This window comes from Nocardioides sp. Z24_21, from assembly GCF_058134345.1.
In genome coordinates this window covers 1-111,601 of sequence record NZ_JBYTTH010000004.1, presented here as the reverse complement: position 1 = coordinate 111,601, position 111,601 = coordinate 1, and the positions used below count along the sequence as shown (strand labels likewise).

The window sequence follows — 111,601 nt, the reverse complement described above, 5'->3', positions numbered from 1 at the left end:
CGGGAAGAGGGTGGTCGGCGGTGGCGTCAGCGCGCTCAACGCGGCGGGACGGGACGTCGGGACGAGCACCTTCCTGGTCCGCGCCGAGTACCCGTCGGCGGACGGATCCAAGTGGGGCGCCGTCGTCGAGAACGGCAGCGGCACCGTCGTCAGCCGGTTCGTGATCCGCGCCATCTGCGTCACCGCCCTGGACTGAGCGTCAGCCTCTGGCGTCGCGTCGCTCCTGCAGACGCGCGCGGGCCTCGGGCAGGTAGGCCAGGCACGGCGCCTCGGCGTCGGGGTGCTTGGACGTGAGGTGCAGGATCCATCGGTCCATCGCGGCCATGTAGCCGTTGTCCTCGCCCGGCCGGCGCGTGCCCCAGGCGCGGGTGCCGGTGCCGGGCCGCGGCACCTCGCACTGCGTGCACGAGATCGTGTAGGCGTACGAGCCGTCGGGGCTCTCGTCGATGCGGACCACGGCCAGCGGTCCCGCCTCGGCGCTGGCCTTGCGCTGTCGGGCAGATCGGGTGGCGGGCACAGGGGACCTCGGTTCGTGCTCGGGGATGGCCGTCCCAGCCTAGGCACCGGCGGAGGTGCCGAGCTGCGGGGGCAGCGGTACGCCTCTCGGGCGGATGCCGTCCTCCGCTCTCGCCTACGCTGACGCCATGCTCGTGAGCGGCCTCGCCATCCACCCCGTCAAGAGCACGGCGATCCGGCCGGTGGACAGCGCGCGGGTCCTGCTCGGCGGCCTCGAGAGCGACCGGACGTGGATGGTGGTCGACGGCGAGGGGACGATGGTCACCGCCCGCGAGGCGCACTCCCTGTTCAGGATCGTCGCCGACACGCCGGCCACCGATCCCGCGCTGCAGCGAGGGCTGCGGCTGCGCGCCGACGAGATGCCGGACCTGCTCCTGGACCCGCCGAGCGGGGAGCGGGTGCGCACCCGGCTGTTCGGCCAGCAGCTCGAGGGCGTTCCCGCCGGCCGAGAGGCTGACGCGTGGCTCCGGGCGGTGCTGGGCCGCGAGGACGTCCGCCTGCTCTGGTGCGACGAGCCGACCCGGCGCAGCCTGGACCCCGAGCACTCCCGGCCTGAGGACTTCACGGCGTTCGCCGACGGCTATCCGGTCACCATCGCGTCGCTCGCCTCCCTGCGCCAGCTCAACGCCTGGATCGCCGAGGGTGCGGTCCAGCGTGGCGAGGACCCGCCCCCGCCGCTTCCGATGGAGCGCTTCCGGCCCAACATCGTGGTGGACGGCGACCAGCCCTTCGCCGAGGACCACTGGAGCTCGGTGGTCATCGGGGACGTGCGGTTCCGGGCCGCCAAGCTCAATGCCCGGTGCGTGATGACGACGCTCGATCCCGACTCGCTGCAGACGGGCAAGGAGCCGATCCGCACCCTGGCCAAGCACCGGCGGGTCGGTCGCAAGACCCTGTTCGCGGTCAACCTGATCCCGGACACCACCGGTCAGATCAGCGTCGGCGATCCCGTCGAGGTCCGCTGAGGCCGTACGCGGGGCAGGGCGGACCGATGCCTCGCCTGCGCCGTTGACCCTTCCTATGGGGCGGGAGGCGGTGCGACGGCAGGCGGGGGTCGTTCTCGGGAGCGTTGGGTGACGACGTCGTCGAGGTAGCGCACGACAACAGCCAGCACTGCTGTCACCGGGACTGCGAAGAACGCACCGGTGACGCCGAACAGGGTGCCGCCGAGGGTGACCGCGAGCAGCACCACGGCCGCGTGCAGGTCCATCGACTTCGACTGGAGGAACGGCGAGAGCACGTTGCCCTCGAGCTGTTGCACGGCGACGACCAGCGCCAGGACGAGGAGAGCGCCGGTCGTGCCGTTGGAGACGAGCGCGATGAGCACGGCGAGGAGGCCGGACGCGAACGCGCCCACGATCGGGATGAATCCGGCGAAGAACGTGATGATGGCGAGTGGCACCGCCAGCGGCACGCCGATGAGGAGCAGCCCGCCGCCGATCAGCACGGCGTCGATCAACGAGACCAGCGCCTGGGTGCGGATGAACCCGCCCAGGGTGTCCCAGGCCCGTTGCCCGACGGACTGCAGGTGGTGTCCCGCGGTGTGCCCCGCCAGGCGACCGACCCAGGGCAGGAAGCGCCTCCCGTCCTTGAGGAACAAGAAGCTGAGGATGAGAACGAGCACGAGGTTGATGACGCCGTTCGTGACTGCTGAGACGCCGGTGAGGACTCCGGAGGCGATGCTGCTGGCGGAGCCCGCGAGCCGTTCCTGCAGTGCCTGCAGGGCGGCGTCGATCTGCTCCTTCGACACGAAATCCGATTCCTGGACCCACTCCTGCACGCGTTCGAGTCCGTCACTGGCGCTGTCGACGATGTCACCACTCTGTGCCGCCACGGACGGCGCGATGGTGAAGCCCACCGCGACGACGATCGCGACTGCGCCGAGCAACGTCGCGGCGGCTGCCAGGGCGTTCGGCAGGTGCGCCTTGGTCCGCAGGAACCTGGCGACGGGCGACAGGACGGTGCACAGGACCAGTGCCATCAGCACCGGGAAGAGGATGACCCAGGCATATCTGATGACGTATCCCAGGAGAACCGCGCCGAGAACGATGGCAGCCAGCCGCAGGCTCCAGCGTGCGGTCCAGGCCACACCCGCACCGATGGTCTCCTCCCGCGACGGCGGGTACGCCGGCACCGCGACGGGTGGGGTCGGCGGAGCAGTCTGTGGGTCGGGGGGAGGCGGAGCCTGCGAGCCGCGCCCGGACGAGAGCTTCCTGGTGAAGAGCTTCACGCCATGAGTATCCATCTGGACGGCGCATGAGCGGCACGCCTGTGCGGGTGCCGATCTGCTGGTGTCCGGGTGATCGTCCGCCGTCGGGGCGGGTCAGCGCACCGGGCCGTCCTCCGCGGCGGTGATCCGCGCGATCGGGGTGGGCGGGGACGCCGTCGGAAGGTCGACCCGAAGCAGCGCGCCTCCGCGTGCGGAGCCGGCGGCGGTCACCCGGCCGCCGTGGGCGGCGACGACCCGCTGCACGATCGACAGGCCGAGGCCGGATCCGGGCAACGCCCGGGCGCTGTCGGCCCGGTAGAACCGGTCGAACACCCGCGGCAGGTCGGCGGCGTCGATGCCCGGCCCGGCGTCGTCGACCTCGAGCACCGCGGACGCGCCTTCGGCACGGAGCCTGACCTGGACCTGCTCGTCCGCAGGGGACCACTTGCCGGCGTTGTCGATGAGGTTGAGGACCGCCCGCTGGAGCGCGGCGGGACGCCCGCCCACCCACACGGAGGTCACGTCGAGCGCGATCTCGACGTCGGGCGCGCGGGAACGCGCCAGGGCCGCGGCGGCCACCACCACGTCGGCGAGGTCGAGCAGCTCGGCGCTCTCGTCGGTGATGTCACCACGCGCCAGGTCGGTGAGCTCGGCGGCAAGGGTGCTCAGCTCGGCCACCTGGGCGCCGAGGTCGTTGAGCAGCCGGGTCCGGCTCTCCGCCGGCAGTGCGCTGTCCAGGGTCCCGCGCCGATCGAGCCGGATCAGCAGCTCGACGTTGAGGCGCAGGCTGGTGAGCGGGGTCTTGAGCTCGTGGGCGGCGTCCTCGGCGAGCAGCCGCTGGGCCCGACGGGAGTCCCGGAGCGCGGCGAGCATGTCGTTGATCGACCGGATCAGCCGCCGGATCTCCCCACCGCCCTCGTCCGGGATGTCGGCGTCGAGATCCCCCGTGTCCGCGACACGCACCGCGGCGGCGGTCAGCCGGTCGATCGGTGCCAGCCCGGCCCGCGCCACGGTCCGCCCGACGAAGGCGCCGCCGACCACGCAGAGCAGCCCGACCATGAGCATGCCGAACCCGAACCGGTTGATCGGGCTGTCGTCGGCGGCGCGGGCCACCTGGACCGCACCGGCACCCGCCCGCCGGGTGTGGATCACGTAGCCCTCCTCGGGGTCGTCCGACTCCATCAGGCCGGCCGGCGCGACCCGCCGGGCCTGCTCGGTGACCGGGGGCAGGGCGGGCTGGCCGGCCGGCGTCCGGGTCGAGCCGTCGGGCAGGAGGACCCGCACCAGGCGACCGGATCCGGGATACGGCGGCAGCTCCACCTGAGCCAGACCGGCGCGCTCGGCGGCCGTCGCCAGGACGCGGGAGTCGGCGCGCAGCTGGTCCTCGAGGCTGTCCCGCAGCTCCCGGTCCAGCAGCTCGCTGGCCAGCTGGAAGGCCACGAACACGCTGACCGCGATGGCCGTCGCCGCGATCACCGTCAGCCTGGTTCGCAGGGACCGCCCGCGCCACCACCGGGTCAGCCGGCGCGGCTCCCGGCCCGTGGGTCTGCTCATGGAGGAGTCTCGCGCAACGCGTAGCCCAGGCCGCGCAGCGTGAAGATCAGTCGCGACTGACCCCCGGCCTCCATCTTGCGGCGCAGGTAGCTCACGTAGACCTGGAGGTTGTTGGCGGTGGCGCTCATGTCGAAGCCCCAGATCGCCTCGAACAGCATCTCGCGGGTCACCACCCGGGTCGCGTTGGCCATGAGCACCTGCAGGAGGGAGAACTCCGTCCGGGTCAGGCGCAGCGGCCGCCCGCCGCGCCACGCCTCGAACCTGTCGGGATCGAGGCGGACGTCGGCGAACGACAGGACCTGCGACTCCTCGTCGGTCGCCGTGCGTCGGCGAAGCAGGGCCCGCACCCGGGCCAGCAGCTCCTCGGTGGCGAACGGCTTGGGCAGGTAGTCGTCGGCGCCCGCGTCCAGCCCCTCGACGCGGTCGGAGACCTGGTCACGAGCGGTCAGCATCAACACCGGCAGGTCCTGGCCCGCGGCTCGCAACCGCCTGCAGGTCTCGATCCCGCCGAGGCGGGGCATCATCACGTCGAGGATCAGCAGGTCCAGCGGGTCACTGCCGGCCCCCCCGACCCCGTCGAGGACGGCGAGACCGTTGGCGACGGTGCTGGTGTCATAGCCCTCGACCCGGAGCACGCGCTCCAGCGATTCACGGATGGCGGCCTCGTCGTCCGCGATCATGATCCGCACGCCGGCCCGCCCTCTCCCGTCGATGCTCCTGCCGCTCATTGTCCCCGATCCAACCTGCCCCGCGTTCGCCTCATCAGGGCTCGCGGGGGGAGACCGTCATGATGCCGATGCACATCTCGTCGCCGGTGCCGTCGCCCCACACCACGTATCGCGGCGGCAGCTTGCTCAGCTGGGGCACCTGCTGGCGCAACCCGGCGTCGTGCGTGCACGTCACCCGCAGGGTGTCCCCCGCATCGACCTCCACGGGCGACGGCAGCTTCACCATGTGCTGGTCGTCGAAGTCGAACTGCGGCACGTCCAGCAGGACCTTGGCCTGCGGCGTGCCCGGGTTGAGCTCGACCTTCAAGGACCGCCCGAGCATGTGCATGTGACCGAAACCGGCGAACACGGTCACCGGCTCCTCCACCACGTGGTCGCAGACCTGGGTGTCACCGGGCGTCGGCACGCCGCCCTCGTTGCACTCCTCCACCTGCTCGTCCGCGAACTCGCCGACCTCCGGCCCGAACCGCTTCGTCACGTCCGCGATCGAGGCCGCCCGGTCACACAGCGGACCCGACTCGCCCGCGGCACAGGGCAGGTCGGTCGGCGCGTCGAGCGACCACGTCTCGAGCTCCCGTGTCTGCGGCGTCCCGTCCGTCAGGCGCAGGCGCACCGCCGAGCGGTCCGACCCGGCCGGCTCGCCGTCGGTCGCGAGCAGGTTGTAGTGCATCTGGAAGACGATCAGGCTGCCCGGCTCGAGCTTGAAGCCGGCGTCCAGGTCGAGCAGCGTCTCGGCGGCGCCCGGCGCCCAGGTGTCCACCCACGCCGCGCCCGGGTCGGCGCCCTCGTCGTCGTCCTCCACGTCGGCTCCCTCGACGCCGGTCCCGCCGAAGCACCGCCAGCCGAGGCCGGGAGTCCTCGCGTCCTGCTCGCGCACCGCGTCGGCGTCGCGCGGCGGCACGGCGTACACGATGCCGTGGTGCGCGATGGCGACGTTCTCCGGCATGACCTGGGTCCCGGTCAGGAACGCCTCCTCGGTCAGGCCCGGATCGAGCACCTGGCACCGGTACTCGTCCAGGGCGCCCTCCGGCGGCTCGGGCGTGTAGGCCTCCGCCATCCTCAGCTCGACGAACCGCTCGCCGGCGCGCAGCGGCTGCGGGGGAGCCGACGACCCGCCCGCGTGCATGCTGTGCGAGGCGTCTCCGGGGGGCGCCGTGTCGTCGTCGGCGTCCGAGCTGCAGGCGGCGACGGCCAACGCCGTCGCGAGCACCGTGGTGGCCGCCGTGAACCTCCGCCATGCACCGGACGGCGCCGCGTTGACTGCCATGACTGGCCTCCTGCTTCGTAGTGCCTCGTCTGTCTGAGGCCTACGTCCTACCGAGCGAAACTTAGACACCTGTTAGAGCGATGAGACGGCCCGGAGTCGGTCTCGGGCCCCTCGGGTCAGAGGATGGAGCGGCCTCCGCCGCGACCCGGACCCAGTGTCAGTGGGCCCTGGAAGAGTGTCTCCATGGCGGCGATGGCACACGTCGACGACCACAGTGGTCCGACCACATCGGCAGGGGTTCCCGGCGCGAGTGGCTCAGTCGCCGCGCAGGCGCGAGTAGCCGTGCTGGAGGGCGTCGGACGCGCCGACCACGGTGAGCACGGCCGCGGCGGCACGGGTCGGCCGGGGCGCGAACGCCATCCCGGCGACGTAGGCCGTGCCCACCCAGACGCCCAGGCAGAACGGGCAGGTCAGCAGCTCGCCCACGGTGTGGCGTACGCCGTGCTCGCCGCGCGACGACTCCACGTGCTCGCCCGATCCCGCGGCCGCGTCGAACTCGGTGAACGGCGCGCGCAGCGGGCTGGCGACCGACGAGCGGCTGAGCAGCCGCGTCAGCTTGTGCGTGGCGATCCCGCCGAGGGTGAGGTCCGTGAGGGAGTAGCGCTCGGGGAGCGAGCGTCCCGTGCCGCGGCCGAGGAGCAGCAGCCCGCCCACTGCGGCGACGTAGACCGCCATGCTGCCGGTGTAGCCGCGGAGGTCGACTGCGCCGTCCGGGTCGTAGCGGGAGGCGTCGAGGAGCTGGGTCATGCGCGTCCGTACCCCGTACCCGCCCCGACGATGACACGTGTGCCGGCCGATCAGGTCACAGCGGCCGGAGCCGGGCTCAGGAGTCGTGCAGCCGCGTCGCGACCTCGCGGCGCAGCACCTTGCCCATCGGGTTGGTCGGCAGCTCGTCCATGAAGACGACCCGGCGCGGCACCTTGTAGGGCGTCAGGCCCTCGCGGGTGTGGGCGCGCAGCTCGTCGGGCTGCACCGGCACCCCCTCCACGAGCACCACCGCGGCGACGACCTCCTCGCCGCCGTCCTCGTGCGGCATGCCGACGACCGCCACGTCGACGACGCCGGCATGGGTGCGGAGCACCGCCTCGACCTCGGAGGGATAGACGTTGAACCCCCCGGTGATGATGATCTCCTTGATGCGGTCGACGATCGTCAGGAAGCCGTCGGGCGACATGGTGACCACGTCACCGGTGCGGAACCAGCCGTCGTGGAACGCCACGGCGGTCTCCTCGGGCATCCCGCGGTATCCGGAGAAGACCTGCGGGCCCCGCACCAGCAGCTCGCCGCGCTCGCCCTGCGGGACGTCGCGGTCGAGGTCCTCGGGGTCGGCGACGCGGATCTCGACGTCGGGGAAAGGCACGCCGATCGAGCCGGGCCGGCGCGCCTTCGTCATCGGGTTGCCGACGATCACCGGCGAGGTCTCGGTCAGGCCGTAGCCCTCGACGAGCAGCCCTCCGGTGGCCGCCTCCCACCGCTCCACGAGCGCGGCCGGCAGCGGCATCGCCCCCGAGAGCGCGTAGCGGATGCCGCGGATCGAGACGTTGCGGCGCTCGGCCTCGTCGACGATGCGCTGGTAGAGCGGCGGCACGGCGGGCACGAAGCTCGGCACGTCGCGCTCGATGGCCTCCATGATCAGCCCGATCTCGGGCTTGGGCAGCAGCACCAGCTTGGCGGCCAGGCTCACCCCGAGCAGCACGCTGACGGTCACGCCGTAGGCGTGGAACATCGGCAGCGCGACAAGGAACGTCTCGGTGCCCTCCTGCAGGCCCGAGACCCAGACGCGGCCCTGGAGCACGTTGGCGACGAGGTTGCGGTGCCGCAGCGGCACGCCCTTCGGCACGCCGGTCGTGCCGGAGGTGTAGAGCAGCAGAGCGACGTCGTCCTTGCCGGGGCGGGGGTGCGACGCGTCGATCGGCTCCGCGGACGCCAGCTCGGACCACTGCGTGGCCTGCGGGGCGGGCGAGGTCAGCTGGTCGCGGGCCGCCCGCGCCTTCGCGATCGGCAGGCGCAGCGCGAGCCGCTTGGTCCACGGCAGGCGGGTGGTCATGTCGACGGCGACGATCCGCTCGAGCGGGGTCTCGCCGACGAGCCCCTCGACGACGGGCACGACCTTGTCCCACACGATCGCGACGCGGGCGCCGTGGTCGGCGAACGGGTAGCGCAGCTCGGCCGCGGTGTAGAGCGGGTTGTGCTCCACCACGGTCGCGCCGAGGCGCAGCACCGCGACGAACGCGATGACGTTCTGCGGGCAGTTGGGCATGACCAGCGCGACGTTGTCGCCGGGGCGTACGCCGAGCGCGTGCAGGCCGCCGGCGACGCGCTGCACCTCCTCGTCGACCTCGGCGTAGGTCGACTCCCGGCCCAGGAAGTCGAGTGCCGGCCGGTCCGGGTGGTCGCGCACCGCGCTCTCCCACAGGTCGAGGACCGTGGTGTCGCCGTAGTCGAGGTGCAGGGGCACTCCGGGTGCGTAGGAGTCTGCCCAGAGGGGTTGTCGAGCAGGCACGGCTTTCCTCGCGTTCGGGTGTCGCGGGACGGGGATCGCGACTGCTTCCAAGATATCGCTCGGACAGCAGGGTCCGGCAGGGCGTACCCGCTCCTGCCCCGCACCGCGACCTCGAGAGCAGTTCGGTCCCTCCGGTGGGGACCAAGGACCCTGACCCGCGTGCCGGTGAGCACGCAGGCTGGAGTCAGCACCAGACACAGACCAGGAGGTCACCATGTACGCCAGCACCAGCACCGCCCACCCCGCCGACGCCGTCGCCCGAGTCATGGTGTGGCCCGTGGCCACGGTGGGCACGGCGACGTCCCTGCTGGAGGTCGCCGAGGCGCTCGCCGCGGAGGGGGTCGGTGTCGTCGCCGTGGTGCACAACGACCGTCTCGCCGGACTGGTGTCCGAGCGCGACGTCGTGCAGCACCTCGCCCAGGGCGCCAACCCCGAGCACGTGACGGCCGCCGACGTGATGAGCGTCGATCTCGTCACCGTGGGCCCCGACGACCAGGTGCTCGACACCGCCCGCCGGATGGTGGAGGCCGACGTGCGGCACCTGCCGGTGATGGACGGCGACGAGATCGCCGGCATCGTCTCGATGCGCGACCTCTTCGGTGTGATCGTCGCCGCCGCCGCCCCGTGGGAGTGAGCCGGGGCCTCGAGCCGGTGGAGTGAGCCGCTCACCCCTCCCGGATCACAGCGCGGCCACCACCTCGGTGCCCTGCTTGATCGCCCGCTTGGCGTCGAGCTCGGCGGCGACGTCGGCGCCGCCGATCAGGTGCACCGCGGGTGCGTGCGTCGCCTCGTGGTCGAGGTCGTCGTAGAGGTCGCGCACGGAGTCCTGGCCGGCGCACACCACGATCGTGTCGGCCTCGAGCACGCGGGAGGCGCCGTCGACGGTGACGTGGAGGCCCTCGTCGTCGATGCGGTCGTAGGTCGCCCCGCGGACCTGGGTCACGTGTGACTGCTTGAGCACCGCGCGGTGCGCCCAGCCCGACGTCTTGCCGAGGCCGATGCCGATCGGCGTGGTCTTGCGCTGCACCAGCGTCACCTCGCGGGCGGGGGTGCGCGGCTTGGCCTCGGTGAGTCCGCCCTCGTGCAGCGCCGGGTCGCCGACGCCCCAGTGGGCCATCCAGTCCTCGAGGTCCTCCTCCTCGTGGGTGAGGAAGACGCTCACGTCGACGCCGATGCCGCCGGCGCCGATCACGACCACGCGGCGGCCAGGGACGACCGCGCCGCTCAGCACGTCGGCGTACGACGCCACGCTGGGGTGGTCGATGCCGGGGATCTCCGGCATCCGCGGCTCGACGCCCGTCGCGACGACGACCTGGTCGAAGCCGGCGAGGTCGGCGGCGGTCGCGGCGGTCGAGAGGCGGACGTCGACGCCGAGGACCTCGAGGCGACGGGTGAAGTAGCGCAGCGTGTCGGCGAAGTCCTCCTTGCCCGGCACGGCCATCGCCAGGCGGAACTGGCCGCCGAGCTCGGGCGACTTCTCGAAGAGCGTCACCGCGAAGCCGCGCTCGGCGGCGCTGGTCGCCGCGGCGAGGCCGGCGGGACCGGCGCCGACGACGGCCACCGTCTGCGTGCGGAGCGTGGGCATCAGCACCAGCTCGGTCTCGTGGCAGGCGCGCGGGTTGACCAGGCACGAGGCGCGCTCGTTGCTGAAGACGTGGTCGAGGCAGGCCTGGTTGCAGGCGATGCAGGTGTTGATCTCGTCGGCCCGCTCGTCCATCGCCTTGGCGACGAAGGCGGGGTCGGCCAGCAGCGGGCGCGCCATCGAGACGAGGTCGGCCTCCCCGGCGGCGAGGATCTCCTCGGCCAGCTCGGGGGTGTTGATCCGGTTGGAGGCGCAGACGGGGACGTCGACGAGCTCCTTCAGGCGGGCGGTGTGCGCGCGCCACGCGCCGCGCGGCACCTGGGTGATGATCGTCGGCACCCGCGCCTCGTGCCAGCCGATGCCGGTGTTGAAGACGGTGACGCCGGCGGCCTGCAGGTGCAGGGCGAGCTCGGCGGTCTCCTCCCAGGTCTGGCCGCCCTCGACGAGGTCGAGCAGCGAGATCCGGTAGACGAGGGGGAAGTCGGCGCCGACCAGCTCGCGGGTGCGGCGTACGACCTCGACCGCGAAGTGCATCCGGCGCGCGGGGGAGCCGCCCCACTCGTCGTCGCGGTCGTTGGTGCGCGCGGCGAGGAACTGGTTGATCAGGTAGCCCTCGGAGCCCATGATCTCGACCGCGTCGTAGCCGGCCTTGCGGGCCAGCGCGACGCTCTTGGCGAAGGCGGTCGCGGTGCGGTCGACCTCCTTGCTCGACATGGCGCTGGGCTTGAAGGGCGTGATCGGCGACTTCTTGTCCGACGCGCTCTGCGAGAGCGGGTGGTAGCCGTAGCGCCCGGCGTGGAGCACCTGGAGCGCGATCGCGCCGCCGGCCCCGTGGACCGTCTCGGTGATCCGCTGGTGCCGCATCGCGTGGAGGCGGTTGGACATCTCGCTGGCGAACGGCTTGAGCCAGCCGCGCTTGGTGGGGGCGTACCCGCCGGTGATGATCAGGCCGACGCCGCCGCGCGCCCGCTCCTCGAAGAACGCCGCGAGCTTGTCGATGTCCCACGGGTGGTCCTCGAGCCCGGTGTGCATCGAGCCCATGACGACGCGGTTGCGCAGCGTCAGCGCGTCGGGCCCGGCGCCGAGGGTGATCGGCTCGAGGAGGTGGGGGTAGCGGGGGTGGGTCATGTCAGTCCCTCTCGTGGGCGTGCAGGTAGTCGGTGATCCAGTCGATCCAGAACCGCTCCAGCCGGATGCCGCCGCGCAGCACCAGCCACTGGTCGAGGCCCGCCTCGTCGAGGGCGTCCGGGTCGGGGAACTGCTCGCGCTCGAGCGCCTCGTAGTGCGCGAGCCTGGTGGCGTGGTCGGCGCGGGCGTCGGCGAGGTGGGCGCTCAGCACCGCGCGGTCGCCGTACGACGCCCCGCGCAGCTTGACCGCCAGCTCGCTGCGGAAGGTCTCCATCGGCATGGGCGTCGCCAGCCATTCCGCGAGCACCCGCCGGCCCTCGGCCGACGGGGTGTGGACCCGCTTGTCGGGGCGGCCGTCCTGCTCGACCACCTCCACGGCGACCCAGCCGTCGGCCTCCATCCGCGCCAGCACCCGGTAGATCTGCTGGTGGGTGGCGTGCCAGAAGAAGCCGAGCGACTTCTCGAACCGCCGGGTCAGCTCGAGCCCGCTCGCCGGGCGCTCGCTCAGCGCGACGAGGAGGGCGTGCTCGAGGGCCATGCGGGCATCGTGCCCCACCTATGCAACGAGTTGCAAGCCTCGTACGCTCGGGCGAAGGGCGGGCGCGGGCGGAGATCGTGGAGCTTCCGAGTCACCGGGTGGCTCGGATCCACCACGATCTCCCCGTCGAGGCGAGGGGGGTTGGTCCGCGTCGTCGGGCTCGTCCTGCTCCGCGAGCTCGCGGCTCGGCGTCGCCCTTCGGCTCACTCGAAGCCCGGGGGCACGTGGGTCAGGCGCTCCTCGGTGGTGAGGCCGTCGTGCGGGGTGCCCGCGTCGTGCCACGGCGCGCCGTGAGCCAGCCACTCGGCGCGGTAGGCCCGGGCGCCCGCGGGCGTGACGTCCTCGTAGCCGGCCTCGACCTCGCAGCACGGACAGATGTCGAAGTCCGGGCTCCGCCCGTCGTCCCCCCACGGCGGAGACGGCCACCGGTAGCCGCAGGCTCGGCAGTTGTGCTCGTCCCCGGCCGCGCGCAGGTGCGCCCGCAACGGCTTCAGGGCCGTCATTGCCGCCGGATGCACCTCGTCGCCGAACACGGTGAACCTGATGAGCTCGAGGTCGCCCTCGACGTTGCGCACGACCCTCGCCACCTCGGACGAGCCGGGCGAGTCGGTGCGCTCGAGCAGCGTCACGACGGACTGGAGCCCGGCCTGGAGCGTCTCCAGGTCGATCTCGTGGGCGGCGAAGGCGCGCACGGTCTCGGCAGTCGCGGCCAGCAGGGTCTGGTTGCTCATCAGGTGGCCCTCGTGATCACGGTGATGGCGATGTCGTCCTCGGTGACGATACGCACGCCGTCGGCTCGTAGATCTCGCCGATCGCCCCGGCGGGCGTCCGCACCGTGCCGGGCGTGACCGTGCCGAGCGGGTGGTCGAGGACGCGCGACCGGGCCGACCCTGACAGCGGTGGTGTCATGATCGGGCCATGACGTACGAGCTGGGGCAGGGCACCGGGCCGTTGCGGGGCGTGCGGGTGGTCGAGGTCGCCGGCATCGGGCCCGGCCCGCACGCGTGCATGATCCTGGCCGACCTCGGCGCCGACGTGATCCGCATCGACCGGCCGGATGGCGGGATGTTCGCGATGGGAGCCAAGGACGTGATGGCCCGCGGCCGGGCGAGCGTGGCCCTCGACCTCAAGCACCCCGACGCGGTCGCCACCGTGCTCGACCTGGTCGAGCAGGCCGACGTGCTCGTCGAGGGGATGCGCCCGGGCGCGATCGAGCGCCTCGGGCTCGGCCCCGACACCTGCCACGCCCGCAACCCGCGCCTGGTCTTCGCGCGGATGACCGGCTGGGGCCAGGACGGCCCGTGGAGCGGGGCCGCCGGGCACGACATGAACTACGTCGCGGTCAGCGGCGCGCTCCACGGCCTGGGCCAGGACCGCGACCGGCCGCACTTCCCGAGCAACCTCCTCGGCGACTTCGGCGGAGGCTCGACCTACCTCGTCATCGGCGTCCTCGCCGCGCTCCTCGAGGCGCGCGCCAGCGGGCGCGGCCAGGTGGTGGACGCCGCGATCGTCGACGGCACCGCCCACCTCAACGCGATGGCCTCCACGTTCGCCGCGATCGGCCTCGCCACCGGCACCCGCCGCTCGGGCCTGCTCGACGGCGGCACGCCGTGGTACGACCTCTACGAGACCGCCGACGGCCGGCACGTGAGCGTCGGCGCGCTCGAGCCGCAGTTCTGGGCCGCGCTCGTCGAGCGCGTCGGCGTCGACCTGCCCGACCGCGACGACCCGGCCAACCACGCCGGGATCCGGGACGCGCTGACCCGGCGGTTCAAGGAGCGCACGCAGGCCGAGTGGTGCGAGGTCTTCGACGGCACGGACGCCTGCGTCGCGCCCGTCGTACCCCTGTCCGAGGCCCCCGCCCACCCCCACCTCGCCGCCCGCGGCACCTTCGTCGAGCGCGACGGGGTCACCCAGCCGGCGCCCGCGCCGCGCTTCTCGCGCACCACCCCCACCCTGGGCCTCGCGCCGGCGCTGCCGGGGCAGCACACCCGCGAGGCGCTCGAGGCGTGGGGCGTACGCGATGTCGACCGGCTGCTCGCCGACGGCGCGGCGGCGCAGGCGTGAGGCCCTTCCTCTTCCTCGGCACCCGCGCGGAGGACGACGTCGCCCAGCAGGAGTACGACGCGGTGCTGGCCGGCTGCGGCCTGCGCCCCGAGGAGCTGGTGCGCGTCCGGCTCGAGGCCGAGCCGCTCGGCGAGGTCGACCTCGCCGCGTGGTCCGGGGTCATCCTCGGCGGCGGCCCCTTCAACGTCTCCGACCCCGAGGACGTGAAGTCGCCGGCGCAGCGCCGGGCCGAGGCCGAGCTGCACCGGCTCGCCGAGCGGGCGGTCGCGGCCGACTTCCCGTTCCTCGGCGCCTGCTACGGCATCGGGGTGCTCGGCACTCTGGGCGGCGGCGTCGTCGACCGGACGTGGGGCGAGCCCATCGGCGCCCTGCCCGTGGGGCTCACCGAGGCCGGCCGCGCCGACCCCCTGTTCGGTGTGATGCCGGGGGAGTTCCTGGCCTACCTCGGTCACAAGGAGGCGGTCTCGCGGCTGCCCGACGGCGCGGTGCTGCTCGCCTCGACGCCCACCTGCCCCGTCCACGCCTTCCGGATCGGACGCCACGTCTACGCCACGCAGTTCCACCCCGAGCTCGACGCCGTCGCGATCTGCGACCGCATCGACGCCTACAGCGCCCACGGCTACTACGAGCCGCACGAGCAGGAGCACCTCAAGTCGGCCGCCCGCGAGGCGATGGTCGCCGAGCCGGTGCGGCTGCTGGCCAGGTTCGTCGAGCTCCACGCCCGCGCCTGAGCCCGTCTCTGGGAGGGTGAGGCGGTGGACGTCGACACGCACCCGGTCGCGGCGCGCCGCGCGCGCCTCGCCGTGCCGGTGGTCGTCGTCGCCCAGCTGCTCGGCACGTCGCTGTGGTTCAGCGCCAACGCCGCGGCCGCCGATCTCCGCGAGGTCTGGGACCTGACCGACGCGGGCCTGGGCAGCCTCACCGTCGCCGTGCAGTCGGGCTTCGTCCTCGGCACGCTCCTCGCGGCGGTGACCAGCCTGCCCGACCGCTTCCCGGCGAGCCGGATCTTCGCGGTCGCCTGCGTGCTCGGCGCGGGCAGCAACGCCGGCTTCGCGCTGCTCGCCGACGGCACGGCCGAAGGGGTGGCGTGGCGGTTCGTCACCGGACTCAGCCTGGCCGGCATCTACCCGCTGGGGATGAAGCTCGTCGTCTCCTGGTCCCCCGACCGCGCCGGCGAGGCGCTCGGCTGGCTCGTCGGCATGCTCACCCTCGGCACCGCCCTCCCGCACCTGATCACCTCGCTCGGCCTCGGCTGGCAGTGGCAGGCCGTCGTCCTCACCTCCTCGGTGCTGGCCCTCGCGGCCGGCGTCGTGGTGCTGCTGCTCGGCGACGGGCCCCACCTGCCGCGCGGAGGTGCCGCCGGGCTGCGCCCCGGCGCCGTGCTCCAGGCGTTCCGGGTGCGGGGCTACCGGGGTGCGGCGCTGGGCTACTTCGGGCACATGTGGGAGCTCTACGCCTTCTGGACCCTCGTGCCGCTGCTGCTGCTCGACCTCCTCGGCGACCGCGGCACGACCCTCAACGGCTGGGCGTTCGCGGTGATCGGGGCGGGGGCGCTCGGGTCGGTCGCCGGGGGCTGGTGGAGCCGGCGCGTCGGCGGCGTACGCGTGGCCGCGACCGCGCTGTCCGTCTCCGGCGCCGCCTGCCTGCTCTACCCGCTGGTCGCGCGCGCCCCGGTCGCGCTCGCGCTGGCGCTGCTGCTCGTGTGGGGCGTCGCGGTCGTCGCCGACTCGGCCCAGTTCTCCGCACTGTCGGCCCGGGCGTGCCCGCCCCACCTCGTGGGCAGCGCGCTCGCCATCCAGAACGGCCTGGGCTTCGGCCTCACCATCGGTGCCATCGCGCTGACCGTCGCGCTGGTCGGCGACCTCGGGCCGCTGGTGTCGCTGCTCCTGCTGCCCGGCCCGGTGCTCGGGCTCGCGGCGATGGCGCGCAACCTGCGCTGACCTGTCACTCGTCGTCACGCCCTGGGCTCGCGTCACCTACCCTCGGGACGTGAGCAGTGGCGAGCACGTCGACGTGCTGATCATCGGGGCCGGGCTGTCGGGCATCGGCGCGGCCGCGCACCTGGCCACCGACCTGCCGCAGACGACGTACGCCGTGTGGGAGCGGCGCGACGCCAGCGGCGGCACGTGGGACCTCTTCCGCTACCCGGGCGTGCGCTCCGACTCCGACATGCACACGCTGGGCTACCGCTTCCGGCCGTGGCGCGGCGACACGGCGCTGGCCGACGGCGCCTCGATCCTGGCCTACCTGCGCGACACCGCGCGCGAGCACGGCGTCGACCGCCACATCCGCTACGGGCACCGCGTCGTCGCGGCGGACTGGGACTCGAGCGCCGCACGGTGGACGGTGACCGCCGAGGTCGACGGCGAGCGGCGCACCATCACCGCCGGCTTCCTCTGGGCGTGCAGCGGCTACTACGACTACGACGCCGGCCACGCCCCGCACTTCGAGGGACAGGAGCGCTTCGGCGGCCGGCTCGTGCACCCGCAGCGCTGGCCCGACGACCTCGACCACACCGGCAAGCGCGTGGTCGTGATCGGCTCGGGCGCCACCGCCGTCACCCTCGTACCCGCCCTCGCCGACACGGGCGCCGCGCACGTCACCATGCTGCAGCGCTCGCCGACCTACGTCCTCCCGGTGCCGGCCACGGACGGGGTGAAGGGGCGGCTGACCAGGCTGGTGGGGGAGGACCGCTCCTACGTCGTGACCCGCTGGAAGAACATCGCGCTGCAGGCCGCGCTCTACCGCGCGAGCCGCCGCCGCCCCGACCTCGTGCGCCGCTTCGTGCGCCGGGTCAACGTGGCGCAGCTGCCGGCCGGCTACGCCGTCGACACCCACTTCAACCCGGCCTACGACCCGTGGGACCAGCGGATGTGCCTGGTGCCCGACGGCGACCTGTTCCGGGCCATCGGCGACGGACGCGCGGAGGTCGTCACCGACCGCATCGCCACCTTCACCGAGACCGGCGTGGAGCTGGAGTCGGGGCGGCGGCTCGAGGCCGACGTGGTCGTGACGGCCACCGGCCTGTCGCTGCAGGTCTTCGGCGGCGCCGAGCTCAGCGTGGACGGCGAGACCGTCGAGCCCCGCGACACGATGGCCTACCGGGCGATGATGCTGTCCGGGGTGCCCAACTTCGCCTTCACGATCGGCTACACCAACGCCTCCTGGACGCTCAAGGCCGATCTCGTCAGCGAGTACGTCGTCCGGCTGCTGACGCGGATGCGCGCCACCGGGGAGCGCTCGGTGGTGCCGGTGCGCGACCCGTCGGTCGAGGAGGTCCCGCTGATGGACTTCGACGCGGGCTACATCCAGCGGGTGGTCCACACGCTGCCGCGCCAAGGCACCGTCGCCCCGTGGACGCTGCGGCAGAGCTACCTCCACGACGCCCGCACGATCCGCCGCGCGCCCCTCGACGACGGGGTCCTGGACTGGTCGTGAGAGCCGCTTCCATGGAAGCGCTCTCACATTCCGGATCGGTTTCGTCCGCAAGCCGTTGACAGGTCATGTGACCGTCGTCATAGTTGCTGGCGGACGGAAGTGGAAGCGCTCTCACACCGCTCACGTCCACCTCCGGCCGGGCGACCAGCCCGGCACCCCGCAGGACGGCAGGAGTGCAGTGGTGCAGACAGCAAGCAGGACCCAGCGGACCCGGCGGGTGCGACTCGCCTCGAGCGCACTGATGGCGCTCACCCTCGCGACGACCGCGGCCGCGTGCAGCAACGACGACGACTCCGACGGATCGAGCGCCGATGGCGCGACCACGATCACCGTCGCGACGTTCAACGAGTTCGGCTACGAGGACCTCATCGAGGAGTGGAACGCCGACAACGACGACATCAAGATCAAGCAGGTCAAGGTCGGCACCTGGGACGACGCCAAGGCCAACCTCTACACCAAGCTCGCGGCGGGCTCCGGCCTCTCCGACATCGAGGCGATCGAGGGCGACGCGATGCCCGCGATCATGGCCGAGAGCGGCGCATTCGTCGACCTCACCGACCCCGAGCTCGAGGGCCGCTGGCTCGACTGGAAGGCCGAGGCCGGCACCAACGCCGACGGCCAGATGATCGGCTACGGCACCGACGTCGGGCCGGAGAGCATCTGCTACCGCGCCGACCTGTTCAAGAAGGCCGGCCTGCCCACCGACCGCGAGGAGGTGGCCAAGCTGATGGGGACGTGGGACGACTACTTCGCGACCGGCGAGAAGTTCGTCAAGGCGATGCCCGGCACCGCGTGGTACGACTCCTCCGGCGCGCTCGCGCAGGCGATGCTCAACCAGGTCGAGTACCCGTTCGAGACCGACGAGGCCACCATCGACGTGGACAACCCCGAGCTCCAGGCGGTGTGGACCGCCGTCACCGACAACATCGAGAGCGGGCTGTCGTCCAAGATCCCGCAGTGGAGCGACGACTGGACCGCGCAGTTCCAGGACGACGGCTTCGCCACGATCGCCTGCCCCGGCTGGATGATGGGCATCATCGAGGGCAACTCCGAGGGCGTCGAGGGATGGGACATCGCCAACGTCTTCCCCGGCGGTGGCGGCAACTGGGGCGGCTCGTTCCTCACCGTCCCGGCGCAGGGCGACAACATCGAGGAGGCCAAGGAGGTCGCCGCCTGGCTGACCGCCCCCGAGCAGCAGGCCAAGGCGTTCGAGGCCGTGGGTGCGTTCCCCAGCCAGGTCGAGGCGCAGGACGCCCCGGAGGTCAAGGAGGCGGTCAACGAGTTCTTCAACGACGCGCCCATCGGCACCATCACGGCCGAGCGCGCGGCGGCGATCACGGTGCAGCCGTTCAAGGGCCCGAAGTACTCCGACATCCTCTCCGCGTTCCAGGCCGCCATCCTGCGCGTCGACGACGGCTCGCAGGACCCCGACACGTCGTGGGAGCAGTTCCTGACCGACGTCGAGGCCCTGGGCTGACCCGGCCCCGGGCACCCCACCACCCGATCGGCGAGACGTGACCACTCATCTCCCCACCCGGGGCGACGGCACCGAGCAGGTGCCGTCGTCCCGGGCCCGGCTCCCGGCCGGCCGCGACCCCGGGCGGCGCCCGCGGCCGTGGAGCCACCGGCTGAGCCGGCTCGACGTGGCGCTCTCGCCCTACCTCTACATCGCCCCGTTCTTCATCGTCTTCCTCGTGGTCGGCATGTTCCCGCTGGCCTACACCGCGTGGGTGTCGGTGCACGACTGGAGCCTGCTCGGCGGCCAGGGCGACTTCGTCGGCCTCGGCAACTACCGCGAGGTCATCGACAACCCCTACTTCACCAAGCAGCTGGTCAACACGATCAGCATCTTCCTGATCTCCTCGGTGCCGCAGATCCTGCTCGCGCTCGTGGTGGCCGCCCTGCTCGACAACCAGCTGCGGGCGCGCACGACGTGGCGGATGAGCATCCTGCTGCCGTTCGTCGTCTCGCCCGTGGCCGTGGCGATCATCTTCGGCAGCCTCTACGGCGACCGCTACGGCCTGGTCAACGAGCTCCTCGGCATGGTCGGCATCGACCCGATCGCGTGGCACACCGACCGGCTCGCCAGCCACGTCGCGATCGCGACGATGGTCAACTGGCGCTGGACCGGCTACAACGCGCTGATCTTCCTGGCCGCGATGCAGGCCGTGCCCCGCGACCTCTACGAGTCGGCCGCGATCGACGGAGCCGGCCGGGTGCGCCAGTTCCTGTCCATCACCGTGCCGATGATCCGGCCCACGATGGTCTTCGTCATCATCACCTCCACCATCGGAGGTCTCCAGATCTTCGCCGAGCCCCGCCTCTTCGACGACACCGCGGCCCGCAACGGAGGCAGCGACCGGCAGTTCGGCACCATCACGATGCTGATCTACGACTTCGGCTGGCAGCTGCGCGACCTCGGCCGCGCCTCGGCCACGGCCTGGCTGCTGTTCCTCGTGATCTGCGTCTTCGCCATCGGCAACTTCCTGGCCATCCGCCGCTTCGGCACCCGGGGAGGATCCCGATGAGCCGGCGCCCGGGGTTCCTCGTCTACGGGCTGCTGGCCGCGTTCGCGCTCGGCTCGGCCGCACCGCTCTACTGGTCGTTCCTGCTGGGCTCGCAGACCAAGGAGGTGGCCGCGCAGGGCATCCCGCCGCTGCTCCCGGGCGGCCACTTCATCGACAACGCGCAGCGCGCGCTCGACTCCGTCCCCTTCTGGAAGGCGCTGGGCAACAGCCTGCTCGTCTCGACCGTCACCGCGTGCTCGGTGGTCTTCTTCTGCACCCTCGCCGGCTACGCCTTCGCCAAGCTCCGCTTCCGGGGCAACGGGCCGCTGATGGTCATGGTCGTCGCGACGATGGCCGTGCCCACCCAGCTCGGCGTCGTCCCGCTGTTCATCCTGATGTCCAAGCTGGGGTGGGCGGGCAGCATCTGGTCGGTCGTCATCCCCTGGCTGGTGACCGCCTTCGGGGTGTTCTTCATGCGCCAGTACCTCGTCGACGCGGTGCCCGACGAGCTGATCGAGGCCGCGCGGATGGACGGGTGCTCGCAGATCCGCACCTTCCTCACGGTCGCCGTCCCGGCGGCGCGACCCGCCGCGGCGATCCTGTGGCTGTTCACCTTCATGCAGGTGTGGACCGACTTCTTCTGGCCGCTGATCGCCCTGCCGTCGGACAACCCCACCATCCAGGTGGCGCTCAACCAGCTGCAGAGCGGGTACTTCAAGGACTTCAGCATGGTCCTCGCCGGGACCACCCTGGCCACCGTCCCGCTCCTCGTCCTGTTCGTCGTCGCCGGTCGCCAGCTCGTGACCGGGATCATGCAAGGAGCCGTCAAGGGATGACCATCCACACCACGCCCGCCGCCACACCCGCCGCCACCGCCATCGACACCGAGGCCGCACGCTTCCCGACCGACTTCGTCTGGGGCATGGCGACCGCGTCCTACCAGATCGAGGGCGCCGTCGCCGAGGACGGACGTACGCCGTCGATCTGGGACACGTTCTCCCACATCCCCGGTGCGGTGCTCAACGACGACACCGGCGACGTGGCCTGCGAGCACTACCACCGGATGCCCGACGACGTGGCCCTGCTGGCCGACCTCGGTGCGACGTCCTACCGCTTCTCCGTCGCGTGGCCGCGGGTGCGACCCGACGCCGGTCCGGTCAACGCAGCGGGGCTCGCCTTCTACGACCGGCTCGTCGACGAGCTGCTGTCGCACGGGATCGCGCCGTGGCTGACGCTCTACCACTGGGACCTGCCGCAGGTGCTCGAGGACGCCGGCGGGTGGACCAACCGCGACACCGCCCACCGGTTCGTCGATCACGCCATCGCCGTGCACGACGCCCTGGGCGACCGGGTGCCGACCTGGACCACCCTCAACGAGCCGTGGTGCTCCTCCTTCCTCGGCTACACCGCGGGCCACCACGCCCCCGGACGCCAGGAGGGGGCCGCGGGCCTGATCGCGGCCCACCACCTGCTGCTCGCGCACGGGCTCGCGACGCAGGAGCTGCGCAGCCGGGGCGTCGACCGGCTCGGGCTCAGCCTCAACTTCACCGTCCCCGACCCGAGCGACCCGAGCGACCCGGCCGACGTCGACGCCGCGCGGCGCATCGACGGCCTGCACAACCGGTTCTTCCTCGACCCGGTCTTCCGCGGCGCCTACCCCGCCGACGTGCTCGACGACACGGCCGCGCTGACCTGGCAGGGCCGGCCGTGGCTCGACGTGGTGCGCGACGGCGACCTCGACGTGATCTCGTCCCCGATCGACGTGCTGGGCGTCAACTACTACCACGGCAACGAGGTGTCGGGTCACCCGCGCACGGACGTCGTCGGCCTCGGTGCCGACCACCCCGAGCGGGTGGCGCTCTCGCCGTTCCCCGGCTCCGAGCACGTCACGTTCCCCAGCCGCGGGCTGCCGCTCACCGACATGGGGTGGGAGATCCAGCCCGACGGCCTGCACCGCCTGCTGCGGCGCCTGCACGACGACTACCCCCGCCTGCCGATCTACCTCACCGAGACCGGCGCGGCGTTCGCCGACGCCCCCGACTCCCAGGGCCGGGTCCACGACCCCGACCGGATCGCGTTCCTCGACTCCTACCTGCGCGCGGTGCACCGCGCCATCGAGGAGGGCGTCGACGTGCGCGGGTTCTTCCACTGGTCGTTCTGCGACAACTTCGAGTGGGCCTTCGGCTACGCGAAGCGCTTCGGCCTGGTCCACGTCGACTACGCCACCCAGCGGAGGACGCCGAAGTCCAGCGCCCACTGGTACGGCGAGCTGGCCCGCTCCGGGAGCCTGCCGCCACCGGTGGGCGGGGCGCACTAGCGTGGCGCGCGTGTCGTCGTCGCGGAGTGCCGCCAGCGCCGGCCAGCCCACCCTCGACGAGGTGGCCCGGGTCGCCGGCGTCTCGCGCGCCACGGCCTCCCGCGCGATCAACGGCGGCCAGCGCGTCAGCGCGCGTGCCCAGTCGGCGGTCGAGACGGCGGTCCGCACACTCGGCTACGTCCCCAACCCTGCGGCGCGCAGCCTGGTCACCCGGCGCACCGACTCGATCGCGGTGGTCGTGCCCGAGCCCGACGACCGGGTCTTCTCCGACCCGTTCTTCGCCGGCACCCTGCGCGGGGTGACCCGCGTGCTCGGCGAGCGCGACATCCAGCTCGTGCTGCTGCTCGCCCGGCCGGGCGCCTCGAGCACGCGCACCCTGCGCTACCTCACCAACCGGCACGTCGACGGCGCGCTCGTCGTCTCCCACCACCGCGACGACCGGCTCGCCGAGCACCTCGCCGACATCGGCCTGCCCTGCGTCTTCGGCGGCCGGCCCTGGACCGGCGGCGACCGCGTCGCCTACGTCGACGTCGACAACGTGGCGGGGGAGTGCGAGGCCACCGAGCTGCTCGTGGCCCGCGGCTGCACGCGCATCGGCACCATCGCCGGGCCGTCCGACATGACGGCCGCGGAGGACCGTGTCGTCGGGTGGCGCCAGGCCATGGCGGCGGCCGGGCTGGCCGCCGACGCGATCGAGCACGGCGACTTCACCGAGGCGAGCGGCGAGGCGGCCACCCGTCTGCTGATGCAGCGCCACCCCGACCTCGACGGTCTCGTCGTCGCCTCGGACCTGATGGCCGCGGGTGCGTTGAAGGTGCTCGCCGAGCTCGGGCGCCGGGTGCCCGACGACATCGCCGTCGTCGGCTTCGACGACCTCGGCGTCGCCGAACGCACCACGCCGGCGCTGACCACCGTGCGGCAGCCGGTCGACGAGATGGCCGAGCGCGCGACGCGCCTGCTGCTCGAGTGCGTCGACGACCCCGCCTCCGGCCGTCCGATGCGGCTGATCATCCCCCCGACACTGGTCCGCCGCGCCAGCGCCTGAGCCGCGCGGCGTACCGCGGTCCCTTGCGGTCAGGCCAACGAGGCCAGCAGCTGGTCGACCCGGCGGCGGATCTCGTCGCGGATCGGCCGCACAGCCTCGATCCCCTGCCCGGCGGGGTCGTCGAGGCGCCAGTCCTCGTAGCGAGTGCCGGGGAAGAACGGACAGGCGTCGCCGCACCCCATCGTGACGACGACGTCGGAGGCGCGCACGTCGGCCTCGTCGAGGACCCGCGGCTGGTGGCGCGCGATGTCGATGCCGACCTCGGCCATCGCCGCCACGGCGACCGGGTTGATCGACGACGCCGGCGCCGACCCGGCCGAGAGCACCTCGACCCGGTCGCCGGCGAGGTGACGCAGCCAGCCGGCGGCCATCTGCGAGCGGCCGGCGTTGTGCACGCAGACGAACAGCACGGTGGGAGTGGTCATCGTCGGCTCCTTGGCACGATCGGGTCGGGTGCGGGATCGGGTGCCGGGCCCGGCGCCCAGTCGGCGAAGCGGCCACGCAGGGCCAGGCTGACGTGGACGAGGCCGACGAGCACGGGCACCTCGATGAGCGGGCCCACGACACCGGCCAGCGCCTGGCCGGACGTGACGCCGAACGTCGCCACGGCCACCGCGATGGCCAGCTCGAAGTTGTTGCCCGCCGCGGTGAACGCCAGCGTCGTGGTGCGCTCGTACGACATCTCGAGCACGCGGCCGAGCAGGAAGCCGCCGCCCCACATCAGGGCGAAGTAGGCGAGGAGCGGCAGCGCGATGCGCGCCACGTCGAGGGGCCGGCTGGTGACCTGCTCACCTTGGAGGGCGAAGAGGAGGACGATCGTGAAGAGCAGCCCGACCAGTGCCCAGGGACCGACCCGCGGGAGGAACGCCGCCTCGTACCACTCCCGGCCGCGGAGGCGCTCGCCGTAGGTGCGCGAGAGCCAGCCGAGCAGCAGCGGCACGCCGAGGAAGACCAGCACCGACTTCGCGACCTGCCACGTGGACACGTCGAGGGCGGCCCCCTCCAGTCCCAGCCAGACGGGCAGCGCCTCGAGGTAGAACCAGCCGAGGCCGGCGAAGGCGACCACCTGGAAGACCGAGTTGAGGGCCACCAGCACCGCGGCGGCCTCGCGGTCACCGCACGCGAGGTCGTTCCAGATGACGACCATCGCGATGCAGCGGGCCAGGCCGACGATGATCAGTCCGGTGCGGTAGTCCGGGAGGTCGGGGAGCAGCAGCCACGCCAGCGCGAACATCAGCGCCGGCCCGAGCACCCAGTTGAGGACAAGGGAGGCGACGAGCAGGCGCCGGTCGGAGGTGACCGTGTCGAGGCGGTCGTAGCGCACCTTCGCCAGGACGGGATACATCATCACCAGCAGGCCGATCGCGATCGGCAGCGAGATCCCGTCGACCTCGACGGCCGACAGCGCGTCGTCCAGGCCGGGCACCGAGCGGCCGAGGAGGAGCCCGGCGGCCATGGCGAGGCCGATCCACAGGGGCAGGAGGCGGTCGAGGGTCGAGAGCCCGCCGCCCGCGCGGTCGGGCGTGCTCACGCGTCCCCGCCGATGAGGGCCGCGAGGTCGGCGAGCACCTCGCGACGCACGGCGTAGTAGACCCACACGCCGCGCTTGCTGCGCTCGAGCAGGCCGGCGTCGTGCAGCACCTTGAGGTGGTGGCTGATGGTCGGCTGGGAGAGGTCGAAGGCGTCGTTGAGGTCGCACACGCAGGCCTCGCCGCCCTCGCTGGCGGCGACGATCGAGACCAGGCGCAGGCGCACCGGGTCGGCGAGCGCCTTGAGCAGCGGCGCGACCCCCTCGGCCCGGTGGGCCGACAGCGGCTCGCGCACCAGCGGCGAGCAGCAGGCGACGGTCTCGACGGGGCTCAGGGTCAGCTCGGACTTCGACACGAGTCAATATTGACAGATGTCGATGTCTACGGCAATCTCGACCCATCGACATCCATCAATATATCAAGGAGCACCCCATGTCCCGCCTACAGCTCGCGCTCAACGTCGACGACCTCGAGGCGTCGATCGCCTTCTACTCCACGCTCTTCGGCACCGAGCCGCACAAGGTCCGCCCGAGCTACGCCAACTTCGCGGTGGCCCACCCGCCGCTCAAGCTCGTCCTGGTGGAGAACGCCGGGCAGGGCGGGAGCATCAACCACCTCGGCGTCGAGGTCGAGGACGTCGACGCCGTGGACTCCGAGCTGACCCGCCTCGCGGCGGCCGGCTTCGCGACGACCGAGGAGCGCGACACCACCTGCTGCTACGCCAAGCAGGACAAGTTCTGGGTGCAGAACACGCCCGACGGGGAGCGCTGGGAGGTCTACACGATCACCGACGACGCACCGGTCCCCGCTGTGGAGGAGCGGGTCGAGGAGGCCGTCGACGGGGGCGCCGTCTGCTGCGCCTGACGCGTCGCGCGACAGCCGGCCGGGACGAACGAGGCGAGCGTCACCGCGCGGGAAATTCACACGAACACCATCCGCACCGGTAGCGTGGGTCTCTCAGACGCCCGGCCGGTCTTGCCCCGGGCGCAGGTCCTTGCGGACCTTTCCTCACTTCTGAGGCACGTACGCCGCGTACGTCCGTTCCACGCACATCGCGGCTCACGGTGGCGAGACGCCAACCGAAAGCAGTCACATGAACTTCGCCGCCCTCGGCGTTCCGTCCTCGCTCGCGCAGATCCTCGAGCAGCAGGGCATCACCACTCCCACCCCGATCCAGGCCGCGACGCTGCCTGACAGCCTCGCCGGTCGCGACGTCCTCGGCCGCGGCCGCACCGGCTCCGGCAAGACGTACGCGTTCCTGCTCCCGCTCGTGGCCCGCCTCGACGCGTCGAAGATGCCGGCCATGCCGCGCAAGCCGCGCGCGCTGATCCTGGCGCCGACGCGCGAGCTCGTCGGCCAGATCCACGCCGCCCTCGTCCCGCTCGCCAAGGCCGCCGGCCTGTCGACCGTCGTGGTCTACGGCGGCGTCGGCCAGAACCCCCAGGTCACCGCGCTGAAGAAGGGCGTCGACGTCGTCATCGCCTGCCCCGGGCGCCTCGAGGACCTGATGGGCCAGGGCTACGCCGACCTCTCCGCCGTCGAGATGACGATCCTCGACGAGGCCGACCACATGGCCGACCTCGGCTTCCTGCCGGGCGTGCGCCGCATCATGGACAAGACCCCGCAGTCGGGTCAGCGCCTGCTCTTCTCGGCCACGCTCGACAAGGCGATCGACGTGCTGGTCAAGCGCTTCCTGACCAACCCGGTCACCCACGAGGCCGACTCGGCGCAGTCGCCGGTCGCCACGATGCACCACCACGTGCTGCACCTCTCGCGCGAGCAGCGGGTGCCGGTGCTGGTCGACCTCACCTCGGCCCCGGGCCGCACGGTGGTCTTCACCCGCACCAAGTACGGCGCCAAGGCGCTGGCCCGCCAGCTCAACAAGTCGGGCGTGCCCAGCGTCGAGCTGCACGGCAACCTGTCGCAGAACGCCCGCACCCGCAACATGGAGGCCTTCCACGCCGGCCACGCCACCACGCTGGTCGCGACCGACATCGCCGCGCGCGGCATCCACGTCGACGACGTCGCCCTCGTGGTCCACGCCGACCCGCCGGTCGAGCACAAGGCCTACCTCCACCGCTCGGGCCGTACGGCGCGCGCGGGCAACGAGGGCACCGTCATCACCCTGATGACCGACGAGCAGGTGCGCGACGTGCGCGACCTGACCCGTCTGGCCGGCATCAAGCCGACCACCACCAAGGTCAACGGCCCCAGCCACCCGGTGCTGGTCCAGCTCGCCCCCGGTGAGCGGACCCTCGTCCCCGGCGGTCTCGTGGTCGAGACCCCGACCGGTGCCGGCGCCCAGGGCGCTCGCGCCGGCGGCGGTGCCGGTGGCCGCAACAGGTCGCGTGGTCGCGGCAGGAGCAGCGGCCAGGGCGGCAGCGGTCAGGGTGGCCAGGGCGGACAGCCCCGCGGCCAGGGCGGCCAGCGCCGCTCCTCCGCCGCGTCCGGGGGGCAGTCGGCCAAGGGCGGCCAGTCCTCCGGCGGTCAGCGCCGGGGCCGCAGCGGCGGCTCGGGCGGCGGCGCCTCGGCCGGCACCTCGCAGGGCGGTCGCGCGCACAGCGCGTCGTCGTTCAGCCGCGGTCGCTGACCTGGCGCTCGGCCCCCCGACGTTTCATCACGGTATGTCGCTGAACCTGCGCTTCCCTCGCTGAATTCGCCGTGGGAGGTGCAGGTAGGCCTGCATACCTTGATGAACCAACGCCGCCCTGGGCCCTGAGTCTCCCTGAGCCTCACCGTCCACCGACGGCCTCGATCCACCGCCACTGGCCCGTGAGTCCCTCAGGGACTCACGGGCCAGTGTGCTGTCCGGAATGCCCGGCCGGCCCCGATGGTTCACGCTTCAACCAACCAAGGAGGGCGGACCCATGGCCGACTTCGACTTCTCCGTGCTCGGTACGCGCGAGCACCCCACGCTGGGCCTCGACACGTTCGGCGACGCCCCGACCGAGGGCGCCCCGGGCAACCACCCGGAGACGCTCCGCCAGGTCGTCGCCGAGGCGGTGCTCGCCGACCGGGTCGGCGTCGACTACCTCGGCCTCGGCGAGCACCACCGCCCCGACTTCGCGATCTCCGCCCCCGACGTCGTGCTCGCCGCGATCGCCGGGCAGACCGAGCGGATCCGCCTCGGCACCGGCGTGACCGTGCTGTCCTCCGACGACCCGATCCGCGTCTACCAGCGCTTCGCCACCCTGGACGCCGTGTCGGGCGGGCGGGCCGAGGTGCAGCTCGGGCGCGGCTCGTTCGTCGAGTCCTTCGGCCTCTTCGGTCTCGAGCTCTCCGACTACGACCGGCTCTTCGCCGAGAAGCTCGACCTCTTCGCCGCGCTGCAGGACGAGGGCCCGGTGACCTGGGAGGGCACCGTCCGGCCGCCGCTCTCCGCCCAGCGCGTCTACCCGACCACGGCGGCCGGCCGCGTGCCGGCGTGGATCGGCGTCGGCGGCACACCGCAGTCGGTGGTGCGCGCCGCGCAGTACGGCATGCCGCTGATGCTGGCGGTGATCGGCGGCTCGCCCGCGTCGTTCGTCCAGCTCGCCGAGCTCTACCGCGAGGCGCTCGGGCGCATGGACCTGCCCGAGCTGCCGATCGGCATGCACTCCCCGGGCCACGTCGCCGCCACCGACGACGAGGCGCGCGAGCAGCTCTACCCCCACCAGGCCGAGCTCTACACCCGGCTGGGCCGCGAGCGCGGCTGGCCGCCCTACTCCCGCATCCAGTTCGAGCAGGCCGCCGCGCCGCAGGGCGCGCTGTTCGTCGGCTCGCCGGAGACGGTCGCGCAGAAGATCGCCTGGGCGGCGCGGACGCTGGGGCTCTCCCGCTTCCAGCTGAAGTACTCCGTCGGCGGGCTCGCGCACGAGCACCGCATGGAGTCGGTGCGCCTCTACGGCGAGGAGGTCGTGCCGCGGGTGCGCGAGCTCCTCGCGTCGTCCTAGCCCGAGTGCGCCCAGCCGCGCTGGCAGCGCCCTCCTAGGCTGGCCGACATGCGCTCCTGGATCCAGCGGTCGCTGTGGGACGTCGTCCCGCGCGACCAACGTGACACCGCCGCCGCCTTCCGCCGGCGGCAGGTCGTCGCGGGGGTCGTCGTCCTCGTCGGGGCGATCGTCCTGGGGTGGTCGCTGCGCCTCGAGCCGGGCGGCAGCACCTTCTACGTCGCCGCGGTCGTGCTGGCCGGCGTCTGGGCGGCCGGCGCGTTCCTGTCCGGCCGGCTCCACCTCGGCCGGATCGCCGGCGACGGCGAGGTGTTCATCCGGCCGATCCTGGCGCCGATCATGCTCGGGCTGCTGATGGTCGGGGTCTTCGTCCTCGGCGCGCTGGTGGTGCGCGAGATCGACCCGCTGGCGACCTACGTCAGCTCGGTCCTGGAGTACGCCGACCAGGGCTCGCTGACGCTGCTGGCCGCCATCACGTTCGTCAACGGCATCGCCGAGGAGCTGTTCTTCCGGGGCGCGATGTACGCCGCGATCCCGCGTCACCCGGTCCTGTGGACCACGCTCGCCTACGTCGTGGCGACGCTGGCCACCGGCAACGTGATGCTGGCCTTCGCCGCCATCCTGCTCGGCACGGTCTGCGGCCTGGAACGACGGGCCAGCGGCGGCGTGCTGGCGCCGATCCTGACCCACATCACCTGGTCGCTCTCGATGCTGTTCCTGCTACCGCTGCTCTTCTGAGGCCGCCCGCTCGGCCAGCGCCCGGCGCACCGACTCGCGGTAGGACAGCGGCTCCCCGGGCACGACGTCGCGGATCGAGGTGTCGCGCACGACCACCTCGGTCGACATCGAGTCGATGAGGTTGCGCCCGGTCGTGGCGTCGACGTCGGTGACCAGCGCCAGCCAGTACGACGACAGCCGCGGCGTCAGCACGGGCACCACCACGATGGGGATGCGGCGTCCGCCGGCCGCCTCGGCGGCCACCCTCATCATGTCGAGGTAGGTGAGCTGCTCGGTGCCGCCGATCTCGAAGACCCGGCCGAGGGCGTCGGGATGGTCGACGACCCCGGCGAGGTAGCGCACGACGTCGTCGATGGCGATCGGCTGGGTGCGCGTCGCGACCCACCTGGGCACCACCATGGCGGGCAGGTTCTTGACGAGCTGGCGGGTCATCTCCCACGAGATGCCGCCGTGGCCCACGACGATCGCCGCGCGCAGCACGGTCACGGGCACGCCGTCGCGAGCCAGCAGCTCCTCGACCTCGCGGCGCGAGCGCAGGTGGGCGGACAGCTGGTCGCCGTCGTCGCCGAGACCGCCCATGTAGACGATCTGCCGCACCCCGGCCGCCGCCGCGGCGGCGCTGAAGCTGCGCGCCGCGTCGGCGTCCTTGCGCTCGAAGTCGGGGTCGTCGAGGGAGTGGACGAGGTAGATCGCCACGTCCACGCCGCGCAGCGCCTCGTCGAGCGACGCGCGGTCGCCGACGTCGGCCCCGACCGGCTCGCCCGGGCCGTCGTACGACTCCGGGCGCCGGGTCATCGCCCGGACGTCGTGGCCGGCGTCGATCAGGGCGGGGACCAGGCGGCGGCCGATGAAGCCGGTGGCGCCGGTGACGAGGACGGTGGCCATGCGGCCATGCTGTCAGGCGGGTCCTGACCCGCCGGTCGATCGAGCCGAGGCGCGGGCCGCGCGGCGGGCGTCGAGCCGCGCCATCGCCGGGGTCGCGGTGACGCCGTGCAGCAGCACCGACGCGATCACCGTGAAGGCGACCGTCGACCACAGCCACGCCTCACCCGGCACGTGCTCGTGGCTGACGGCGTAGCCGAGGTAGAACAGCGACCCCACGCCCCGGACCCCGAAGAACGACACGGCCGCCATCTCCCCGCGGTTGAGGCCCCCGTCGAGATGCTCGCTGCGGGGCAGCACGCCCACGGCGATCCAGCCGGCGAGGGGGCGTACGACGAGGACGAGTCCCAGGCCCACGGCCACGCCGCGCCAGTCGAGGTGCTCGAGGAGCCCACGGGTCATCGCCATGCCCAGCACCAGCAGCACGAGCAGGGTCATCAGCCGCTCCAGGCGCTCGACGACTCCGTGCATCGCGCGCTGGTAGGAGTGGCCGCGGTGGGTGGCGCGCAGGCTCATCGCGCACACGAAGACGCCGAGGAAGCCGTAGCCGCCGACCACCTCCGTGGCGCCGTACGCCGCGAGCAGCGCGGCGAGCGCCAGCATCGGCTCCCCGTGGTCGGCGAGCCGGAGCGAGTCGCTGCGGGAGCGGAAGGCCTGCCGGCCCAGCAGCCATCCGATCGCGAGGCCCACCACGACGCCGATGGCGATCTTGCCGAGGACGTACCAGCCGAGCCAGGCGCCCGCGTCCGCGAGGCCGAACCCGCCGGCGAGCAGCAGCAGGGCGAGGTGCACGAAGGGGAAGGCGAGGCCGTCGTTGAGCCCGGCCTCCGCGGTCAGCGAGAACCGGATGTCGTCGTCCTCGTCGTCGCGGCGCGTCGGGCCGGGACCCTCGCCGTCGTCGACGTCCTCGGTCAGCGGCTCGCCGACCTGCACGTCGGAGGCGAGCACCGGGTCGGTGGGCGCGAGCGCGGCGCCGAGGAGCAGGGCGACGGCCGGCACCAGCCCGGCGACCCACCAGCCGATCAGCGCGACGCCGAGGATGGTCAGCGGCATGGCGACCAGCAGTAGCCGCCACACCGGCGACCAGGACAGCCACGAGCGCCACGACCGGGGATCGAAGCGGCGGTCGATCGCCAGGCCGACGCCCATCAGCGAGACCAGCACCGTGAACTCGGTGACGTGGGTGATCAGGGTGTGGTGGTCCTGCGGGTCGAGGCTCACCGAGTCGTCGATCGGCAGCAGGCCGATGGCCATGCCGAGGGCGACGAGCACCATGGGCGGCGACACCGGGACCCGGTGGACCAGCTGGGGCAGGACGATCGCGAGGAGCAGGGACAGGCCGAGCAGGAGGTAGACCGCCCCGCCCGTCATCGCGGCCGCCTGCCGTCGTACGCCGCCTGGCTCTCGTCGATCGCCTGCTCGTAGGCCGTCACCAGTCCCGCGATGGTGAGCGGCTTGAGCCGGTGGATGAACTCGCGCAGCTGCTCGGCGGTGTAGCCGGCCTCGCGGAACTGGGGCCAGACCTTGGTGCGCACGATCTCGGAGAGCTCCTCGGCGACCTGGCGCCCGTGGGCGGCGTAGACCTCCGCGACGGCCGCGGCGGCCTCGGGGGAGATGCCCATCCCCGACAGGCCGCCGGGGACGTCGACGTCGCGGTCGCCGGTGACCGGCGCGAGGAGCGAGAGGTGGCGCGCGATGTCGGACGGCGTGGCGGTGGCCGGGATCTGTTCGACGTAGCGCTCGATCGCCGACAGCGTGAAGCCGTGGCCCTGCAGCTCGCGCACGAGCTCGAGCCGGGCGACGTGGTCGGGGCCGTAGTAGCCCGAGCGGCCGCGGCGCACGGGCGGCGGCACGAGGCCGCGGGAGGCGTAGAAGCGCACGTTGCGCGCGCTGACGCCGGTGCGCTCGGTGAGCTGGTCGAGGGTGAGCAGCTCGTCGTCGCGCCGCGTCGGCTGGTCGGCGTGCAGCTCGGTCTCCACCGGACCATCCTCTCGTCTGCGGCGGTGTCGCCGGAGACCCCGTGGGGTGGGTGACCCGCGCCACACCTGTTGGACTGTGACAGTAATGGTGTCACAATCGGCCGCATGGCAGAAGCATTCGTCTACGACCACATCCGCACACCTCGCGGCCGCGGCAAGGCCGTCGGCACGCTCCACGAGGTGAAGCCGGTCGACCTGGTCGTCGGACTCCTCGACGAGCTCAAGACCCGCAACCCCACGCTCGACCCGAGCCGCGTCGACGACGTCGTGCTCGGTGTCGTGACCCCCATCGGCGACCAGGGCGGCGACATCGCCAAGACCGCCGCGCTCAAGGCCGGCTACCCCGAGACCGTCGCCGGCGTGCAGCTCAACCGCTTCTGCGCCTCCGGGCTGGAGGCCGTCAACCAGGCCGCGCAGCGGGTGCGCTCCGGCTTCGAGGACCTCGTCCTGGCCGGTGGCGTCGAGTCGATGAGCCGCGTGCCGATGGGCAGCGACGGCGGCGCCTGGGCGATGGACCCGGCGACCGCGCTGCAGACCGGCTTCGTGCCGCAGGGCATCGGCGCCGACCTGATCGCGACCATCGAGGGCTGGGGTCGTGAGGACGTCGACGCCTACGCCGCCGAGTCGCACCACCGGGCCGCCAAGGCCTGGGCCAACGGCTACTTCGACCGCTCCGTGGTCCCGGTCAGGGACCTCGCCGGCGTGACCGTGCTCGACCGCGACGAGACCGTGCGCCCCGACACGTCGGTCGAGGGGCTCGCCGGGCTCCGCCCGTCGTTCGCGCAGATCGGCCGCGACGCCGGCTTCGACGACGTCGCGCTCGAGAAGTACCACTGGGTCCCCGCGATCGACCACGTGCACCACGCCGGCAACTCCTCCGGCATCGTCGACGGCGCCGCCATCGTCGCGATCGGCACCGAGGAGGTCGGGACGTCGCTCGGCCTGACCCCGCGGGCGCGGATCATCTCGACCGCCGTCTCGGGCGCCGACCCCACGATCATGCTCACCGGTCCCGCGCCCGCTGCGCGCAAGGCGTTGGCCCGGGCCGGCCTCGAGGTCGACGACATCGACCTCTGGGAGATCAACGAGGCGTTCGCCGCCGTCGCGATGCGCTTCATGCGCGACATGGGCATCAGCCACGACGTCACCAACGTCAACGGCGGCGCGATCGCGATGGGCCACCCCCTCGGCGCCACCGGCGCGATGATCCTCGGCACCCTCGTCGACGAGCTCGCCCGCCGCGACCAGAAGCGCGGCCTCGCCACGCTGTGCGTCGGTGGCGGGATGGGCATCGCCACCATCGTCGAGCTCGTCTGAGCCGCGCCTCCTCCTGCCCCTCCTCGCTCCGCCAGACAGGACCTCCGCATGAGCACCGCCAGCACCGAGACCCAGACCGCCGTCCGCTACGACCGCGACGCCGACGGCATCGTCACCCTGACGCTCGACGACCCCACCGCCAGCGCCAACACGATGAACGAGCTCTACCTGTCGTCGATGGAGGCCGCGGTCCAGCGGCTCTACGACGAGCAGGACGACGTCGTCGGCGTCGTGCTGACCAGCGCGAAGAAGACCTTCTTCGCCGGCGGCAACCTCAAGAGCATGATGAAGGCGACGCCCGACGACGCGGCGGAGATCTTCTCGATGGCCGAGGCGATCAAGGCGAGCCTGCGCCGTCTGGAGACGTTCCCGCGCCCCGTCGTCGCGGCCATCAACGGCGCCGCGCTCGGCGGCGGCCTCGAGATCGCGCTCGCGGCCAACCGCCGCATCGCCGTCGACGACCGGTCGGTCAAGATCGGCCTGCCCGAGGCGTCGCTCGGCCTGCTGCCCGGCGGCGGCGGGGTCACCCGCGTCGTACGCATGCTCGGCCTGCAGACCGCGCTGATGGACGTCCTCATGCCGGGCACCCAGTTCAATCCGCAGGGGGCGCTCGCCAAGGGGCTCGTCGACGAGCTCGTCGCGACCCGCGAGGAGCTCGTCCCGGCCGCCCGGGCCTGGATCCTGGAGCACCGCGACGACGAGGACGCAGCGAAGAACCCGTGGCACCGGGCGGGCTACAAGATGCCCGGCGGCACCCCGCGCACCCCGGCGCTCGCGCAGTTCCTGCCGGCGTTCCCGGCGCTGCTGCGCAAGCAGACCAAGGGCGCGGTCTACCCCGCCCAGCGCGCGATCATGAGCGCCGCGGTCGAGGGGGCGCAGGTCGACGTCGACACCGCCTCGCGCATCGAGAGCCGCTACTTCACCAGCCTGGTGGTCAGCCAGCAGGCCAAGAACATGATGCAGGCGTTCTTCTTCGACCTGCAGGCGATCAACTCCGGCTCGCTGCGCCCGCAGGGCGTCGAGAAGTGGCAGGGGACCAAGGTCGCCGTGCTCGGCGCCGGGATGATGGGCGCCGGCATCGCCTACTCGTGCGCCCGTGCCGGCATGCAGGTGGTGCTCAAGGACGTCTCCCTCGAGGCGGCCGAGAAGGGCAAGGCCTACACCGCCGGCCTCAACGCCAAGGGCGTGGAGCGCGGCAAGATCACCCAGGAGAAGGCCGACGAGCTGCTGGGCCGCATCATGCCGACCGCCGACGCCGCCGACCTCGCCGGCTGCGACCTGGTGATCGAGGCGGTCTTCGAGGACCCGTCGCTCAAGGCCACGGTGTTCGCCGAGGTGGCGTCCTTCGTCGAGCCCGACGCGCTGCTGTGCTCCAACACCTCGACGCTGCCGATCACCGAGCTGGCCAAGGGCGTCGACCGCCCGGCCGACTTCATCGGCCTGCACTTCTTCAGCCCGGTCGACAAGATGCCGCTCGTCGAGATCATCCGCGGCGCGGAGACCTCCGACGTCGCGCTCGCCAAGGCGTACGACGTCGTGCAGCAGATCCGCAAGACGCCGATCGTGGTCAACGACTCGCGCGGCTTCTACACCTCGCGCGTGATCGGCACCCAGATCAACGAGGGCCTCACCATGCTGGCCGAGGGCGTCAACCCGGTCTCGCTGGAGCGGGCGGCGACGTCGGCCGGCTTCCCGGTCGGTCCGCTGCAGATCAGCGACGAGCTCAACCTCGAGCTGATGAAGAAGATCCGCGTCGCCAACGAGGCGGCGTGGCGGGCCGAGGGCAAGGACGTCTCCGCCGACCCCTCGTCCGCGGTCGTCGACACGATGCTCGCGCTCGGCCGCCCGTCGCGGCTCAAGGGCGCCGGGTTCTACGACTACGACGAGGCCGGCAAGCGCACCGGCCTGTGGCCCGGACTCGCCGAGACGTTCCCGGTCGCCGAGGAGCAGCCCCCGATCCGCGACGTGCGCGACCGGATGCTGTTCATCGAGGCGCTCGAGACCGCGAAGTGCTTCGAGGAGGGCGTGATCACCTCGGCCGCCGCGGCCAACATCGGCTCGATCATGGGCATCGGCTTCCCCGCCCTGACCGGCGGAGCGGCCCAGTTCATGACCGGCTGGCAGGCGCTGGACGACACCGGCCACGGCGTCGGCCCCGTCGGGCTCCCGGCCTTCTGCGACCGTGCCGACGAGCTGGCCGACACCTACGGCGAGCGCTTCCGCCCGACCGCCTACCTCCGCGACCTCGCGGCGCAGGGCGGCTCCTTCCCCGCCTGACGCCCAGACAGGGTCGAGTCGGCGCGTCCTGACGCCCAGACAGGGTCGAGTCGGCGCGTCCTGACGCCCAGACAGGGTCGAGTCGGCGCGTCCTGACACCGCGGCGGTCAGGATGCGCCGACTCGACGCCCGGTGGGCGCGAGGATGCGCCGACTCGACGCGTTCTGGGGGTGAGGACGCGCCCACTCGGCCAGAATCGTGCGGTGAGCCAGACCCCAGCCGTCGTCGTCCGAGACCTGCACGTCCGCTTCGGAGGCGTCGAGGCGGTCTCCGGCGTCGACCTGTCCGCGGGCAGCGGCCGCGCCACCGCGCTCCTGGGCCGCAACGGCGCCGGCAAGTCGACCACCATGAAGGTGCTCGCCGGGGTCGTGCCGCCGACCTCCGGTCAGGTCACCGTCGCGGGCCACGACGCCGCGACCGACGTCCTCGGCGTCAAGCGCGCGGTCGGCTACTGCCCCGACGTCGGTGGACTGGTGCCGCGCGCCACGCCGTTCGAGCACCTCCAGCTCAGCGCCCGCCTGCGCCGGCTGGAGGCGTGGGAGGAGCGCGGCCGCGACCTGCTCGAACGCTTCGAGCTGGGCGACGTCGCCCACCGCGTGGTCGGCGGCTTCAGCCACGGCATGAGCCGCCGGCTCAGCGTGGTCCTCGCCGCGCTCCACGAGCCCTCCGTCCTGCTGCTCGACGAGCCCTTCGACGGCGTCGACCCCCTCGGTGTCGAGGCGACCCTCGAGGTCGTCGCCGACGCGCGCGCCCGCGGCGCCTGCGTCCTCCTCTCCACCCACCTGCGCGACCTGGCCCTCGAGGCCTGCGGCGACGCGGTCGTGCTGCGCGGCGGCAACCGGGTCGCCGCGATGCAGGCCGCCGACCTCACCGGCGAGGCCTATCGTGCGCTCCTCGACTGACACGGGTCCGCGCGGCTGGCTCGACGCGGCGCGCGACACCGGCCACCTCCTGGCGTTCCGGACCGGGACCGTACGCCGTCGCGGCCCCGCCGTGCTCGGCCTGGGCGTCGTGCTGACGCTCAGCCTCGCCTTCGCCGTCGGCCCCGCGCGGATCGACCTCGACGCGGTGGGGTCGCCCGCGCTCGAGCGGGCACTGGCCGCCCTCGAGTCCAACCTCGGTGCCGCCTTCGCCGGCTTCCTCGTGCTGGCGGTCGGCGCCGCGTTGGGCAGCGGCGGCGGACGCGAGCTGCTGTCGCGCGGCGAGGCCGCGGTCCACCCGATAGGTCCGGTGACCGAGCACCTCGGCGCGCTGCTGCTCGCCCCGCTCAACCTGGCCTGGCTGGTGCAGGTCTGGAGCCTCCTCGCGGTCACCGCGCTGGTCGCGCCGCCCGGCCGCCTCCTCGGCGCCCAGCTCGTCGTGCTGGCCTGGGCCGTCCTCGCGACCGCAGTCGGCCAGGCCGTCGGCTGGGCGGTCGAGGGCGTACGTCGCACCGCGCGCGGCGTGGTCGTCGTCCGGGTGGTCGGTGGCGCGGTCGTCGTGATGCTCGCCGGCCTGCACCTCGCCGGGCACCTCGCACCGCTGGCGCGGGCGCTGCCGACGACGTGGGTCGCCGACGCCGCCCGGACCGGGCGCTGGCCGACCGTCGTGCTCCTGCTCCTCGTCCTCGCTGTGGCGACCGTGGTCCTGGGGGCGCGGCCGGCGGCGTGGGCGCTGGGTCTGCCGCCGCGCGAGGAGCTGCGGACGCAGTCGGGCGTGCACGAGGCGCGGCCCGCTCCGGCGCCACGCTGGGGCTCCGCGGACCGCGCACTGCTGCGCCGCCTCGACCGCGGCTCGGTGTGGCGCTCGGTCGGCATGCGGCGCGGCCTGCTGGTCCTGGGCCTGGGTCCCGGTCTGGTCGCGCTGGTCGCCGGCCTCGAGTGGTCGACGGTGCTGCTGCTGCCCGGGCTGACCGCGAGCGGCGCGGCGCTGCTCTTCGGCGTCAACGCCTGGTGCCTCGACGGCAAGGGCATGGTCTGGCGCGAGACGCTGCCGGTGCCCGCCGCCGACGTGTTCGGCGTACGCGCGGTCGTCGTCGCCGAGTGCATGGTGCTGGTGTCGGGCGTGACCGTCGTGCTGGCCCTGCTCCGCAACGGCCTGCCGCCGCTCGTGACGGGCGTCGCCGTCGCGTCGTGCTGGCTGGTCGTGCTCGTGCAGGTGCTGGCGGTCGTGATGACCTGGTCGATCCGCTCGCCCTACTCCGCCGACCTGTCCTCGCCCCGGGCGACGCCCGCCCCGCACGCCGCGATGGCGGGGTACGCCGGCCGGCTCTCGCTGGTCACGACGCTGACCGCGATGCTGTTCACCGGCCTCGCTGCGCTGCCGTACGCCTGGCTGCCGGTCGCCGTGGCACTCCCGTTCCTGGCCTGGTCGTCGCGCCGGTTGCTCCGCGCCCGTCGCCGGTGGCTCGCCCCCGACGAGCGCGCGCGCGTGGTGCTGACGGTGGCCGCGGTCTGAGGCTCGGGGGGCCTGTCGGAGCTGCCGGGCCTGTCGGGCCTGCCCGGCCTGTCGGGCCTGCCCGGCCTGTCGGAGTCCCCGCTCGAGCGGGGACTCCGACACCTGGAGGCGGTTGCAACCCCCTCGAGGTGTCGGACTACGCCGACAAGTCGGGGTCGAACGCGGCTGACCCGCCGATCCCACCGCCCATCGACGAGCGGGAGCGCCACGTCGCGACCCGGCGCGGGCGCCGGACGCGCCCACTAAAAGTCAGGCTTGACTGTTTGTTTGTTCCCCGGCAGGCTGACGCCCATGACCCCACCGGCCCCGACGCGCGTCCCGCAGGCGGACCGCACCCGCGCGATGCGGGCCCGGCTGCTCGAGGCGACCGTCGAGCTGCTGGTGGAGCGCGGCTTCGCGGGGACGACCACGACGCTGGTCTCCGAGCGCGCGGGCGTGAGCCGCGGCGCCCAGCTGCACCACTTCCCGACCAAGAACGACCTCGTCGTCGCCGCCGTCGAGCACCTCACCGAGCGGCGCGGCGCCGAGCTGGCCGCTGCCGTCGCCCAGCTGCCGACCGGCGCCCGGCGCACCCGGGCCGTGGTCGAGATGCTCGGCGACCACTTCGCCTCACCCGTCTTCGCCGCCGCGCTCGAGCTGTGGGTCGCCGCCCGCACCGACGAGGCGCTGCTCGCCGCGGTCGCCCCGCTCGAGCAGCGGGTCGGCCGCGAGGCCCACCGGATGACCGTCGCCGCGCTCGGCGCCGACGAGTCCCAGCCGGGCGTACGCGAGCTGGTGCAGGCGACCCTCGACCTGGTCCGCGGGCTCGGGCTCGCCTCGACGATCTCCGACGACTCCGCGCGCCGCCGCCGGATCCTGCGCGAGTGGGCCGACGTGCTCGACCGCGAGCTCGACCGCGAGCCGGACGCCCCGCCGCCCGACGACACCACCCCCGTCCCCCCGACCCACCACGCCCCAGGGATCCCCACATGACCGACACCCTCACCCAGGTGCTCGCCGACCTCGCCGCCGAGGGCGACCGCCTCGAGCAGCTCGTCTCGGGCCTCGACGACGACGGCTGGCGCACCCCCACCCCGGCCGACGGGTGGGACGTCGCCACCCAGGTCGCGCACCTGGCGTGGACCGACGAGGTGGCCGAGGCCGCCGCGACCGACAAGGAGCGCTGGGACGGCTACGTCCTCGAGGCGATCAACGACCCGACCGGGTACGTCGACGCCTGCGCGCTCGAGATCGGCCGCGACCCCGCCCTGCTCGAGCGGTGGCGCGACGCGCGTACGCGGCTGGCGGCGGCCCTGACGGCCTACCCGCAGGGCGAGCGGATGCCGTGGTTCGGTCCGCCGATGAGCGCCACCTCGATGGCGACGGCGCGGCTCATGGAGACCTGGGCGCACAGCCTCGACGTGCACGAGGCGCTGGGCGCGCCGGTCGAGGACACCGACGCGATCCGCCACGTGGCCCACCTCGGGGTGCGCACCCGCAACTACTCCTTCGCCAACAACGGCCTCGAGGCCCCGGGCGAGGAGTTCCGGCTCGAGCTGGTCGCCCCGTCCGGCGAGCTGTGGACCTGGGGCCCGGAGGACGCGGCCCAGGTGGTCACCGGCTCGGCCGGCGACTTCTGCCGCCTGGTGACCCAGCGCATCCACCGCGCCGACACCGACCTGGTCGCCACCGGCGCCGACGCCGACCGCTGGCTCGACGTCGCCCAGTGCTTCGCCGGACCGGCCGGCGAGGGGCGGGCGCCGCGATGATCGAGACACACCGCCCACCACTGCGCATCGGCAACGTCTCGGGCTTCTACGGCGACCGGCTGAGCGCCATGCGCGAGATGCTCGAGGGCGCCGGACCCGACGGGCAGGGTGTCGACGTCATCACCGGCGACTACCTCGCCGAGCTGACCATGCTGATCCTCGGCAAGGACCAGCTCAAGGACCCCACCCTCGGCTACGCCCGCACCTTCGTGCGCCAGGTCGAGGACTCCCTCACCCTCGCGCTCGAGAAGGGCGTCACCATCGTCACCAACGCCGGCGGCCTCAACCCCGCCGGCCTGGCCGACAGGCTCCGCGAGGTCGCCACGGGCCTCGGCCTCGACGCCCGCATCGCCCACGTCGAGGGCGACGACGTGCGCCACCTGGCGTTCGACAACGCCCTGACCGCCAACGCCTACCTCGGCGCCTTCGGCATCGCCTCGGCCCTGCGCGCCGGCGCCGACATCGTGGTCACCGGACGCGTCACCGACGCCTCCCTGGTCGTCGGCCCGTGCATCGCCCACCACGGCTGGGACGCGACGTCCTACGACGCCCTCGCCGGCGCCGTGGTCGCCGGCCACGTCATCGAGTGCGGAGCGCAGGCGACGGGCGGCAACTTCAGCGGCTTCGGCGACCTCGACCTCACCACGCCGATCGGCTTCCCGATCGCCGAGGTCGCGGCCGACGGCTCGTGCGTCATCACCAAGCACGAGGGCACCGGCGGGGCGGTCACGCTCGACACGGTCACCGCCCAGCTGGTCTACGAGATCCAGTCCACGCGCTACCTCGGACCCGACGTCACCACGCTGCTCGACACGATCCGGCTCGAGCAGCAGGGGCGCGACCGCGTGGGCGTCACCGGCGTGCGCGGCGAGGCCCCGCCCGAGCAGCTCAAGGTCTGCGTCAACGAGCTCGGGGGCTGGCGCAACAGCGTGGAGTTCATGCTGACCGGGCTCGACATCGAGGCCAAGGCCGCGCTCGTGCGCCGCCAGCTCGAGGCCGCGTGGGGCGAGCGCGCCCCCGGCGACGTGACCTGGACGATGGGCCCGCTGCCGCGCCCCGACGCCGACACCGAGCAGGGCGCGTCGACCACGCTGCGCTGCGACGTGCGCGACGCCGACCCGAAGGTCGCCGGCAAGGGCCTCACCGGCCCGGCCGTCGAGCTCGCGCTGGCGTCCTACCCCGGCTTCACCATGACGGGTCCGCCCAGCCCGGCCACGCCCTACGGCGTCTACCGCCCGGAGTACGTCGAGCGGAGCCAGGTGAGCCACACGGTCGTGCACGCCGACGGCACCCGCGAGGTGATCGCCGACCCGGTGACCACGCAGGCGCCGTCCGCCGTCCCGCCCGTGGCCCACGCGCCGCTCCCGCGGCCTGCTGCGACCCGGCGCCAGCCGCTGGGCGAGTGGGTGCACGCCCGGTCCGGCGACAAGGGCGGCGACGCCAACCTCGGCCTGTGGGTCGCCCACACGGCCGAGCGTCGCGCGGAGCGCACCGACTGGCTGCTGCGGACCGTCACCCCGGGGTGGGTCGCGGCGCTGCTGCCCGAGGCGCGCGACCTCGACGTCGAGGTCCACCCGCTGCCCGACCTGGGTGCCGTCAACGTCGTCATCCACGGACTGCTGGGCGCGGGCGTCGCCGCGTCGACCCGCTTCGACCCGCAGGCCAAGGGCCTCGGCGAGTGGGCCCGCAGCCGCCACGTCGACGTCCCCGAGGAGATCGCATGACCGGCTGGCAGCACGACACGGAGGAGCGCCAGGCGCTCGCCGACCTGGCCGCGGAGTTCACCCGCCGCGCGATCGTGCCCCACCTGCAGGCGTGGGAGGACGCCGGCGAGGTGCCCCGCGAGCTCCACCGCGAGGCGGGGGCGCTCGGCCTGATCGGCGTCGGCTTCGCCGAGGAGGTCGGCGGGCTCGGCGACGTGCTCGACACGGTCGCCGTGCAGGAGTCGATGCTCGCCGCCGGCGCGTCCAGCGGCCTGATGGCCACCCTGTTCACCGCCGGCATCGCGGTGCCCCACATCGCCGCCTCCGGCAACCCCGACCTCATCGAGCGCTTCGTACGCCCGACGCTGGCCGGCGAGATGATCGGCTCGCTCGCGATCACCGAGCCCGGCGGCGGGTCCGACGTCGCGGCCCTGCGCACCACCGCCGTGCGCGACGGCGACCACTACGTCGTCAACGGCGCCAAGACCTTCATCACCTCCGGCGTGCGCGCCGACTTCGTCACCGTCGCGGTGCGCACCGGCGGTCCCGGCCACGGCGGCATCTCGCTACTCGTCGTCGAGAAGGGCACGCCCGGCTTCACCGTCGACCGGTCGCTGGCCAAGATGGGCTGGCACTGCTCCGACACCGCCGAGCTCGGCTTCGCCGACGCCCGGGTGCCGGTGGCCAACCTCGTCGGCGACGAGGGCAGCGGCTTCCTCCAGATCGCCGGCCAGTTCGTCTCCGAGCGGCTCGCGCTGGCGGTCCACGGCTACGGCATCGCCGCGCGCGCCCTCGCACTGACCGTCGAGCACGCCCGGAGCCGCGAGACCTTCGGCCGCCCGCTGATCGCCAACCAGACCGTGCAGCACACGCTCGTCGAGATGCGCCGCCACGTCGAGGTCGCGCGCGCCTACGCCTGGCAGGTCGCCCGCCTCCACGCGGCCGGCACGATGCCGATCGCGGAGGTGACGATGGCCAAGCAGACGGGCGTCGACGCCGCGGCGTACGTGTGCGACCGCGCGGTGCAGCTGCACGGCGGCAGCGGCTACATGCACGGCACCGAGGTCGAGCGGCACTTCCGCGACGCGCGGCTGCTGCCCATCGGCGGCGGTGCCGACGAGGTGATGCGCGACCTCGCGGCCAAGCTGCTCGGCTACACCCAGAGGAAGAGCGCCTGATGGGCCTGCTGCCCGACCCCGCCGGCGAGGTGACGCTCTGGATCGACGCCCCGCCCGGCGAGGTGTGGGCGCTGGTCAGCGACGTCACCCGCATCGGGGAGTTCAGCCCCGAGACGTTCGAGGCGCGCTGGACCCGCGGGTCCGACGGCCCCGAGGTCGGCGCGACGTTCAAGGGCCACGTCAAGCGCAACGGCGTCGGCCCGACCTACTGGACGGCCTGCACGGTGACGGCCTGCGAGCCCGAGCGGGTCTTCGAGTTCAGCGTCGGCACCCCCGACGTGGCCGTCAACAACTGGGGCTACCGACTGGAGCCGCGCGACGGCGGCACCGAGGTGACCGAGTACTTCCGGCTGGAGCCCGTGTGGTTCCTGCGCGGCTACTGGCTCCTGCTGGGAGCCCTGCGCGGCCGGACCAACAAGCGCGGAATGCGCACCACGCTCGAGAGGATGAAGGCGGTGCTGGAGAAGTGACGGCAGACGTGAGCACGCAACCCGAGAACGGGGCCGGCGAGGCCGCGCCGCAGACCAACCGCGAGGCGATGCTGGCCCGCCTCTCCGACCTCGACGCGCAGCACGCCGTCGCGGTCGCCGGCGGCGGCGAGAAGTACGTCGCCCGCCACCACGAGCGCGGCAAGCTGACCCCCCGCGAGCGCATCGAGCTGCTCGTCGACCCCGGGTCGGCGTTCCTCGAGCTCTCGCCCCTGGCCGGCTACGGCTCCGACTTCACCGTCGGCGCGTCGGTCGTGACCGGCATCGGCGTCGTCGAGGGCGTGGAGTGCATGATCACCGCCAACGACCCCACGGTGAAGGGCGGCGCCTCCAACCCCTGGACGCTGAAGAAGACGTTCCGCGCCTCGCAGATCGCCGAGGAGAACGCGCTGCCGATGATCTCGCTGGTCGAGTCGGCCGGTGCCGACCTGCCGACGCAGAAGGAGATCTTCATCCCCGGCGGCAAGATCTTCCGCGACCTGACCCGCGCCTCCGCGCGGCGGGTCCCGACGATCGCGCTGGTCTTCGGCAACTCCACCGCCGGTGGCGCCTACGTCCCGGGCATGAGCGACTACGTCGTCATGGTCAAGGAGCAGGCCAAGGTCTTCCTGGCCGGCCCGCCGCTGGTCAAGATGGCCACCGGTGAGGAGTCGGACGACGAGACCCTCGGCGGCGCGGAGATGCACGCCCGCATCTCCGGCCTGGCCGACTTCCTGGCCGAGGACGAGCACGACGCGCTGCGCCTGGGCCGTCGGATCGTGGCCCGCCTCAACTGGACCAAGGCGTCGTACGTCGCGGCCGGCGGGGTCGGCTACGCCGAGCCCGACCACGACCCCGACGAGCTGCTCGACCTGATCCCGCAGGACCTCAAGGAGCCGTTCGACCCGCGCGAGGTCATCGCCCGGATCGTCGACGGCACCAGCGAGGGCAACGAGGTCGCCTTCGACGAGTTCAAGCCGCTCTACGGCTCCTCGCTCGTCACCGGCTGGGCCCGACTGCACGGTCGCGAGATCGGCATCCTGGCCAACGCCCAGGGCGTGCTGTTCAGCGAGGAGGCACAGAAGGCGACGCAGTTCATCCAGCTCGCCAACGCCAAGGACACCCCGCTGCTGTTCCTGCACAACACCACCGGCTACATGGTCGGCAGGGAGTACGAGCAGGGCGGCATCATCAAGCACGGCGCGATGATGATCAACGCGGTCTCCAACTCGACGGTGCCGCACATCAGCATCCTCATCGGTGCGTCCTACGGCGCCGGCAACTACGGCATGAACGGTCGCGCGTACGACCCCCGGTTCCTCTTCACCTGGCCCAACGCCAAGTCGGCCGTGATGGGCCCGGCCCAGCTGGCCGGCGTGCTGTCGATCGTCACCCGCGCCGCGGCCGAGGCCAAGGGCAAGCCCTTCGACGAGGAGGCCGACGCCGGCATGCGGGCGTTCGTCGAGCAGATGGTCGAGGAGCAGTCGCTGCCCTACGTGCTGTCCGGGATGCTCTACGACGACGGCGTGATCGACCCGCGCGACACCCGCACCGTCCTGGGCATCGCCTTCTCCGTCATCGACACCCGGCCGATCGAGGGCGCCTCCTCCTTCGGTGTCTTCCGGATGTGAGGACACCGATGACGTCCACCGCTCCGCTGCGCTCCCCGGCGAACCACGCCACGGGGAACCCGACCCTGACCGAGGTGTCCGCATGATCTCCCGAGTCCTCGTCGCCAATCGTGGCGAGATCGCCCGCCGTGTCTTCGCGACCTGCCGTCGCCTGGGCATCGCCACCGTCGCCGTGCACTCCGACGCCGACGCCGAGCTGCCGTTCGTCACCGAGGCCGACCGCGCCGTGCGCCTGCCCGGCAACACCCCCGCCGAGACCTACCTGCGGGCCGACCTGATCATCGACGCCGCCCGCCGGGCCGGCGCCGACGCCATCCACCCCGGCTACGGCTTCCTCTCCGAGAACGCCGGGTTCGCCCGTGCGGTCGAGGCGGCCGGGCTGACCTGGATCGGCCCGGCGCCCGAGTCGATCGAGTCGATGGGCTCCAAGGTCGGCTCCAAGGAGCTGATGCGCGCCGCGGGCGTGCCGGTGCTCGAGGCGCCGGACAGTCCCACCGAGGCCGACCTGCCGCTGCTGGTCAAGGCGTCGGCCGGCGGTGGCGGCCGCGGCATGCGGATCGTCCGCGACCTCGCGGCGCTCGAGAGAGAGATCGCGCGCGCCTCCGACGAGGCGGCGTCCGCGTTCGGCGACGGCACCGTGTTCGTCGAGCCCTACGTCGAGGCCGGCCGCCACGTCGAGGTCCAGGTCGTCGGTGACGGCGCCGGCGAGGTGCTCGTCCTCGGCGAGCGCGACTGCACCGTGCAGCGCCGGCACCAGAAGGTCGTCGAGGAGGCACCCGCGCCGCGCCTGCCCGAGGCCGTCGCCAAGGAGCTGCACGAGGCCGCCCGTCGCGCCGCCGCGGCGATCGACTACCGCGGCGCCGGCACGGTCGAGTTCCTCTACGACCCCACCAAGGAGCGCTTCTGGTTCCTGGAGATGAACACCCGCCTCCAGGTCGAGCACCCCGTCACCGAGCTGGTCCACGGCGTCGACCTCGTCGAGCTGCAGCTCGCCGTCGCGCAGGGCGAGGCCGACGCGGCGTTCGCCGCCGCCCAGGACGCCACCACCCGCGTCGACGGCCACGCCATCGAGGTGCGCCTCTACGCGGAGGACTCGACCTGGACCCCGCAGTCGGGCCCGCTGGTGAGCCTCGAGATCGAGCACGAGGCCGCCTTCGGTCCGCTCGCTCGCGCGGGAATCCGCCTCGACTCGGGCTTCGCGTCCGGCAACGAGGTCGGCACCCACTACGACGCCATGCTGGCCAAGGTGATCTCCTGGGCACCCACCCGGGCCCAGGCGACCCGCCAGCTCGTCGCCGCGCTGCGCCGTGCGCGCATCCACGGCCTCACGGTCAACCGCGACCAGCTCGTCGAGATCCTCTCCGACCCGGCGTTCGCGTCGATGGACGTGACGACCTCCTGGCTGGAGACCCGCGAGGTCGCCGCGCCCGAGGCGGTCGAGGGGACCGACCCCGCCGCGGTGGCGGCCGCGCTGCTGCTGGCCGCCGACGACGCGCGCCGGCGTACGGTCCAAGCCGGCCTGCCGCCGGCGTGGCGCAACGTCGTCTCCCAGCCCCAGCGCACCACCCTGGTGCCGCTCGGCGCCACCGCTCCCGACGCCGGGGCGGAGGTCGTCGTGGAGTGGCACGGCACCCGCACGGGGTTCGCCGTCGAGGGCGTCACGGTCCTCTCGGCCGGGCCCGAGGCGGTGCGCCTCGAGGTCGACGGGGTGGCCAGCACCTGGGCCGGCCGCATCGTGGCCGACACCCGCACGGGCGCCCGCGACGTCTACCTCGACGGCCCCGACGGCGCGTCCACCTGGCACCACCCGCCGCGCTTCACCGACCCCGCCGACCAGGTGGTCGCGGGGTCGCTCCTGGCCCCGATGCCGGGCTCGGTGGTCACCGTGGCCGTCGCCGCGGGCGACCGGGTCTCCGCCGGCCAGCTCCTGCTGGTCATGGAGGCCATGAAGATGCAGCACAGCGTCACCGCGCCGGCCGACGGGGTCGTCGCCGAGATCAACGTCGAACCCGGGTCGCAGGTCGCGGCCGGGCAGGTCCTGGTCGTCGTGAGCGACGACCTCGAGCAGGGAGCAGACGCATGACGATCAACTTCATCGAGCCCGAGGAGCGCGTGGCGCTGCGCGAGGCGGTCGCCAAGCTGGCCGGCAAGTACGGTCGGGAGTACATCGAGAAGCAGGCGGCCGAGGGTGGCAAGACCACCGAGCTGTGGCTGGAGATGGGCGCCAACGGCTTCCTCGGCGTCAACATCGCCGAGGAGTACGGCGGCGGCGGGGGCGGCATGTCCGACCTGGCCGCGGTGCTCGAGGAGGCGGCGGGCCAGGGCGCCCCGCTGCTGATGATGGTCGTCAGCCAGGCCATCTGCGGCTCGATCATCGGCCGCTACGGCACGCCAGCGCAGAAGCAGCGCTGGCTGCCCGGCATCGCCGACGGCTCGATCACGATGGCGTTCGGCATCACCGAGGCCGACGCCGGCTCCAACTCGCACAACATCACCACCACCGCCCGCCGTGACGGCGACGGCTGGGTGCTGACGGGGCAGAAGACCTACATCTCCGGCGTCGACGAGGCCCAGCTGGTGCTGATCGTCGCGCGCACCGAGGACGCCAGGACCGGCAAGCTCAAGCCCGCGCTGTTCGTCGTCCCCACCGACGCCGAGGGCTTCGGCAAGCAGGTCATCCCGATGGCCTGGTCGGCTCCCGAGAAGCAGTTCACCCTGTTCATCGACGACGTGCGGCTCCCGGGCGACGCGCTCGTGGGCGACGAGGACGCCGGCCTCGTGCAGCTCTTCGCCGGGCTCAACCCCGAGCGGATCATGGGCGCGGCGTTCTCGTGCGGCATGGCGAGGTTCGCCATCGACCGGGCGGTGGAGTACGCCAAGACCCGCACGGTCTGGAAGGCGCCGATCGGTGCCCACCAGGGCATCGCCCACCCGCTCGCCAAGGCCAAGATCGAGCTCGAGCAGGCGCGCCTGCTCTGGCAGAAGGCCGCCGCGCTCTACGACGCCGGGGACGACTTCGGCGCCGGCGAGTACGCCAACATGGCCAAGTACGCCGGCGGCGAGATCGCCTGCAACGCCACCGACATCGCCGTGCACACCCACGGCGGCAACGGCCTCACGGTCGAGTACGGCCTGGCCAACATGATGGTTGCCGCCCGCCTCGGCCGCATCGCGCCCGTCAGCCGCGAGATGATCCTCAACTTCGTGGCCATGCACAGCCTGGGGCTGCCGAAGTCCTACTGATCGCCCGGGTCGCGTCACGCGGTGCTGTCCGCGGGTGACGGAGTCCCCGCTCGTGCGGGGACTCCGTCACTTGGAGGGGGTTGCGACCCCCTCCAAGTGACAGACTCCCCCTCCAAGTCAGGGCCAGCCGCCCTGCCGGGGCGTGCGGGTGCGGGTTCGCGCCCGGGCGGAGCGTCGTGTCGGAGCCGGGTGGCAGGATCGCGGCGTGGCCCTCGCCGACCGTCCGCTCGTGCCCGAGGAGTGGGTGCGGCGCATCGACGCCGTGCTCGGCGCGCTGCCGCGCTGCGTCCAGGAGCCGGCGTGGACCGGCACCCGGTGGCGGGTCGGCGGCGCCACGGTGGCGCACGTCTTCGGCGGTGAGGACCAGCTGTATCGCATCACCTTCCGCGGCGAGCCCGACGAGGTCGCCGCCTTCGAGCACATGGGCGCGCCCTACTTCCGGGCCGGGTGGGGCGGCAACCTCATCGGCATGGTCCTCGACGACGACACCGACTGGGACGAGCTCGCCGAGCTGCTCACCGACTCCTATTGCGTCCAGGCGCCCGCCCGCCTCGCCGAGCAGGTGGCCCGCCCGGGCGCCTGAGCGGACGACCCGCGATCGCGCCCGGCAGGATGGGCGCCATGACCGCGACGTCGCACGGCCGCCTCGTCGGGCTCGACGTCGCCCGCTGCCTCGCGCTGCTCGGCATGGTCGCCACCCACGTCCTCGACGAGCGCACCCCGGCCGGCGACCTGGCCGCCGCCCAGTGGCTGGCCGGCGGGCGGGCGTCGGCGCTGTTCGCCGTGCTGGCGGGGGTCAGCCTCGCCCTGATGACGCGCGAGCCGCTGCGCGCGCGCCCGCTCGCGCTGCGCACCGCCGGCATCGCCGGCCGCGCGCTGCTCATCGCGCTGCTGGGCCTGCTGCTCGGCGGTCTCGACACCGGGATCGCGATCGTCCTCACCTACTACGGCGTGCTGTTCGTGCTCGCCCTGCCGTTCACGCTGCTGCGGCTGCGGACGCTGCTGCCCCTCACCGTCGCCTGGATGGTCCTGGCCCCGGTGGCCTCCCACCTGGTGCGACCGCACCTGCCGGAGCGCGGCTTCGACAGCCCGACCTTCGGGCAGCTCGTCGACGACCCCGGAGGTCTGGCGAGCGAGCTCCTCCTCACCGGCTACTACCCCGCGGTGCCGTGGCTGGCCTACCTGCTCGCCGGCCTGGTGCTCGGACGGCTCGACCTCCGCGACACCTCCCTGCTCGGCGGGCTCGCCCTGGGCGGGCTGTCGGTGGCGGTGCTCGCCACCCGGGTCTCCGGCTCGCTCGTCGACCCCGCCGTGGCCGAGGAGAACGCGACGGGCATGTACGGCACGACGCCCACCGGCGGGGAGTGGGACTGGCTCCTGGTCGTCGCGCCCCACTCGGCGACGCCGTTCGACCTCGCGCAGACGATCGGCAGCGCGGTGCTGGTGGTCGCGCTCTGCCTGCTCGTGGCACGGGTGCTGCCGCGGCCGGGGACAGCGGCGCTCGCCGTGCTGTTCGGGGCCGGCACCGCGACGCTCACGCTCTACTCCCTGCACGTGGTGATGCGCACCGACGCGGTGTGGCCGCCGGAGGAGCCCTCGACCTACGCCCTCCACGTCTCCGTGCTGCTCGCCCTCGGCGCGGTGCTGCGGGTGCTCGGCCGGCGCGGCCCCCTGGAGGCGGTGGCGGGCCTGCCGACCCGGCTCGCGCGCCGGGCGACCCGGGAGAAGGAGCCGGCCGGCGAGCCTCAGCGCAGCGGCACGAAGCGGTAGCGCCCGTGCTCGGTCACGACCGCCCCGGGGTTGCTCACCCGCAGCATCGTCCCGCCGGCGGGCACCACCATCACGCCCTCGCCGCCGAGCTGGGCGACGAGCTCGCCGGGGAGCGAGTCGGCCATCGCCGAGACCAGGATGCGGTCGTACGGCGCCCCGTCGGGGTCGCCGAGCACGGCCGGGTCGGCGGCGCGGATCGTGGCCCACGGCCGCCTGGTGCGGGCCAGGTTGGCGGCGCCGAACGCCACCAGCTCCGGCTCGAGCTCGACGCCGAGGACCGAGCCGGTCGGCCCCACGAGGTGCGCGAGCAGCGCGGCGGTCCAGCCCGACCCCGACCCGACGTCGAGGACCCGGTGGCCGACGTGGACGTCGAGCAGCCGAAGCATGCCGTCGACGGTGCGTGGCTGGGAGTTGGTCTGGCCTGCCGCGATCGCCAGCGGCCCGTCGTACGACGCGCGGCGCCGGACCCCGCGCGGGAGGAAGTCCCGTCTCGGGGTGGCGTCGAACGCGGCTGAGACCGGGTCCATCGGTCCATGCAATCAGACCCAGTGGTTGTCGTGCTCGCGCATGAAGCGGTCGTAGGCGTCGCCGTCGAGCTCGCCCATGCCGGCGGCGAGCCCTTCGAAGTAGGCCTCGCGCGGGGCGCCGGGTGCGAAGTGGAGGAGCATCGTGGCCGCCCCGTCCTCGTTGCGGAAGCCGTGGATCCCCCCGGCCGGCACGTGCGCGAAGTCACCGGCGTGGCAGCGCACCCAGTCGGCGCCGTCGAAGATCGTCACGGTGCCCTCGAGGACGTAGAACGACTCGGTGATCGTGCGGTGGAAGTGGGCGGCGGGACCGCTCGGCGCCCCGGCGAACTCCCACCGGTAGAGCCCGAACGTGCCCTGGGTGGAGGCGCCCTGCGCGAGGTAGAAGACCTTGTTGCCGTTGGGGTAGACGACGGCCGGCTCGAGGCCGGCCCGCACGACGCGGGCCGAGACCTCGCCGGACCCACCGTCGTAGATCGGCGGCGGATAGCTCATCGGGCGTCGGCCGCCTCGTAGGCGTCCTGGACGTCCTGGGGGGAGGAGGCGTTGGGCTGGCTGACCCGGACGTGGTTGCCGAACGGGTCGCGGAGGCCGAAGTCGGTGCCGTAGGGCTGCTCGACCGGCTCCTGGGTGATCTCGACGCCCGCGTCGCGGAGCGCGGCGTAGGTCGCGTGCACGTCGTCGCTGAGCAGGAACACCCCGCCGAGGGCGCCCTTGGCGACGAGCTCGCGCACCTGCGTCGCCGAGGCGTCGTCGTGCACCGGGGGCCCGACGAGCTCGAGCAGGATCGAGGTGTCCTGGCCCGGGACGCCGACGGTGAGCCAGCGCATGAAGCCCAGGTCGATGTCGTCGCGCACCTCGAAGCCGAGGTGGCGGGTGTAGAAGTCGAGCGCCTCGTCCTGGTCGAGGACCGGCAGGCTGCGGATGTGGAGGCTGGTGATGTGGTTGGTGGTCATGCCGACGACGCTAGTGAGCCGGGCGCCGGTCCTGCTTCTCCGAAACCGCTGTCCCTTCCTCCTCGGCGCTGCGCTGGCGCGGCCGGGTCCAGGCCGCGACGAAGCACGACGGCACCGCGACCGCCTCGTGGCGCGCGCGGAACTCGCTGGGTGAGCAGCCGACCACGTTGCTGAACGTGCGGCTGAACGTGCCGAGGCTGGCGAACCCGACGTCCCACGCCACGTCGGTGACGGGCCGGTCGGTCTGGCGCAGCAGGGTCATCGCCCGCTCGACGCGGCGACGCTGGAGGTAGCGGTGCGGGGTCTCGCCGTAGACCTCCTTGAACACCCGGCCGAACTGCGAGACCGACAGGTGGGCGATGGCCGCGAGCGTGGGTACGTCGAGGGGCTCGGCGTAGCGACGGTCCATCGCGTCGCGAGCGCGCAGCATCCGGCGGTTGGTGTCCTCCTGCGCGGACGGTGCCCGGCCCATGCCGAGGAAGGTAGCCCACGCCCACGGCACGCGGACGCGACAGCGGCATGACCCCGGGGGGAGGGGCCATGCCGCCGTCTGTGCGTTGTAGGTCGGATCTCGCGTTCTGGGGGGATCCCGTACGTCAGCGGGGGGTCGACGTACGAGGTGCGAGAGCCGGTCCTGCGGAACGCGGCCGCCGCCGGGCTCACCCGGACGTCTGGTCGTCCCCCTTCCCGGGAGGATCGATGGAGGTGGCACGGCCGGGGCCGTGGTTGCCCGGGTTGACGGAGTTGCCCGAGTTGCCGGGGCCGCCCGAGTTGCCGGGGGCGCCGTTGCCGGGGCCGTTCCCGGGGCCGCCGTGGCTGTGGCCGTTGCCCTGGTTTCCGTTGCCGGAGTTCCCGGGGCCGGAGTCCCCGTTGCCGGGGTTGCCCGAGTTGCCGGGGTTGCCCGAGTTGCCGGGGTTACCCGGATTGCCGTGGCCGTGGCCGGGGCCGCCGCCGGGACCGGAGTTCCCGGGACCGGAGTTCCCGGGGCCGCCGTGACCCGGACCGCCGTGACCCGGACCGCCGTGACCCGGACCGCCGTGACCGCCGCCGTTGGTGCCGTGGGTGTGGTGGTGGTCGGAGGGGGTCGGACCGTCGGTCCTGCCGCCGCCGCGCGGCGGACCGATGAGGGCGACGCAGTAGGTGGCGATGCGGTCGGCGCCGCCCGCCTCCTCGGCGAGCGCCTGGAAGGCGGCACTGTCGAGCGACGCGCCGGCCTGCGAGCGGTCGGTGGCCTGGAAGGCGCGGCACAGGCCCGCGTAGTCGGGGATGGCGGGGGTGGTCGTCGGGCCGGGCGTCACGGGCGGCGTCGGCGACGGCTTGGTGGACGGACCGACAGAGCCCGAGGGGCCGCCGGTGCCGGACGGCGCGAGCGACCCGCTGGTCGTCGCGGACGGAGCGCTGTCCGGGCTGCTGCTGGTGGGGTCGCCGGAGGAGGCGGACGGGCTGCCGCCCGTCGTCGGGGTGGCCGACTCGGCCGACTCGGCTGACTCGACCGACTCGTCCGCGGGCTTGCCGGGAAGCGACGGCAGGTCGGGAAGCGAGGGGAGGTCCACCGAGCTGGCGAGGGCGAAGCCGCCCGAGGTCAGGGCCACCACGGCGCCCGTCGCGACGGCGGCTCGGGTCGCGGCGCGGCGGGCCAGACGGGCGGGGGAGACGAAGCCGGAGCGCGTGGCGGGCCGCGGGGACGTCCGGGCGACGCGGAAGGCGGCCACCGTGGCGTCCTCGCGTCGCAGCTCGTCGGGATGCGCGGGTGCGCTCGCGGCGGCGAGCGCGCGCCCCAGGGCGTCGTCGTGCTCCGCCGGTGCGTCGAGCAGGCGCTCGGCGTCACGGCGGGACAGGCGGGGGTCGGGGGTGCTCATCTCACTCCCCTCAGCGTTGTGGGGCCCATGGGTGTTACGGCTCCTCCGAGATCCTCTTCGCGAGCCGCTTGAGCCCACGGTGGGCGGCAGCCCGGACGGCGCCCGGCCTCTTGCCGAGGATGCGTGCCGCGGTGGGGGCGTCGAAGCCCAGCACGGTGCGCAGCATGATCGCCTCGGCCTGGTCGGGCGGAAGCGCGGCGATCAACCGCACGACCTCCTCCGAGCCGACCCGCACGAGGGTGTCGGCCTCGACGTCGGTGCCGTCCGCCAGGTCGACCAGGTCCTCGACGGGCTGGTCGGCGACGGGCCTGCGCCGGGCGTGGCGCAGGTGGTCGAGGGCCCGGTTGCGGCCGATGGTGGTGATCCACCCGCGGAAGCCGTCGGCGTCACCGGTGAAGCGGTCGAGGTCGCGGAACGCCTGCGCCCAGGCGTCGCTCGCGACGTCCTCGGCGTCGGCGGGGCCGACGAGGACGGTGAGGTAGCGCAGGAGCGGCGGCTGCACGTGGCGGTAGACGAGACGGAACGCCGCCTCGTCGCCCGCCTGCATCGCCTCGACCGCATGGTCGAGCCCCTCCTCCGCGCCCACCGCCGCATTGTTGCCGACCGGGTCGCGACGGCACCAACCCCGACCCTCAGGCGGCGTCGGTGAGGTCGAAGACGGCGATCGGGTCGGTCGTGGGCTGCGGTGACCCGCCCTCGGGCTCGACGGTGATGCCCACCGCGGCGGCGTCCGCGGCCGGTCCGTCGAGGACGACGGTCTGGTCGGGGTCGTCGGGCATCAGCCCGGCGGAGACGAACTCGTCGCCGTCGATGAACCACAGCTCGTAGTCCTTGCCGGTCGGCGCGCTCACCATGTCGTCGGTGGTGAGGACGGCGCGGTCGCGGGACTTCGAGCGCGTCAGCGTGGCGCGGCCGGCCTCGCCGAGGTCGACGACGACCTCCTCGGCGTCGGGGGCCTGCAGCACCTGCTCGGCGGCGGTCAGCCGCTCGACGTCGTCGTCGCCGGACTTCCAGGGCTGCGTCACCGCCGCGCCGACGCCGATGATGATCGCGAGCGCTGCCGCGACGAGAAGGGGCACCCAGCCCCTCCTCCGGCCCGGGCGGCGGTGGTCGTGCGGCGGGGCGGGGGAGACCTCGGGAGCGAGTGGGCGGACCTGCGAGATACCGGCCAGGACGGACTCGCGCAGCGATCCGGGCGGCGCGACGGCGACGGTCTCGGAGAGCAGCGCGGCGGTCTCGCGGAGCTCGGCCACCTCGGCGCGGCAGTCGTCGCACTCGGCCAGGTGCCGCTCGAAGCGGGCCCGCTCGAGCTCGTCGAGCGCGTCCATGGCGTAGGCGCCGGTGAGCTTGTGCACGTCACTCATGCGCCTTCTCGCTTCGCTCGACGCGCGCCGAGGGCACCGGGCGCGCAGGGGTGGATGATGAGCTCGCTGCGCTCGCTCATGAGGCAACTCCCATCAGGTCTCGCAGGCGGATCAGTCCGTCGCGGATGCGGGTCTTGGCCGTGCCGAGGGGCACGTCCAGCAAGGTGGCGACCTCGGTGTGCGTGTAGCCGCCGAAGTAGGTGAGCTCGACGGCCCGGCGCTGCACGTCGGTCAGCGTGGCGACCGCCCCGCGGATGCGGGCCGCGTCGAGCGAGGCGTGCGCCGACTCGGCGGTCTGGTCATGGTCGGTGGGGGCCGCCTCGCGGTTCCACGTCTCCTCCCGCGAGGAGGCCGCCTCGACCGAGCGGACCCGGTCGACGGCCTTGCGGTGGACGATCGTGAGCAGCCAGCCGACGGCGCTGCCGCGGTCGATGTCGTACCTCGTGCTCGAGCGCCACGCGTCGAGGTAGGCCTCCTGGGCCACCTCCTCGGCGTGCGCCGGGTTGCGCACGACACGCAGCGCCAGGCCGTAGGCCCGGGCCGACGTGGCGTCGTAGAACTCGGCGAAGGCCGCCTCGTCGCCCAGGGCGGAGCGTCGGAGCAGGTCGGCGAGCCGGGCGGCGTCGCCCCCGGACGGGACGCCCTCAGGCGCCCCGTCCGGTACGGGCCTCACGTGGTCCACGTCAGCAATCCTCGCAGTGTGTGTCGGGGTGCGGGCATCACATCTGCGGCATCAGGACCTGGTCGACGACGTAGACGGTGGCGTTGGCGGTCGGCACGTTGCCGCAGATGATGCTCGCCTCGCCGATGGTGAAGGCCTCGCCCTCGCCCTCGACGGTGAGCGTGTCGCCCGCGAGGGTCTCGTGCTCGCCCGCGACGGTCTCGGGGGTGAGGCGCTCACCGACCACGTGGTGCGTCAGCACGGTGGTCAGCATCTTCTTGTCCTTGAGGAGGGCGTTGAGGTCCTTCTTCGGGATCTGCGCGAACGCGTCGTCGGTGGGCGCGAACACGGTGATGTCCTCGGTCGAGTTGAGCGTGTCGACCAGGTCGGCCTCGGTCACGGCGGCGACGAGCGTCTTGAGGAGGGGGTTGTTGGACGCGGCGGTCGCGACCGGGTCGTCGGCCATGCCCTCGACCGAGCCCTCGCCGGACGTGGGGACGGCCGAGCAGCCCTCGCCGAACGGCGCGTCGGCGGCCATCGGCTCCTCGGACTCCATCGGGGTCTCGGAGCTCGACTCCGACTCCGTGGGGGACTCGGAGGTCGACTCGGACGTGGAGTCGGAGGCGCTGGTGTCGGAGTCGCTGTCGCTGCCACAGGCGGCCAGGCCCATCGACGCGGTCAGCGCGAGGGCGGCCAGTCCGAGGGTGCGGGTGCGGAGCAAGGTGTTCATGACATGCCTTTCGGTTGGAGCCGATCTGGGTGGGCCGGGGGCCCGTTGTCGAGAGGTGTTCGGGGCCGGTCTCGGGGTGGATGGGTGGATCGGCGAAAAACTTTGGACAATCCTTGGACGACCTCGCCCGGGCAGTGCTCGGGGGGCGCGTCAGGTGATGAGGACGGAGATCTCCTGGAGGCCGCTGGAGCCCTCGGGGAAGGGGCGCATCCGCACGTCCGTCTGCACGTCCCCGGCCCTGTTGGTGGCCCGGGAGGCGAGGAGGTGCCGGCCCGGCGTGGCGTCCCACTCGAGGTACCACTGGCGCCAGTAGTCGTCGGTGACCTGCGGGCCGAGGGTCGCCTGCTGCCAGGCCCCGCCGTCGACGCGCACCTCGACCCGGTCGACGCCCACGCCCTGCGCCCAGGCCACGCCGCCGACAACGACCGTGCCTGCGCCGGTCTCCGAGAGCGGTCGCGGGGTGTCGATCCGGCTCGAGATCTTGATCGGCGCGTCGGTGACCCAGTCGCGCTCGGTCCAGTAGGCCTGCTCGGCGTCGTAGGTCGTCAGGGTCATCCGGGTGATCCACTTGCACGCGCTGACGAAGCCGTAGAGCCCGGGCACCACCATGCGCGCCGGGAAGCCGTGGGTGCGGGGCAGCGGGCCGCCGTTCATCCCGATCGCGATCATGGCGTCGCGGCCGTCGAGCGCCACGTCGAGCGGGGTCGAGATCGTCATCCCGTCGACGTCGGTCGACAGGATCTGGTCGGCCCTCGTCGCGTCGATGCCGGCGCGGGCGAGCACGTCGGCGAGCGGTACGCCGAGCCACCGGGCGCCGCCGACGTAGGGCCCGCCGACCTCGTTGGAGACGCAGGTGAGGGTGATGTCGCGCTCGATGGTCGGCATCGCGGCCAGCTCGTCGAAGGTGAGCGTGACCTCCCGGTCGACGTCGCCGTCGACGGTGAGCGTCCACGAGTCGACGTCCACGGCCGGGATCGTGAGCCGGGTGTCGACCCGGTAGAACTCGCCGGTGGGGGTCCGCAGCGGGGTGATCTGGTCGTAGGTCCCCTCCAGGCCCACCGGGAAGGACGACGCGGGGTCGGCGGCGACCGGCAGGGAGACGTCCGTCCCGCCGAGGCGGTAGGACGTCACCCAGCGGCCGGCGGCCCCCATGACCACGCCGGCAGCGGCGAGCCCGCCGGTCGCCAGCACGACCCCGCGTCGGGTGGGGCCGCCGACCCCCGGCGGCGGCCCCGGGCGGCCCCGGTCGTCGACGCGGTGCAGCCACCACAACGAGGTGGCTGCGACCGCGGCGGCGACCAGGGCGGGTACGAGGTCCAGCGGCCCGGATCCGGGGCGCAGGACGGCCAGCACGCCGGCGACACCGGCGAGCCCGACCAGCACGAGCAGCCCCGGCGTCTCGCGCCGCGCCGCGACCACCCCCGCGACGGCGGCGAGCACCAGCACGACGAGCGTCACCGAGCCGACGAGCACCAGCTTGTCGGCGCTGCCGAACTGCCGGATCGCCCACTCCTTGAGCGGGGTCGGCGTCAGGTCGATGACGGTCGAGCCGACGGCCAGCACGGGCGAGGCGGCCGGCACGGTCAGCGCGGCGACCAGGTGGCCTGCGGCCAGGCCGACGAGGGTGGCGAGCACGCCGTACGCCGCGTGGCGCGCGGTGCGCGAGCGGGACCGCTGGTCGATGGTGTGCATGGGTGGGGTTCGGAGCCGGGGGCCGCGCCGGATGGGACGACACCCCTGCCGGTCCCTCCAGAACCGGTCGGGAGCACCGCTGCGGTGCGGCAGGATGTCCGCCATGACCGACGCCCCCGACGAGCTGGTGCACTACGCCGTGTCAGACGCCGTCGCCACCATCACCCTCGACAGCCCCGCCAACCGCAACGCCCTGAGCCGCCAGCTGGTGACCGAGCTCTTCGCGCACCTCGAGCGCGCCGGTGCCGACGCCGACGTGCGGGCCGTGCTCATCGAGAGCTCGGGCAAGGTCTTCTGCTCCGGCGCCGACCTGACCGAGGCCTCGAGCGAGGGGATGGAGTCCGGCACCCGGGCGATCGTCGAGCTGCAGCGCCTCATCGCCACGCTCGACAAGCCGGTCGTGACCAAGAACCTCGGCGCCGTGCGAGCGGGCGGGATCGGGATCGTCGCCGCCGCCGACATCGCCATCAGCGCGGCCGACGCCACCTTCGCCCTCACCGAGGTCAAGCTCGGCCTCGCCGCCGCGATCATCAGCCTCACCGTCCACCACCGGATGACCCCGCGGGCGGCCGCCCTGACCACGCTCGGCGGCGAGGTGTTCACCGGCGCCGACGCGGCGGCGTACGGGCTGGTGACCAAGGCGGTGCCGGCCGACGTCCTCGACGAGGAGGTCGCCGCCGTGTGCGCCAGCCTCGCGACCGGGGCGCCCCAGGGCCTGCGGGAGTCGAAGCGGATCCTCAACCGCGACCTGGTCGCGCGCATCGACGCGCTGGGCGAGGAGATGGCGACCACGAGCACCCGGCTGTTCGCCTCCGACGAGGCGCGCGAGGCGATGGTCGCCTTCCTCTCCCGCAAGAAGTAGCCCCCGGGTCGCATCCGTCGGCCGCCCTGCGCGCGAGAAGCAGGTGAGGCGACAGAGGGAGGCGAACGTGGACCAGTACGACGTCGCGCGCCGTGGCCGCGCCAGTCCGGGAGCACCCCGGTGAGCCTGCCCGACCCCGCCGCGTGGCTGGGCGTGGTCGCCGCCGCCCACCTCGGCTTCCAGGTCACCGTCGACCGGGTGGTCTACCCGGCACTGCGCGACGTGGAGCACGGGGTGTGGCAGGCCGCGCACCAACGGCACGCGCGGCGCATCGCCCCGCTGGTGGGGCTGCTCTACGTGCCGCTCGTCCTGGTCCTGGCCTGGACCGCGGCGGTCGAGCCGCGGGCGGCCGGCACGTGGCTCGCCGCGATCGGCGCGTCGCTGTCCGTCGTCACCACCGCCGCGCTCGCCGCCCCGCTCCACGCACGGCTGGCGCGGGCCCCGCTGACGGAGCGCCCCCGGCTGCTGGACGACCTCGCGCGCGCCGACCGGGTCCGCACGCTGGGCGCCGCGGCCTGCCTGCTCGGCGCCGTCCTCCTGCTGACGTGAACGGCGGGTGCGCGGGGCCACGATCGCGAGGAGTCGGCGCTCGTCGGTGCCCGCCGGTAGGCTTGTCGGTCTGCCCGGGACCGTTGGGCAGTGGTTCATCGGGGGATGAGGAGCAGGATTTGAGCGAGGAGCTCGAGGCGCGCGAGATCGCGGCGGAGCAGGCGTACGTCGACGAGGTCTACGTGCAGCTCGAGGCGTCGACCCGCAGCGCGCGGGCGTTGGCGGCCGAGGGCCACAGCCGGGGCAAGCTGGGGCACGAGGGCGGCCTCGTCGAGCGCGACGCGATGGTCTTCCAGGCTGCCAAGCGCATCGCCCAGCTCGACGCCGCCCACGAGGGGCTGGTGTTCGGCCGGCTCGACCTCCGCCCGGAGATCGACGCCCAGCCGCGCTACATCGGGCGCATCGGCGTGCGCAACGCCGACCGCGACGTCCTGCTGATCGACTGGCGCGCGCCCGCCGCCGGCGTGTTCTACCAGGCCACCGCCGCCACGCCGTCCGGCGTGGTGCGCCGACGGGTGCTGCGCTCGCAGCACCGCACCGTCATCGGCGTCGAGGACGAGCTGCTCGACGCCGAGGCCGACACCGACCTGCCGATCGTCGGCGAGGGCGCCCTGATGGCCCAGCTCTCCCGCGCCCGCGACCGGTCGATGCACTCGATCGTCGCCACCATCCAGGCCGAGCAGGACAAGGCGATCCGCGCGCCCGGCAAGGGCGTCGTGTCGATCTCGGGCGGGCCCGGCACGGGCAAGACCGTCGTCGCCCTGCACCGTGCCGCCTTCCTGCTCTACTCCGACCGACGCCGCTACGAGGGCGGCGGCGTGCTCGTGGTCGGGCCGAGCGGGGTGTTCATGCGCTACATCGAGCGGGTGCTGCCGAGCCTCGGCGAGACCGCGGTCGCGCTGCGCTCGCTGGGCGAGGTCGTCGGCGGCATCCGCGCCACGCGCCACGACGAGCCGAGGGTCGCCGACGTCAAGGGCGCGACCCGGATGGCCGAGCTGCTGCGCCGCACCGCCCGCCAGCACGCCCCGGGCGCCCCGACCAGCTTCCGCATCTACTGGCGCGACGAGACGATCGTGCTCGACCCCGCCCTGCTGGGCCGGCTGCGCCGCCAGCTGATGTCGCAGGGCCGCCGCAACCGGCAGCTGCCACGGGTGGCCAGGACGCTCCTCGACGCGATGTGGCGCCAGGTGAGCGGCGAGCGCGGCCGCGAGCGCGGCCGACAGGCGTTCGACGACGACATGCTCGGCCACGCCGGCTTCGTGGAGTTCGCCTCCGCCTGGTGGCCCCCGCTCGACGCCCTCACGGTGTTCGGCTGGCTGCGCGAGCCCGACTTCCTGGCCCGCGTGGGCGAGGGCGTCATCTCGCGCGAGGAGCAGCGGCTGCTCGGCAAGTCGTGGGCGTCCGGCGACCTCTCGATCGAGGACGTCCCCCTGGTCGACGAGCTGCGCTACGCGCTCGGCGACGTGCCGCAGCGCACCGACGACGAGCGCGACCTCGACGAGACCGGCCTGCTCGAGGGCGGGGTCGACCTCCAGGAGCTCACCACGGTCTCCGAGCGCGACTACGCCCCCGGCGGTCGTCCGTGGGCGGCGCCGACGCACCGGATCGAGGACGACGGCTACGCCCACGTCCTCATCGACGAGGCGCAGGACCTCACCCCGATGCAGTGGCGGATGGTCGGTCGGCGTGGCCGCTCCGCCAGCTGGACGATCGTGGGTGATCCGGCGCAGTCGTCGTGGCCCGACGCCCCCGAGGCCGCTGCGGCCCGTGCGGAGGCGCTGGAGGGCAAGGAGCTCCACGAGTTCCACCTGTCCACCAACTACCGCAACTCCGCGGAGATCTACGCCTTCGCCGCCGACTACGCCCGCCGCGTGGGTCTCGACGCCGACCTTCCCGACGCCGTCCGCCGCACGGGCGAGGAGCCGCGGGTCGTGGGTCCGGTCGACGACCTCGAGGCCGCGGTGCGCGAGGCGGTCACCACGATCGCCGACCGCGTCGAGGGCACCGTCGCCATCGTCGTGCCGGTCGCTCGGCGCTCGGAGGTCAACGCCTGGCTGGCGTCGTGGCCCGAGCTCGCCGACGACGCTGTCGGCGCCCGCGCCGCCGTCGACTCGAGCGTGACGCCCAGCGGCGAGGACCGCGTGGTCGTGCTCACCGGGCTCGACACCAAGGGCCTGGAGTTCGACGGCATCGTGGTCGTGAAGCCGCAGGAGATCGAGGACGAGTCGGCCACCGGCCGCGCCACCCTCTACGTCGTGCTCACCCGCGCCACCCAGCTGCTGACGACGGTCGGTTGAGGGCGTCGGGCAGGGTCCGGCGGCTAGCATCGCCCTTCACCGTCCGGACGCAGTCACGAGTGGGGAGGCCGATGTCTGTGAGCGCACGCCGCGACATCGCTTGGCGACCCGCCCGTCAGGCCGCGAGGGGGGTCGGCGCCGCGATGTCCGCCCTCGCCCTCGTGCTGGGAGCCGGTGCCGCGCAGGCCGCGCTGCCGCGCGGTGAGACCGTCGAGTCCGACCCGGCGCCCACGTGGGGCTGGGAGGAGGCGTTCGTCGAGCAGTTCGACGGACCTGCCGGCACCGCGCCCGCGCAGTGGCACAGCATGCTCGGCTCGAACGGCGCCATCCACAACGGGCTCGGCCAGCTCGCCGTCGGGCACCTGTCCCAGATCCGCACCAACGCCGGCTGGACCTTTCCCCTCGGCACCCAGGTGCGCGCCACCGTCAGCCTCCTCATGCCCGACACGGGCAGCAACTACGCCGCGTTCTGGATCCAGCACCCCAACGGCGTCGACCCGCGCGAGATCGACGTCATCGAGAGCTACGGGCCGCTCAAGACCACGGGCGTCCAGGTGGGCTCGCACCTCTGCTACGACGACACCGCCGACACCGCCGTCAACGCGTGCGCGGCGACCGGCCGGCCGGCCGAGCTGTGGCCCGTCACCGACGCCTTCGGCGCGGGGCCGAGGCCCTGGGACGCCTACTGGGAGTACGCCGCCGAGTTCACCGTCGGTGGCGACACGGTGGTCTACACGGCCTCCGACGGCCAGGGCCAGGAGGTCTACCGCGTGACATCGACGCCCGACGCGCGCCGGGTGCCCAACGGCATCGTGCCGCTCCACCTCCGGCTGTCCAACAAGGACGTCCTGCCCGAGCACGCCGTCCCCGGCGGCAGTCGGCAGGACATGCTCGTCGACTGGGTCCGCGTCGAGGTCCGGACGCCCTAGGCGACGGCCGGGATGAGACGTCCCGGGGGGCGTCCCCGGGCGCCCGTAGGGTGCTTCGCATGACCCAGACCCCCGCCGTCCGCGACCTCCTGGAGCAGATCCAGGGGCACGGCGCGTGGGCGGTCATCCGGCGCAAGGCCTCGCCGACGGTGGGACTGGTCGGCGGCACGCCCCACGAGGTCGCGAGCCTCCTCGACATCCCGCTCGAGACGGGAGCCCCGGAGCCGGGCCGCAGCGCCGACCGGCTGGTGGCCGTGCCGTTCCGGCAGGTGCGCGAGCGCGGCTTCGCCGCCATCGACGACGGCGCCCCGCTGACGGTCGTCGACCTCGAGGTCGAGCACGAGGTGCCGGTCGACGACCTGCTCGCGGCGCTCCCCGACGTGCCCGTCGAGTTCGCCGACCGCGGTGGCTTCGCCACGAGCGACGAGGACTACGCCGACGTCGTCGAGGCGATCATCCGCGACGAGATCGGGCAGGGCGAGGGCGCCAACCTCGTCATCGGCCGGCACTACCGCGCGGTCGTCGCCGACTGGGACGCCGACCGCGCGCTCACGGTGCTGCGGCGGCTGATGGAGCGCGAGCGCGGCGCCTACTGGACGTTCTGCTTCTTCACCGGCGAGCGCTTCCTCATCGGCGCCAGCCCCGAGCGGCACGTCTCGGTGCGCCAGGGCGACGTCCGGATGAACCCGATCTCCGGCACGTTCCGCGTCGCGGGCCACGGCGACGACCTCAAGGAGCGCCTCCTCGACTTCCTCGCCGACGAGAAGGAGGTCTTCGAGCTCTTCATGGTGGTCGACGAGGAGCTGAAGATGATGTGCGACGTCTGCCAGGAGGGCGGCCAGGTCCTCGGGCCGTTCCTCAAGCCGATGACGCACCTGATCCACACCGAGTACCTCCTCGCCGGCCGCTCCGACCGCGACCACCGCGAGATCCTGCGCGACACGATGTTCGCGGCCACGGTGACCGGTGCGCCGGTCGAGAACGCCTGCCGGCTGATCGCCGACTACGAGCCCGAGGGCCGCGGCTACTACGGCGCCGCGCTCGCGCTGTTCGGCCGCTCTCCCGAGGGCACGCCCACGATGGACAGCCCGATCCTGATCCGCACCGCCGACGTGTCGCCGGCGGGCGAGCTCAAGGTCACCGCGGGCGCCACGCTCGTGCGCGACTCCGACGCCGCCTACGAGGTGGCCGAGACCCGGGCCAAGGCCGGCGGCATCCTCAGCGCCTTCGGCCTCGTGCCGGCGGCGACCTCCGACGGCACCGACATCGCCGAGCTGGCACGCGACGAGGACGTCCTGCTGGCCCTCGGCACGCGCAACCAACGGCTCTCCCGCTTCTGGCTCACCGACCAGGCCGGCGAGCCGGCCGACCCCGGTCTGGCGGGCAAGGAGGCCGTGATCCTCCACGGCGAGGACGACTTCGTGAACATGCTGGTCCACGTGCTCGGGGTCTTCGGCATGACCTCGCGGGTGGTGCGGCACGAGGACTACGCGCCCGGGGCGTTCGCCGGCGCCGACCTGGTGATCGTCGGGCCCGGGCCGGGCGACCCGCGCGAGGGCGAGCACCCCAAGATCGCGTCGTTCCGCCGTGCGGTCGACGACCTCCTCGCCTCGCAGCAGCCGTTCCTCGCCGTGTGCCTGGGCCACCAGACGCTGTGCGAGCGGCTCGGCCTCGACCTCGGCTACAAGGACGTGGTCTTCCAGGGCACCCAGTCGCCGGTGCGGCTCGACGGGCGCACCGAGCGGGTCGGGTTCTACAACACGTTCGTCGGCCGCGTGCCCGACGGCGGCGCCCTGCCCGACGGCGTACGCGTCGAGGCCGACCCGGAGACCGGTGACGTGCACGCGATCGTCGGCCCGCACTACCGGGGCATCCAGTTCCACGCCGAGTCGATCCTCACCGAGAACGGCTACGACCTGCTGCACGCCGCGGTGCGCGACCTCCTCGCCCGGCACGACGGGTAAAGTCGACCAGACGTCTAGACATTCGTCCGGCGTGGCAGGCAACGAAACGCCTGCCGAGGACGTCACCCTTGGTGACCGACGGGGGACAGGCAGGGGGGGCAGTGGGGTACGTCAAGGGAGCATGGGCCGGCGTGTGCCTGCTCGCGCTGATGGCATGCGGCGCGGCGAGCGGCGGCACCACCGACGGCTCGCGCGGCCGGGACGGCGTGGCACCGCCGCGCGTGACCAGCGGCGCCGTGGCGGTCGCCGAGGCGGTGCCGGCGGCGGCGCGGGCCCAGCGGCCCAACATCGTCGTGGTGATGCTCGACGACTTCTCGATGGACCTCGTGCAGACGATGCGCTCGGTGCAGCGGATGCGCAAGGCCGGCGCGAGCTACCCGCACTCGTTCGTGACCGACTCGCTGTGCTGCGTGTCGCGCTCGAGCTTCTTCACCGGCCAGTACCCCCACCAGACCGGCGTCCTCACCAACACCTCCAACAAGGGCACCTCCCGCCTCGGCGGCTGGCCCGCCTACGACACCAACGGCAACCCCGAGCGCGCCTTCAACGTGCGACTCCAGGAGGCCGGCTACCACACCGGGTTCATCGGCAAGTTCCTCAACGAGTACGAGTGGTCGCCGGGCCGCGCGCTGCCGCCGGTCGTGCCGGGGTGGACGACGTTCAACGTGGTCTTCGGCTCGGCCTACGACGGCTGGGACTTCGCCAGCACGACCCTGGTCGACCAGCGGCTCCAGCTCGTGCAGCACCCCGCGCCGCCGGCGAGCGCGAGCAGCACGGTCAAGGACAAGGCCTACGCCGGGGCGGTGATCGGCGACCTCGCGATGGACTTCGTGCGGGACAACGAGGCCTCCGACGCGCCCTACTTCCTCGAGGTGTCGCTCTACGCCCCGCACAACCGCACCAACCCCGAGGGCCACTACGCCGGCGACCCGCTCTTCCCGCCGATGTTCCGCGACCGCACCGGTCCGCGCAGCTGCGGGCGCGTGGCCTGCCACAAGCTGACCGCGGCCGACCTGCCCGGTCTCGGCGACCCGCGCAAGGACAACCGGCCGCGGCGGGCCGACGGCAAGCCCGCCCGGGCGTGGAACACCGCCCGGACGCTGCCGCGGTCGGCGGCGGTGCGCGACCTGCGCGACCGGGCGCGGATGGCGCAGTCCGCCGACCGGCTGCTGAAGCGGATCCTCGGCGCCGTCGGCCCCCACACCTACGTCGTGCTCACCTCCGACAACGGCTTCCACCTCGGCCAGAACGGCATGGGCCGCGGCAAGGGGACGCCGTACGACACCGACGTGCGGGTGCCGCTGCTCGTCACCGGCCCCGGCGTGGTGCCGGGCAAGCGCCGCGAGGTGACCAGCAACATCGACCTCGCGCCGACGTTCGAGGAGCTCGCCGGCCTGCCGCCGGCGCCGTTCCGCAGCGGGCAGTCGCTGGTGCCGACCCTGGCGCAGCCCACGTTGGTCCAGCAGTCCTACGCGTTCCTCGAGCACACCCAGCAGACGCTCACCGGCAACGACCCCGACGCCGCGTTCAGCGGCACCGAGCTCGACCGGATCCCCTCCTACACGGCCGTGCGGAGCCGCACCGGGCTGCTCGCGCGCTTCGACCTCGACCCGCGCCCGGCCACGACCACCTGGGGCTACGAGTACTACTCCTACAAGAAGGACGCCTACGAGCGGCGCAACGCCTTCGCCGGCAAGCGGAGGTCGCCCGAGGTCAAGGACCTGATGGCGAGGCTGACCGCCTTCGACGGCTGCCGCGAGGCGGGCGACCAACCGGTGTCCGAGGCCTGCCGGGCGCTGCGCCGCTGACGCGCGCGGCAGGCACTAGCCTCGCTGCGTGACGCCGGACGTGATCGTGGTCGACCACCACGACTCCTACACGTGGAACCTGGTGCACCTCCTCGCGCGGGTGAGCGGCGTCCTGCCGCGCGTGGTGCAGCACGACGAGGTGACGCCCGGCGAGGTGCTGCGGCACTCGCACGTCGTGCTGTCCCCGGGGCCGGGCCATCCAGCCCAGCGCGCCGACTTCTCGGTCGGCACCGCGGTGCTGCGTGACGCCTCGCGCCCCGTGCTCGGCGTCTGCCTCGGCATGCAGGGGCTGGTCACGGCGTACGGCGGCACGGTGGGGCGGCTGGCCCCGGCGCACGGGGACGTCGCGGCCGTGCGGCACGACGGCGCGGGCGTCTTCGCCGGGCTGCCGCAGGGCTTCGCCGCGGTGCGCTACCACTCGCTGGGGGCGGTCGAGCTGCCCGAGGGGCTGGTGGCGACCGCGTGGAGCGAGGACGGCGTGGTGATGGGCGTACGCCACGAGGCCCTGCCCCTGGAGGGCGTGCAGTTCCACCCCGAGTCGGTGCTGTCGGCGCACGGCGAGGACATCGTGCGGAACTTCCTCCGATGAGCGAGCCCGTCGCCTTCTTCCGCGAGGTCGCGGACGCGCACCGGCGCTGCTTCTGGCTCGACGGCGGCGGCGCGCGCGAGTGGTCGGGGCGCCGCTCCATCATCGGCTGGCTCGACGACGACGACGTGTCGCTCTCGTGGTCGGCGACCAGGCGCGAGGTGACCCTGCACTCCGCCGGCCGCGCCGAGGTCGTCGGCGACGACGTCTTCGCCGTCCTCGAGGAGCGCATCGCGCCGGGCGAGCAGTGGTTCGGCTACCTCGGCTACGCCTCCCGCACCGACCTGCCCGCCACCCCCGACCCCCTGCTCCCCGACGCCGTCTGGATGCGCCCCCGCTCGGTCCGGGTGTTCGACCACCCGCCGCCGGGGCCGTCGTCGTCGGAGTCCCCGCTCGAGCGGGGACTCGGACACTTGGAGGGGGTTGCAACCCCCTCCAAGTGTCAGACTCCCCCGCCAAGTCCGGTCCCGGCCGCCGGCCCGACCGCCCCGCCCACCGCGTACGCCGACGCGTACGCGCGCGTCCAGGAGCACCTGCACGCGGGCAACTCCTACGAGGTCAACCTCACCCACCGGATCTCCCGCACGTCCGACCTGGACCCCGTGTCGGCCTACCTCCGCCTGCGTCGGCTCAACCCCGCGCCCTACAGCGGCTTCCTCCAGCACGACGTCGCCGGCGCGCGGGCGTGGCTGCTGTCGAGCTCGCCGGAGAGGTATGCCCTCGTGGGCGCGGACCGGCACCTGGAGACCAAGCCGATCAAGGGCACCACCCCGCGCGGCGCCACGGCCGAGGAGGACGAGCACCACCGCGAGCGGCTGGCCCGCGACCCGAAGACGCGCGCGGAGAACCTGATGATCGTCGACCTGCTGCGCAACGACCTGTCCCAGGTCTGCGAGGTCGGGTCGGTCGAGGTGCCGGCGCTGATGCAGGTCGAGTCCTACGAGTCGGTGCACCAGCTGGTGTCGACGGTCCGCGGGCGCCTGCGCGACGACGTGTCGACGGTCGCCGCGCTGCGGGCGCTCTTCCCGGCGGGCTCGATGACGGGCGCTCCCAAGCTGCGCACGATGCAGGTGATCGAGGAGGTCGAGTCGACCCCGCGCGGGGCGTACGCCGGCGCGTTCGGCTGGATCAGCGCTGACGGCCCGGCCGACCTCGGGGTCGTCATCCGGTCGCTGACGACCGACGGCGGCGGCACCTGGACGCTCGGCACCGGGGGAGCCATCACGGTGCGGTCCGACCTCGCCGAGGAGTGGGCGGAGGCGGGGTGGAAGGCCGAGCGGCTGCTGCGCGTCTTCGACGCCCCGCCTGCCTGAGCCCGACCCCGGGGGACGAGCGGCGAGTCAGGTGCGCGCCACTGAGACGCCGGGCACCCACAGCGAGAAGCGGGCACCGCCGCCGGGGGCCTCGGAGACCTGGATCTGGCCGCCGTGGCGGTCGACCACCTGTCGCACGATGGCCAGGCCGAGGCCGGAGCCGGGCATCGCGCGCGACTCCTCCGAGCGGTAGAAGCGCTCGAAGACGTGCGGCCGGTCGGCCTCCGCGACGCCGCTGCCCTGGTCGTCGACGGTGAGGACGCCGTCGATGAGCCGGACCGTCACGGTGCCGTCCGGGGGGCTCCACTTGGCGGCGTTGTCGAGCAGGTTGGTCACCGCGCGCTCCAGGCTGCTGGCGTCGCCGACGACGGGCCACGCCTCGAGATCGACGTCGAACGACACGCCCTGGGCGCGACGGCGCACGCGGGTCACCGCGCGCTCCACGACCTCGGCGAGGTCGACCTCGGCGACCACCCGGGTGGTGGGCTCGTCGCGGGCGAGCTCGACGAGGTCGCCGACGAGCGCGCTCAGCTCCTCGATCTGGCCGCGGACGTCGTCGAGCAGCTCGAGGCGCGCCTCGGCGGGCAGCGCCGAGTTGCCCTCGGCCTGGCGCAGCAGGTCGAGGTTGGTGCGTAGCGACGTGAGCGGCGTACGCAGCTCGTGGCTCGCGTCGGCGACCAGCCGGCGCTGCCGGTCCCGCGAGGCGCCGAGCGCCAGCAGCATGTGGTTGAAGGCGGTGGAGAGGCGGGCGACCTCGTCGTCGCCCTCCACCGGCAGCGGGGTGAGGTCCTCGGTCATCGCGATCCGCTCGACCGCTGAGGTGAGCCGGCGCACCGGTCTGAGCCCGTTGCTCGCGACCAGCCAGCCCGCCAGCAGCGCCGCCAGCACGCCGAGCGCGCCGAAGACGAACAGCACCCCGCTGAGCTTCTCGAGCGTGCGGTCGTTGGGCGCGAGCGGCTGCGCCAGGATCAGCGCGGCGCCGTTGTTGGCCTGCACGGTCGCCACCCGGAACCGCTCGCCCTCGGTCGTGACGAGGGTGCGCACCGACGACTTGCGCTGTCCGGTCGCGACCTCGTACTCCGGGCGGCCGAGGGTGAAGTCGGGGACGTCGTCGCCGGTCACCGTGCGTCCCTCGGCGGTGACGAAGATGATCCGCACGTCGGCCGCGCCGAGCATCCAGGCGGGCGCGCCCGACGCGGTGATGTTGGACAGCGTCGTGAACGCGGTGGCCTTGTGCGCGCGGTTGAGCAGCGACTGGTCGAGCGAGCTCATCATCTGCTGGCGCATCACCACGAACGCGGTGAACGCCATCAGCGCGATCGACAGGCCCAGCGCGACGGTGGTCAGCACGGCCACCCGCGAGGCCAGCGACCTGCGGTAGTGCCAACGCCCGTCGGAGCGGGTGGTGCTCGCGCCTGGGGTGCTCATGCGGGGTCCCCGCGGCGTTGTTCGGGGGAGCGCAGCGGAGGAGAGGAACGTCGTGGGGTGTTCATGCGGGGTCCCCGCGGCGTTGTTCGGGGGAGCGCAGCGGAGGAGAGGAACGTCGTGGGGTGCTCATGCTTCCTTCAGGACGTAGCCGACGCCGCGCACGGTCTGGATCAGCCGTGGCTCGCCCGCCGCCTCGGTCTTGCGGCGCAGGTAGCCCACGTAGACCTCGAGCGAGTTGGCGCTGGTCGGGAAGTCGTAGCCCCAGACCTCCTCCAGGATGAACGAGCGGTCGAGCACCCGGCGCGGGCGGCGCATGAACATCTCGAGCAGGGTGAACTCGGTGCGGGTCAGCTCGATCGGGCGCCCGCCGCGCGAGACGTCGCGGCTGGCGACGTCCATGGTGAGGTCGGAGAACGTCAGCACCTCGCTCGCCGCGTCGCCGTCGGGCACCACGCGCCGCAGCAGCGCGCGCAGGCGTGCCAGCAGCTCCTCGAGCGCGAACGGCTTGGTGAGGTAGTCGTCGGCGCCGGCGTCGAGGCCCTCGACCCGGTCGCCCACCGCGTCGCGCGCGGTCAGCACCAGGATCGGCACGTCGTTGCCGGCGGCGCGCAGCGCGCGCGTCGTCTCGATGCCGTCGAGCCGCGGCATCATCACGTCGACGACCACCACGTCGGGCTGGTGCGACCCGACCGCCACGAGCCCCTCGGCGCCGTCGGCGGCGAGCACCACGTCGTAGCCGTTGAACTCCAGCGACCGGCGCAGCGAGTCGCGCACGGCGCGGTCGTCGTCGACGACCAGCACGCGGGGCCTGGACTCACTCACGTCGCAAGGATGCCACCGCCCCTGAAGCCACGCTGAGGAGCGCGCGCGGGTCAGGCGTATCGGGCCGCGACCGCCCCGGCGCGGGCGCCGTAGCCGCCGCCGAACATGCACGCGTGCACGAGCAGCGGGAACAGCTGGTGGATCCCGAGCCGGTCCTCCCAGCCATCGGCCAGCGGACGCGCCTCGTCGTACGCCGCCATCACCCGCGGCAGGTGGGTGAGCCCGAAGAGGTGCAGCATGGCCAGGTCGAGCTCGCGGTGCCCGCCGTGGGCCGCCGGGTCGATGACGTGGATGGCGAGGTCCTGGCCCCACAGGCAGTTGCCGTTCCACAGGTCGCCGTGCAGCCGGGCGGGCTCCTCCTCCGGCAGCAGGCTGCTCAGCCGGCCGATCACCGCCTCGACGTTGGCGGCGTCGGTGTCGGTGATCGCCCCGCGGTCGCGGGCGAGCTTGAGGTAGGGCAGCACGCGGCGCACGGCGTAGAACTCCGCCCACGAGTCGGCGGTCCTGTTGGGCAGCGGGAGCCGGCCGATGAAGCCGTCGTGGTCGAGGCCCCAGCCGTCGGCGCCCGCGGCGTGCGTCACGGCGAGCTGCTGGCCGAACGTGACGGCCGCCTCGACCGGCGTCTTGGCGCTCTGCTCCACCCAGGCCAGCACCAGGCAGTCGGGCGCCGCGGCCAGCAGCTCGGGCACCGGCACCCCGCCCTCGACCTCGCCCAGCCACCGCAGGCCCGCGGCCTCTGCCTCGAAGAAGCCCTCGGGCGCGTGCGGCAGCGTCTTCATCAGCGCGGTCTGCCCGTTGGACAGTCGCAGCCGCGTCGCGGTGGCGATGTCGCCGCCCGCCACGGGCGAGGTCGCGACCACGGCCGTGCCGAGGAGCTCCTCGGCACGCCTGGCGACCAGCGGCTGGCGAGCCATCAGGCCCTGCCCCCGCCCGCCGGGTCGCTCCTCTGGTCGCTCGTCTGGTCGGGGTCGAGGGCTCGGGGGAGGGCCGCCACGATCGCATCGCTCGTGCGCTCGACCATCGCCAGCACCTCCTCGAACCCGTCGTCACCACCGTAGTACGGGTCCGGGACCTCACCACCCGGATCGACCGGATCGAAGTCGCGGAACAGGCCCACGCGGTCGGTGCGCCCACCCACGTCGGCCAGGTTGGCCTCGTCCATGACGAGCACGAGGTCGTACGCCTCGGGCCAGGTGGCGTCGTACTGCCGGGCGCGGTGCCGGCTGGCGTCGTAGCCCGCCGCCGTCAGCGTGGCCGCGGCGCGCGGGTCCATCGGGTGGCCGACGTGCCAGTCGCCGGTGCCCGAGGAGGCCACCTCCACCCGGTCGTCGAGTCCGGCGTCGGCCAGCCGGGCCTCGAGCACGACGTGGGCGGTGGGCGAGCGGCAGATGTTGCCCAGGCAGACGAGGGCGATCCGGTAGCGACCGGGACGGCGGGCGGGCGGGAGTGCGGGCACCCGCATCAGTCCAGCGCCGGCAGCGCGGCCCGCACGCCCCAGCCGACGACCGTCACGATGACCGAGCCGACCAGCGCGCTCCAGAAGCCGTCGACGTGGAAGCCGAGGTCGAAGGCGCCGGCGAGCCTGGCGGTGAGCATGAGCATCAGCGCGTTGATCACGAGCAGCAGGAAGCCCAGCGTCAGGATGATGAACGGCAGCGAGAGCAGCTTGACGACGGGCTCCACGAACGTCGAGACGAGGCCGAGGATCACGGCCACGAGGAGCAGCGGCAGGATCTTCTCCTGCAGCTGGGCCTGGCCGCTGTCGGGTCCGTCGAACCAGATTCCCTTCAGCATCCAGGCGGCGACGGCCAGCCCGGCGGCGTAGGTGAGCAACCACGTCACGAAGCGCATGCCGACGACCCTAGCCAACCCGTGTGGGCCGGGGAGGGCCTCCGTCCCCGTTACCCTCGCCGTCGTGGTGACCATCGGAGGGGTGGGCGTGATGGCGCTCGGCGCGCTGGCCGCCGCGGTCGTCGCCCTCCTCGTCGCCCTCGCGGTCCGTCCGCTGCTGGGCACCGCGTCGGCGGTGTCGTTCGCCGGGCTGTCCTGGTCGCTGGTGGTGATCGCCCTGGTCACCCTCGTGCCGACCCGACCGGACGTGGGGATCGTGCCGGCGGAGGGCCGCAGCGAGGCGTGCTCGTGGGACTACGGCGGGCCCTCGGGGGCGGCGTTCGAGGTGTTCGGCCTCGACCAGCGCACCCTCAACGTGCTGCTCTTCGTGCCCGCCGCGGTGTTCCTCGTGCTGGCGGTCTGCCGCTGGTGGGCAGGTCTCGTGCTCGCACCGCTCGGTCTGGCCGGCCTGGCCGCCTACAGCCTCGTCATCGAGATGGTCCAGCTGCAGCTCGCCCGCCTCGACCGGGCCTGCGACGTGACCGACATCGTCGACAACGTGCTGGGAGCCGGCATCGGCTTCGTGGTCGGTGTGGTGCTCCTCCCGGTGGTGCGGCCCTGGCGGGGCCGCCGCCGACCGGAGCCGAGGCCGGCTCACTAGGGTGCGGGGCATGCCCTCCACCCCCGCCGACACCCCCGCCGAGTCCCCCCGGCCGCGGCCCAACGTGCTCGCGATCCCCACCTACGTCGCCGGCAAGCCGCCCGTCGCGCGGGCCGGGCTGGCGTCCTACAAGCTCTCGTCCAACGAGAACCCCTACCCGCCGCTGCCCGGCGTGCTGGACGCGGCGACCGAGGCCGCCGCGCAGATGCACCGCTATCCCGACATGGGCAGCACGGCGCTCTATGCGGCGCTCGGCGAGGCGATGGGCGTCCCGGTCGAGGACCTGGCCGTGGCGACGGGATCGGTGGCGCTGATCTACCAGCTCGTCCACACGTTCTGCGAGCCCGGCGACGAGGTCGTCTACGCCTGGCGCTCCTTCGAGGCCTACCCGATCGCCGTCACCGCCGGCGGCGCCACGAGCGTGCAGGTGCCGGTGACCGCGGACGGTCGCCACGACCTCGACGCGATGGCCGCCGCGATCACCGACCGCACCAGGTTCGTGCTGGTCTGCACGCCCAACAACCCCACCGGCCCGGCGGTGACGCAGACCGAGCTGGACGCGTTCATCGCGAGGGTCCCGCCGCACGTCGTCGTGGTGGTCGACGAGGCCTACCTCGAGTTCGTGCGGATGGACGACCCAGTCGACGGCCTCGCGACCTACCGCCGACACGACAACGTGGTGCTGACCCGCACCTTCTCCAAGGCCTATGGGCTGGCCGGCTTCCGGGTCGGGTACGCCGTCGCTCCCGCACCGCTGGCGGGCGCCCTGCGCGCGGTGTCGCTGCCGTTCGGCGTCAGCCACGTCGCCCAGGCCGCCGCCATCGCGTCCCTGGAGGCGCAGGCCGAGCTGCTCGAGCGCGTCGACGACCTCGTGGCCCGACGCGCCGACCTCGTGACGCGGCTGCGCGAGGTGGGCTGGGAGCTCCCCGACGCCCAGGGCAACTTCGTCTGGCTCCCGCTGGGCGAGCGGGCGCTCGACTTCGCCGCGGCCTGCGGCGAGCAGGGGATCTCGGTGCGTCCCTTCGCCGGCGACGGCGTGCGCGTGAGCATCGGCGAGCAGGAGGGCCTCGACCGCGTCGTCGAGGTCGCCGCCCGCTTCGCGCCCGCCTGAGCGACCCGTGGACGCGCGGACCTCGCTCGCCCCGTCCCGCCCCGTTCAGGCGTGGGGTGGCGGAGGGGTGCCGGGCAGGGTCCGCGCGCCTGCGTCCGGGGTCCGGTCCATGCCCCGGAAGGACGGCACCCGCGTCGGTGCCATCGTGGTCAGGGCGTAGACCGCGCCGGCGACCAGCAGGGCGGGGGAGATGCCGAGCCCCGCGACCGCGAGGCCGCCCAGCACGCCGCCCAGGGGCATCAGCGACCAGCAGATCGCGGTGTTGAGCGACGACACCCGTCCCACCAGGGGTGCCGGGATCCGCTCGAGGATCACTGCTCCGAGGATCGGGTTGAGGCAGCCCGACGCCACGCCGGCGACGGCCGTGACGGCGAAGACCAGCCACAGCGGCGACTCCAGCGCCAGCACCGACGTAGCGCGGGGCACCGGCGACGAGGAACGCGATGACGTACGTCCGGTAGCGCGGCAGCGTCTCGCCCCAGCGTGCCGCGGCGAGTGCGCCCAGCACCGAGGCACCGCTCATCACCGCGAAGAGCGTGCCGAGCACCGCCACCCCCGCCCCGGACTCCTTCGCCCAGACGGGCGCGAGGACCGCCGCGTAGGCCTGGTCGACGAGGTTGGTGACCGCGACCATCGCGCAGATGGCGATCAGCACCGGCTCGGTGCGCAGGAAGTCCCAGCCCTGCCGCAGCGCCCGGCCGTAGGACGTGGCGTCGGCCTCGGCGTCGGCGGCCCCGGGCCGGCCGAGACCCGAGGTGACGACGGCGAAGACGACGAAGGAGACCAGGAAGGACGCGGCGTCGACGTAGAGCGCGTCGGCGGCGCCGACGCTCGCGACGAGCAGTCCCGCCAGCGCCGCGCCGGCCATGGTGGAGGTGCGCTCGACCGCGCTCGCGAGCCCGGCCACCCGCTCCAGGGACCAGCCGGCGACGCGGGCGATCTCGGGGCTCATCGCCGCCTTGCCCGCATCGCCCGGGCCGCGCAGCGCGCCCGCGACCGCGACCAGGGCCAGGAGCGTCGGGAAGCCGAGCAGCCCGAGCCCGTGCAGCAGGGGAATCGCGGCCACCACGACGGCGGACAGCAGGTCGCACGCCAGGGTCACGCGGCGCGGGCCCACCCGATCGAGCAGCGGTCCGCCCAGTGCCTTGAAGAGGACCAGTGGCGTGATCTCGGCCGCGGCGACCAGACCGGTCTGCGTGGCGGAGCCCGTCGTCGAGAGCACGAACCAGGGGATCGCGATCATCGAGATGCGCGTGCCGACGAACGAGATCCCCTCCGCCGCGAGCCAACCGACGAGCGGCGTACGACGGGTGGTCGGCGCGGTCACGACCCGCCCCACCGCTGCCCGGGCCGCGGGAAGGCGTTGAGGTTGACCACGAACGCCGCGGCGTCGTCGCCGTCGGACTCGTCGGTCTCCTCGATGAGGGAGGTGAGCGACTGCACGAGCCGCTGCGCCTGCGCCGGGGTCAGGCTCAGCTCCCAGTCGCTCAGCGTGCCGATGTGCCGCCACTGCGGCGGGAGGGCGGCCATCTCGGCGATCGCAGCCCGCATGCGGTCGACGTAGAGCAGTGCCACGGTGGTGAGGTAGGCCTCGACGTCGCTGTCGACGACGCCCTCCGCGCGCAACTCCGTGCGGGTGCTGTCGTGGGCCGCTCGCCACCAGCGGTCGCGGCCGTTGCCGCGCTCGGCGTCCTCCTCGATGAAGCCGTGCCGCGCGAGCTGGCGCAGGTGGTAGGACGTGGCTCCGGTGTTGAGGTCCAGGCGCCGCGCCAGCGTCGTCGCCGTGGCGGGCCCGTCGCTGCGCAGCAGACCGAGCATCCGCAGGCGTAGGGGGTGGCTCAGGGCCCGGAGCCCCGCGATGTCGGGCGAGATGGAGGACGACACCGCTGCACCGTAAACTGCCAACGACCCTTTGCAAAGGGTTGTTGGGGGATCGGTGCGGGTTATGGTTGAAGAATGAACGACACGGCGACCTACACGACCAAGGGCAAGCCCTTCGAGCGGGACATGTCCTACCTCCCGGACCGCGTGCTGGCCGGCGAGCGGTCCGCCGATCCACTCGACGACACGTTCCCCAGCGGGTCGAAGGACAGCCCGCGCGACGTCCCGGTCTGGAAGGCCGAGCCCGGCCGCTACCGGCTCATCGCCGCCCGGGCGTGCCCCTGGGCGCACCGCTCGATCATCGTCCGCTCGCTCCTGGGCCTGGAGGACGCCATCTCGTGGGGGGCTCCCGGTCCCACTCACGACGCGCGCAGCTGGACGTTCGACCTCGACGAGGGCGGGCGCGACCCGGTCCTCGGCATCGAGCGCCTGCAGGAGGCCTACTTCGCCCGTGAGCCCGACTACCCCCGCGGCATCACGGTGCCGGCCATCGTCGAGGTCGAGTCGGGCAAGGTCGTCACCAACGACTTCCCGCAGATCACCCACGACCTGTCCTTCGAGTGGCGCGAGCACCAGCGCGCCGACGCCCCCGACCTGTGGCCCGCGGACGTCCGCGAGGAGATGGAGTCGGTGATGAGGCGCGTCTTCACCGAGGTCAACAACGGCGTCTACCGGTGTGGCTTCGCCGGCTCCCAGGGGGCGTACGAGGACGCGTACGACCGGCTGTTCACCGCGCTCGACTGGCTCGAGGACCGGCTGGCCGAGCGCCGCTACCTGATGGGCGACGCCATCACCGAGGCCGACGTGCGGCTGTTCACCACCCTGGTGCGCTTCGACGCCGTCTACCACGGGCACTTCAAGTGCAACCGCAACAAGCTCACCGAGATGCCCCACCTGTGGGGCTACGCCCGCGACCTCTTCCAGACGCCCGGGTTCGGCGACGAGGTCGACTTCGACCAGATCAAGAAGCACTACTACGTGGTGCACACCGACATCAACCCGACACAGATCGTGCCGGTCGGGCCCGACGAGTCGGGCTGGCTGACCCCGCACGGCCGCGGCTGACGGGCGCCTCCGACTTCGGTAGGCGCGGTCTGGTCCGGTCACCGGCGCCGGCTCCTCCGGTGACGGACCCGATTGGTGCTGTCCGGGCCCCGGCCGATACGTTGAGCCCCACCATGTGGTCGGGGTCACACACGCCCGCGACCACACTGTGAGCGTCGGCGTCCGGCGATCCCGAGACCGCCGCTGCCCGATTGTGAGGAGAGTGCGTTGTCCGATCCTGTGAGCTTCGGCCCCGACCTTGCGGAGGTCTTCGGACCGTCCCAGTCCGACGGTGGCGCCGACCTCGTCCAGCTGCTCACGCCCGAGGGCGAGCGCGTGCACCACCCCGAGTTCGACCACGACTTCTCCGCCGAGGAGCTGCGCGGGCTCTACCGCGACATGGTGCTGACCCGGCGCATCGACGTCGAGGCCACCGCGCTCCAGCGCCACGGCGAGCTCGGCATCTGGGCCCAGCTGCTCGGCCAGGAGGCCGCGCAGATCGGCGCCGGCCGCGCGCTGCGTCCCCAGGACTACGTCTTCCCGACCTACCGCGAGCACGGCGTGGCCTACTGCCGCGGCGTCGACCCGCTGCGGCTGCTCGGGCTGTTCCGCGGCGTCGACCAGGGCGGCTGGGACCCCAACGAGAACAACTTCGGCCTCTACACGATCGTCATCGGCGCGCAGACCCTCCACGCCACCGGCTACGCGATGGGCATGCAGCGCGACGGCGTCGTCGGCACCGGCGACCCCGAGCGCGACGCGGCGGTGATCGCCCACTTCGGCGACGGTGCGTCCTCCCAGGGCGACGTCAACGAGGCGTTCATCTTCGCCGCCTCCTACAACGCCCCCGTGGTGTTCTTCTGCCAGAACAACCAGTGGGCCATCTCCGAGCCGATCGAGCGCCAGACGCGCATCCCGCTCTACCAGCGCGCGCTGGGCTTCGGCTTCCCGGGCATCCGCGTCGACGGCAACGACGTGCTGGCGACGTACGCCGTCACCAAGGCCGCGCTGCAGCGGGCCCGCGAGGGCAACGGCCCGTCGTTCGTCGAGGCCTACACCTACCGGATGGGCGCGCACACCACCACCGACGACCCGACCCGCTACCGCCTCAACGACGAGCTCGAGCACTGGAAGCTCAAGGACCCGATCGAGCGGCTCAAGGTCTACCTGCGCCGCAACGGCCTGGTCGACCAGCAGTTCTTCGACGACCTCGACGCCGAGGCCAAGGAGCTGGGCCACCACCTCCGCGAGGGCTGCAAGGCGCTGCCCGACCCCAAGCCGCTCGACCAGTTCGACTACGTCTTCGCCGAGATGACCGACGAGATCGCCGCCCAGCGCGACCAGTTCGCCGCCTACCTCGCGTCGTTCGAGGGCTCTGCCGTAGGAGGGCACTCATGAGCACACAGAAGATCACCCTCGCCAAGGGCCTCAACATGGGCCTGCGCAAGGCGATGGAGGACGACGACAAGGTCCTGCTCATGGGCGAGGACGTCGGCAAGCTCGGCGGCGTCTTCCGCATCACCGACGGCCTGCAGAAGGACTTCGGCGAGGACCGCGTCATCGACAGCCCGCTCGCGGAGTCCGGCATCGTCGGCACCGCGGTCGGCATGGCGCTGCGCGGCTACCGCCCGGTCGTCGAGATCCAGTTCGACGGGTTCGTCTACCCCGCCTACGACCAGATCGTGTGCCAGGTCGCGAAGTACACCTACCGCTCGCAGGGCAAGGTGCGGATGCCGATCGTCATCCGCATCCCGTTCGGCGGCGGCATCGGTGCGGTCGAGCACCACTCCGAGAGCCCGGAGGCGCAGTTCGCGCACACGCCCGGGCTCAAGGTCGTCGCCTGCTCCAACCCGGTCGACGGCTACTGGATGATCCAGCAGGCCATCGCCCACGACGACCCGGTGATCTTCCTCGAGCCCAAGCGGCAGTACCACGCCGACAAGGCCGAGCTCGACGAGTCCGCGACCCCCGAGCCGCTGTTCACCTCCCGCGTCGTCCGCGCCGGGTCGGACGCGACGGTGCTGGCCTACGGCCCGACGGTGAAGACCGCGCTCAAGTGCGCCGAGGCCGCCGCGTCCGAGGGCCGCAGCCTCGAGGTGATCGACCTGCGCACGCTCTCGCCGCTCGACATGGGCCCGGTCTACGAGTCCGTACGCCGCACCGGCCGGTGCGTGGTCACCCACGAGGCCCACGTCAACCTCGGCATGGGTGCCGAGCTCGCGGCCCGGGTCACCGAGGAGTGCTTCTACTCCCTCGAGGCCCCGGTGCTCCGCGTCGGCGCGTTCGACATGCCCTACCCGCCCTCGCGGATCGAGGAGGAGTACCTCCCCGACCTCGACCGCGTGCTCGACGCCGTCGACCGCACCTTCGCGTACTGAGAGGAACGACGTGTCCGAATTCCTTCTCCCCGACGTCGGCGAGGGCCTGACCGAGGCAGAGATCGTGGCCTGGAAGGTCAACGTCGGCGACACCATCGAGATCAACGACGTGATCGTCGAGATCGAGACCGCCAAGTCGCTCGTCGAGCTCCCGTCGCCGTTCGAGGGCACCGTGCTGTCGCTCCTCGTGGCCGAGGGCGAGACCGTGCCGGTCGGCACGCCGATCATCGCGATCGGCGTCGAGGGCGAGGCGCCCGCGCCGTCCGCCCCGGTGTCGTCGGGCGCCTCGGCGCCCGCCGAGCAGACCGAGTCCGACCCCTACCTGGGCATGGCCGAGAAGGCCGGCGCCAAGGAGGCCGACGCCGCCGAGATCGACCTGTCCAACCCGGCTGCGTCCGGCTCGATGGAGGGCGCGTCCCTCGTCGGCCGGATCAAGGCCGACCGGGGCCCGATGCGCCGCGCCCGCCGCGGCTCGGCGTCGCCGAGCACCGTCGCCGGCGCGCAGACCCAGATGCAGGTCCAGGGCGCGTTCGCCCCGGGCGGTGCGCAGTCCGACGAGGTGATGCCGGCCGACGAGACCCCGGTGCCCGCCGTCGACCAGCGCCCCGCGCCGGCCGCGGCGCCCGCCGAGGCGCTCGTCCCGCCGGCCGCGCAGGCCGCGCCCGGCGACGTACGCGCCCTCGCGAAGCCGCCGGTGCGCAAGCTCGCCAAGGACCTCGGCGTCGACCTGTCCCTGCTGGTCGGCTCCGGCCCGGCCGGGTCGATCACCCGCGACGACGTGCAGAGGGCCGCCAACGGCTCGGCTCCCGCCGCTGCGTCATCCGTGCCCGCACCCACGGGCGCGCCGTCGTACGACGCACCGCGCGAGCGCGAGACCCGCGAGCCGATCAAGGGCGTACGCAAGATGATGGCGGCGGCGATGAGCCGCTCCGCCTTCACCAGCCCGCACGTCACCGAGTGGGTCACCGTCGACGTGACCGCCGCGATGCAGCTCGTGGCTCGGCTCAAGGCGCGCCCGGAGTTCCGCGACACCCGGGTCAGCCCGCTCCTCGTGCTCGCCCGCGCCGCCGTCCTCGCGATCAAGCGCACCCCGGAGATCAACTCCTACTGGGACGACGACGCCCAGGAGGTCGTGCTCAAGCACTACGTCAACCTCGGCGTCGCGGCCGCCACCCCGCGTGGCCTGGTGGTGCCCAACGTCAAGGACGCCGACTCGCTCTCGATGGTCGAGCTGGCGCAGGCGCTCGGCGAGCTCACCGCCACCGCCCGCGAGGGGAAGACCCAGCCGGCCGAGATGGCCGGCGGCACCTTCACGATCACCAACGTCGGCGTCTTCGGCGTCGACGCCGGCACGCCGATCATCAACCCCGGCGAGTCGGCGATCCTCTGCTTCGGTGCGGTCAACAAGCGCCCGTGGGTCGACGAGGAGACCGGCGAGATCGTGGTCCGCGACGTCACCACGCTGGCGCTGTCCTTCGACCACCGCCACATCGACGGCGAGAAGGGCTCCCGCTTCCTCGCCGACGTCGCGGGGCTGATGCACGACCCCGGCACCGCCCTCCTCTTCTGACGCTCAACCGGGGTCGAGTGGGCTTGTCCTGACGTTCAACCGACGTCGAGTGGGCGCATCCTGACGACAGGACGCGCCGACTCGAGCCTGTATCGCGGTCAGAACGAGCCCACTCGACGTGATTCGGCGGTCAGAACGAGCCGCCTCGACGTGTTTACGCGGTCAGGACGAGCCGCCTCGACGTGATTGGGCGGTCAGGACGAGCCGCCTCGAGCCTGTTTGTGCGTCACCGGGAGTGCCAGGCTGCGAGCACCTCGGCCTCGCGCTCGGCCGTCAGGGCGGTGACGGGGGAGTCGAGGCATGCCGGAGCCGTCTCCGAGGGCGGTCGCAGCCGGAGCCCGGCCGCCACGGCGGGGCCGGGGTCGTGGGCCAGCATCCCGGCGTACTCCGGTCGCGGCAGCCACAACGGCAGCGAGCCCTCGCCGGCCCACGGCACGACCCCCTGCTCCTCGAGGAACGACGAGTCGACCCAGGTGAGCGAGGGGCCCGGAGCCCCGACGCCGGCCGCCACCTCGCTCAGGAGGTCGCCGAACGCCACCGGCTCGCCGACGGCGTCGTAGGTGTCGGTGGTGCGCGACTCGGCCAGCACCAGCAGCCACGCGGCGAGGTCGCGCACGTCGATCACCTGGACGACGTCCGTCGGCCGGCCGGGTGCCAGCACCTCGTCGCCGCGGGCGAGGCGCTGCGGCCAGTAGGCGAAGCGGCCCGTCGGGTCGCCGGGGCCGACGATCAGTCCGGGCCGCGCGATCACCCACGACGCGGCGCCCGCCTGCACGGCCCGCTCGCACGCGACCTTCATCCCGCCGTAGGCCTCCGGGTCGACCGCGAGGTCCACGTCCTCGTCGATCTGCTCGACCAACGGCTCCATCGCCGGCGACGAGTTGTCGGCGTAGACGTTGACCGTCGAGACGAAGACCCAGTGGGCGGACGACGTCGCCGCCACCGCGCTGCGCACCTGCGAGGGCAGCCGGCCCACGTCGACCACGGCGTCCCAGTCGCCGTCGGCCATCGCCGCCGGGGGAGCGTCGGCCCGGTCGTACGGCAGGTGCGTGGCGCCCTGCGGCACCGGCCCCGACGACCCACGACACGCGCAGGTGACGTCCCACCCCAGCGCCACGGCCCGGGTCGCGACCTCGCGGGACAAGAACCTGGTGCCGCCGAGCACGAGCAACTTCATGAGGTTCACCCCAGCGGGTGAGATACTGCGCACGCAAGCAGTTTCGCTGTCGGCGCAACCGCGTGCGCCCACCCCTCTGTCGTACGCGTCCGCGTGCGTGAACAATGCATGCCCTCGGATCGTGAGGAAGGAGCTGGCGGATGCCCCACAACGCCGCTGCGGCAGCCCCGGGCGAGCCCACGGCCTCGGCACTGCTGGCCCGTGCCCAGCAGGTCGCCGACGAGCTGGTGGGCGAGGCCCGCCGGGAGGCCGACGCGCTGACCGGGGACCTCGCCGTCCTGCGCGAGGAGCTGCGCCGGCTCACGGGCGAGGCGGAGGCCGACCGGGCCGAGGCGGGCCGCGTACGCCGGCAGGCGGAGGAGGTGCTCGCCGGAGCGTCGGAGGAGGCGGCGACCATCGTGGTCGACGCCAACGAGCAGGCCTCGCTGCTGATGTCGTCGGCCGAGAGCGCCCGCGACGAGCAGGTCGAGGCGGCACGGGCCGAGGGCGCCGACCTCCTCGCCCGCGCTCGTGAGGAGGCCGGCGCGCTCCGTGCCGAGGCCGAGCACGTCCGCGACACCGCCACCGCCGCCCGCGACGAGCTCCTCGCCGGAGCCAGGGCCGAGGCCGAGTCGACGCTCGCCGCCGCCCAGGAGGCGGCCGCGCAGGTGCTCGAGGAGGCGCGCGCCGGTGGCCAGCAGCAGCTCGACACCGCCATGGCGGAGGCGGAGTCGCTGCGGGCGAGCGCCTCGACGGAGTCGGCCCGCATGCGCGACGAGGCCGCCCTGCACGTCGAGGAGATGCGCCGCACCACCGGCGCGGAGGTCGACCGCATGCGCCGGTTGGCCGAGGAGACGCTCGCCGCGGCCCGCGCCGAGAGCGAGGACAAGCTCCGGCAGGCCGCCGAGCAGACCGACTGGGCGACCCGCACCGTCCGCTCGGTGCTCGACGGGGCGGCCGCCGAGGCCGACGCGATCCGCAAGGCGGGTCATGCGGAGATCGGCGAGCACACCCGCGTCGTACGCCGTCGCCTGCAGGGCGTGATGGCAGCGGTCGCCGGGCGGATGGCCCTCGAGCTCTCGGAGGCGAGGCGCCGTGCCGAGGAGATCACCCGTGCCGCGGGCCTGTCCGCCGCGGAGATGGAGAGCGAGGCCAAGTCGACGCTCGCCCGCGCCGAGGCCGATGCCGCCCGCATCGTGGCCGACGCCACCGACGACGCCGAGCGCGCCGTGGAGCGCCTCGAACGCCGCCGCGCCGAGGCCGAGGCGGGCGCCGCGAGCCTGCGCGCGCTGGTGGCCCAGGAGGTCACGCGCAGCCGTGCCGAGGCCGCCGAGGACCGGCGCCGCGCGCGCGAGGAGGCCAACGCGCTGGTCGCCGAGGCCCGCGCGGAGGCCGACCAGCTGCGCGAGGGCGCGCGTCGCGCGCTCGAGCGGGCCCGCACCGAGGTGGCCCAGCTCCAGTCGCGGCGCGATGGCATCGCGGCCGAGCTCGGCCAGCTCTCCGGAGTGATCGCAGCGCTGTCCGTCCCCGACCGCGGCGACGCCGCCCCCACCGACCCGTCCGCCCACCCCCCGAGCGAGCCCCCCTCGTCACCCCACCAGGAGAACCCGGATGCCTGAAGAGATGTTCACGACCGTGCGCCGCGGCTACGACCCGACCGAGGTGGAGCGAGCCGTCGGTCAGGCCCGCAACGAGGCGGCCGAGCTGCGCGAGCGCCTCGCCGCCGCCGAGCAGGCCGCCGAGCAGGCCCGCGCCGAGGCGGCCGCGTCTCGCGACGCGCTCGTCTCGCGGGAGTCGCAGGAGCCCGAGCTCCCGACCTTCGAGCACCTCGGCGAGCGCGTCGGGCAGATCCTGGCCCTCGCGGAGGCCGAGGCGGCCGAGATCCGTGACCGGGTGCTCGGCGAGGTCGAGACGCTGCGCAAGGAGGCCGAGCAGGAAGCAGGAGCCATGCGTGCCGACGCCGACCGCTACGCCGATGAGACCCGCCGCGACGCCGACGCCGAGGGCGCCCGGCTGCTCGCCGACGCCCGGAAGGCCGCCGACGGCGAACGCGACGCCGCCGAGCGCGACGCGTCCGCCCGGCGTGCCGAGGCCGAGGCGGTCTACGAGGACCAGCGGGCCAAGGCCGCCCAGGCCGCCGCCGACTTCGAGACCACCCTCGCCGAGCGCCGGCAGAAGGCGACCGCGGAGTTCCAGGCCCAGCAGGCGGCGACGCAGGCCGAGCTCGACGCGATGACCGCCCGCAACAAGGACACCGAGGCGACCCTCGAGCGCAGCCGCGCCGAGGCCGAGCAGCGGATCGCCCGCATGCTCGCCGAGGCGGAGGAGCGGGCCACGACGCTGGTGAGCGAGGCACGTGCCTCCGCCGACCGCGTACGCGTCGAGTCCGAGCGCGAGCTCGCCGCCGCCGCGCAGCGCCGCGACAGCATCAACGCCCAGCTCTCCAACGTGCGGCAGATGCTCGCCACCCTCACCGGCACCGTGCCCGGCGTGGCGCTGCCCGGCGACCTCCCCGCCGCGTCCCCGCACGGTGACCCGCTCGACGACGCCGCACAGGAGACCGACGCCGCGCAGGAGACCGACGACACCCCGGATGAGGCCGGCGAGGTCTCCGACCCGGCCACGGCCGACTCGGAGCAGGCGAGCGACGAGACGCCGGAGCGGTAGCCCGGCGGCTCAGACGTAGCGGCGCGCGCGGTCGGCCGCCGAGCCGGGACCGGACGCCAGGAGCGTGCCGAGCTCGTGCTCGAGCACGGCGCCGACCCGCCGGCAGAACTCCTCCGGCTCGTCGGCCGCGTCGGGCTTCTCCGCCACGATGCGGTCGACGACGCCCCGGCGGTGCAGGTCGATGGCCCGCACCTGCTGCGCGCGGGCCATCTCGGCGGCGTGGTCGCGGTCGCGGTGCACGATCGCCGACGCGCCCTCGGGCGGCAGCGGTGAGAGCCACGCGTGCTGCGCCGCGACGACGCGGTCGGCGGGCAGCAGCGCCAGCGCGCCGCCGCCGTTGCCCTCGCCCAGCATCAGGCACAGGGTCGGCGCGTCGAGGGTGACCAGATCGGCCAGCGAGCGGGCGATCTCGCCGGCCAGCCCGCCGTTCTCGGCGTCGGCCGACAGCGCGGCGCCCTGCGTGTCGATGACGGTGACGAGCGGCAGCCCGAGCTCGGAGGCCAGCCGCATCCCCCGCCGGGCCTCCCGCAGCGCCTCGGGCCCCATCGGGTGGTCGGTGGTCTGGCCGCGACGGTCCTGGCCGAGGAGGACGCACGGCGCCTCGCCGAAGCGCGCCAGCGCGATCAGCAGCCCCGGGTCGCTCTCGCCCTGACCGGTGCCGTTGAGGGGTACGACGTCGCGCGCGGCGTAGCGCAGCAGCCGGCGCACGCCCGGCCGGTCGGGGCGCCGCGACCGGGTGACGCAGTCCCAGGCGTCGACGTCCGGCACGTCGTCCTGACCGGGGTCGGGCACCGCGGCGACGCCGTCGCGTGCCGCCATCAGGATCGTGAGCGCGCGGTCGAGGATCTCGGCGATCTCCTCCGGCGGGAGCACGGCGTCGACGATGCCGCGGGCGTAGAGGTTCTCCGCGGTCTGCACGCCCTCGGGGAACGGGCGCTCGTAGAGCGCCTCGTAGACCCGCGGGCCGAGGAAGCCGACGAGGGCGCCGGGCTCCGCGACGGTGACATGGCCGAGCGAGCCCCACGACGCCATCACGCCGCCGGTGGTGGGGTGGCGCAGGTAGACGAGGTAGGGCAGCCCGGCGTCGCGGTGGGCGGCGATCGCCGCCGAGATCCGGACCATCTGCACGAACGCCGGGGTCCCCTCCTGCATCCGGGTGCCGCCGCTGACCGGGGCCGCGACCAGGGGCAGGCCCTCGCGGGTGGCGCGCTCGATGCCGGCGACGATGCGGTCGGCCGCGTCCCGGCCGATCGACCCGGCCAGGAAGCCGAACTCGCCCACCAGCGCGGCGATCCGGCGCCCGCGCAGCCGCGCCTCGCCGGTCAGCACGGACTCGTCGACGCCCGACCTCTCCGCGGCCGCGGCGAGCTCGGCGGCGTACGCCTCGCTGAGCGGCCCGCGCGTCGGCGGGGTGTCCCAGGACGACCAGGAGCCCTCGTCGAGCACCAGGTCGATCAGGTCGTGTGCGGAGAGGCGGCCCATGGGGCGAGGGTATTGCGGGCCGGTGTCGCTCAGCCCTGCGGGACCCCGCGCCCGGGGGTGCGCGCGCCGGTGATCCACCGGTCGAAGAACGCCGACAGCTCGCGCCCGGTCTCGGCCTCCCAGTGGTCGTAGAGCTGCTCGCGCGACACCGACGTGTTGTCGTGGGCGGCCAGCCACGACCGGGCGACGGCGTAGAACTCCTCGTCGCCGAGGTCCACGCGCAGCTCGTTCCACATCAGCGCGGGCGTGTAGTAGATGTTGGAGCCGCCGAACTGGCGCGGGTCGTAGGCCCCGGGCGGTCCGTACTCGTCGCGCAGCTGCTGGTCGATCAGGCGGGCGCCGCGCAGGCTCTCGCGCAGCGGCCGGATGTCGTGCTCGTCCTCGTAGGCCCACTGCAGCAGCATCGTCATGCCCTCGTTGAGCCAGACGTCGCGCCAGTCGGCCGGCGAGACCTGGTCGCCGTACCACTGGTGCACGATCTCGTGGGCGACGACCTCGGGCGACAGCACGTAGTCGTTGTTGCCGAGGGTGACCATCGTCTGGGTCTCCATCGCGCTCTGCGAGTCGGTGACGACGAGGCCGAGGGTGTCGAAGGGGTAGTCGCCGAGCTTGGTCTCGATCCAGTCGACGGTGGCGGCCGCGGTCTGGATCGACGAGAGCGGACGCGTCATGCCGCGCGGGGTCCAGTAGTCGACCCGCAGCCCGCCCTCGGTGGTGGTGCTGCTGTGGGAGTAGTCGCCGATGGCGAGGGTGATGAGGTAGGACGACGCCGGCTCGGTGAGCTGCCACGAGGTGGTCGTGCCGTCGTCGTCCGTCGTGAGGTCGGTGAGCCGGCCGTTGGCGATCCCGGTCCAGCCGCGCGGCGCGTGCACGGTGATGTCGTAGAGCGCCTTGTCGGAGGGATGGTCGTTGACGGGGTACCACGTGAAGGCGCCGTGGGGCTCCTGCATCGTCCACACCTCGCCGGCGTCGGTGACGGTGAAGCCGGTGCTGGCGAAGTCGCCGCGGGTGGTGGGCGCCGGGATCGGGCGGGGCGTGCCGACGTAGTCGAGGGACAGCTCGTAGCGCTGGTCGGCCTCGATGGGCGCGTCCACGACGAGGTCCTTGCCCCGGCGGGAGAACGCGGCGGGCTCGCCGTCGAGGGTCAGCCGGCCGACGGTGAGCGGGCGCCCGAGGTCGAGCTGGAAGCGCGGCGCGCTGCGGGTGGCGCGGAACGTCACCGTGGCCGACGCGGTCAGGTGCTCGGCCTCGGGGTCCCAGTCGAGGTCGAGGTCGTAGTGCAGAGCGTCCACCCGCGGGTCGCCCACCGCGGGGTAGAGGCTGTCCTCGCGCGGGGTCGACACCGCCACGTCGAGGTCGGGCTCCACCCGCTCGGCGACCTCCGGGTCCGAGACCGGCGAAGCCGTGGCCTCGCCGTCCCCGACCGCGGCGGCCGGGGCGGGGTCGCTGAGCTCCTCGGGACCGGCGGCACCGCCGCCGGAGCACCCGGCCAGGACGGCGAGGGACAGGCCCGCCGCGAGCACCGCGCGGACGGGCCGGTGCCTCATCTCTCGCCCCGGAGCAGGGGGCGGGCGAGCTTGCGGCCGTGGTGGATCTGCGCCTTCACCGTGCCCAGCGGGGCGTCCACCAGCGCGGCGATCTCGTCGTAGGGCAGGCCGTAGACGTCGCGCAGCAGCAGCGGCTCCACGAACTGCGGGTGGTCCTTCTCGATGGTCTCCATCGCCTCGAGCAGGTCGAGGCGGGTGCCGGCGATCACGCTGGTCGTCCGCGGGTCGGGACGGTCGTGGGCGCCGTCCTCGAAGTCGGTCGGGGTGGCGAGGTTCTTGAGCCGTCGGTAGGTCGTGCGCGCGCTGTTGACCGACACGATGTGCAGCCAGGTGGTGAACCGCCCGCGCTCGCCCCACGAGCCGATCTTGGTGGCGACGTTGAGCATCGCCTCCTGGCACGCGTCCTCGGCGTCGCCGGAGTAGGGGAGCACCCCGCGGCAGATGTTGAGCACCCGCGGGCGCACGGCGGCGAGCAGCTGCTCGAGCCCGTCGCGGTCGCCGTCGCGGGCGCGACGAGCCAGCTCGTCGATGTCGTCCGGCGTCAACGCGTCGCCGTGGTCCCCGGAATAGCTCACGCCTGCACGATAATGCCCGGGTGTCCGCTCCCACTCGTCTCGGTCGCTACCCGGTGCGCCGCCGCATCGGGGCGGGAGCGTTCGCGACGGTCTGGCTGGCCTACGACGAGCACCTCGACTCGGCGGTGGCGATCAAGGTCCTCGCGGACAACTGGACCGGCGACCACCACATCCGCCAGCGCTTCCTCGAGGAGGGCCGCTTCCTCCGCAAGGTCGAGTCGCCCCACGTCGTGTCCGTCTACGACGCCGGCGAGCTCGACGACGGCCGCCCCTACCTGGTGATGGCGTACGCCGACCAGGGCACCCTCGACGACCGCCTCGACCTCGCGCCGCTGTCGCGCGCACAGGCGCTCTCGGTGATCACCCAGATCGGGCGCGGGCTCACCGCGCTGCACGACCGGGGCGTGCTGCACCGCGACGTCAAGCCCGGCAACGTCCTCTTCCGCACGGTCGACAGCGGCCGCTCCCCGCACATCGTGGCGATGCTCGGCGACCTCGGTCTCGGCAAGGCGATGGACATGTCCTCGCGGCTCACGATGGCCGGCGGCACCCCCTCCTACGTCGCGCCGGAGCAGGCGCTCGGCGAGGGGCTCGACGCGCGCGCCGACCAGTTCTCCCTCGCCGCCCTGACCTACCACCTCCTGGCCGGTCGCCGGCCCTACGCCCACGCGAGCCTGGCGGCCGCGGAGAACCCGACTCCGCCCGAGCCGCTGGGGATCGACAACCCGGCGGCGGACGCGGTCGTGCTCCGCGGCCTGGCCAAGGACCGCGACGACCGCTTCCCCGACGTCGCGTCGTTCACCGCGGCACTGGCGCAGGCACTCGGCGAGGAGCCCGGCGAGCTCGACGAGACGCCCGCTCCCTGGATCCCCGCCGACCCCGAGCTGACCCGCGCCTCGCGCCTGACCGGACAGGATGGGGCGACGACCGACGCCGACCCCGACCTCGACTCCGGCCCCGACTCCGGCCCCGACTCCGGCCCCGACTCCGGCCCCGACTCCGACCCCGCGCCGCGCCGGCGCCGTCCCCGGTGGCCCTGGGTCGCCGCGGCCGCGCTCGCGCTGACCGCCGGCACCGGCGCCGGGTGGGCGCTGGAGCGCGGGACCACGTCGGAGCGCACCATCGAGGACGTCACCGGGGCGATCGCCGTCACCGTCCCGGAGGCCTGGACCGCCCAGGTCGACCCCGAGCCGTGGACGCCGGTCGCCGGACGCGCCGAGCAGCCGTCGGTGGCGTCCGGCACCCGGGCGGGGTGGAACTCCGCCGACGACCCGGGCGAGGGCGTCTTCGTCGCGATCCTGACCGGCGACAAGCTGCCCTCCCGCGTGCCGGGACACGCGGAGTGCCAGGTGGAGCGCGGTCCCTACTTCGACGAGAGGGAGGGCGACGACATCATGACGGTGTTCTTCAGCGCGTGCCCCGGCGTCGAGTACACCATCGAGCGGGTCATCCGGGTCAACCAGGACCAGCTCCTCTGGGTGCAGATCCGCAGCAACGACCAGCGCGTCGCCCGCAGGGTGCTCGACTCGGTCCAGGCCTTCGGGGTCTGAGCGGGCGGCTCAGCCGAGACGGACGCCCGACCCCACCCGCGCGATCAGGTCGGCCATCCCGGGGTCGTCGACCTTGCGGCCGGTGACCGCGATCTCCACCTGGGCGTTGTCGGAGCCGGTGAGGTCGAGCCACCGCAGGTGGCCGTGGCGCAGGTGGTTGGCGGCGACGAAGCTGAAGTGCAGGCTGTCCCGGGTCTGCGCGATCACCTCGACGTTGCTCTCGTCCTCGCGGAGCTCGGCGAGCCGCCGGTCGAGCGTCCACTCGATCGATCGCCGGTTGCTCAGCACCTGCTCGACCCTCAGGACGAAGCCGAAGTCGGGCTGGCCGGACGGTCGCCACTGCCACTCGTTGAGCGAGTTCTCGAAGAACGACCACCCCTTCGGCACGGGCAGGGTCATCCGGAAGCTGCCCGTGCCCACCGACTGCCGCACCAGCGCGATGCCCGGCGCCAGCGGCGGCATGTCCGGGTCGGGCAGCAGCTCGGGGACGGGGTCGATCGGCAGGCTCGGCGAGGCGGCGACGGGTGACGCGGTGCCCCCGCCGGGCGGGTTCTCGCCGAGCGCCCACGACGCGCCGAAGCCGGCCGCCGCTCCGCCGGCGAGCACCACCACCAGGACCGCCGTCCCCCGCCAGCTCACGGGCCCAACCTAGTGGCCGGGACCGCTCAGCCGACAGGCCCGCCGCCGGCGCCCCGCATCCCGTCGCCCACCCGGCGGATCAGGTCCCGGGCGCCCGGGATGTCGCGCTCACGTCCGTGGACGACGATCTCCACGTCGGCCTGGCCGCTGGCGTCGAGGTCGAGCCAGCGCATGAAGCTGTAGCGGGCGTTGCCCTCGTTGCTGCGATAGGTGTATTCCAGCGTGTCCGCGCCACGGTCGAGGATCACCACGTCGTCCTGCTCGGCGCGCAGCCGCACCTCGCGGATGTTGATGGCGGCCTCGATGGTGATGTCCTGGCTGTCGATCTGCTCGATGCGCATCACGTAGGTGTTGTTGGACGTGCCGGGCTTCTTCCACTTCCACTCGTTGCTCGCGTTGGCGTTGGTGGTCCAGCCGACCGGCGCCGGGAAGGTGATCTCGAACTTGCCGGTGCCGAGCGTGGCCGGCCGCATCTCGATGCCCGGCTCCAGCCGGGGGTCGTCGGGGTCGTCGGCGAAGGGGCGCGGGGCCTCGACCGGCATGTCCGGCGCCCGGGCCGGCACCGGTGAGGCGACGCCCGTGCCGATGGAGTCGTCGCGGGCCTGCGCGGACGCCACGTAGCCGCCCCCGACGCCGAGCGCCAGGAGCGCGACCAACGCCATGAGCCCCCGCCACTCCACGCCGGTCATCATGTCAGCCGGGCGGGTGTCGCGCGCTCCGACGCACCTCCTACGGTGGCGCCATGCTGATCCGCGACACCCGCCTGGTCGCCCTCACCGAGACCGCGCCCGGGCCGGTCGACGTACGCCTCGACGGCGGCCGGGTGGTCGAGGTCGGCCGCGCGCTGCCGACCGGCGACGAGTCGACGTACGGGCCGACCTACGACGCGGGCGGGCGCTGGCTGATGCCCGGCCTCTGGGACCAGCACGTCCACCTCGGCCAGTGGACGCTCGCCTCGGCGCGGCTCGACCTCGCGCCGGCGCGCTCGTCCGAGGACGCCGTGGCGCTCGTGCGCGAGCGCCTGGAGCAGTGGCCGGACCTGCCGGTCATCGGGTGGGGGCACCGGCCGACGGCCTGGCCCGACAACCCCACCGTGTCCGACCTCGACGCGATCGGCACCGACCAGCCCATCGTCCTCATCGCCGGCGACGGCCACCACGGCTGGCTCAACACCATCGCGCTCCACGCCCTCGCCCTGCCGATCCGCGACAGCGTGGTGAGCGAGGCCGAGTGGTTCATGGCCTACGGCCGGCTGGCCTCGGTGCTGGGCCAGGACGGCACCGGGCCCGAGGCCTACCGGCGCTCGATGGAGGCCGCGGCCGCGATGGGGGTGGTGGGGCTGGTGGACCTGGAGTTCAGCGGCGGGGTGGGCGACTGGGTGGCCCGGTGGGCCGGGGGCGCCGACCTGCTGCGGATCCGCCACGCCTGCTACGCCGATGGCCTCGACGACGTGCTCTCCCGCGGCCTGCGCTCCGGTGACCAGCTCGACCGCGACCCCCGGCTGACGATGGGTCCGCTCAAGATCATCAGCGACGGCTCGCTCAACACCCGCACCGCCTGGTGCTGCGAGCCCTACGCGGAGAAGGCGGTCCCGGGCTTCGAGGAGGGCCAGCCCAATCAGTCGCCCGAGGAGCTGCGCGCGCTGCTGGCCCGAGCCGCCGCGGGCGGCCTCGAGGTGGCCGTGCACGCCATCGGCGACCGCGCGGTGACCGAGGCGCTGGCGGCGTTCGAGGAGACCGGTGCCCGCGGGAGCGTCGAGCACGTGCAGCTCACCACCCGCGACGACGTACGCCGGATGGCGCGCCTCGGCGTGCGCGCGAGCGTGCAGCCCGCCCACCTGCTCGACGACCGCGACGTGACCGACCGGCTGTGGCCTGGGCGGTCCGAGCGGTGCTTCTCGCTGCGCTGGATGCTCGACGACGGCGTCGAGGTGGTGCTGGGCTCCGACGCCCCGGTCTCCCCCCTCGACCCGTGGCTGGCGATCGCCAGCGCCGTGCACCGCTCCGGCGACGACCGCGAGCCGTGGCACCCCGAGCAGTCGATCACCGCCCGCGAGGCGCTGGCCGCGTCCACCGACGGCTGGGGCACGGTCGCCGTCGGTCACCCGGGCGACCTCGTGCTGCTCGACGCCGACCCGCTCGAGGGGGTCTCCGACCGCGAGCACGCTAGGCGGCTGCGGGCCTTCGGCGACCACGTCGTCGCGACCTGGGTCGCCGGCGAGCCGGCGTACGCGCGCCCCTGACGCGGCGGGGGTCTCCCGGCACGTCGTGGTGGATCCGAGCCACCGGGCGGCTCGGATCCACCAGGATCACGGTCTTCGCGAGGTCGGTGCCCTCAGGCCAGCGCCAGCGTCGCCTCGAGCACGAACGCCGGGTCCTCGAGCCGGTCGCCGTAGACCTCGCGGAGCTGGCCGACGCGATAGCGCACGGTCTGGGGGTGCACGAAGAGCTCCTCGGCGACCGCGTCGCGTCGCCCGTGGTGCACCAGCCAGCTGCGCAGGGTGTCGGTGAGCTTCTCGGCGGTCGACGGGCGCAGGTCGGCGAGTGGCGCGAGCACGCGGGCGCGCAGGTCGGCGCGCGCGGACGGGTCGGCGGTCAGCACCAGGGACGCGAGGTGGTCGTCGGAGTCGACGAGCCCGTGGACGCCGAGTGCCGTGCAACGCAGCGCCCGGCGGTGCGAGGCGACCGCGTCGAGCCAGGGCACGGCCGGGCCGACGACGGCGTCGGTGCCGCGGAGCGAGTGGAGCAGCGTGCGGCGGGAGGCGGCCGAGCCGGTCGTCGGCACGAGCAGCGCGGCGTACCCCTCCCGCAGGCCCGGGACGTCGTCGTTGGGGTGGAGCGTGCGCGGGTCGAGGGCGGTCAACGTGTGGGAGACCTGTGACTCGGGCAGCACGATCGCGGTGAGCGCGCCGGGCGGCTCCCAGTCGGCCCGCTCGGCGGCGGCGTTGACCGCGTCGGCCGGCGCGCCGGTGAGCAGCGCGCGCGCCAGCCGCTCGCGGTTGCGCTGGCGGACGCGCCCGCTGCTCTCGAGCTCGTCGGTGTGCCCGGCGACCGAGGCCGCGGACAGCTCGTCGATGTAGGCGAAGACCAGCTCGGCGAAGCTGGCGAGCTGGCCGGCGTCGACGCCCGCCTCCACCGCGACGTCGGCCATGTCGCGCCACGAGGCGCGCGCGCCGATGCGGTAGGCGGCCAGGAGCGCCTCCACGGTGCGCCCGCTGCGCGCCTCGCCGCGCCCGAGCTGGTAGGCGCCCTCGATCGCCGGGGCCTTGGGTGCCTCGGCGTCCTGGCGGGTGGCGAGGGTCAGGAAGCCACCCAGGGCGAGCTGCACGGCGTTGCGGATCACCTCGCCCATCCGCCCGCTCCACGCCCCGGCATAGCTCGGCACCTCGTCGACGATGGTGAGCACGGCACGGTCGGCGACCTCGGCCAGTCGCGAGCGCAGGGCCGCGGCCACCTCGGGGTCGAGCCCCACGACGGTGGGCACTTGTGTGGCCGGACGCACGGGGCGGGTCGCCATTGGCCCTCCTGAGGCGAGTCTTGTTCGCAGCGAACAAGAGCATAGCCCCGATTCACGTGCGAGGGGCAGGAAGCAGGGGCCGCGATCGGACACATTGGATGTCATGACCACGACTCTCGAACCGCCCGCACGCGGCGGCGCCCGGAGCCGTCGACTGGCCGACCAGCTCGTCCGCGTCGCCGAGGCGGCCACCACCCCCTACCTGCCGTCCGACTTCATGGACCTCTTCGCGCCCCTGCGCTCGGGTGCCGACCTGCGCGGGCGCATCGAGTCGATCCACCCCGAGACCGCCGACGCCGCCACCATCGTGATCCGCCCGGGCGCCGACTGGGCCGGGCACGTCCCGGGCCAGTACCTCCGCATCGGCATCGACGTCGACGGGGTACGCCAGTGGCGCGCCTACTCCCTCACCCACGGCCCGCGCGCCGACGGCCGCATCTCGATCACCGTCAAGGCCGTCCCCGACGGCCTGGTGAGCAACCACCTCGTGCACCGGGCGCGCCCCGGCACGCTGGTGCACCTCGAGCAGGCCGCCGGCGAGTTCGTCCTCCCGCCCGAGGGCGGCCGCTTCCTCATGGTCACCGCCGGCTCGGGCATCACGCCCGTGATCGGCATGCTGCGCAACCTCTTCCCGAGCACCGACGAGGGCGTGCTCCGCCCGGCCCGCAGCGAGGTCCACGACATCGTCGTGGTCCACGTCGCGCCGAGCCACCCCCACTCGATCTTCATCCGCGACCTCGAGGCGCTCCACGCCGCCGGCGCCATCCGCCTCGTCGCGCGCTACGACGACGAGCACGGCGTCCTCGACGTCGCCGACCTCGCCGCCCTGGTGCCCGACCTCGCCGAGCGTACGACGCTCGCCTGCGGGCCGGCGGGCCTGCTCGACGCCCTCGCCGCCCACCACGAGGCTGCCGGCCTGACGCTGACCACCGAGCAGTTCCGCACCGCCCGCGTCGAGCCCGGCGAGGGCGGCACGGTCACCTTCACCTCCGGCACGACCGTCGACGTCGACGGTGCCACGCCCATCCTCGACGCCGCCGAGGACGCCGGGATGCTGATGCCGAGCGGGTGCCGGATGGGCATCTGCATGGGCTGCGTGATCCCGCTGCGCGAGGGCAGCGTCCGCGACCTGCGCAACGGCGCGATCACCACCGCGGTGCCCGGCGAGACGGGCGACATCAAGGTGCAGACCTGCATCAACGCCGCCGCCGGCCCGTGCCACATCGACCACTGACCTGACCTCCCCGACACCCACCAGGAGATCGACATGACCACGATCCAGAAGAAGGCCGTGCTCGGCCAGACCAACCCGATCGCCCACCTCACCGAGGCCGACATCGAGCAGATCGGCATCGAGCTCGACGCCATCCGCCAGGACGTCCTCGACGACCGGGGCGCGAGCGACGCGGCCTACATCCGGCGCGTCATCGACACCCAGCGCAAGATCGAGCTCGGCTCGCGCGCCGTGCTGCTCTTCAGCGCGTTCCCGCCCGCCTGGGTGCTCGGCACGCTGGGCCTCAGCGTCTCGAAGATCCTCGACAACATGGAGATCGGGCACAACATCCTCCACGGCCAGTGGGACTGGATGCGCGACCCCAAGATCCACTCCTCGACCTGGGAGTGGGACATGGCCTCGCCCGCCGAGCAGTGGAAGCACAGCCACAACGAGCTGCACCACACCTACACCAACGTCATCGGCAAGGACAACGACCTCGGCTACGGCATCATGCGCGTCGACGAGGACCAGACCTGGGCGCCGGCGCACCTCGGCCAGCCGCTGTGGTGCTTCATCAACGCCGTGTTCTTCGAGTACGGCATCGCCGCCTACGACCTCGAGCTCGGCGCGGTGATCGCCAAGAAGCAGACCAAGGACCCGGACTTCCGTCGCCGCGCCAAGGCCGTGCTGGGCAAGATCCGCAAGCAGGCGACCAAGGACTACGTCGTCCACCCGGCGCTCTCGATCCCGACCGGGTCGTTCCTGCCGACGCTCGCGGCCAACTTCACCGCCAACGTGGTGCGCAACCTGTGGTCCAACTCCGTCATCCTCTGCGGCCACTTCCCCGAGGGCGTCGAGACCTTCGAGAAGCGCTCGATCGAGGGCGAGACCAAGGGCGAGTGGTACGTCCGCCAGATGCTCGGCAGCGCCAACATCTCCGGCTCCCCGCTCCTCCACCTGATGACCGGCAACCTGTCGCACCAGATCGAGCACCACCTCTTCCCCGACCTGCCGTCCAACCGCTACGCCGAGATCGCGCCCAAGGTGAAGGCCCTGTTCGACAAGTACGACCTCACCTACTGCTCGCGCCCGATGCCGACGCAGGTCGCCTCGGCCTGGCACAAGGTCATCCGCCTCTCGCTCCCCAACGGCTGGCTCGCCACGACCAACAAGAAGAACGCGCCGCAGCAGCTCGCGGTCCTCTACAAGATGGCCACCGGCGACCGTCGCACCCGCCGCCTGCTCGGCCGCAAGCTGGAGAGCGAGGCCCGCGCGGCCGCCTGAGCCGCCCGTCCGGCACCGGTCTTGTACCTCCGTGGAAGCGCGGATGTATCAGGACCGGGTCGAGCGCATCCTTGTTGTCGTGAGCATCGACATGGGGGAGTACGAGATGAGCACGAGCACCACCAAGGTGACGAGCACCACGGGCGTGTCGCGATGATCCGCATCGGGGCGGTGGGGGAGCCCGCCTACGACACGAGCGCCGAGACGCGCCCGCCAGTGCCTCGGCAGCGTGCCGCTGTGGTCGTGGGGGCCACGGCGCGCCAGCCGGTCGCCTGAACACCCGAGACCGACAGCACAGGGGGCTGACGGTCGAGAGCCGGGGGTCGAACGCCGGGCGGTCCACGGGCCGCCCGGCGCAACGACCCCCGGCTCTCGTGTCGAATGGGCGCGTCCTGGCGCGGGATACGGGTCGAGTCGGCACGTCCTGACCCGCGAGGAGGGTCGAGTCGGCGCGTCCTGACCCGCGAGGAGGGTCGAGTCGGCGCATCCTGACCACAGAGGACGCAGGATGCGCCGACTCGAGCACGGATCCGGCGCACGACGCGCCGGCTCGACGCAGGTGTGGGCCACGACAGCGGCGAATCCCCGCGACACCGGTGACCCGATGTGGAAGTCTGGCCGCGTGCCAGCGCCCGAGGGATTCGACTACACGGTCCGCGGCCCGGAGGTCGTCATCACCCACCACGGCCGGCGGGCCACCGTGCTGCGCGGCCCGGCCGCGCAGCGGTTCCTCGACGACGTCGGGGACGACGGCGACGCGGGGGCGCAGGAGCTGATGGCGCGGGTCACCGGCAACTACCGCCGCGGCAACGAGCGGATGTCGCGCAACCACCCGCGCAACGCCGGCCGCTGACCCGTCCGGGTGGCACCCGGCGTCGTCCGGCGTCGTCCCGCTCCAGGACGTGCGGGATACGGGCCGCTGGTCTGGACCGTGTCCGGGAGACTTCCCGAAGGGTTGCCGCAGGCGGGGCTGCTCGCCGCCGATCCCTCCTAGGCTCCGGCCCGGGCTGTCCGAGGGGACAGCCGAGCGGTGACAGGAGGAGTCCCAACGATGAAGCACGACCGAGACAGCCGCCCGGTGGACCTCACCGGCCGCATCGAGTCGCTCGAGCACGTCACCGGCTGGCTGGTCGCCCGGCGGGAGTCCGAGGCCGCCGACGCAGACGTGATCCCGATCCGTGAGGCGTCCCGTGTCCGCGTGCCCGTGCCCCGGCGCTCGCGCGTCTACCTGCGCGGCGCCGGCGCACACGGCTCCTTCGCCGAGCTCACCCTCACCGCTCCCGTGCCGCGTCGTCCCGCCGACTGACGGTGTGAGCCACGCATCGGAGCAGCCCCGTTGCGCCTCCCGGGCGCGGGTGTCCGGCTCACCTAGAGTCGCCCGGTGGTCTGGCTGGTCGGTGCTTTCCTCCTGCTGTGGATCGCGCTCGGACCGGGCGTCCTGCTCCTGGCCGCCGCCCTGCTCGCCGTGCCGCGCATCCGGTGGTGGGTCCAGGACCGCGTCCACGTCAGCCGTCGCGTCGCTCTCCGGTCGGCGGGCGCCCTCCTGGCCGTCGGCCTGGTGGTGGTGCTGGTCCCCGACGGATGGCTGCCGGTGCCGCCGGCACCCGGCGCCCTGGCCGGGCCGTCGTACGTCGGACGCCCGGCGTCCGCCCAGCCCCTTCCGGCCGAGGAGGTCCCGCAGAATCCGCACCGCAGCGCCGACGACCCGGCCGCCCGCCCGGGACCGCTGGGCCGCCAGCCCGAGGTGGACACCGCCTGGTACGGCCTGCAGCGGTGCGGCCGGCTCGAGCTCACCTCGACCGAGCACCTCGTGGGGCTGTGCGCGTCGGGCTCGGGCCGCAGCCTGCGGGTGATCGACCCCGAGACCCTGCGGCCGGTCGCCTCGCACGACGTCCCCGACGCCCCCGACGGCGCCGGTTGCGACGGCGAGGCGATCTACCTCGACGCCGCCGACCGCGCCGTGCTCGTCACCGGGGAGCGGCAGGTGCTCGCGGTGCGGACCGCGCGCGACGGCGAGCCCGACCTCGGGACCGACGCCACCTGGGACCTCAAGCCCTACGTCCCCTACGGCGACTGCCTCGTCACGGTCGCGCCCGACTGGTCGGGTCGCATCTGGTGGGCCTCGCACGCCGGCCTCGTCGGCACGCTCGACCCGGCCACCGGCCAGGTGGGCGTCGCCGACCTCGGCGAGCGGATCGGCCGCGACGTGGCCGTCGACCCGCGAGCGGCGTACGTCGTCACCGACGAGGCCGTCCACCGTCTCGTCGCCGGGGAGGACGGCACCCCGCAGCCCACCTGGCGCAGCGCGTACGACGGCGGCAACGGGTCGGAGCCGGTGCTGGTCGGCGGTGGTGCGCTCGCCCTCACCGACGAGGTCGAGGAGCGGCTCGGTGTGCGGTTCGTCGCCCGCGACGACGGGCGCACCCTGTGCCGGCAGGAGGTCTTCGAGGCCGGCAAGGGCGCCACCGACAGTCCGCTCGCGGCCCTCGGATCCGGGGTCGCGGTGACCAACAACGCCGGCTACCGCTCGCCCCGCAGCACGCTGCTCGGCTTCACCACCCGGTCCGGGATCGCCCGGGTCGACCTGGCCGACGGCGCGTGCACGCTGCGCTGGACCAGCGACGTCGTCTCGCCCAGCTCCGGTGCGGTGGTCAGCCGCGCCACCGGCCTGCTCTACGCCTGGACCAAGCGGCCCTCACCAGCCGGCGTGAGCGCGTGGTACCTCACGGCCGTCGACGCCCACACCGGGCGCACCAAGTGGGGCGTGCGCACCGGCACGGGGCTGCTCGCCGGCAGCGACGGCTCGCGGATCACCCTCGGGCGCGACGGGTCGGCCTACGCCGGCACGATGTCGGGCATCGTCCGGGTGCACGACCGCCGCTAGGGCCAGGCGAGCCCGACCGTCGCCTCGCTCATCTCCCACAGCCGGCGCTGCGCGTCCTCGTCGCGGGCCAGCGGCGTGCAGCCGACGATGCGCGGCGCGCCGGCGGCCTCGCCGGGGCCACCCGGCCCGACGTACGTCCCACCGGGCAGGTCGGCCGTCGCTGCCATCAGCGTCGGCTGCGCCCCGGCCTCGGCGGACTGCGAGACCAGCTTGACGGCCCGGTCCAGGACGGAGGCCCGCAGCCCGTGCGTCGTGCCGAGCTGACCGTTGACCGCGAGGTGGGTGCCGGCCAGGCCGGGGTGGGCGGCGAGCGCGCGCACGGGCAGGTCGGCCCGGCGCAGCCAGCGCTCGAGCTCGTGGGTGAAGAGCAGGTTGGCGAGCTTGGTCTGGCCGTAGACGCGCCACCGGCTGTAGCGCCGCGGCTCCCGGGGGTCGCCCACTGGCGCCGACCGGGCCACCCGGTGCATCTGCGAGGACAGCGTGACGACCCTGCCGTCGCCGGAGGCCGCCAGCTGGTCGAGCAGCAGCCCGGTGAGCAGGAACGGGCCGAAGTGGTTGGTCGCCATCTGCGACTCGAGCCCGTCGGCGGTGCGGCGCAGTGGCGGGGCCATCACACCGGCGTTGTTGACGAGCAGGTGAAGCGGGCCGAGATCGGCCGCCGCCTCGCCCGCGCGGCGCACCGACGCGAGGTCGGCGAGGTCGACGACCAACGACGGGGTCTCGGCGCCGGGCACCTCGGCGGCGATCGCGTCGGCCGCAGCACGCAGCTTGTCGGGCGTACGCCCGGCCAGCACCACCCGCGCGCCGTGGCGGGCGAGCTCGAGCGCGGTGTGGAAGCCGAGGCCGCCGATCGTCGGTCCGGTGACCAGCGCGGTGTGACCGCCCAGGTCGCCGATGTCGGCGCTGGACCAGGCGGTGCTCACGGCGTCACCGCCATGGAGGCCAGGACGCGCTCGCCCAGGGCGGCGTCGCCGGAGAGGCGTACGTCGACCCGGTCGGCCGCGCGTCGGCCGCCCGCCAGCAGCACGAAGCCCTCGCGGTCGGTCGCCAGGGTGAGGGCCGGCTCGCCGTCGCCGGGACCCGCGGGTCGCCCGCGACCGTCCTGGCCCACGACGACGGTCGCCGGCGGATGGCCGGACACCGCGAGGCGTACGACGGATCCGACCGGGGCCTGCGCCCGCTTGGCGACGACGTAGGGGAGGCTCTCCAGCAGGTAGTCGGTGGTGTGCACGGCGGGCGCGGAGTCGAGGTTGCCGGGCAGGTCCAGCGCCCGGCGGACGTCCTGCTCGTGCATCCACACGTCGAGGGGCCGGTTGCGCAGGAGCAGCTCGGTCGTCCAGCCGATGGCACCGAAGGCGCCCGGCGCCGGCGCGGACGGATCGGTGGGCGGGTCGGCCAGCAACCGGGCATGCCGCGCGGTCGCCGACTCGCGGATCTCGGTGATCAGCGCGTCGGGCGTGTGGTCGCCTCGGGCCAGCACGCCCTGCTCGGTGAAGCTCCCCATCGCCCCGCGGAGGTGGGCGGCATCGCCCACCTCCCCCTCGTCGTGGGGGCGGCCGGCCAGCAGCGCCTCGAGGTGGGCGGTGTGGGCGGCGACCGCGTGCACGTCCCAGCCGGGCAGGTCGGTCGGGGTGCGCCACCCGTCCTCGCCGATGCCTTCGAGCAGGCGGGTGAAGGAGTCCACCGCCTCCCACCACACCGTGACGAGGGCGGCGAGGCGATCCTGGTCGGTCCGCGGGTCCGTCCTCACGGTGTCCATGGAGGAAGGGTAGGTGTCGGGCGCACAGCCTGCGGGGACGGCGGCGAGGCCGATGGCCGCTTCGGGTGGTCTCGGGCCGTTCTGCCACGCGCGGGGTCGTCGCGCCCTACGTTCAGGGTCATCGACCGGGCCGACCCGCGGCGCCGTGTCCTTCGACGTGGGGAAGCTCCATGAATGCACGCCTGCGGCGGCCTGCCGCTGCACTGATCGCGACCACGCTGGCGGCCGGCGTCCTGGGCCTCGCGCCCGCGGCCCACGCCGCCGACGGCACCATCTCGGGCATCGTCACCGGCTCGGACGGCCCGCTCGTGAGCGTCGACGTCGAGCTCTACGCCTACGACGCCGAGGACGAGTACTGGGCCTACGTCGACGACACCTCCACCGACGAGTCCGGTGCCTACTCGATGGCGGTGGCGCCCGGCCAGTACCGCGTGGGCTTCGACGACGGGTACGAGGGACACGTCGGGGAGTACTACGACGATGCGTACCGAGTGGACGACGCGGACACCCTCACGGTGCCGAGCGGCGGCACCGTCGTGGCCAGTGCCCAGCTGGCCCCCGGTGCGCACATCACGGGCACCGTCACCGGCCCGCACGCGGGATCCGACCTGGACGACATCAGGGTGTCCGCCTACGAGGTGGTCGAGGCCGACGGCTACGTCGAGTACGAAAGGGTCGAATCGTCCTGGGTCGACGACGACGGCTCCTACGACATCGACAGCCTGCGGGGGGGCACCTACCGCATCAAGTTCGAGGACTACTCCGACGCGGGCCTCCGCACCTACGCCACCGAGTACTACGACGACCAGCCGAGCCTCTATGCGTCCGACGACGTGATCGTCGCCGACGCGGCGACGGTGACCGGCATCGACGCCGAGCTGTCGCTCGACGCCCAGGTCTCGGGCCGGATCACCGACGCGACCGGGGCGGGCATCGAGGACGCGTGGGTGGACGCGCTCGTCAAGGTCGGGGACGACTGGAAGTACACCGGCTACGCCTTCACCGACACGGATGGCTCCTACGTGCTCGACGGGCTCGCGCCGGGCACCTACCGCATCGAGCTCGGCGCCTCGATCGGTGGCACCTATGTCTACGAGTACTGGAACGACAAGGGCCGCCTGAAGAACGCCGACGACGTCGTCCTCGCTGCCGGCGGCGCGCGCGCAGGCGTCGACGCCAGGTTGGTGCCCGGGGAGCACACCGCCGAGACGACCGTCACCAACACCGTCGCGCCGAGCATCGCCGGCGCACCCGTCGTGGGGGCCACGCTGACCGCCTCGATCGGCAGCTGGGCGCCCGCCCCCACCGAGGTCTACTACGACTGGCTGCGCGACGGCGAGTTCATCCACGGCGCCTACGAGTCCACCTACGTGCCGACCGCGGAGGACGTCGGGAAGCGGATCACCGTGCTGGTCACCGCTGGTGCCGACGACTACGAGTACGGCCACGCCGAGTCGGCTCCGACGGCCCCCGTCACGGCTCCCGTCGCACCGGTGCCGCCCACGCCGCCGACGCCGCCCACGCCGCCCGCACCCCCCGCCGTCAGCGCCCCCGCGGCCCTCGCGGCGATCCTCGCGGGCGTCGACGTCAGCGGGAAGCCCAAGGTCGGCAAGAAGCTCAGGCTGTCGGGCCTCGACAAGGTCTTCCGCGCGAGCACGCCCGTGACCTACAGGTTCCAGTGGCTGGCGGGCAAGAAGAAGATCAAGAAGGCCACCAGGTCCAGGCTCACGCTCACCCGGGCCATGAAGGGCACGAAGATCTCGGTGAAGGTGACCGCCAAGGCCGCCTCCACCAGCAGGTCGGTCACGATCAAGGTCGGCAAGGTGCGCTGACCAGCTGACCCGCACGTGCGCGAGGGCCGGATCCCGCTCGGGGGTCCGGCCCTCGCCGCGTCCTGGCCGGGCACCCCGACGGGTCGGGGTCCACCGATCCGGCGCCGCCCGCCCCTACGCTTCCGGCAGCGCCCGGCCCCGAGCCGGGCGTGCCCGCACCCCGCGGGCCACCCTCACGAAGGAGTCGTCATGGGTATCGGAGTCGGCATCCTGCTGCTCGTCATCGGCCTGATCCTGCTGTTCGCCGTCAAGGAGTTCCCCGACTCGGTCCAGGAGGTCGTCGACCCGACCACCGTGGGCTGGATCCTGGTGATCGCCGGCGTCCTGGCGCTCGTGCTCGCGCTGGTCATGAACAACCAGCGGTCGAAGACCACCCACGTGGAGGAGCGCCGCGACGTGTGAGGCGGCGGCGTGCGGGACGCGGTCGGCTCAGAGCCAGCCGCGCTCCTGGGCGATCCGGGCCGCCTCGCTGCGGGTGGTCGCCCCGGTCTTGCCGATCGCGGCGGACAGGTGGTTGCGCACCGTGCCCTCCGAGAGGTGCACGCGCGCGGCGATCGCGGCCACCGGTGATCCGTCGAGGGCGTGGGTGAGCAGCTCGCGCTCGCGCCCGGTCAGCGGGCTCGGGCCGTCGACGAGCGACTCCGCGGCCAGGTCGGGGTCGACGACCCGCAGCCCGGCGTGGACCCGGCGCACGGCGTCGGCCAGCTGGCGCGACGGCGTGTCCTTGACGACGAACCCGGAGGCACCGGCCTCGATGGCGCGCCGGACGTAGCCCGGCCGGCCGAAGGTGGTGACGATCAGCGACCGCACGCCCGGCAGCCCGCGCCGCAGGGCCGCGACGGCCTCGATGCCGTTGAGGCCGGGCATCTCGATGTCGAGCAGGCAGACCTCGGCCTCCGAGGCACGGGCGGCCTCGACCACCTCGTCGCCCCGGCCGACCTGGGCCACGACGTCGAGATCTGACTCGAGGTCGAGCAGCGCCGCCAGCGCACCGCGTACGAGCGCCTGGTCGTCGGCGAGCAGCAGCCGGATCACGGCAGCGCCACCTCGACGCGGGTGCCGGGGGTGGCCGGGCGGATGCTGAGGGTGCCGCCGGCGCCGCTGACCCGCTCGCGCATGCCGCGCAGTCCGTTGCCCTCGGCGCCGTCGCAGCCGGATCCGTCGTCGGTGACGGCGATGCCGTCGGGGCTCAGCTCGATGACCACGGTGCGCGCCTGCGCATGGCGTACGACGTTGGTGACCGCCTCGCGCAGCACCCAGGCCAGCAGCGCGCGGTGCCGTGGGTCGGTGTCGGCCACGGAGCCCTCGATCGTCGTGGCGACCCCGGCGTCGGCCAGCACCAGGGGAGCGGCGGCCAGCTCGTCGTCGAGGTTGCCGGCGCGCAGCCCGCCGACGGTCGCCCGCACCTCGGCGAGCGCCTGGCGCGCCGTCCTCTGGATCGACTCCAGCTCCTGCTTGGCGCGGGCGGGGTCGAGGTCGATCAGCCGGGCGGCGAGCTCGGCCTTGACCGACAGCGCGGTGAGGGAGTGCCCGAGCACGTCGTGCACGTCGCGAGCCACCCGTTCGCGCTCGGCGACCACGGCGTGCTCGCCCAGGGCGCGGTAGGACAGCTCCTCGCGCTCGCCGAAGATGCGCAGCATGACGGCGCCGATCATGATCGGCCAGAGCACGAGGAAGAAGAAGGGTGGGAAGTCGTCGATCTGCAGCAACGACAGGAGCGGGAACGCCGCCCACAGGCCCACCGCCCACTTCCACCACGGGGTGGGCAGCTCGAGGGCCGAGAGGATCGCGAGGTAGGGCGTGAACGAGATGACGCCCATACCGATCACGGGCAGGGTGGCCAGGGCCATGGCCACCATCACGCCGAGGCACGCCCAGGTGTTCCAGCGCCAGGAGTAGCCCATCACGTTGGCGACGGCGAAAGCGGCGATGCACAGCCAGGCGGCCACCTTGACCGCGACCGGCACGTCGGCAGCCGCGACGGAGGTGACCGGGAAGACCAGGAAGACCAGCCAGATGGCCGCGAACGCCCAGCCCCACCTCTCCCAGGGGTTGGCCGGGAGCGTCGTGGTCGGCGCCGTGGTCATGTCCGCGCCCGGCTGCGGCGTACGCCCCACAGCGCGAGCAGCGCGAAGATCACGGTCCACGCGAGCACGTTAGCGATCGGCAGCCACAGCGGGTCGCGATCTCCCATCATCAGCCAGCCGTCGGTGACCGGGAATCGGGCGAGGGCGAGGTAGCCGTAGAAGGGGGTGAGCCGGCCCAGGTCGAGCATGACGCCGCTCATCGGCACGAAGACGTTGCCGAGGAAGGCCAGCACCACGACCATCCCCGACGCGATGCCGGAGGCGTTGGGACCGCGGAACAGCAGGCAGATCGCCAGGCCGTAGATCGCGAAGAGCGCCGAGCCGAGCCACACCACCGCGCCGGCCAGCACCCAGTCCGTCCAGTGGCCGCGGGCGCCGGTGGCGGCCCCGATCGCGAAGATCGCGACGACGGGGACGGCGGCCACCACCATCGCGACGGCTGCCTTGGCGACCACGAAGGCGACCGGGCGCATCGGGGTCAGCCCGAGCTGGCGTCCCCACCCCATCATCTGCTCGGTGGCGGCGCTGCCCGCGACGGTGGTCGTCGCGGTGACCGCGCCGTAGGCGGCCATCGAGATCATCACGACCATCGCGACGTTGCCGCTGCCGGCCGGGTCGTCGGAGCCGAGGCCGAAGACGAGGTACATGAACGTCGGCAGGCCGACGACGAAGAACATGCCGATCCGGTCGCGGAACTGACGCCGCAGGTCGAGGCGGGCGTAGGCGCGCATCTCGGGACGCGGGGCGGGCCGTACGTCGTCCGCGGCGCGCGCGGGAAGGGTCGTGGCGGTCATCGGGTGGCTCCTTCGAGCTCGGGTGCGTCGGTCCCGCGCGACGGCTCGGCGGTGAGGGCGAGGAAGGCGGCCTCGAGGCTGGCGGCGGACTCCTCGACGTCGCTGACACCGAGGGGCGCCAGGGCCTCGCGCACCCGTGCCAGCCAGTCGGTGTCGATGCCGGCGCCGCCGACGACCTCCGGCGGGGGGCGGAAGGTCAGGGTGCGCCCGCCGTACGCCGCCCGCACGTCGGCGGTGGCGGCGTCGTGGACGATCCGGCCGTGGTTCATCAGGACCGTGCGCTCGGCGAACTCGTCGGCCTCGCCGAGGTAGTGGGTGGCGAAGACGATCGTGCGCCCGAGCGCGGCGTCGGCGCGCATCGCGTGCCAGAACTCCTGCCGCGCGCCGACGTCCATGCCGGTGGTCGGCTCGTCGAGGATGACCAGGTCGGGGTCGGGCAGCAGCGCCAGGGCGAACTTCAGCCGCTGCTGCTCGCCGCCGGAGCACGCCTCGACCCTGCGCGCGGCGATGCCGTCCAGCCGGGCCCGCCCGAGGACGACCGCGACGCGGTCGGAGCGGCCGTGCAGGGCGGCGATCGCGCGCACCGTCTCCTCGACGGTGAAGTCGTTGAGCAGGCCGCCGGTCTGCATGACCGCCGACACCCGCCCCTGGCGTACGGCGTGCGCGGGGGAGGTGCCGTAGACCTCCAAGGTGCCGGCGTCGGGCGTCGTCAGGCCGAGCAGCAGGTCGACCGTCGTGGTCTTGCCGGCGCCGTTGGGGCCGAGGAAGGCGACGATCTCGCCGGGGTGGACCGTGAGGTCGACGTCGTCGACCGCGACGACCCGGGTGCCGTCGCTCGAGCGGAAGGCCTTGCGCAGCCCGGTGGCGTGGATGGCTGGGGTGCTCATGCGTCCACCCTGTCGGCCCGGGCGCGCCCGGCCCTCGCCCACGTGTCACGACCTCCCCGTGACACCTGTCATCCGTGGCGTTGGTCCATCAAGGTACGTAGACGAACCGGCACTTCCCTCGATGAGCTGAGCGAGGGAAGTGCCGGTTGAGCGACATACCTTGATGGACCGTCGGCGGGCCGGCGGCGGCCGCCGCCGCCCGCCCGGTCAGGCGACGGTCAGAACGCCGCCTCGTCGAGGTCCATCAGCTCGAGGGTGGTGGCCTCGGCGATGGCGCGCTCGGCGCTGACCCGGGGCAGGTTGGTCTGCGCGAAGAACTGCGCGGCCGCGACCTTGCCCTCGTAGAACGCCTTGTCCTTCGCCGACACCTCACCGGCCAGCTTGTCCAGCGCGACCTCGGCCTGGCGCAGCAGCAGCCAGCCGCAGACAACGTCGCCGAGCGCCATCAGCAGGCGCGAGGTGTTGAGCCCGACCTTGTAGATGTTGCGCTGCTCCTCGGCCGACGACATCAGGTCGTTGATCATGTGCCCGACGATGGCGTTGGCGTCCTCGAGCGCGGTGGTGAGCAGCGCCCGCTCGTTCTTGAGGCGACCGTTGCCGGCCTCGGAGGCGAGGAAGCCCTCGATCTCCTTGGCCAGGTGGCCCAGGGCGCGGCCCTGGTCCTTGACGATCTTGCGGAAGAAGAAGTCCTGGCCCTGGATCGCGGTGGTGCCCTCGTAGAGGGTGTCGATCTTGGCGTCGCGGACGTACTGCTCGATCGGGTACTCCTGCAGGAAGCCCGACCCTCCGAAGGTCTGCAGCGACTCGGTGCCCAGCAGCACCCACGAGCGCTCGGAGCCGTAGCCCTTGACGATCGGGAGGAGCAGGTCGTTGACCGCGGCGGCGAGGCTGGCCTCGTCGCTGTCGGCGGTGCCCGCGTGCTCGGCGAGCATGACCTCGTCCTGCCAGGTGGCGGTGTAGAGGACGAGGGCGCGCATCGCCTCGGCGAACGACTTCTGGGTCATCAGCGAGCGACGGACGTCGGGGTGGTGGGTGATCGTGACGCGCGGGGCGGTCTTGTCGGCGGCCTGGGTGAGGTCGGCGCCCTGGACGCGCTCCTTGGCGTAGTCGAGCGCGTTGAGGTAGCCGGTCGAGAGCGTCGCGATGGCCTTGGTGCCGACCAGCATGCGGGCGTTCTCGATGACCTGGAACATCTGGGCGATGCCGTCGTGCACCTCGCCGAGCAGCCAGCCCTTCGCCGGCTCGCCGCCACCGACCTGCGGGTCGCCGAAGGTCACCTCGCAGGTGTTGGACACCTTGATGCCCATCTTGTGCTCGACGTTGGTGACGTAGACGCCGTTGCGCTCGCCCGTGAGCTCGCCGGTCTCGAGGTCGAAGTGCTGCTCGGGCATCCAGAAGAGCGAGAGGCCCTTGGTGCCCGGGCCGCCGACGCCCTCGACGCCCTCGGGGCGCGCGAGGACGAGGTGCATGATGTTCTCGCTCATGTCGTGGGTGGCGCTGGTGATGAAGCGCTTGACGCCGGTGATGTTCCACGAGCCGTCCTCGTTGGGGACGGCCTTGGCGCGGCCGGCGCCGACGTCGGAGCCCGCGTCGGGCTCGGTGAGCACCATCGTGCAGCCCCACCGCCGGTCGACCATGTACTGGGCGACGGCCTTGTCGCGGTCGTTGCCGTTGCGGTGGACCACGTTGGCGAACGCCGGCCCGGCGGCGTACATCCACACGGGGGCGTTGGCGCCGAGCACCATCTCGCCGAGGGCCCAGACCAGGGACGAGGGGGCCGGCGTGCCGCCCAGCTCCTCGTGGACCTGCAGGCGCCAGAACTCCGAGTCCATCCAGGCCTGGTAGCTCTGCTTGAACGACTCGGGCACCGGCGCGGTGTGGGTGGCGGGGTCGAAGACCGGCGGGTTGCGGTCGCTGTCCTCGTAGGACGAGGCGAGGTCCTCGCGGGAGAGCCGCTCGACCTCGCGCAGGATCTCGCGGGCGCTCTCGGCGTCGATCTCGCTGAAGGGTCCGGTGCCGAGGACCTCGTCGCGGCCGAGCATCTCGAAGAGGTTGAACTCGATGTCTCGGAGGTTGGTCTTGTAGTGGCTCACAGCTTCCACCTGTCAGGTCGCGGGATCGGGGGCGAGTGCCTACTCGCCAGTAACAAGATGATGCCTCGCCGGGCGGCGCCGCGCAACACGATCGGGCGAACGTCACGTTGGCGGACCGTGCCGAGCGTGGTGGGGAGGGGCGACACGCCGCCGCGCCATGTCGATTTTGTCTATCACTCCATGTATGTCTAGTCTTTCACCTGACAAACCAGACCTGCTCGACCTGGCCCGCGACCGCGTCGCTGCCGTCCCCAGAACCGGAAGGAGCTGCGCATGCGCAAGCTCATCGTGCTCGGCGTCGTGGGCCTCATCGCCCAGCTGATCGACGGATCCCTGGGCATGGCCTACGGCGTGACGTCCTCGACGCTGCTCCTCGCGGCCGGCGTGGCGCCGGCAGCGGCCTCGGCCGCCGTCCACTTCTCCGAGATCGGCACCTCGCTCGTGTCCGGCGCCTCGCACCACAAGCTCGGCAACGTCGACTGGCGCACGGTGTCGATCCTGGCGGTGCCCGGCTTCGTCGGCGCCTTCGCCGGCGCGACGCTCCTGTCCCACATGGACGCGGCGGTGGCCAAGCCGATCGTCGCGATCATCCTGCTCAGCCTCGGCTTCTACGTCGTCTACCGCTTCCTGCGCCTCGGCGGCGCCCGCCCGACGTTCAAGGGCCACCCCTCCGCGGCGTTCCTGGCCCCGATGGGCCTGGTCGCGGGCACGCTCGACGCCGTCGGCGGCGGCGGGTGGGGCCCGGTCGGCACCACCTCGCTGCTCTCCAGCGGTCGCCTCGAGCCCCGCAAGGTCGTCGGCTCGATCGACACCTCGGAGTTCGTCGTCGCGGTCGGCGGCTCGCTCGGCTTCCTCCTCGGGCTCGGCGCCGCCGGCATCAACTGGGGCTACGCCGGTGCCCTCCTCGCCGGTGGCGTGATCGCCGCGCCCGTCGCCGCGTGGCTGGTCAAGAAGCTCCCGGCCCGCGTGCTCGGCACCGCGGCGGGCGGCCTGATCATCCTGACCAACTCCAAGACGCTGCTCGACTCCATCGGCGCCCCGGGTGTCGCCACCGCCGTCACCGCCGCGGTCATCTTCGTCCTCTGGGTCTCCGCGATCGTCTGGGCCGTCAAGCAGGAGCGGCTGTCCAAGGCCGCACTGGCCGAGGAGGAGCTCCAGCCCACGACGGCCTGACCCGTCGATCGACGCACGCCGGCACCCGTTCCCGGGCGGCCGGCGTACGTCCCTGTGTGCTGCCCGTCGGGCAGGCGCACTGTCTCTGCCGACATATCTGACAAACTGGGCATATGCGCGTCTCCGCCAAAGCCGACTACGCCCTCCGGGCCCTGATCGAGATCGCGGTGCGCGCCGACGGGACCGCCGTCAGCGCCGAGCAGCTCGGCAAGGCGCAGGGCATCCCCCACGGCTTCCTCCAGGCGATCCTCGCCGACCTGCGACGCGCCGACATCGTGGTGTCGCAGCGCGGCCAGTCCGGCGGGTGGCGCTTCGCCCGCAAGCCCGAGACGGTCACCGTCGCCGACGTGATCCGCGCCGTCGACGGGCCGCTGGTCTCGGTCTACGGCCTGCGGCCCGAGGCGGTGGAGTACGACGACAGCGCCAAGGTGCTGCAGCACGTGTGGATCGCCGCGCGCCACTCGCTGCGGATGGTCTTCGAGCAGGTCACCATCCAGCAGCTCGCCGACGGCACCCTCCCCGAGGGCGTCGCCGCACTGACCCGCGACGACGACGCCTGGCAGCCGCACTGACGGTCGGGCCCTGACGTACGCCCGACGCGGCCGGCTCAGTCGACCGCGCGCAGCCAGCTGATCAGCGGCCGCAGGGCGCGCCAGTCCTCGCGGACCCGGTGGACGAGACCGGCGCCGATGGCGTCGGCCTCGAAGCCGTAGGACCGCCCCACGAACAGCTGCTTGCGCCGCAGCAGGTGGATGCGCGGGTGGTCGGCGTCGTAGCCGCGGGGCGAGGTCTTGAGCTGGTCGCCGCCGACCTCGAAGCCCGCCCGCTCCAGCTTGCGCAGCAGCCGGTCGAGGGCAGGTCCGGTCGTGTCGTCGGCCATCGCGTCGCGGATCGCCGCGAGCGTCGGCCCGTCGGCGTCGTAGAAGCCGGCGCCGACGCGAGTGCCGCGCGGCGAGATCTCGACGTACCAGCCGGTGCGCGGTCCGGCCGCGACGAACGCGCCCTGGTGGGTCTTGTAGGGCGTCTTGTCCTTGGCGAACCGCACGTCGCGGTAGGGCCGGAACACCTTGGCGGTGCCGAACTCGGGCTCCAGGGCGGCCATCAGCGCCTTCATCGGCGCCTCCACCGACTCCTTGTAGACGTGCTTGTTGGCCTCCCAGAAGGACTTGGTGTTGTCCATCTCCAGGTCGTCGTAGAAGTCGAGCGCGGCGACGGGGAATCCGGTGAAGCTCACGTGGTGCGACGTTAGCCGACCGCGCTCGCCCGCCCGCAGCCGAGGGGCGCGGTCAGGAAGAGATGTGGAGCTGATGACGAGATTCGAACTCGCGACATCGACGTTTCGCGGAGCGTCGCGCTCGGCGCGCGATCACGGGGGAGATATGGATGGAATGGAGCGGATGACGAGATTCGAACTC

General features: G+C 73.3%; 105 protein-coding genes and 1 pseudogene (1 of these 106 cut by a window edge). 57 read left to right on the top strand and 49 right to left on the bottom strand.

What is annotated here, in order from left to right; translation table 11 throughout:
• Positions 1 to 196: the end of a hypothetical protein gene (locus tag AC3X7Z_RS14045; protein ID WP_489976314.1), read on the top strand. It extends 389 nt beyond the left edge of the window; the window shows 196 of its 585 coding nt (coding positions 390–585); the start codon falls outside the window, past its left edge; it ends in the stop codon at positions 194 to 196.
• 3 nt (positions 197 to 199) lie between these two features.
• On the opposite strand, the gene AC3X7Z_RS14040 is transcribed toward AC3X7Z_RS14045, so the two are convergent.
• Positions 200 to 517 carry a hypothetical protein gene (locus tag AC3X7Z_RS14040; RefSeq protein ID WP_186339527.1) on the bottom strand — a complete coding sequence of 106 codons (318 nt, stop codon included), beginning with the start codon at positions 515 to 517 and terminating at the stop codon, positions 200 to 202.
• Between the two features lie 127 nt (positions 518 to 644).
• Between AC3X7Z_RS14040 and AC3X7Z_RS14035 the strand changes: the two genes are divergently transcribed.
• Complete coding sequence (locus AC3X7Z_RS14035; protein ID WP_489976313.1) at positions 645 to 1,481, top strand: MOSC domain-containing protein; 837 nt, start codon at positions 645 to 647, stop codon at positions 1,479 to 1,481.
• 53 nt (positions 1,482 to 1,534) lie between these two features.
• On the opposite strand, the gene AC3X7Z_RS14030 is transcribed toward AC3X7Z_RS14035, so the two are convergent.
• The 6 genes from AC3X7Z_RS14030 to AC3X7Z_RS14005 form a co-directional block, all read right to left on the bottom strand.
• Positions 1,535 to 2,746, bottom strand: a complete 1,212-nt coding sequence (locus tag AC3X7Z_RS14030) for an AI-2E family transporter (RefSeq protein ID WP_489976312.1) — start codon at positions 2,744 to 2,746, stop codon at positions 1,535 to 1,537.
• 93 nt (positions 2,747 to 2,839) lie between these two features.
• Positions 2,840 to 4,279, bottom strand: coding sequence for a HAMP domain-containing sensor histidine kinase (locus tag AC3X7Z_RS14025; protein ID WP_489976311.1), 1,440 nt, complete (start codon positions 4,277 to 4,279; stop codon positions 2,840 to 2,842).
• Positions 4,276 to 5,007 (bottom strand): response regulator transcription factor, encoded by a 732-nt coding sequence (locus AC3X7Z_RS14020; protein WP_186339523.1) that lies wholly within the window; start codon positions 5,005 to 5,007, stop codon positions 4,276 to 4,278. The genes AC3X7Z_RS14025 and AC3X7Z_RS14020 overlap by 4 nt, the downstream gene beginning before the upstream one ends.
• A 34-nt stretch (positions 5,008 to 5,041) precedes the next feature.
• Positions 5,042 to 6,274 carry a monooxygenase gene (locus tag AC3X7Z_RS14015; RefSeq protein ID WP_489976310.1) on the bottom strand — a complete coding sequence of 411 codons (1,233 nt, stop codon included), beginning with the start codon at positions 6,272 to 6,274 and terminating at the stop codon, positions 5,042 to 5,044.
• A 255-nt stretch (positions 6,275 to 6,529) separates the two neighbouring features.
• Positions 6,530 to 7,021, bottom strand: a complete 492-nt coding sequence (locus tag AC3X7Z_RS14010; protein ID WP_186339521.1) for a DUF1360 domain-containing protein — start codon at positions 7,019 to 7,021, stop codon at positions 6,530 to 6,532.
• A 76-nt stretch (positions 7,022 to 7,097) separates the two neighbouring features.
• Positions 7,098 to 8,777 carry a long-chain-fatty-acid--CoA ligase gene (locus tag AC3X7Z_RS14005; protein ID WP_277395304.1) on the bottom strand — a complete coding sequence of 560 codons (1,680 nt, stop codon included), beginning with the start codon at positions 8,775 to 8,777 and terminating at the stop codon, positions 7,098 to 7,100.
• A gap of 214 nt (positions 8,778 to 8,991) precedes the next feature.
• Between AC3X7Z_RS14005 and AC3X7Z_RS14000 the strand changes: the two genes are divergently transcribed.
• Positions 8,992 to 9,411, top strand: coding sequence for a CBS domain-containing protein (locus AC3X7Z_RS14000; RefSeq protein WP_489976309.1), 420 nt, complete (start codon positions 8,992 to 8,994; stop codon positions 9,409 to 9,411).
• 45 nt (positions 9,412 to 9,456) lie between these two features.
• On the opposite strand, the gene AC3X7Z_RS13995 is transcribed toward AC3X7Z_RS14000, so the two are convergent.
• The 3 genes from AC3X7Z_RS13995 to AC3X7Z_RS13985 all read right to left on the bottom strand — a co-directional run bounded on the left by AC3X7Z_RS13995 (position 9,457) and on the right by AC3X7Z_RS13985 (position 12,756).
• Positions 9,457 to 11,487, bottom strand: a complete 2,031-nt coding sequence (locus AC3X7Z_RS13995) for an NADPH-dependent 2,4-dienoyl-CoA reductase (protein ID WP_489976308.1) — start codon at positions 11,485 to 11,487, stop codon at positions 9,457 to 9,459.
• A 1-nt stretch (position 11,488) separates the two neighbouring features.
• The gene (locus AC3X7Z_RS13990) at positions 11,489 to 12,025 is read right to left on the bottom strand and encodes a PadR family transcriptional regulator (protein WP_489976307.1); all 537 of its coding nucleotides are present in this window, start codon (positions 12,023 to 12,025) and stop codon (positions 11,489 to 11,491) included.
• A gap of 203 nt (positions 12,026 to 12,228) precedes the next feature.
• Positions 12,229 to 12,756 carry a hypothetical protein gene (locus AC3X7Z_RS13985; protein WP_186339516.1) on the bottom strand — a complete coding sequence of 176 codons (528 nt, stop codon included), beginning with the start codon at positions 12,754 to 12,756 and terminating at the stop codon, positions 12,229 to 12,231.
• A gap of 187 nt (positions 12,757 to 12,943) precedes the next feature.
• On the opposite strand from AC3X7Z_RS13985, the gene AC3X7Z_RS13980 reads away from it, so the two are divergent.
• The 9 genes from AC3X7Z_RS13980 to AC3X7Z_RS13940 all read left to right on the top strand — a co-directional run bounded on the left by AC3X7Z_RS13980 (position 12,944) and on the right by AC3X7Z_RS13940 (position 23,399).
• Positions 12,944 to 14,092 (top strand): CaiB/BaiF CoA transferase family protein, encoded by a 1,149-nt coding sequence (locus tag AC3X7Z_RS13980; protein WP_489976306.1) that lies wholly within the window; start codon positions 12,944 to 12,946, stop codon positions 14,090 to 14,092.
• Positions 14,089 to 14,823: a glutamine amidotransferase gene (locus AC3X7Z_RS13975; RefSeq protein ID WP_489976305.1), complete on the top strand. Its 735-nt coding sequence runs from the start codon at positions 14,089 to 14,091 to the stop codon at positions 14,821 to 14,823. Before AC3X7Z_RS13980 ends, AC3X7Z_RS13975 begins: the two co-directional genes overlap by 4 nt.
• A gap of 24 nt (positions 14,824 to 14,847) precedes the next feature.
• Positions 14,848 to 16,032, top strand: coding sequence for an MFS transporter (locus tag AC3X7Z_RS13970; RefSeq protein WP_489976304.1), 1,185 nt, complete (start codon positions 14,848 to 14,850; stop codon positions 16,030 to 16,032).
• A gap of 49 nt (positions 16,033 to 16,081) precedes the next feature.
• Positions 16,082 to 17,530 (top strand): flavin-containing monooxygenase, encoded by a 1,449-nt coding sequence (locus AC3X7Z_RS13965; RefSeq protein WP_489976303.1) that lies wholly within the window; start codon positions 16,082 to 16,084, stop codon positions 17,528 to 17,530.
• Positions 17,531 to 17,711: 181 nt separating this feature from the next.
• A complete protein-coding gene (locus tag AC3X7Z_RS13960) occupies positions 17,712 to 19,007 on the top strand; it encodes an ABC transporter substrate-binding protein (protein WP_206054681.1) in 1,296 nt (431 codons plus the stop codon).
• Positions 19,008 to 19,044: 37 nt separating this feature from the next.
• Positions 19,045 to 20,058 (top strand): carbohydrate ABC transporter permease, encoded by a 1,014-nt coding sequence (locus tag AC3X7Z_RS13955; protein ID WP_241005253.1) that lies wholly within the window; start codon positions 19,045 to 19,047, stop codon positions 20,056 to 20,058.
• Positions 20,055 to 20,873 carry a carbohydrate ABC transporter permease gene (locus tag AC3X7Z_RS13950; RefSeq protein ID WP_489976302.1) on the top strand — a complete coding sequence of 273 codons (819 nt, stop codon included), beginning with the start codon at positions 20,055 to 20,057 and terminating at the stop codon, positions 20,871 to 20,873. The genes AC3X7Z_RS13955 and AC3X7Z_RS13950 overlap by 4 nt, the downstream gene beginning before the upstream one ends.
• Positions 20,870 to 22,354, top strand: a complete 1,485-nt coding sequence (locus AC3X7Z_RS13945; protein WP_489976301.1) for a GH1 family beta-glucosidase — start codon at positions 20,870 to 20,872, stop codon at positions 22,352 to 22,354. The genes AC3X7Z_RS13950 and AC3X7Z_RS13945 overlap by 4 nt, the downstream gene beginning before the upstream one ends.
• A 10-nt stretch (positions 22,355 to 22,364) precedes the next feature.
• On the top strand, positions 22,365 to 23,399 hold the full coding sequence (locus AC3X7Z_RS13940) for a LacI family DNA-binding transcriptional regulator (protein ID WP_186339508.1): 1,035 nt from the start codon (positions 22,365 to 22,367) through the stop codon (positions 23,397 to 23,399).
• 29 nt (positions 23,400 to 23,428) lie between these two features.
• Here the strand turns inward: AC3X7Z_RS13940 and AC3X7Z_RS13935 are convergent, their stop codons facing one another.
• Genes AC3X7Z_RS13935 through AC3X7Z_RS13925 form a run of 3 tightly spaced genes read right to left on the bottom strand, consistent with a single transcriptional unit; the run spans position 23,429 to position 25,283 of the window.
• Positions 23,429 to 23,824: an arsenate reductase ArsC gene (locus AC3X7Z_RS13935; RefSeq protein ID WP_489976300.1), complete on the bottom strand. Its 396-nt coding sequence runs from the start codon at positions 23,822 to 23,824 to the stop codon at positions 23,429 to 23,431.
• Entirely contained in the window at positions 23,821 to 24,930 is a 1,110-nt protein-coding gene (gene arsB / locus AC3X7Z_RS13930; protein WP_186339506.1) for an ACR3 family arsenite efflux transporter, read from the bottom strand. Before arsB ends, AC3X7Z_RS13935 begins: the two co-directional genes overlap by 4 nt.
• Entirely contained in the window at positions 24,927 to 25,283 is a 357-nt protein-coding gene (locus tag AC3X7Z_RS13925; protein ID WP_186339505.1) for an ArsR/SmtB family transcription factor, read from the bottom strand. Before AC3X7Z_RS13925 ends, arsB begins: the two co-directional genes overlap by 4 nt.
• A gap of 77 nt (positions 25,284 to 25,360) precedes the next feature.
• On the opposite strand from AC3X7Z_RS13925, the gene AC3X7Z_RS13920 reads away from it, so the two are divergent.
• From AC3X7Z_RS13920 to AC3X7Z_RS13905, 4 genes are all read left to right on the top strand, one after another.
• Complete coding sequence (locus tag AC3X7Z_RS13920; RefSeq protein ID WP_489976299.1) at positions 25,361 to 25,792, top strand: ArsI/CadI family heavy metal resistance metalloenzyme; 432 nt, start codon at positions 25,361 to 25,363, stop codon at positions 25,790 to 25,792.
• A gap of 229 nt (positions 25,793 to 26,021) precedes the next feature.
• The gene (locus AC3X7Z_RS13915) at positions 26,022 to 27,518 is read left to right on the top strand and encodes a DEAD/DEAH box helicase (RefSeq protein WP_489976298.1); all 1,497 of its coding nucleotides are present in this window, start codon (positions 26,022 to 26,024) and stop codon (positions 27,516 to 27,518) included.
• Between the two features lie 277 nt (positions 27,519 to 27,795).
• Entirely contained in the window at positions 27,796 to 28,860 is a 1,065-nt protein-coding gene (locus AC3X7Z_RS13910; protein WP_489976297.1) for an LLM class flavin-dependent oxidoreductase, read from the top strand.
• 48 nt (positions 28,861 to 28,908) lie between these two features.
• A complete protein-coding gene (locus AC3X7Z_RS13905; RefSeq protein ID WP_489976296.1) occupies positions 28,909 to 29,595 on the top strand; it encodes a CPBP family intramembrane glutamic endopeptidase in 687 nt (228 codons plus the stop codon).
• Here AC3X7Z_RS13905 and AC3X7Z_RS13900 read toward each other — a convergent pair.
• From AC3X7Z_RS13900 to AC3X7Z_RS13890, 3 genes are read right to left on the bottom strand one after another with little or no spacing between them, the layout of a single operon-like run.
• Positions 29,578 to 30,480 carry an NAD(P)H-binding protein gene (locus AC3X7Z_RS13900; RefSeq protein ID WP_489976295.1) on the bottom strand — a complete coding sequence of 301 codons (903 nt, stop codon included), beginning with the start codon at positions 30,478 to 30,480 and terminating at the stop codon, positions 29,578 to 29,580. The genes AC3X7Z_RS13905 and AC3X7Z_RS13900 overlap by 18 nt on opposite strands.
• A gap of 12 nt (positions 30,481 to 30,492) precedes the next feature.
• Positions 30,493 to 31,848 (bottom strand): cation:proton antiporter, encoded by a 1,356-nt coding sequence (locus tag AC3X7Z_RS13895; RefSeq protein WP_186339499.1) that lies wholly within the window; start codon positions 31,846 to 31,848, stop codon positions 30,493 to 30,495.
• Complete coding sequence (locus AC3X7Z_RS13890; RefSeq protein ID WP_489976294.1) at positions 31,845 to 32,456, bottom strand: helix-turn-helix domain-containing protein; 612 nt, start codon at positions 32,454 to 32,456, stop codon at positions 31,845 to 31,847. The genes AC3X7Z_RS13895 and AC3X7Z_RS13890 overlap by 4 nt, the downstream gene beginning before the upstream one ends.
• A gap of 105 nt (positions 32,457 to 32,561) precedes the next feature.
• On the opposite strand from AC3X7Z_RS13890, the gene AC3X7Z_RS13885 reads away from it, so the two are divergent.
• The 14 genes from AC3X7Z_RS13885 to AC3X7Z_RS13820 all read left to right on the top strand — a co-directional run bounded on the left by AC3X7Z_RS13885 (position 32,562) and on the right by AC3X7Z_RS13820 (position 50,226).
• Positions 32,562 to 33,773, top strand: coding sequence for an acetyl-CoA C-acetyltransferase (locus AC3X7Z_RS13885; RefSeq protein WP_186339498.1), 1,212 nt, complete (start codon positions 32,562 to 32,564; stop codon positions 33,771 to 33,773).
• Between the two features lie 48 nt (positions 33,774 to 33,821).
• Positions 33,822 to 36,050, top strand: coding sequence for a 3-hydroxyacyl-CoA dehydrogenase NAD-binding domain-containing protein (locus tag AC3X7Z_RS13880; protein WP_489976293.1), 2,229 nt, complete (start codon positions 33,822 to 33,824; stop codon positions 36,048 to 36,050).
• A 203-nt stretch (positions 36,051 to 36,253) separates the two neighbouring features.
• Entirely contained in the window at positions 36,254 to 36,952 is a 699-nt protein-coding gene (locus AC3X7Z_RS13875; RefSeq protein WP_489976292.1) for an ABC transporter ATP-binding protein, read from the top strand.
• Positions 36,936 to 38,486, top strand: a complete 1,551-nt coding sequence (locus AC3X7Z_RS13870; protein WP_489976291.1) for a hypothetical protein — start codon at positions 36,936 to 36,938, stop codon at positions 38,484 to 38,486. Before AC3X7Z_RS13875 ends, AC3X7Z_RS13870 begins: the two co-directional genes overlap by 17 nt.
• Before the next feature lie 291 nt (positions 38,487 to 38,777).
• A complete protein-coding gene (locus tag AC3X7Z_RS13865) occupies positions 38,778 to 39,458 on the top strand; it encodes a TetR/AcrR family transcriptional regulator (RefSeq protein ID WP_489976290.1) in 681 nt (226 codons plus the stop codon).
• Positions 39,455 to 40,234, top strand: coding sequence for a TIGR03084 family metal-binding protein (locus AC3X7Z_RS13860; RefSeq protein ID WP_489976289.1), 780 nt, complete (start codon positions 39,455 to 39,457; stop codon positions 40,232 to 40,234). The genes AC3X7Z_RS13865 and AC3X7Z_RS13860 overlap by 4 nt, the downstream gene beginning before the upstream one ends.
• On the top strand, positions 40,231 to 41,958 hold the full coding sequence (locus tag AC3X7Z_RS13855) for an acyclic terpene utilization AtuA family protein (protein WP_489976288.1): 1,728 nt from the start codon (positions 40,231 to 40,233) through the stop codon (positions 41,956 to 41,958). The genes AC3X7Z_RS13860 and AC3X7Z_RS13855 overlap by 4 nt, the downstream gene beginning before the upstream one ends.
• Entirely contained in the window at positions 41,955 to 43,115 is a 1,161-nt protein-coding gene (locus AC3X7Z_RS13850; protein ID WP_489976287.1) for an acyl-CoA dehydrogenase family protein, read from the top strand. Before AC3X7Z_RS13855 ends, AC3X7Z_RS13850 begins: the two co-directional genes overlap by 4 nt.
• Positions 43,115 to 43,585, top strand: coding sequence for an SRPBCC family protein (locus tag AC3X7Z_RS13845; protein WP_489976286.1), 471 nt, complete (start codon positions 43,115 to 43,117; stop codon positions 43,583 to 43,585). Before AC3X7Z_RS13850 ends, AC3X7Z_RS13845 begins: the two co-directional genes overlap by 1 nt.
• Positions 43,586 to 43,653: 68 nt before the next feature.
• Entirely contained in the window at positions 43,654 to 45,213 is a 1,560-nt protein-coding gene (locus AC3X7Z_RS13840; protein ID WP_489976474.1) for an acyl-CoA carboxylase subunit beta, read from the top strand.
• 82 nt (positions 45,214 to 45,295) lie between these two features.
• Positions 45,296 to 47,296 (top strand): acetyl/propionyl/methylcrotonyl-CoA carboxylase subunit alpha, encoded by a 2,001-nt coding sequence (locus AC3X7Z_RS13835; protein ID WP_489976285.1) that lies wholly within the window; start codon positions 45,296 to 45,298, stop codon positions 47,294 to 47,296.
• Entirely contained in the window at positions 47,293 to 48,456 is a 1,164-nt protein-coding gene (locus tag AC3X7Z_RS13830) for an acyl-CoA dehydrogenase family protein (RefSeq protein ID WP_489976284.1), read from the top strand. The genes AC3X7Z_RS13835 and AC3X7Z_RS13830 overlap by 4 nt, the downstream gene beginning before the upstream one ends.
• A gap of 205 nt (positions 48,457 to 48,661) precedes the next feature.
• Complete coding sequence (locus tag AC3X7Z_RS13825) at positions 48,662 to 49,039, top strand: MmcQ/YjbR family DNA-binding protein (RefSeq protein WP_489976283.1); 378 nt, start codon at positions 48,662 to 48,664, stop codon at positions 49,037 to 49,039.
• 38 nt (positions 49,040 to 49,077) lie between these two features.
• The gene (locus AC3X7Z_RS13820; protein WP_489976282.1) at positions 49,078 to 50,226 is read left to right on the top strand and encodes a heparan-alpha-glucosaminide N-acetyltransferase domain-containing protein; all 1,149 of its coding nucleotides are present in this window, start codon (positions 49,078 to 49,080) and stop codon (positions 50,224 to 50,226) included.
• Here the strand turns inward: AC3X7Z_RS13820 and AC3X7Z_RS13815 are convergent.
• The 10 genes from AC3X7Z_RS13815 to AC3X7Z_RS13770 form a co-directional block, all read right to left on the bottom strand.
• On the bottom strand, positions 50,202 to 50,753 hold the full coding sequence (locus AC3X7Z_RS13815; RefSeq protein WP_186339484.1) for a protein-L-isoaspartate O-methyltransferase family protein: 552 nt from the start codon (positions 50,751 to 50,753) through the stop codon (positions 50,202 to 50,204). The genes AC3X7Z_RS13820 and AC3X7Z_RS13815 overlap by 25 nt on opposite strands.
• Positions 50,754 to 50,765: 12 nt before the next feature.
• Positions 50,766 to 51,245, bottom strand: coding sequence for a cupin domain-containing protein (locus AC3X7Z_RS13810; RefSeq protein ID WP_186339483.1), 480 nt, complete (start codon positions 51,243 to 51,245; stop codon positions 50,766 to 50,768).
• A complete protein-coding gene (locus AC3X7Z_RS13805; protein WP_186339482.1) occupies positions 51,242 to 51,706 on the bottom strand; it encodes a VOC family protein in 465 nt (154 codons plus the stop codon). Before AC3X7Z_RS13805 ends, AC3X7Z_RS13810 begins: the two co-directional genes overlap by 4 nt.
• A gap of 10 nt (positions 51,707 to 51,716) precedes the next feature.
• Entirely contained in the window at positions 51,717 to 52,178 is a 462-nt protein-coding gene (locus AC3X7Z_RS13800) for a helix-turn-helix domain-containing protein (protein WP_186339481.1), read from the bottom strand.
• Between the two features lie 187 nt (positions 52,179 to 52,365).
• Positions 52,366 to 53,565: a hypothetical protein gene (locus AC3X7Z_RS13795; RefSeq protein ID WP_489976281.1), complete on the bottom strand. Its 1,200-nt coding sequence runs from the start codon at positions 53,563 to 53,565 to the stop codon at positions 52,366 to 52,368.
• A gap of 34 nt (positions 53,566 to 53,599) precedes the next feature.
• Positions 53,600 to 54,151 carry an RNA polymerase sigma factor gene (locus AC3X7Z_RS13790; RefSeq protein WP_206054447.1) on the bottom strand — a complete coding sequence of 184 codons (552 nt, stop codon included), beginning with the start codon at positions 54,149 to 54,151 and terminating at the stop codon, positions 53,600 to 53,602.
• Positions 54,152 to 54,197: 46 nt separating this feature from the next.
• Positions 54,198 to 54,929, bottom strand: coding sequence for an anti-sigma factor (locus tag AC3X7Z_RS13785; RefSeq protein WP_489976280.1), 732 nt, complete (start codon positions 54,927 to 54,929; stop codon positions 54,198 to 54,200).
• Between the two features lie 76 nt (positions 54,930 to 55,005).
• Positions 55,006 to 55,611, bottom strand: a complete 606-nt coding sequence (gene sigK, locus AC3X7Z_RS13780) for an ECF RNA polymerase sigma factor SigK (RefSeq protein ID WP_489976279.1) — start codon at positions 55,609 to 55,611, stop codon at positions 55,006 to 55,008.
• A gap of 37 nt (positions 55,612 to 55,648) precedes the next feature.
• Positions 55,649 to 56,320, bottom strand: a complete 672-nt coding sequence (locus AC3X7Z_RS13775; protein ID WP_186339477.1) for a fasciclin domain-containing protein — start codon at positions 56,318 to 56,320, stop codon at positions 55,649 to 55,651.
• A 150-nt stretch (positions 56,321 to 56,470) separates the two neighbouring features.
• Positions 56,471 to 58,012, bottom strand: coding sequence for a molybdopterin-dependent oxidoreductase (locus tag AC3X7Z_RS13770; protein WP_489976278.1), 1,542 nt, complete (start codon positions 58,010 to 58,012; stop codon positions 56,471 to 56,473).
• Between the two features lie 103 nt (positions 58,013 to 58,115).
• On the opposite strand from AC3X7Z_RS13770, the gene AC3X7Z_RS13765 reads away from it, so the two are divergent.
• From AC3X7Z_RS13765 to AC3X7Z_RS13730, 8 genes are all read left to right on the top strand, one after another.
• Positions 58,116 to 58,874, top strand: a complete 759-nt coding sequence (locus AC3X7Z_RS13765; protein ID WP_313960509.1) for an enoyl-CoA hydratase-related protein — start codon at positions 58,116 to 58,118, stop codon at positions 58,872 to 58,874.
• Positions 58,875 to 58,994: 120 nt separating this feature from the next.
• The gene (locus AC3X7Z_RS13760; protein ID WP_186339474.1) at positions 58,995 to 59,423 is read left to right on the top strand and encodes a hypothetical protein; all 429 of its coding nucleotides are present in this window, start codon (positions 58,995 to 58,997) and stop codon (positions 59,421 to 59,423) included.
• Positions 59,424 to 59,542: 119 nt separating this feature from the next.
• Entirely contained in the window at positions 59,543 to 61,720 is a 2,178-nt protein-coding gene (locus AC3X7Z_RS13755) for a HelD family protein (RefSeq protein ID WP_489976277.1), read from the top strand.
• Positions 61,721 to 61,863: 143 nt separating this feature from the next.
• The gene (locus AC3X7Z_RS13750; RefSeq protein ID WP_186339472.1) at positions 61,864 to 62,649 is read left to right on the top strand and encodes a hypothetical protein; all 786 of its coding nucleotides are present in this window, start codon (positions 61,864 to 61,866) and stop codon (positions 62,647 to 62,649) included.
• Positions 62,650 to 62,708: 59 nt separating this feature from the next.
• Entirely contained in the window at positions 62,709 to 64,613 is a 1,905-nt protein-coding gene (locus AC3X7Z_RS13745; RefSeq protein WP_489976276.1) for an anthranilate synthase family protein, read from the top strand.
• A 101-nt stretch (positions 64,614 to 64,714) separates the two neighbouring features.
• Complete coding sequence (locus tag AC3X7Z_RS13740) at positions 64,715 to 66,421, top strand: sulfatase-like hydrolase/transferase (RefSeq protein WP_489976275.1); 1,707 nt, start codon at positions 64,715 to 64,717, stop codon at positions 66,419 to 66,421.
• A gap of 28 nt (positions 66,422 to 66,449) precedes the next feature.
• On the top strand, positions 66,450 to 67,010 hold the full coding sequence (locus tag AC3X7Z_RS13735; protein WP_489976274.1) for an anthranilate synthase component II: 561 nt from the start codon (positions 66,450 to 66,452) through the stop codon (positions 67,008 to 67,010).
• Positions 67,007 to 68,320 (top strand): anthranilate synthase component I family protein, encoded by a 1,314-nt coding sequence (locus tag AC3X7Z_RS13730; RefSeq protein ID WP_489976273.1) that lies wholly within the window; start codon positions 67,007 to 67,009, stop codon positions 68,318 to 68,320. Before AC3X7Z_RS13735 ends, AC3X7Z_RS13730 begins: the two co-directional genes overlap by 4 nt.
• 27 nt (positions 68,321 to 68,347) lie before the next feature.
• Here AC3X7Z_RS13730 and AC3X7Z_RS13725 read toward each other — a convergent pair whose 3' ends face one another.
• From AC3X7Z_RS13725 to AC3X7Z_RS13705, 5 genes are all read right to left on the bottom strand, one after another.
• Positions 68,348 to 69,748, bottom strand: coding sequence for a HAMP domain-containing sensor histidine kinase (locus AC3X7Z_RS13725; RefSeq protein WP_186339467.1), 1,401 nt, complete (start codon positions 69,746 to 69,748; stop codon positions 68,348 to 68,350).
• Positions 69,749 to 69,874: 126 nt separating this feature from the next.
• The gene (locus AC3X7Z_RS13720) at positions 69,875 to 70,570 is read right to left on the bottom strand and encodes a response regulator transcription factor (RefSeq protein ID WP_186339466.1); all 696 of its coding nucleotides are present in this window, start codon (positions 70,568 to 70,570) and stop codon (positions 69,875 to 69,877) included.
• Positions 70,571 to 70,620: 50 nt separating this feature from the next.
• A complete protein-coding gene (locus tag AC3X7Z_RS13715; RefSeq protein WP_489976272.1) occupies positions 70,621 to 71,484 on the bottom strand; it encodes a fructosamine kinase family protein in 864 nt (287 codons plus the stop codon).
• Positions 71,484 to 72,032 (bottom strand): low molecular weight protein-tyrosine-phosphatase, encoded by a 549-nt coding sequence (locus tag AC3X7Z_RS13710; RefSeq protein WP_186339464.1) that lies wholly within the window; start codon positions 72,030 to 72,032, stop codon positions 71,484 to 71,486. The genes AC3X7Z_RS13715 and AC3X7Z_RS13710 overlap by 1 nt, the downstream gene beginning before the upstream one ends.
• Entirely contained in the window at positions 72,032 to 72,421 is a 390-nt protein-coding gene (locus AC3X7Z_RS13705; protein WP_489976271.1) for a phage holin family protein, read from the bottom strand. The genes AC3X7Z_RS13710 and AC3X7Z_RS13705 overlap by 1 nt, the downstream gene beginning before the upstream one ends.
• 64 nt (positions 72,422 to 72,485) lie before the next feature.
• On the opposite strand from AC3X7Z_RS13705, the gene AC3X7Z_RS13700 reads away from it, so the two are divergent.
• Both AC3X7Z_RS13700 and hisC read left to right on the top strand, forming a co-directional pair.
• The gene (locus AC3X7Z_RS13700; RefSeq protein ID WP_186339462.1) at positions 72,486 to 73,061 is read left to right on the top strand and encodes a VanZ family protein; all 576 of its coding nucleotides are present in this window, start codon (positions 72,486 to 72,488) and stop codon (positions 73,059 to 73,061) included.
• A gap of 10 nt (positions 73,062 to 73,071) precedes the next feature.
• Complete coding sequence (hisC, locus tag AC3X7Z_RS13695; protein ID WP_489976270.1) at positions 73,072 to 74,172, top strand: histidinol-phosphate transaminase; 1,101 nt, start codon at positions 73,072 to 73,074, stop codon at positions 74,170 to 74,172.
• A 45-nt stretch (positions 74,173 to 74,217) separates the two neighbouring features.
• On the opposite strand, the gene AC3X7Z_RS13690 is transcribed toward hisC, so the two are convergent.
• The 3 genes and pseudogenes from AC3X7Z_RS13690 to AC3X7Z_RS13680 form a co-directional block, all read right to left on the bottom strand.
• The gene (locus AC3X7Z_RS13690; RefSeq protein WP_489976269.1) at positions 74,218 to 74,598 is read right to left on the bottom strand and encodes a hypothetical protein; all 381 of its coding nucleotides are present in this window, start codon (positions 74,596 to 74,598) and stop codon (positions 74,218 to 74,220) included.
• A 37-nt stretch (positions 74,599 to 74,635) separates the two neighbouring features.
• Positions 74,636 to 75,499 (bottom strand): annotated as a pseudogene (locus AC3X7Z_RS13685) (MFS transporter); the annotation flags it as partial.
• On the bottom strand, positions 75,496 to 76,056 hold the full coding sequence (locus tag AC3X7Z_RS13680) for a helix-turn-helix domain-containing protein (RefSeq protein WP_489976268.1): 561 nt from the start codon (positions 76,054 to 76,056) through the stop codon (positions 75,496 to 75,498). The gene AC3X7Z_RS13680 and the pseudogene AC3X7Z_RS13685, both read right to left, overlap by 4 nt.
• Positions 76,057 to 76,128: 72 nt before the next feature.
• On the opposite strand from AC3X7Z_RS13680, the gene AC3X7Z_RS13675 reads away from it, so the two are divergent.
• The 4 genes from AC3X7Z_RS13675 (at position 76,129) to AC3X7Z_RS13660 (ending at position 81,045) form a co-directional block, all read left to right on the top strand.
• A complete protein-coding gene (locus AC3X7Z_RS13675; RefSeq protein ID WP_489976267.1) occupies positions 76,129 to 77,118 on the top strand; it encodes a glutathione S-transferase family protein in 990 nt (329 codons plus the stop codon).
• 207 nt (positions 77,119 to 77,325) lie between these two features.
• Positions 77,326 to 78,495 (top strand): pyruvate dehydrogenase (acetyl-transferring) E1 component subunit alpha, encoded by a 1,170-nt coding sequence (gene pdhA, locus AC3X7Z_RS13670; RefSeq protein WP_186339458.1) that lies wholly within the window; start codon positions 77,326 to 77,328, stop codon positions 78,493 to 78,495.
• Positions 78,492 to 79,475 (top strand): alpha-ketoacid dehydrogenase subunit beta, encoded by a 984-nt coding sequence (locus tag AC3X7Z_RS13665; RefSeq protein ID WP_186339457.1) that lies wholly within the window; start codon positions 78,492 to 78,494, stop codon positions 79,473 to 79,475. Before pdhA ends, AC3X7Z_RS13665 begins: the two co-directional genes overlap by 4 nt.
• 10 nt (positions 79,476 to 79,485) lie before the next feature.
• The gene (locus AC3X7Z_RS13660; RefSeq protein ID WP_186339456.1) at positions 79,486 to 81,045 is read left to right on the top strand and encodes a dihydrolipoamide acetyltransferase family protein; all 1,560 of its coding nucleotides are present in this window, start codon (positions 79,486 to 79,488) and stop codon (positions 81,043 to 81,045) included.
• Positions 81,046 to 81,271: 226 nt separating this feature from the next.
• Here the strand turns inward: AC3X7Z_RS13660 and AC3X7Z_RS13655 are convergent, their stop codons facing one another.
• Positions 81,272 to 82,222, bottom strand: a complete 951-nt coding sequence (locus AC3X7Z_RS13655) for an NAD-dependent epimerase/dehydratase family protein (RefSeq protein ID WP_489976266.1) — start codon at positions 82,220 to 82,222, stop codon at positions 81,272 to 81,274.
• Between the two features lie 140 nt (positions 82,223 to 82,362).
• Here AC3X7Z_RS13655 and AC3X7Z_RS13650 point away from each other — a divergent pair, with 140 nt between their 5' ends.
• Entirely contained in the window at positions 82,363 to 83,820 is a 1,458-nt protein-coding gene (locus tag AC3X7Z_RS13650) for a coiled-coil domain-containing protein (RefSeq protein ID WP_489976265.1), read from the top strand.
• Complete coding sequence (locus AC3X7Z_RS13645) at positions 83,813 to 84,868, top strand: DivIVA domain-containing protein (protein ID WP_489976264.1); 1,056 nt, start codon at positions 83,813 to 83,815, stop codon at positions 84,866 to 84,868. Before AC3X7Z_RS13650 ends, AC3X7Z_RS13645 begins: the two co-directional genes overlap by 8 nt.
• Positions 84,869 to 84,877: 9 nt before the next feature.
• On the opposite strand, the gene AC3X7Z_RS13640 is transcribed toward AC3X7Z_RS13645, so the two are convergent.
• The 3 genes from AC3X7Z_RS13640 to AC3X7Z_RS13630 are packed head-to-tail and all read right to left on the bottom strand — an operon-like array spanning position 84,878 to position 88,472.
• Complete coding sequence (locus AC3X7Z_RS13640) at positions 84,878 to 86,350, bottom strand: carboxyl transferase domain-containing protein (protein ID WP_489976263.1); 1,473 nt, start codon at positions 86,348 to 86,350, stop codon at positions 84,878 to 84,880.
• Between the two features lie 29 nt (positions 86,351 to 86,379).
• Positions 86,380 to 87,897 carry a M1 family metallopeptidase gene (locus AC3X7Z_RS13635; RefSeq protein ID WP_489976262.1) on the bottom strand — a complete coding sequence of 506 codons (1,518 nt, stop codon included), beginning with the start codon at positions 87,895 to 87,897 and terminating at the stop codon, positions 86,380 to 86,382.
• A complete protein-coding gene (locus AC3X7Z_RS13630; protein ID WP_186339450.1) occupies positions 87,894 to 88,472 on the bottom strand; it encodes an RNA polymerase sigma factor in 579 nt (192 codons plus the stop codon). The genes AC3X7Z_RS13635 and AC3X7Z_RS13630 overlap by 4 nt, the downstream gene beginning before the upstream one ends.
• Positions 88,473 to 88,492: 20 nt before the next feature.
• Between AC3X7Z_RS13630 and AC3X7Z_RS13625 the strand changes: the two genes are divergently transcribed.
• A complete protein-coding gene (locus AC3X7Z_RS13625; protein ID WP_489976261.1) occupies positions 88,493 to 90,022 on the top strand; it encodes a serine/threonine-protein kinase in 1,530 nt (509 codons plus the stop codon).
• A 9-nt stretch (positions 90,023 to 90,031) separates the two neighbouring features.
• Here AC3X7Z_RS13625 and AC3X7Z_RS13620 read toward each other — a convergent pair whose 3' ends face one another.
• Together AC3X7Z_RS13620 and AC3X7Z_RS13615 are read right to left on the bottom strand one after the other, a co-directional pair.
• Positions 90,032 to 90,661 carry a hypothetical protein gene (locus AC3X7Z_RS13620; protein ID WP_489976260.1) on the bottom strand — a complete coding sequence of 210 codons (630 nt, stop codon included), beginning with the start codon at positions 90,659 to 90,661 and terminating at the stop codon, positions 90,032 to 90,034.
• A gap of 26 nt (positions 90,662 to 90,687) precedes the next feature.
• Positions 90,688 to 91,341 carry a hypothetical protein gene (locus tag AC3X7Z_RS13615; protein WP_186339447.1) on the bottom strand — a complete coding sequence of 218 codons (654 nt, stop codon included), beginning with the start codon at positions 91,339 to 91,341 and terminating at the stop codon, positions 90,688 to 90,690.
• A gap of 62 nt (positions 91,342 to 91,403) precedes the next feature.
• Between AC3X7Z_RS13615 and AC3X7Z_RS13610 the strand changes: the two genes are divergently transcribed.
• Positions 91,404 to 92,903, top strand: a complete 1,500-nt coding sequence (locus AC3X7Z_RS13610; RefSeq protein WP_489976259.1) for an amidohydrolase — start codon at positions 91,404 to 91,406, stop codon at positions 92,901 to 92,903.
• Between the two features lie 92 nt (positions 92,904 to 92,995).
• On the opposite strand, the gene AC3X7Z_RS13605 is transcribed toward AC3X7Z_RS13610, so the two are convergent.
• Positions 92,996 to 94,177 carry a PucR family transcriptional regulator gene (locus AC3X7Z_RS13605; RefSeq protein ID WP_186339445.1) on the bottom strand — a complete coding sequence of 394 codons (1,182 nt, stop codon included), beginning with the start codon at positions 94,175 to 94,177 and terminating at the stop codon, positions 92,996 to 92,998.
• Positions 94,178 to 94,280: 103 nt separating this feature from the next.
• On the opposite strand from AC3X7Z_RS13605, the gene AC3X7Z_RS13600 reads away from it, so the two are divergent.
• The 5 genes from AC3X7Z_RS13600 to AC3X7Z_RS13580 all read left to right on the top strand — a co-directional run bounded on the left by AC3X7Z_RS13600 (position 94,281) and on the right by AC3X7Z_RS13580 (position 99,561).
• Entirely contained in the window at positions 94,281 to 95,411 is a 1,131-nt protein-coding gene (locus AC3X7Z_RS13600; protein WP_186339444.1) for a ferredoxin reductase, read from the top strand.
• Positions 95,412 to 95,444: 33 nt separating this feature from the next.
• Complete coding sequence (locus tag AC3X7Z_RS13595; RefSeq protein WP_186339443.1) at positions 95,445 to 96,677, top strand: fatty acid desaturase family protein; 1,233 nt, start codon at positions 95,445 to 95,447, stop codon at positions 96,675 to 96,677.
• 622 nt (positions 96,678 to 97,299) lie between these two features.
• Complete coding sequence (locus AC3X7Z_RS13590; protein WP_206054446.1) at positions 97,300 to 97,530, top strand: hypothetical protein; 231 nt, start codon at positions 97,300 to 97,302, stop codon at positions 97,528 to 97,530.
• Positions 97,531 to 97,728: 198 nt separating this feature from the next.
• On the top strand, positions 97,729 to 97,983 hold the full coding sequence (locus AC3X7Z_RS13585) for a hypothetical protein (protein WP_186339442.1): 255 nt from the start codon (positions 97,729 to 97,731) through the stop codon (positions 97,981 to 97,983).
• Between the two features lie 75 nt (positions 97,984 to 98,058).
• Positions 98,059 to 99,561: a PQQ-binding-like beta-propeller repeat protein gene (locus tag AC3X7Z_RS13580; RefSeq protein WP_489976258.1), complete on the top strand. Its 1,503-nt coding sequence runs from the start codon at positions 98,059 to 98,061 to the stop codon at positions 99,559 to 99,561.
• On the opposite strand, the gene AC3X7Z_RS13575 is transcribed toward AC3X7Z_RS13580, so the two are convergent.
• Positions 99,558 to 100,484 carry an oxidoreductase gene (locus tag AC3X7Z_RS13575; protein WP_489976257.1) on the bottom strand — a complete coding sequence of 309 codons (927 nt, stop codon included), beginning with the start codon at positions 100,482 to 100,484 and terminating at the stop codon, positions 99,558 to 99,560. The genes AC3X7Z_RS13580 and AC3X7Z_RS13575 overlap by 4 nt on opposite strands.
• A complete protein-coding gene (locus tag AC3X7Z_RS13570) occupies positions 100,481 to 101,320 on the bottom strand; it encodes a maleylpyruvate isomerase family mycothiol-dependent enzyme (protein WP_489976256.1) in 840 nt (279 codons plus the stop codon). Before AC3X7Z_RS13570 ends, AC3X7Z_RS13575 begins: the two co-directional genes overlap by 4 nt.
• A gap of 170 nt (positions 101,321 to 101,490) precedes the next feature.
• Here AC3X7Z_RS13570 and AC3X7Z_RS13565 point away from each other — a divergent pair, with 170 nt between their 5' ends.
• Together AC3X7Z_RS13565 and AC3X7Z_RS13560 are read left to right on the top strand one after the other, a co-directional pair.
• The gene (locus tag AC3X7Z_RS13565; RefSeq protein ID WP_489976255.1) at positions 101,491 to 103,152 is read left to right on the top strand and encodes a carboxypeptidase regulatory-like domain-containing protein; all 1,662 of its coding nucleotides are present in this window, start codon (positions 101,491 to 101,493) and stop codon (positions 103,150 to 103,152) included.
• Between the two features lie 189 nt (positions 103,153 to 103,341).
• Positions 103,342 to 103,554, top strand: coding sequence for a DUF6458 family protein (locus AC3X7Z_RS13560; RefSeq protein WP_186339437.1), 213 nt, complete (start codon positions 103,342 to 103,344; stop codon positions 103,552 to 103,554).
• Positions 103,555 to 103,581: 27 nt separating this feature from the next.
• Here the strand turns inward: AC3X7Z_RS13560 and AC3X7Z_RS13555 are convergent, their stop codons facing one another.
• From AC3X7Z_RS13555 to AC3X7Z_RS13535, 5 genes are all read right to left on the bottom strand, one after another.
• Complete coding sequence (locus AC3X7Z_RS13555; RefSeq protein WP_489976254.1) at positions 103,582 to 104,187, bottom strand: response regulator; 606 nt, start codon at positions 104,185 to 104,187, stop codon at positions 103,582 to 103,584.
• A complete protein-coding gene (locus AC3X7Z_RS13550; protein WP_489976253.1) occupies positions 104,184 to 105,239 on the bottom strand; it encodes a sensor histidine kinase in 1,056 nt (351 codons plus the stop codon). The genes AC3X7Z_RS13555 and AC3X7Z_RS13550 overlap by 4 nt, the downstream gene beginning before the upstream one ends.
• Positions 105,236 to 106,033, bottom strand: coding sequence for an ABC transporter permease (locus AC3X7Z_RS13545; protein ID WP_241005245.1), 798 nt, complete (start codon positions 106,031 to 106,033; stop codon positions 105,236 to 105,238). The genes AC3X7Z_RS13550 and AC3X7Z_RS13545 overlap by 4 nt, the downstream gene beginning before the upstream one ends.
• Entirely contained in the window at positions 106,030 to 106,920 is an 891-nt protein-coding gene (locus AC3X7Z_RS13540; protein ID WP_489976252.1) for an ABC transporter ATP-binding protein, read from the bottom strand. The genes AC3X7Z_RS13545 and AC3X7Z_RS13540 overlap by 4 nt, the downstream gene beginning before the upstream one ends.
• Before the next feature lie 218 nt (positions 106,921 to 107,138).
• Positions 107,139 to 109,013, bottom strand: a complete 1,875-nt coding sequence (locus AC3X7Z_RS13535) for an acyl-CoA dehydrogenase (RefSeq protein ID WP_489976251.1) — start codon at positions 109,011 to 109,013, stop codon at positions 107,139 to 107,141.
• Positions 109,014 to 109,286: 273 nt separating this feature from the next.
• Between AC3X7Z_RS13535 and AC3X7Z_RS13530 the strand changes: the two genes are divergently transcribed.
• Both AC3X7Z_RS13530 and AC3X7Z_RS13525 read left to right on the top strand, forming a co-directional pair.
• Positions 109,287 to 110,186, top strand: coding sequence for a sulfite exporter TauE/SafE family protein (locus AC3X7Z_RS13530; RefSeq protein ID WP_489976250.1), 900 nt, complete (start codon positions 109,287 to 109,289; stop codon positions 110,184 to 110,186).
• 113 nt (positions 110,187 to 110,299) lie between these two features.
• Positions 110,300 to 110,758 (top strand): RrF2 family transcriptional regulator, encoded by a 459-nt coding sequence (locus AC3X7Z_RS13525; protein ID WP_489976249.1) that lies wholly within the window; start codon positions 110,300 to 110,302, stop codon positions 110,756 to 110,758.
• Between the two features lie 35 nt (positions 110,759 to 110,793).
• Here the strand turns inward: AC3X7Z_RS13525 and AC3X7Z_RS13520 are convergent, their stop codons facing one another.
• On the bottom strand, positions 110,794 to 111,420 hold the full coding sequence (locus AC3X7Z_RS13520) for a DUF2461 domain-containing protein (RefSeq protein ID WP_489976248.1): 627 nt from the start codon (positions 111,418 to 111,420) through the stop codon (positions 110,794 to 110,796).
• Between the last annotated feature and the right edge of the window lie 181 nt (positions 111,421 to 111,601).

Excerpts from the sequence above, each read along its gene's own strand:
- AC3X7Z_RS13750 (WP_186339472.1), top strand. The coding sequence starts at position 61,864 with ATGTCCGCCCTCGCCCTCGTGCTGGGAGCCGGTGCCGCGCAGGCCGCG.
- AC3X7Z_RS13915 (WP_489976298.1), top strand. The coding sequence starts at position 26,022 with ATGAACTTCGCCGCCCTCGGCGTTCCGTCCTCGCTCGCGCAGATCCTC.
- AC3X7Z_RS13820 (WP_489976282.1), top strand. The coding sequence starts at position 49,078 with ATGACCGCGACGTCGCACGGCCGCCTCGTCGGGCTCGACGTCGCCCGC.
- AC3X7Z_RS13880 (WP_489976293.1), top strand. The coding sequence starts at position 33,822 with ATGAGCACCGCCAGCACCGAGACCCAGACCGCCGTCCGCTACGACCGC.
- AC3X7Z_RS13725 (WP_186339467.1), bottom strand. The coding sequence starts at position 69,748 with ATGAGCACCCCAGGCGCGAGCACCACCCGCTCCGACGGGCGTTGGCAC.
- AC3X7Z_RS13565 (WP_489976255.1), top strand. The coding sequence starts at position 101,491 with ATGAATGCACGCCTGCGGCGGCCTGCCGCTGCACTGATCGCGACCACG.
- AC3X7Z_RS13540 (WP_489976252.1), bottom strand. The coding sequence starts at position 106,920 with ATGAGCACCCCAGCCATCCACGCCACCGGGCTGCGCAAGGCCTTCCGC.
- AC3X7Z_RS13950 (WP_489976302.1), top strand. The coding sequence starts at position 20,055 with ATGAGCCGGCGCCCGGGGTTCCTCGTCTACGGGCTGCTGGCCGCGTTC.
- AC3X7Z_RS14015 (WP_489976310.1), bottom strand. The coding sequence starts at position 6,274 with ATGGCAGTCAACGCGGCGCCGTCCGGTGCATGGCGGAGGTTCACGGCG.
- AC3X7Z_RS13830 (WP_489976284.1), top strand. The coding sequence starts at position 47,293 with ATGACGATCAACTTCATCGAGCCCGAGGAGCGCGTGGCGCTGCGCGAG.
- AC3X7Z_RS14020 (WP_186339523.1), bottom strand. The coding sequence starts at position 5,007 with ATGAGCGGCAGGAGCATCGACGGGAGAGGGCGGGCCGGCGTGCGGATC.
- AC3X7Z_RS13775 (WP_186339477.1), bottom strand. The coding sequence starts at position 56,320 with ATGAACACCTTGCTCCGCACCCGCACCCTCGGACTGGCCGCCCTCGCG.
- AC3X7Z_RS13635 (WP_489976262.1), bottom strand. The coding sequence starts at position 87,897 with ATGAGGCACCGGCCCGTCCGCGCGGTGCTCGCGGCGGGCCTGTCCCTC.
- AC3X7Z_RS13765 (WP_313960509.1), top strand. The coding sequence starts at position 58,116 with ATGACCGACGCCCCCGACGAGCTGGTGCACTACGCCGTGTCAGACGCC.
- AC3X7Z_RS13770 (WP_489976278.1), bottom strand. The coding sequence starts at position 58,012 with ATGCACACCATCGACCAGCGGTCCCGCTCGCGCACCGCGCGCCACGCG.
- AC3X7Z_RS13560 (WP_186339437.1), top strand. The coding sequence starts at position 103,342 with ATGGGTATCGGAGTCGGCATCCTGCTGCTCGTCATCGGCCTGATCCTG.
- AC3X7Z_RS13785 (WP_489976280.1), bottom strand. The coding sequence starts at position 54,929 with ATGAGTGACGTGCACAAGCTCACCGGCGCCTACGCCATGGACGCGCTC.
- AC3X7Z_RS13570 (WP_489976256.1), bottom strand. The coding sequence starts at position 101,320 with ATGGACACCGTGAGGACGGACCCGCGGACCGACCAGGATCGCCTCGCC.
- AC3X7Z_RS13885 (WP_186339498.1), top strand. The coding sequence starts at position 32,562 with ATGGCAGAAGCATTCGTCTACGACCACATCCGCACACCTCGCGGCCGC.
- AC3X7Z_RS13605 (WP_186339445.1), bottom strand. The coding sequence starts at position 94,177 with ATGGCGACCCGCCCCGTGCGTCCGGCCACACAAGTGCCCACCGTCGTG.
- AC3X7Z_RS13935 (WP_489976300.1), bottom strand. The coding sequence starts at position 23,824 with ATGACCACTCCCACCGTGCTGTTCGTCTGCGTGCACAACGCCGGCCGC.
- AC3X7Z_RS13995 (WP_489976308.1), bottom strand. The coding sequence starts at position 11,487 with ATGACCCACCCCCGCTACCCCCACCTCCTCGAGCCGATCACCCTCGGC.
- AC3X7Z_RS13850 (WP_489976287.1), top strand. The coding sequence starts at position 41,955 with ATGACCGGCTGGCAGCACGACACGGAGGAGCGCCAGGCGCTCGCCGAC.
- AC3X7Z_RS13705 (WP_489976271.1), bottom strand. The coding sequence starts at position 72,421 with ATGCGCTTCGTGACGTGGTTGCTCACCTACGCCGCCGGGCTGGCCGTC.
- AC3X7Z_RS13525 (WP_489976249.1), top strand. The coding sequence starts at position 110,300 with ATGCGCGTCTCCGCCAAAGCCGACTACGCCCTCCGGGCCCTGATCGAG.
- AC3X7Z_RS13745 (WP_489976276.1), top strand. The coding sequence starts at position 62,709 with ATGACCCAGACCCCCGCCGTCCGCGACCTCCTGGAGCAGATCCAGGGG.
- AC3X7Z_RS13865 (WP_489976290.1), top strand. The coding sequence starts at position 38,778 with ATGACCCCACCGGCCCCGACGCGCGTCCCGCAGGCGGACCGCACCCGC.
- AC3X7Z_RS13860 (WP_489976289.1), top strand. The coding sequence starts at position 39,455 with ATGACCGACACCCTCACCCAGGTGCTCGCCGACCTCGCCGCCGAGGGC.
- AC3X7Z_RS13640 (WP_489976263.1), bottom strand. The coding sequence starts at position 86,350 with ATGGGCCGCCTCTCCGCACACGACCTGATCGACCTGGTGCTCGACGAG.
- AC3X7Z_RS13810 (WP_186339483.1), bottom strand. The coding sequence starts at position 51,245 with ATGAGCTATCCGCCGCCGATCTACGACGGTGGGTCCGGCGAGGTCTCG.
- AC3X7Z_RS13795 (WP_489976281.1), bottom strand. The coding sequence starts at position 53,565 with ATGAGCACCCCCGACCCCCGCCTGTCCCGCCGTGACGCCGAGCGCCTG.
- AC3X7Z_RS13980 (WP_489976306.1), top strand. The coding sequence starts at position 12,944 with ATGACGTACGAGCTGGGGCAGGGCACCGGGCCGTTGCGGGGCGTGCGG.
- AC3X7Z_RS14010 (WP_186339521.1), bottom strand. The coding sequence starts at position 7,021 with ATGACCCAGCTCCTCGACGCCTCCCGCTACGACCCGGACGGCGCAGTC.
- AC3X7Z_RS13530 (WP_489976250.1), top strand. The coding sequence starts at position 109,287 with ATGCGCAAGCTCATCGTGCTCGGCGTCGTGGGCCTCATCGCCCAGCTG.
- AC3X7Z_RS13710 (WP_186339464.1), bottom strand. The coding sequence starts at position 72,032 with ATGCGGGTGCCCGCACTCCCGCCCGCCCGCCGTCCCGGTCGCTACCGG.
- AC3X7Z_RS13845 (WP_489976286.1), top strand. The coding sequence starts at position 43,115 with ATGGGCCTGCTGCCCGACCCCGCCGGCGAGGTGACGCTCTGGATCGAC.
- hisC (WP_489976270.1), top strand. The coding sequence starts at position 73,072 with ATGCCCTCCACCCCCGCCGACACCCCCGCCGAGTCCCCCCGGCCGCGG.
- AC3X7Z_RS14035 (WP_489976313.1), top strand. The coding sequence starts at position 645 with ATGCTCGTGAGCGGCCTCGCCATCCACCCCGTCAAGAGCACGGCGATC.
- AC3X7Z_RS13920 (WP_489976299.1), top strand. The coding sequence starts at position 25,361 with ATGTCCCGCCTACAGCTCGCGCTCAACGTCGACGACCTCGAGGCGTCG.
- AC3X7Z_RS13855 (WP_489976288.1), top strand. The coding sequence starts at position 40,231 with ATGATCGAGACACACCGCCCACCACTGCGCATCGGCAACGTCTCGGGC.
- AC3X7Z_RS13910 (WP_489976297.1), top strand. The coding sequence starts at position 27,796 with ATGGCCGACTTCGACTTCTCCGTGCTCGGTACGCGCGAGCACCCCACG.
- AC3X7Z_RS13945 (WP_489976301.1), top strand. The coding sequence starts at position 20,870 with ATGACCATCCACACCACGCCCGCCGCCACACCCGCCGCCACCGCCATC.
- AC3X7Z_RS13800 (WP_186339481.1), bottom strand. The coding sequence starts at position 52,178 with ATGGGCCGGGCACCGTCCGCGCAGGAGGACACCAACCGCCGGATGCTG.
- AC3X7Z_RS13675 (WP_489976267.1), top strand. The coding sequence starts at position 76,129 with ATGAACGACACGGCGACCTACACGACCAAGGGCAAGCCCTTCGAGCGG.
- AC3X7Z_RS13840 (WP_489976474.1), top strand. The coding sequence starts at position 43,654 with ATGCTGGCCCGCCTCTCCGACCTCGACGCGCAGCACGCCGTCGCGGTC.
- AC3X7Z_RS13805 (WP_186339482.1), bottom strand. The coding sequence starts at position 51,706 with ATGACCACCAACCACATCACCAGCCTCCACATCCGCAGCCTGCCGGTC.
- AC3X7Z_RS13645 (WP_489976264.1), top strand. The coding sequence starts at position 83,813 with ATGCCTGAAGAGATGTTCACGACCGTGCGCCGCGGCTACGACCCGACC.
- AC3X7Z_RS13990 (WP_489976307.1), bottom strand. The coding sequence starts at position 12,025 with ATGGCCCTCGAGCACGCCCTCCTCGTCGCGCTGAGCGAGCGCCCGGCG.
- AC3X7Z_RS13585 (WP_186339442.1), top strand. The coding sequence starts at position 97,729 with ATGAAGCACGACCGAGACAGCCGCCCGGTGGACCTCACCGGCCGCATC.
- AC3X7Z_RS14025 (WP_489976311.1), bottom strand. The coding sequence starts at position 4,279 with ATGAGCAGACCCACGGGCCGGGAGCCGCGCCGGCTGACCCGGTGGTGG.
- AC3X7Z_RS13610 (WP_489976259.1), top strand. The coding sequence starts at position 91,404 with ATGCTGATCCGCGACACCCGCCTGGTCGCCCTCACCGAGACCGCGCCC.
- AC3X7Z_RS13835 (WP_489976285.1), top strand. The coding sequence starts at position 45,296 with ATGATCTCCCGAGTCCTCGTCGCCAATCGTGGCGAGATCGCCCGCCGT.
- AC3X7Z_RS13550 (WP_489976253.1), bottom strand. The coding sequence starts at position 105,239 with ATGACCACGGCGCCGACCACGACGCTCCCGGCCAACCCCTGGGAGAGG.
- AC3X7Z_RS13985 (WP_186339516.1), bottom strand. The coding sequence starts at position 12,756 with ATGAGCAACCAGACCCTGCTGGCCGCGACTGCCGAGACCGTGCGCGCC.
- AC3X7Z_RS13600 (WP_186339444.1), top strand. The coding sequence starts at position 94,281 with ATGACCACGACTCTCGAACCGCCCGCACGCGGCGGCGCCCGGAGCCGT.
- AC3X7Z_RS13895 (WP_186339499.1), bottom strand. The coding sequence starts at position 31,848 with ATGACGGGCGGGGCGGTCTACCTCCTGCTCGGCCTGTCCCTGCTCCTC.
- AC3X7Z_RS13900 (WP_489976295.1), bottom strand. The coding sequence starts at position 30,480 with ATGGCCACCGTCCTCGTCACCGGCGCCACCGGCTTCATCGGCCGCCGC.
- AC3X7Z_RS13715 (WP_489976272.1), bottom strand. The coding sequence starts at position 71,484 with ATGGCTCGCCAGCCGCTGGTCGCCAGGCGTGCCGAGGAGCTCCTCGGC.
- AC3X7Z_RS13650 (WP_489976265.1), top strand. The coding sequence starts at position 82,363 with ATGCCCCACAACGCCGCTGCGGCAGCCCCGGGCGAGCCCACGGCCTCG.
- AC3X7Z_RS13665 (WP_186339457.1), top strand. The coding sequence starts at position 78,492 with ATGAGCACACAGAAGATCACCCTCGCCAAGGGCCTCAACATGGGCCTG.
- AC3X7Z_RS13595 (WP_186339443.1), top strand. The coding sequence starts at position 95,445 with ATGACCACGATCCAGAAGAAGGCCGTGCTCGGCCAGACCAACCCGATC.
- AC3X7Z_RS13815 (WP_186339484.1), bottom strand. The coding sequence starts at position 50,753 with ATGGACCCGGTCTCAGCCGCGTTCGACGCCACCCCGAGACGGGACTTC.
- AC3X7Z_RS13545 (WP_241005245.1), bottom strand. The coding sequence starts at position 106,033 with ATGACCGCCACGACCCTTCCCGCGCGCGCCGCGGACGACGTACGGCCC.
- AC3X7Z_RS13905 (WP_489976296.1), top strand. The coding sequence starts at position 28,909 with ATGCGCTCCTGGATCCAGCGGTCGCTGTGGGACGTCGTCCCGCGCGAC.
- AC3X7Z_RS14000 (WP_489976309.1), top strand. The coding sequence starts at position 8,992 with ATGTACGCCAGCACCAGCACCGCCCACCCCGCCGACGCCGTCGCCCGA.
- AC3X7Z_RS13655 (WP_489976266.1), bottom strand. The coding sequence starts at position 82,222 with ATGAAGTTGCTCGTGCTCGGCGGCACCAGGTTCTTGTCCCGCGAGGTC.
- AC3X7Z_RS13730 (WP_489976273.1), top strand. The coding sequence starts at position 67,007 with ATGAGCGAGCCCGTCGCCTTCTTCCGCGAGGTCGCGGACGCGCACCGG.